We start from the raw sequence: 95,877 nt of genomic DNA, 5'->3' as shown, positions 1-95,877 counted from the left end.
GGCGGCTCTCGGGCATGGCTCTCCTCGGACGGTCTCGAAACCGGTTACAACAGCAAGATAGGTGGATCCGAACCTTTGATGTAGCGTTTCGCGTCAGAAAATGAGAACGTGTTCTAGTATCGATTCCAACGGCGGGCTTCGGAGTTCGCCAGAGGGTCTTCAGGAGGCGAGGAAAGATGAGCGATCAGAGCGTCGACGCGGTGCTGGCTGAGGTGGCGGAGCTGCTGCCCACCCTCCGGGACCGGGCGCAGGAGACGGAGGACGCGCGCCGGATCCCGGCCGAGTCCATCAAGGCGCTGCAGCAGAGCGGCTTCTTCCGCCTGCTGCAGCCGAAGCGCTACGGCGGTTTCGAGGCCGATCCGGTGGCGTTCTACACCGCGGTCAAGATGCTGGCGAGCGCCTGCGGTTCCACCGGCTGGGTCTCCTCGATCCTCGGCATCCACCCGTGGAACGTGGCCCTCTTCGACGACCGCGCGCAGCAGGAGGTGTGGGGCGAGGACCAGGACACGCTGATCTCCTCGTCGTACGCCCCGATGGGCAAGTCGGAGATCGTCGAGGGCGGCTACCGCCTCTCGGGCAAGTGGAGCTTCTCCTCCGGCTGCGACCACGGCACCTGGGCGCTGCTCGGCGGCCCCGCGTTCAAGGACGGCAAGCCGGTCGACTTCCTGACCTACCTCGTGCCGATCAGTGACTACACGATCAACGACGTGTGGCGCACCGTCGGCCTCCGCGGCACCGGCAGCAACGACATCGTGGTGGACGACGTCTTCGTCCCGGCGCACCGCGCCCTCAGTTTCCAGCTGGTCAGCAAGTGCAAGGGGCCCGGCCAGGAGGTCAACACCAGCCCGCTCTACAAACTGCCCTTCGGCTCGGTGCACCCGTCCACGATCACCGCCCCGATCATCGGCATGGCGCAGGGCGCCTACGACGCCCACGTCGAGCATCAGCGCAAGCGTGTGCGCGCCGCCTACGCGGGCGAGTCCGCGAAGGAGGATCCGTTCGCCATGGTCCGCGTGGCGGAGGCGGGCAGCGAGATCGACGCGGCGTGGCTCCAGCTGATCTCCAACATCAACGAGGAGTACGCGCTGGTCAAGGCCGGCGAGAAGATCCCGTTCAACCTGCGCCTCAAGGTCCGTCGCGACCAGGTGCGCGGCACCGAGCGGGCGATCTTCGCCGTGGACCGCATGTTCGAGAACTCGGGCGGCCGCGCGCTGGCCGAGGGCACGCCGATCCAGCGGTTCTGGCGCGACGCCCACGCCGGCCGGGTGCACGCCGCGAACGATCCCGAGCGCGCCTACAAGATGTTCGGCACCGGCGAGTTCGGCCTGCCCGTCATGGACGGGATGGTTTAGGCATGCCGGACACGGACGTGGACGTCCTCAAGGAGGGGAAGTTCGCCACCACGGCGGCCGGCCTCACGCTGCACTATCACGAGGCCGGCGAGGAGAACCGCGCCAACGGCACCGTCGTGCTGCTGCACGGCAGCGGCCCCGGCGTCTCCTCGTGGAGCAACTTCGGGCGCAACATCCCGGTGTTGGCGCAGCGCTTCCACGTGCTCGCCGTCGACCAGCCGGGCTTCGGCCGGTCCGACAAGCCGACCGAGCACCCGCAGTACTTCGTGCACAGCGCGACGGCGCTCGCGGGCCTGTTGGACACGCTGGGCATCACGGGACGCGTACACCTGGTGGGCAATTCGCTCGGCGGCGGCACCTCGGTGCGGTTCGCTCTCGACTTCCCGGAGCGGGCGGGCCGGCTCGTGCTCATGGGCCCGGGCGGCCTCAGCGTGAACACCTTCGCGCCGGACCCCACGGAGGGCCTGCGCACCCTGCAGAAGTTCTACGCCGCTCCCAGCAAGGAGCGGCTCGAGGACTTCCTGCGGATCATGGTCTTCGACCAGAAGATGATCACGCCCGAGCTCGTCGAGGAGCGCTTCGAGCTCGCGCTCGACCCCGAGGCGATCGCCGCGTTCAAGGCCATGGGCAAATCCTTCGCGTCCGCGGACTACGAGAAGGGCATGCTCTGGCGCGACGCCTACAAGCTGCGCCAGCCCGTGCTCATGATCTGGGGCCGCGAGGACCGGGTCAATCCGCTCGACGGTGCCCTGCTCGCGCTCAAGCAGATCCCGCGCGCCCAGCTGCACGTCTTCGGGCAGTGCGGCCACTGGGCGCAGCTCGAGAAGTTCGACGAGTTCAACCGGCTCACGGCCGATTTCCTGGCCGGCTGACAAGGAGAAACAGGTAGATGGCGATCAAGGCCCTCGGGTACATGCGCATCGAGGCCACCGACATGGCGGCCTGGCGCGAGTACGGGCTCAAGGTGCTCGGGATGATGGAGGGAACGGGCAACGACCCCGATTCGCTCTACCTGCGCATGGACGACTTCGCGGCCCGCCTGGTGATCGTGCCCGGCGAGAAGGACCGGCTGCTGGTCTCCGGCTGGGAGGTCACCGACGCCCTCGGGCTCCAGGAGCTCCGCGACACCCTCAGCGCCGCGGGCGTCGCCTTCGAGGAGGGCACCAAGGACGAGAAGACGGAGCGCCGCGTCGAGGGCCTGATCCGCTTCCAGGATCCGGCGGGCAACACGCTCGAGGCCTTCCACGGTGCGCAATACCTCGGCCGACGCTTCGTCAGCCCGTACGGCCACCGGTTCGTCACCGGCGAACAGGGGCTCGGCCACGTCGTGCTCACCTGCACGGACGACGCTGCGGCGCAGGAGTTCTACCAGGGCGTGCTCGGCTTCCGGCTCCGCGACTCCATGCGGCTGCCCCCGCAGATGGTGGGGCGCCCCGCGGACGGCGACCCGGCGTGGCTGCGCTTCTACGGCTGCAACCCGCGCCACCACGCGCTCGCCTTCCTGCCCCTGCCCAACCCGACGGGGATCGTCCACCTCATGGTGGAGGTGGAGAACTCCGACGACGTCGGCCTGGCGCTGGATCGCGCGAACCGCAAGAAGGTCAAGATGTCCGCCACCCTCGGCCGGCACATCAACGACAAGATGCTGTCCTTCTACATGAAGACGCCGGGCGGCTTCGACATCGAGTTCGGCTGCGAGGGGCTCGAAGTCGAGAACGACGACTGGATCGCACGGGAGTCGACCGCGGTCAGCCTCTGGGGCCACGACTTCTCCATCGGCTTCAAGGAGCAGTGATGACCGCCCCCGTGATCGAACCGCTCGACTACCGCACCGCGATGGGGCACTTCTGCACCGGCGTCACGGTGATCACCGCCGCGGACGACGAGGGGCCGGTGGGCTTCGCCTGCCAGTCCTTTTCGGCGCTGTCCCTCGACCCGCCCCTGGTCCTGTTCTGCCCCATGAAGACCTCGGGCGCGTGGCGCACCATCGAGCGCACCGGGCGGTTCGCCGTCAACGTGCTCGGCGAGGGCCAGCAGGACGTCAGCTCGGTCTTCGGCTCTCGGCACCCGGACAAGTTCGGGGCGGTCGCGTGGAAGCCCTCGCGCACCGGTTCGCCGCTGCTCGACGGTGCGCTCAGCTGGATCGACTGCGCCGTCGAGACGGTGCACGACGGCGGCGACCACCACATCGTGATCGGCCGGGTGCTCGAGCTCAGCGCGCCGAACGCCGGGCGGCCGCTGCTCTTCTACAAGGGCCGCTACACGCAGACGGTGACCGATCCCGGCGAGGCCCTCCCGCGCACCCTGTCGCTGGACTCGTTCCTCACCTGGCCCGTCGGCGACGACTGGATCTGAGCCCGCGCGCACGTGAGCGCAGGTCAGTCGACCTGCTCGAAGTACGGCGCCTGCGCTGCGCGGGTACGTTCGGCTTGTGGGTTGAGCCCGGTGGACCATGCGGGATAGAGCCGGAAGCCGCGCTTGCCCGCTGAGCTCGAGGAGGAGTACACGCCGAGCGCGCAGAGCACCTCGCCCGGGAACGCGAAGGCGCCGAAGCGCGGACCGTCGGGGACGAGGACGAGCAGGCCCGCGGTCGGATCGCCGGCGTCGAAGGGTTCGGTCTCGCCGTCCGGCCCGCGCCGCCACACCGCCACGAACGCCCCCGGCTTCGTGGGCGTGATCCGCGCTGTGCGGACGCGCCACAGGGCCCCGTCGATATCGGCCGTGCAGGCCTCGTAGTCACTGCCCTGCGTCTCCGCGGTCACGGCTCGCAGGCGCGCGCCCTTCGCGGCCGCGACGTGCTCCAGAGCGTGGAAGGCCATGGACCCCAGGATAGGTGCGGCGGTACCGATCTCGTCGAACGGGCGGGGCCGGCGCCGGCCACCTGGTAGTCAGAGAGGGTAGTGGCGGACGTACGAGGAGATGACATGACGGAGCGGATCACCGCGCTCGACCTGCCCGCGGGCGAGCTGAGCGAGGGCACGCGGAAGTACTTCGAGATCTGCCGCGAGAAGCTCGGCATGGTGCCGAACGTCCTGCAGTCGCTGACCTTCGACGAGGCCAAACTGCGCGCCTTCAGCGACACCTACAACGACCTCATGCTCGGCGATTCGGGCCTGAGCAAGCTCGAGCGCGAGATGATCGCCGTCGTCGTGTCCTCGGTGAACAAGTGCTTCTACTGCCTCACCGCGCACGGCGCGGCCGTGCGGGAGCTGTCGGGCGACCCGGTCCTCGGCGAGATGCTGGTGATGAACTTCCGCGCCGCGGAGCTGCCGGCGAAGCAACGGGCCATGCTCGAGTTCGCGGAGAAGCTCACGGAGGCCCCGTCGAAGATCGACGAGCCCGACCGGCAGCGGCTCCGCGACGCCGGGTTCACCGACCGCGACGTCTACGACATCGCCAACACCGCGGCCTTCTTCAACATGACCAACCGGCTCGCCTCGGCGGTCGACATGCGGCCGAACTCGGAGTACCACTCCGCCGCACGGTGACTCAGTCGGCGGGCAGCGCCGCGGTGAAGTAGCCGATCGTATCGGCCATGAGCGACGCGTCCGCGGGGACGGTGTCCTGCACGCCGTAGCTGCGGCCCAGTTCCACCGGGTTCCCCGCCCGGGTGACGGTCCAGCCCTGCGCGGTGAGGAATTCGGCCGGATCGGAACGGTCCTCGTCGGCGACGAACAGCGACGTCACGTCGAAGTCGCCGAGGGGATTCCCCTTCTGCGAGTACTTCTCCGTGATCGCGCGGAAGCCGTCGAGGTCGAGCGGTCCGTTCTGGCCCTCCACGGCGACCCGGCTTCCCGGCGCGGAGAGTTCCACGATCCGCTCGAAGAGCAGTACCTGCGCTGCGGCGGGGAGGTAGGGGAGCAGGCCCTCCACGAGCCACGCCGTCGGTTCGGCACCGTCGAACCCGGAGGACTGCAGCGCGGCAGGCCAGTCGTCGCGCAGGTCGACGGGCACGTGCCGGAGCCCGGCCGCGGGCGCCGCGCCGCGCTCGGCGAGCGTCGACTCCTTGAACGCCAGGACCTCCGGCTGGTCGAGCTCGTAGACGACGGTGTCGGCGGGCAGGTCGAGCCGGTAGGCGCGGGAGTCCAGTCCCGCCGCGAGGATGACGATCTGCCGCTCGCCCGCCGCGACCGCGGCCGCCACGAAGTCGTCGAAGTAGCGGGTGCGCACGCCGAGGTGGCGAGTCGCGGCCATCGGATTGCCCGCGTCGTCACCGGCGTCGGCCAACGCGATGGCCCGGGGATCGCCCGCGGCCTCGAGGAAGACCCGCGCGAACGGGTCGCGCGCGAGCGCGTCGGCGCGCTCGGTCTCCACGGCCCGCGCCGCGGCGACCAGCAGGGCCGTGAAGCCCACGCTGGTCGTGATGGTCCAGGTGTCGCCGTCCGTGCGCGTGGTGTCCGACATCCGCGTTTCCTTTCGCAAGTAGTTCGTCTACGAAAGTACCTTGCGTCCGGAGGTCCGGCAAGAACATGTTTCAGGAATGCGCCAGCTCCCGGCGGGCCAGGTGGTGCGCCGGATCGCCGAACAGCTGCGACGAGGAGTGCGCGCGCTTGAAGTACAGGTGCGCATCGTGCTCCCAGGTGATGCCGATCCCGCCGTGCAGCTGGATCATCTCGGCCGCGACGGCGCTGAACGCCTCGGAGCAGTAGGCCTTCGCCGTCGCGACCGCAAGGGCCGCGTCCTCGTCGCCGCGGTCGAGGGCCTCGCCCGCCGCGAGGGCCGCGGACCGGGCCGACTCGACGAGGACGAACATGTCCGCCATCCGGTGCTTGAGGGCCTGGAAGGAGCCGATCGGCCGACCGAACTGCACTCGGGAGCCCGCGTACTCGACGGTGATCGCGAGGGCCTGCGCCGCCGCGCCGGCCTGCTCGGCCGCGAGGACCGCGCACGCGACGTCGAGCGCGCGGACCAGTGCGGCGCGCGCGCCGTCCCGGAGGAGGCGGGCGGGTGGACCGTCGAGGGCCACCTCCGCGAACCGCCGGGTCGGGTCCATCGACGGGGTGTGCCTGCGGGTCGTCGCGGAGCCGTCGACGAGGTACAGCTCGTCGCCCGCGACGACGAGCAGATCGTCGGCGCAGTCACCGTCGAGGACGAATCGCGCGGTCCCGGTGAGTCGCCCGTCGGTCGCGGTGATCGGGCGTGCGGCGAAGTCGTCGCCGGCGAAGGCGACGGCGGCGATCCGCTCGCCGCTCGCGAGACCGGTCAACAGCTCGGCCTCGTCGGTGTCGGCCAGCAGCGCCGTCGCGAGCACAGCGGAGCCCAGGAAGGGCGACGGGACCAGGTGTCGCCCCAGTTCCTCCGCCACCGTCTGCAGCGCGCGCACCCCCGCGCCGACGCCGTCGTGCGCCTCGGGGACCGCCAGCGCGGCGACGCCGACCTGCTCGCACAGCACCGACCACAGGCCGCGGTCGTAGCCCTCGGCGGAATCGATCGCGGCGCGCAGCGCGGCCGGCGACCACCGCCGGTCGATGACGCTGCGGACCGCGGCCGCCAGATCGTCCAGTTCCGAGCTCATCGCGCCGCCTTCCGGACCGCGTCGAGCACCGTCGCGCGGTGCTCGGCCTGGGTTCCCCACGCCGACTGCAGGGCCCGGACCTTGGTGATCCACAGGCCGAGGTCGTACTCCGCGGTGTAGCCGATCGCGCCGTGCACCTGGAGCGCGGTCCGCGCGGCCAGGTAGGCGGCGTCCGCCGCCGCCACCCGCGCCGCCGCGACGTCGCGCGCGGGATCGAGATCGACGCCGCGGGAGGCGTTGCCCGACAGCGCCACGGCCGCTCCGCTCAGGAGTGGCGCCGCCAGCTCGAGCCGCGTCGCCACGTCGGCGAGGAGGTGCTTGATCGCCTGGTACTCGCCGATCGCCTTGCCGTACTGGGCGCGGGCCTTCGCGTACTCGACGGTGTCGTCCAGCAGCCGCCGCCCGGCGCCGAGCAGCTGCGCCGCCACCGCGAACGCCCCCGCCACCTCGCCCGATTGAACGACGTTCTGGAGATTGCGACCTGGGGTTTCTCCCTCCAGAACGTCGTTCAATTGCGGGGGGAAGAGGCGCCGGGTCCGGTCGACCGAGCCCAGAGGGGCGGTCGACGGTGCCTCCACCGTCGCGATCGCGCCGTCGGCGCCCACGACGAAGCGGAGGTCCGCGACGTCGGCGTCGAGCAGGAACGGGGTGCGCGGCGCGAGGGCGACGGTGCCGATCGCGCCGTCCGCGAGGGCACGGAGGTGCCCGGGGTCGCTGAGCAGCGCGGGCAGCACGGCGATGGACTCGACGATCGGTCCGGGCACGCCGTGATAGCCCAAGGCCTGGAAGGCGACGGCGAGGTCCACGGGGTCGCCGCCGACGCCGCCGTGCTCCTCCGGGATCGCGAGGCCGGTCACGCCGAGGTCGGCGAGCGCCGCCCAGACCTTCCGGCCGGGGCCGTTGTCGCCGTCGGCCCACGCGCGGGCAGCGACCACCACGCCGGCCCGCGAGAGCAGATCGTCGAGCGACTCCGTGAAGGCCGCGTTCTCCTGCGACGGTGCGAATCTCATCGGGCTCCCCGAGGTAGGCCGAGGAGACGCTCGGCGATGGTGTTGCGCTGGATCTGGTCGGTGCCGCCGTAGATGGGGCCCGCCAGCGAGAACAGATAGCCGGCCGGCCAGCGACCCTCGTCGGGAGCGGATTCGCCGGTGAGTTCGCCGCGCGGGCCGAGCAGGTCGAGGGCGGTCTCGTGGAGCGCCACGTCCAGATGGCTCCAGAACAGCTTGTTCACACTCGATTCCGGGCCGAGCTCGCCGCCGTCCTGAAGGCGGGTCACGGTGCCGAAGGTGTACAGCTGGTACGCGCGCGCCCCGATCCAGGCGTCGGCGACGCGCTGCGCGTCGGCGCTGGAGGTGTCGCCGTCCTCGCGCTCCCACAGGTCGACGAGGGCGTCGGCGGCCGAGAGGAAGCGACCCGGGCTGCGCAATGAGAGACCGCGCTCGTTGTTGGCCGTCGTCATCGCGACGCGCCAGCCCTGGCCGGGCTCGCCGATCACGTCGGCGTCGGGCACGAAGACCTCGTCGAGGAAGATCTCCGCGAAGCCGGGCTCGCCGTCGAGCTGGGGAATCGGACGCACGGTCACCCCCGGCGCACGCAGGTCGAACATCAGGTAGGTCAGACCGCGGTGGCGCTCCGACCCGGGCTCGCTGCGGAACAGGCCGAAGGCGCCGTCGGCGAAGGCGGCGCGGGAGCTCCACGTCTTCTGGCCCGAGAGCTTCCAGCCCCCGTCGACTCGGGTCGCGGTCGAGCGGAGCGAGGCGATGTCGCTGCCCGCCTCCGGCTCCGACCAGGCCTGCGCCCACACCCGCTCCGAGCGGGCCATCGCCGGAAGGATCCGGGCGCGCTGCTCGTCGGTGCCGTGGCTGAAGAGGGTGGGCGCCAGCATGAACAGGCCGTTCTGGTTCACCCGCAGCGGTGCACCCGCGGCGTAGTACTCCTCCTCGAAGATCACCCACTGCAGCATCGTCGCGTCGCGCCCGCCGAACTCGGCCGGCCAGGAGACCGCGGCCAGCCCGGCGTCGGCGAGCTTCGCCTCCCACGCGCGATGCGCGGCGAAGCCCTCGGTGGTGTCGAAGGAGGGGAGGGGCTCGGCCGGCACGTTCGCGGCGAGCCAGGCGCGCACCTCGTCGCGGAACGCGACGTCGGCGTCGTCGAACTCGAGGTCCACTACTCGGCCTTCCGCGCGGAGTCGCCGGTCGCGCTGCGCGCCCCGGACGCCATCGATTTGGCGCTCTGCCCGCCGAGGGAGTCGCCGCCGGAGACCTCGGCGTTGTGCGCGTGCGCGAAGTGGTGCAGGCCGAACACCGAGTCCATGCCGGCCCGCATGCCCATGAGGTCCTCGCACTGGTTGACGGCCTTCTTCGTCAGTGCCAGGCCGAAACTCGGCATGTCCGCGATCCGCTCGGCGAGCGCGAGCGTCTCCTCCTCGAGCTCGCTGCGGGGCACGACGCGGTTGACCATGCCCCACTCCTTGGCCTGCTGCGCCGAGAAGCGGTCACCCGTGAACAGGAACTCCTTGGCGGCCCGCGGACCCATGACCCACGGGTGCGCGAAGTACTCGACGCCGGGGATGCCCATGCGCACCACCGGGTCCGAGAAGAAGGCGTCGTCGGAGGCGACGATGAGGTCGCAGCTCCACGCCAGCATCAGCGCGCCCGCGATGCAGGCGCCCTGCACCGAGGCGATCACGGGCTTCGGGATCTCCCGCCAGCGCCGGCACATGCCGAGGTACACCTCGGACTCGCGCGCGAAGCGCTGGTCGCCGCCCTCGCGACCCACGTGATCCCACCAGAGCACGGCCTTGTTCTCGAAGTGCTGGTCGACGTCGCGGCCCGGCGTGCCGATGTCATGCCCGGCCGAGAAGTGCTTCCCGTTGCCCGCCAGCACGATCACCTTGACCGCCGGGTCCTCCACCGCGCGCACGAAGGCGGCGTCGAGCGCGTAGGTCATGGCCGAGTTCTGTGCGTTGCGGTACTCGGGACGGTTCAGGGTGACCACGGCGACGGGGCCGCGCACCTCATAGGTCACCACCTCCGCCTCGGTGTTCGCGTCGGGGCCGGGCGTGCTGTTGGTCATCGCTTCTCTCCTGCTGCAGGGGCGGGCTCGCCGCGCAGGACGCGCTTGAGCACCTTTCCGGTCGCGTTGCGCGGTAGTTCGCTCACGAACTCCACGCTGCGGGGGACTTTGAAGTTGGCCAGGAACTCCCGGCAGTGCTCGATCACGGCGTCCTCGGTCAGCTCACGTCCGGCGGTGAGCACGACGAAGGCCTTGCCGACCTCGCCGAGGCGCGGCTCGGGGACGCCGACCACGGCGCTCTCGGCGACGCCCGGGATCCGGGCGATCACCTGCTCGATCTCCGCCGGGTAGACGTTGAACCCGCCGTTGGTGAACATGTCCTTGATGCGGTCGGTGATCCGCAGGTTCCCCGCATCGTCCATCGATCCGGCGTCGCCGGTGTGGAACCAGCCGTCGGCGTCGAAGGCCTTGGCCGTCGCCTCGGGATCCTCGAAGTACTCGGCGATCACGTTGGGGCCGCGCACCAGGATCTCCCCGTCGTCCGCGATCCGCACCTCCATGTCGCGCACCGCCCGGCCGGAGGTCCTGGCGATCACCTCCGGGCCGTCGTCCGCCCGGCACATCGTCACGACGGGGGCCTCCGAGAGGCCGTAGGCGGTGAGCACGCGCTCGTACAGTTCGGCGCGCATGCGCTCGATCAGGACGACGGGGATCGTGGCCGCGCCGGTGGTGGCGGCGCGCAGGCTCGACAGGTCGTATTGCGCGCGATCCGGGTGGTCGAGCAGCATCTGGTGCACGGTGGGCACGCCGGGCAGGATCGAGATCCGTTCCCGCTGGATGAGATCGAAGGCCGCCGTGACGTCGAAGGTCTGCGCCGGGTAGATGGTCGCGCCGAACTGGAGCGCGGCGAGCACCCCGGCCTTGTAGCCGAAGATGTGGAAGAACGGGCTCGCGATGAGGTAGCGGTCCGCCTCCGTGACGCCCACCAGTTCCGCCCAGTTCGCGGCGTTCGCCAGGGTCTGCGCGTGGGTGCTCATCGCGCCCTTGCTGCGGCCGGAGGTGCCGGAGGTGAAGAAGATGTCCGACGGGTCGTCGGGTGTGACCGCGGCGGCGGCACCGTCGAGCTCGGTGTCGGCGATCCGTGCACCCCGTGCCGCGACACCGTCCCACTCCGGCAGGCGGAGGACGGCGGCGATGTCGCCGGGGAGGCCGCCGGCGGTCGCGATGACGAGCTCGAGCCGGTCCACTCCGAGGAACGGGCCCGCCACGACGAGGCCCCGTGCCCGCGTGCGCACCAGCAGGTCGACGATCTCCGGACCCGTGTAGCGGGTGTTGACGGGGACCAGGACGGCGCCGATGTACGCGGCGCCGAGCGCCGCCTCGATCCACTCGTGTCCGTTCGGCGCGCAGACGGCGACGCGGTCGCCCCGTCGGATCCCCTCCGCGAGGAACGCCCGGGCGACGTCGCGGGCGCGACCGTGCAGATCCGCGTAGCTGATCCGCAGGTCGCCGTCGACCACGGCGGTGTGCTTGCCGAACCGCTCTGCGGCGTCGCGCAGCGCCGCTGCGATGGTGCGTGACATGCGCAAACCCTTCTGCCTAGCAAGTGCTTGGTAGAACACGTTACAGTGCGAGTCGAGTCTGTGTAACCTGATTCCACCAAGCAATTGCTTGGTGGATGGCGAAGGGAGTGCCGTGGCCACGGCGAGCGGCGAGACGGACGCGGAATTCCGGGCGCGGATCCGCGACTGGCTCGCGACCAATCTGTCCGGCGAGTTCGCCGGACTCCGCGGCGCGGGCGGCCCGGGCCGCGAGCACGAGTTCTTCGACGAGCGCGTCGCCTGGGAACGGCACCTGGCCGCCGCCGGGCTGAACTGCATCGGCTGGCCGGCCGAGAACGGCGGCGGCGGGGCCAGCATCGCGCAGCAGGTGATCTTCCACGAGGAGTACGCCCGCGCCGGCGCGCCCGCCAAGGTCTCGCACCTCGGCCAGGAGCTCCTGGGGCCCACGCTCATCGCCTTCGGCTCCGACGAGCAGAAGGCGCGCTTCCTGCCCGCCATCCGCGACGTCCGCGCGCTGTGGTGCCAGGGCTACTCCGAGCCCGGCGCCGGCTCCGACCTGGCGAACGTCAGCACCACGGCGCGCCTCGAGGGCGACGAATGGGTCATCTCCGGACAGAAGGTCTGGACCTCCCTCGCGCACGTCGCCGACTGGTGCTTCGTGGTCGCCCGCACCGAGCCCGGCTCCGCCCGCCACAAGGGCCTGTCCTACCTGCTCGTCCCGATGGACCAGCCGGGCGTCGAGGTCCGGCCGATCGTCCAGCTCACCGGCACCTCGGAGTTCAACGAGGTCTTCTTCGACGGTGCCCGCACCGCCGCCGCCAACGTGGTCGGCGAGCCCGGCGAGGGCTGGCGGGTCGCCATGGGGACGCTCGCCTTCGAGCGCGGCGTCGCCACCCTGGGCCAGCAGATCGGCTTCCGCCGCGAGCTGCAGACCCTCACCGACCTCGCCCTCGACACCGGCGCGGCCGACCGCCCCGAGGTCGCCGACGCCCTGCGTCGCGCGTGGATCGAGCTCGACGTGATGCGGGCGCACGCCCTCCGCACGCTCGGCTCCGCCGAGACCGGCACCGCCGAGGTCGCGAAACTGCTGTGGGCCAACTGGCACCGCCGGCTCGGCGAGATCGCGATGACGGTGCGCGGCGCCGCCGGACTGCTAGCCGACCCCGAGCTCGACGACTGGCAGCGCCTCTACCTGTTCACCCGAGCCGACACGATCTACGGCGGCTCCAACGAGATCCAGCGCAACATCATCGCCGAGCGCGTGCTCGGCCTGCCGAGAGAGGCCCGCCCGTGAGCGCCATCCCCGCACCCCCGTACCCCCAGGGACGCAACCTCGTCGAGGACAAGGTCGTCGTCGTCACCGCGGCCGCCGGCACCGGCATCGGCTCCGCGACCGCGCGGCGCTGCCTCGAGGAGGGCGCCCGCGTCGTCATCTCCGACTGGCACGAGCGGCGACTGGGCGAGAAGCGCGACGAGCTCGCCGCCGAGTTCGGCGACCGGGTGCACGCGATCACCTGCGACGTCACCGTCGAGGAGCAGGTGCAAGCCCTGCTCGACGGTGCCGCCGACCGCTACGGCCGGATCGACGTGCTGGTCAACAACGCCGGCCTCGGCGGCAGCGTCGCCGTGCAGGACATGACCGACGAGCAGTGGTCCCGCGTGCTCGACGTGACCCTCACGGGGACCTTCCGCGCCACCCGCGCCGCCATCAACCGGTTCATCGCGCAGGGCGGGGGCGGGGTCATCGTCAACAACGCCTCCGTGATCGGCTGGCGCGCGCAGGCCGAGCAGGCGCACTACGCCGCCGCGAAGGCGGGCGTCATGGCGCTGACCCGCTGCTCCGCGGTCGATGCGGCGCCGCACGGCGTCCGGATCAACGCCGTCTCGCCCAGCATCGCCATGCACGCCTTCCTCGCGAAGGTCACCTCCGACGAGCTGCTCGACGAGCTCTCGCGCCGCGAGGTCTTCGGGCGCGCCGCCGAGCCCTGGGAGGTCGCGAACGTGATCGTCTTCCTCGCCTCCGATTACAGTTCTTATATGACCGGCGAGGTGGTCTCGGTGAGCAGTCAGCATGCGTAGTCCGTGTCCTCCCTCCATGCCCCTCGAGGTGGTCTCGGTGAGCAGTCAGCATGCCTAAGCCGGACCCGTCCGCGCGCCGCGCGGAGGTCCTGTCCCTGAGCGCGAAGCTGTTCGCGGAGAACGGCTACCGCGCGACGACCGTGCGCGACATCGCCGACGCCGCGGGCATCCTCTCGGGGAGCCTGTACCACCACTTCGACTCCAAGGAGTCGATGCTCGACGAGATCCTCCGGGACTTCCTCGACCGCCTCTTCGGCGAGTACCGCGCCGTGCTGGCGACCACCCTGGCCCCGCGGGAACAGCTGCGCGGCTGCGTCATCGCCTCCTTCGCGGCGATCGACGCGAGTCCCGACGCCGTGGCGATCTACCAGGCCGAGGCGCGCGGCCTCGCGCAGCAGGAGCGCTTCGCCTACATCGCCGACTTCCTGCAGGAGTTCCGCTCCATGTGGCGCGGCATCATCACGCGTGGCATCGAATCCGGTGACTTCCGAGCGGATCTCGACGTCGACGTCACCTACCGCTTCCTCCGCGACACCGTCTGGGTCGCGGTCCGCTGGTACCGGCCCGGCGGGCAGCTGCCCGTGGGCACGGTCGCCGACCAGTACCTCACGATCCTGGAGCACGGGATCGCCAGCCCTGACAAGGAGCAGTCATGACCGATCTCGCCCCCGGCGCCTACATCCTGGACGCGGTGCGCACCCCGTCCGGCAAGCGCGGCGGTTCCCTGTCGACGGTGCACTCCGCCGACCTCGGCGCGCACGTGCTGCGCGCCTCCGTGCTGCGCTCCGGCGTCGACCCGCAGCTCGTCGACGACGTGATCATGGGCTGCTGCGACACCATCGGCCCGCAGTCCGGCAACATCGCCCGCACGTCCTGGCTCGCCGCCGGCTTGCCGGAGCACGTCCCCGGGGTCACCGTCGACCGGCAGTGCGGCTCGAGCCAGCAATCGGTCCACTTCGCGGCCCAGGCCATCCTCTCCGGCACCGCCGACGCGGTCGTCGCCGCGGGCGTGCAGAACATGAGCGCGATCCCGATCAGTGCGGCGATGCTCGCGGGCCGCGAGTACGGGTTCGACGACCCGTTCTCCGGCTCGGTCGGCTGGCGCGAGCGTTACGGCGACGTCGAGGTCTCGCAGTTCACCAGCGCCGACATGATCGCCACGAAGTGGGGCGTCTCCCGCACCCGGATGGAGGAGTTCGCGCTCGCCAGCCACGAGCGTGCCATCGCCGCTACCGACGCGGGCCGGTTCGAGGCGGAGATCGCCCCCGTCGGGGACTTCGCCATCGATGAGACGCCCCGTCGGGGGACCACGCTGGAGAAGATGGCCGGTCTCGCCCCGCTCGCGGAGGGATCGGCGATCACGGCCGCCGTCGCCAGCCAGATCGCCGACGGCGCGGCCGCCGTCATGGTGGCCTCCGCCGACTTCGTCCAGCGCCACGGCCTGCGGCCCCGGGCGCGGATCCACCACATCTCGGTGCGCGCCGCGGACCCGGTGTGGATGCTCACGGGCCCGATCCCCGCCACGCAGTACGCACTGCAGAAGACGGGGCTGACCGTCGCCGACATCGACCTCTTCGAGTGCAACGAGGCCTTCGCCTCCGTGCCGCTGGCCTGGATGGACGAGCTGGGCATCCCGCACGACAAGGTGAACGTCAACGGCGGTGGGATCGCTCTGGGGCACCCGCTGGGCGCGACCGGGGCGAAGCTGATGACCACGCTGTTGCACGAGCTCGAGCGCCGCGGCGGCCGGTACGGCCTGCAGACGATGTGCGAGGGCGGTGGCACCGCCAACGTCACCATCATCGAACGGATCTAGCGGAGCACGTAGCCGAACCCGCGCACGCTGTGCACATGGCACCACCTCGGGGTGTCGATCTTCCCGCGCAGGCGTTGGACCGCATTGTCCACGATCCGCGACTTGCCGTGGAAGCCGTGCCCCCACGCGAGCGTCAGGAGCGATTCGCGCGACTGGGGCACGCCGCGCCGCTCGGCGAGCGCGATCAGCAGTCGGAAATCGGTGGCGGTGAGCGGGATCGGCTGCCCGTCCCGGCTGACGGTCTGCCGGCGGACGTCGATGCGGAGCCCGCTGGGCTCGACCACGATCTCCGAACCGGACCCCTCGTGCGTATCGCAACTGAGTGAGCAGACGGCGCCGGCCGTCCGCGAACGGCGCAGGATCGCTCGGAGCCGCGCGTCGATCTCCCGGCCGGTGATCGGCAGCGCGACCACGTCGTCCGCGCCGACGGCGAGGTCGGCGACGGTGTCGACCTCGTCGTGCCGGGAGGCGAGGACGAGTAGGGGGACGCCCGTCGCGCGCCGGACATCGCGGCACGCGTCGGTCCCCGCCGCGCCGTCCGCGGCGACGATGACGGCATCCGTGGCCGCGAGGGCGGGTGCGGGGAGCGGCGATGCCAGCGCCGATTCCGTGACCTGATGCCCGAGTGCGCGAAGGGAGTCACCGCCTCGCCGAACTCGGTCCCCGGGTGTCGGCGTGAGGTACAGGATCTGCACTGGGCAACCTCCTCGATCAGTGCGAGATAGCAAAGTGACTATACCCATGTTCCCCTTTGCTACGCGATGTCATGGTTCGACGGGGTGGTCGCCCGAGGTTGCTCGGATGGATTCCGGCGGAGAAGCGACCCTGACGCCAAGTGAACGGGTGTTCTCGAAAGGCTGCCCGATTCGCACAGGACAGGCCGTTCATGGCGAGATGGCGGTTCCGGTGTCGAGCGCGTGAAGATTGTTGCAGAACGGCCGCGGGCCGCCGACTTCTGTCGCAAGCGGCGGCGATAGTGAAGATTCGTGTTGGTGAATAGTTCGACGGCGTGCTTCGGTGAGTCATCTCGAACGAGTGGACACGAAGGAGTCGAAGAGTGAGACGTTTCAGCGTCGTCGCAGCGGGGGCCGTCACGGTGACCGCGATGATGTCGGCGGCCGTCGCCGGCCAGGCCGCAGCCCAGATCACCCCGCAGAACCCGTCCGGGCCGGTGAAGGGCGCGACCCAGAGCCTGAGCTCGCCGGAGGGGCTGCGCGCGAAGATCGCCCTGAAGGATCTGAAGGCGAAGCTGTTCCCGCCGCTCGCGGGCGACAACAAGTCGCGGCTCGCGTACGTGGACGGCAAGGCGGAGGGCACGATCCAGGCGGGCAGTTCCGATGCCGCGTCCGTCGAGGTCGGGTACGTCGTCGCGTGCGGCGTCAAGGACGGCGGCTTCGAGTCGTGGATCGGGAGCAATCAGACCATCGGCGCCGCGGGCGCACTCGCGGGCAGTATCCCGGCGGCGGGCGCGGCCCTCGTCGGTGTCGGCGGGTCGCTGGGCCTGACCCAGAACCAGGTCATCAAGACCGCGCCGGGCGCGATCGTCTACCTGCCGGTGGGCACCAAGGAGATCGACAAGCCGAAGGCCGGGGAGACGTTCGGCGTGCGGTTCGGGGAGAAGCGGGTGAGCATCGAGGGCTGCATCGGCAGCGTCGACGCGGTCGCGTACGCGACCCTCAAGGTCTCGTCGCGGACCTTCGACGACTCCAAGACCGTCTACAGCGAGGTCATGCGCTTCGCCTGATGTCGAGACCGGGCCGGCGGCGGGGGTCCTCCGCAGAATCCGCCGCCGGCCCGGGTTCCGTTCCCCGGCCGCGTCGCTGCGGCCGGGGCGGGATCAGGCGCGCAGTCGCGCGAGCTCGTCGAGCCGCGACTCCGCGTCGGCGACGATGCGCTCGATGAGGTCGGCCACCGTCGGGAGGTCGTCGATGATCCCGGCCACTTGGCCCGAGGCGAGAACCCCGGCGTCGGTGTTGCCCTCGACGAGGCCTGCGCGCAACAGCATCGGTGTGTTCGCCGACATCATGAGCTGGCTCCACGAGCGGTCGCCGCTCTTCTTCATCGCGAGCCCCTCGCCGATGAGGCCCTTCCAGGAGACGCCGGTCAGTGCCTGGAAGCGGACGGTGTTGCGGGCGGCGTGCGCGAGCGTCGCCACGCCGTGCGAGCGCTCGAGCGCGTCCACCAGCGCGGTGCGCAGGACCCGGTGCGGCATCCCGTCGACCTTGGTGGTGACCACGGTGTCGCCGAGCCCGCGCTGCAGGTACTCGGCCTTCACGGACTCGGGGACCCGGCTGTCCCGGGTGAGCAGGAAGCGGGTGCCCATGGCGACGCCGGACGCACCGTACGCGAGCGCCGCGGCGAGGCCGCGGCCGTCGAAGAAGCCGCCGGCGGCGACCACCGGGATGTCCACGGCATCGAGGACCGACGGCAGGAGCAGCGTGGTGGCGACGCCACCGGTGTGGCCGCCGCCCTCGCCGCCCTGCACGACCACGGCGTCCGCGCCCCACGAGGCCACCTTCTCGGCATGCCGCGCCGCGCCCACCGACGGGATCACGACGAGCCCGGCGTCCTTGAGCTTCGCGATCATGTCCCGCTTCGGCGCGAGCGCGAACGAGGCCACCCTGACCCCCTCGCGGATGAGGAGATCCACGCGCTGCTGCGCGTCCTCTGCGTCCGCGCGCAGGTTGACGCCGAAGGGCTTGTCGGTGCGTTCCTTGGTCTTGAGGATCGCGGACTCGAGCTCGGGGTAGGTCATCGTCGCGGAGGCGAGGATCCCCAGCCCGCCGGCGTTCGCGGTAGCCGCGGTCAGGTGGGCCCCGGAGACCCAGCCCATGCCGGTCTGGACGACGGGGTGCTCGACGCCGACCAGCTCGGTGAACGGGGTCCGCAGCGTCATGCGGGGACCTCCTTGCTGCGCAGGTTCTTCGGGTCCACCACGGTGCGGATCAGGTCGAGCTCCTCGGCGGTGGGTACCCGGGTCTCCGGCACGTCGGAGCCGGCCAGCGCGAAGCCCGTGGCCTCGCGCACCTGGTCCTCCGTGACGCCCGGGTGCACCGACAGCAGCGTCATCGCACCGTCGTCACCGAAGCCGAGGACGGCGAGGTCGGTGACCACGCGGTGGATGTCGTGGAACCGCGATGCGGACGGCCCGGCCGCGCGCGCCCGGTCGTAGCCCACGCCGCTGACGACGTCGACGGCGTCCACGAAGACGCGCGTCGAGTGCTTCGGAATCCAGTACGAGGTCCGGTTGTTCACGGTGTTGCCGGGTCCGCCGCGCACGCCCAGCAACTGGCGCGACGGTGCCCGGTGCTCGCCGATCGCGGAGATGTTCTGATTGCCGTACCGGTCGATCTGGCTGGCACCCATGATGACGTGGCGCTTACCGTTCGGGACCACCACGTCGAGCACCTTCTTGAAGGGCTGCCAGCCCTCGATGCCGGCGGACGGATTCGCCGCGTCGGCGACGAGGTAGGCCTCGCCGTCGGAGAGCAGCAGGTCGGGGGCGAAGGTCAGGCGCGCGAGGCGCCCGCCCAGAGAAGGGATCAGGCCCATCGGGCTGGCGGTGATCTCGCCGTCGCCGCGGAACAGGTCGGCTATCGCGGTCACGCACACCTCGGCGCGGGTGATGTCGGTCATTTGGTCGTCTCCTCCGCCGCCCACGCGGCCACTTCAGCCTGGTAGTGCGCCTCGTCGCCGGAGAGGAAGCGCTGCTCGAACGCGGTCCATGCGGCGGGATCCTTGGCGCTGGCGGCGTAGTGCCGCTGGAACTTCTCGTCCCGCCCGTAATCGGGGGCGGCGGTGGTGAAGTGCGCGCCGTTCGGCGTCTCCACCACGCCGGCCACGGCGCTGCGATTGATGATCAGCGACTGCACGGGCCCGCCGGCCACCAGCTCCTCGGTGGTCACGATCCGCTCGCACGAGACGTAGCAACGGTCGGCGGCGAGCGCGAAGTCGTCGTCGAAATACGGGTCGGGGCCCAGGTACTGGGCGTTCCCCCGGGCGTCGGCGCGGTTCATGTGCACGAGTGCGGCGTCGAGCCGCAGTGCCGGAACCGCCACCAGTTCTTCGCCGTCGGCGTAGGGGGAGACGATGGTGCGCAGGTCCGGATTGACGTCCATGACCGACGAGCCGAGGCCGGCGCGGATCGGCAGGAAGGGCAGGCGCTGCACCGCCGCCTTGAGGCCGGCGGCGAACATGCCCTCGTCCCACTCGGCGACCTCGATCGCGCCGGACTGGCGGACGCGCGCGAAGTTCGGGTCGATGGGCACCGTATCGAGGGTGACGAAGCCGAACACCAGCTTCCGGATCTTCCCCGCCGCCGCGAGCAGACCCACGTCGGGCCCGCCGTAGGACACCACGGTCAGGTCCTTGAGGTCGGACCGCAGGATCGCGCGCACCAGGGCCATCGGCTTGCGCCGCGAGCCCCAGCCGCCGATGCCCAGCGTCATGCCGTCCTCGAGTTCGGCGACCACCTGCTCGGCGGTCATGGTCTTGTCGGTCATGCGTTCTCCTGTGCTGCGTCGTCGTTCGCCTCGCCGACCGTGCGGCCGGTGGAGACGAACTCGCGGCGGTGCTCGTCCGAGTAGCCCGCGAGATTGAGTTCGAAGGTGAAGCCCTGCTCGAACCGGTAGCTGGTGTGGACGTTCACCGGGTCGATCCCGTTGATCGCCTCCTTCGCCTTGCGGATCACGCGGGTGTCCTTGGCGGCGATGGCCCGTGCCACCTCGAGGGCGGCGCCGTCGAGCTCGGCGCGGGGCACCACGCGGTACACCGAGCCGAAATGATGCAGCTGCTGGGCGGTGATCGTCCCGGCGGTGAAGTACAAGGTGCGCATCAGGTGCTGCGGCACGAGCCGGGCGAGGTGCGTCGCGGCGCCGAGCGCACCGCGGTCCACCTCGGGCAGGCCGAAGGTCGCATCGTCGGAGGCGACCACGACGTCCGCGTTGCCGACGAGGCCGATGCCGCCGCCGAGGCAGAAGCCGTTCACCGCGATGATCACGGGCACCGCGCAGTCGTAGACCGCGGAGAAGGCCGCGGCGCAGCCCTGGTTCGCACCGATGAGGGCGCCGTAGCCGTCGCCGGCGGCCTGCGCCGCGTCGATCTCCTTGATATCGACGCCGGCGTTGAAGCCGCGGCCCTCCGCGCGGACCACCACGACGTGACACGCCGGGTCGCGCCCGGCCTCGGTGATGGCGTTCGCGAGGTCGAACCAGCCCTGCACGGTGAGGGCGTTGACGGGGGGTGCGTCGATGGTGATCGTGTGGATCCCGGGCTCGTCGACGATGGTCGTGATCGGTGAAGGCACACCGACTCCTTCGAGGTAGACAGGTAGAACGTGATCTAAACCTAGCAATTGCTTGGTACGCTACCACCGAAGCCCGGTCGGCCGGAATGGGAAGTGGTGAATCTTGTGGCGAACGCACCTGCGGGGCGCGATCTCGGACTCGACGGCGCGGTGGTGCTGGTCACCGGCGGCGTCCGGGGGATCGGCGCGGGCATCGCCCGCGTCTTCCTCCGGCAGGGCGCCAGGGTGGTGGTGTGCGCCCGCAGGGAACCCGAGAGTCCGGTCGAGGCCGACGGTGCCGCAGCCGAATTCGTGGCGGCCGACGTCCGCGAGCCCGAGCAGGTCGACGCCCTGATCGCGGGCATCGTCGAGCGGCACGGCCGGCTCGACGTGCTCGTCAACAACGCCGGGGGAGCGCCCTTCTCGGACGCGGCCACGGCGTCGCCCCGGTTCCACGAGAAGGTCGTCGGGCTCAATCTGCTGTCCCCGTTGCTGGTCGCGCAGCGAGCGAACGCGGTGATGCAGGAGGCCGGCAGCGGGGCGATCGTCAACGTCTCGAGCGTCAGCGCCACGCGCCCGTCGCCCGGCACCGCCGCCTATGGGGCGGCGAAGGCCGGTCTCGACTCCCTCACCGCGAGCCTCGCGGTGGAGTGGGCACCCGCCGTGCGGGTGAACGCGCTCGACGTGGGCATGGTGCGCACCGAGGCGGCCGAGCAGCACTACGGCGACGACGCCGGGATCGCGGCGATCGGCGCAACCGTGCCCCTGGGCCGGCTCGCCGACCCCGAGGAGGTGGGGGCGTGCGCCGCCTTCCTGGCTTCGGCGCTCGCGTCCTACGTCACCGGCGCGACACTGCTCGTCCACGGCGGCGGCGAGCGCCCCGCTTTCCTGGCCGCGGCGAACGCCGAGCGCGACGCGCGGTAGATCCGAACCACGAACGAGGAGAAGAACAATGACAGGAATCGTCGACGGTCGCGTCGTCATCGTCACCGGCGCGGGCCGTGGCATCGGCCGCGCACACGCGCTCGCCTACGCCGCGGAGGGCGCGGCCGTGGTGGTCAACGACTACGGCGTCGGGCTCGACGGCGCGGACGCCTCGTCGGGCCCCGCCCAGCAGGTCGTGGACGAGATCCGTGCCGCGGGCGGCCGCGCGATCGCGAACGCTTCCGACGTCGCGGACTGGGACGGCGCGCAGGCGCTGGTGCGCAGCGCGATCGACGAGTTCGGCCGGCTGGACGTGCTGGTGAACAACGCGGGCTTCCTCCGCGACCGGATGCTGGTGAACATGTCCGAGGCGGAGTGGGACGCGGTGACCCGGGTGCACCTCAAGGGGCACTTCGCGATGCTGCGCCACGCGGCGGGCTACTGGCGCGACGAGTCCAAGGCGGGGCGGCAGCCCGACGCCCGGGTGATCAACACCAGTTCCGGCGCCGGCCTGCTCGGCAGTGTGGGCCAGGGCAACTACGCCGCCGCCAAGGCGGGCATCGCCGAGATGACGATCCAGGCCGCCGCCGAGATGGGGCGCTACGGCATCACCGTCAACGCGATCGCGCCCGCCGCGCGCACCCGCATGACCGAGGTGAACTTCGCCGACGACATGGCCGCGCCCGAGGGCGGTTTCGACGCGATGGCGCCCGAGAACATCTCGCCGCTGGTGGTGTGGCTCGGCAGCGTCGAGTCCGCCGATGTCACGGGCCGGGTGTTCGAGGTCGAGGGCGGCAAGGTGTCCGTCGCGCAGGCCTGGCGGCACGGCCCGCAGCGCGACAAGGGCGCCCGTTGGGCGCCGTCGGAGCTGGGTACCGTCGTGCGCGAATTGATCGCCGAGGGGCCGGCGCCGGAGCCCGTGTACGGGGCCTGATCCCCGGAAACGACGATGCCGGCCGCGCGGGAGGGGATCTCCGCGCGGCCGGCCGCGTCTCGGCGAGGGGGTGTGCCGAGTCTGTTGGGTCAGTCGAGCCGGCCGGACTCCGCGAAGAACCGCACCAGTTCGGCGGCGGTGGTCGCCATCGCGCGCGGCGCGTAGCCGAGTTCGTTGCGGGCCTTGCTGATATCGACCAGCGGCGACGCGAAGAGCGGGCCGAGGGCCGCCTTGGACAGCACGTCCGACCCGAGCCGGGCATTGATGGGCTCCAGGACGGGCATGATGGCGGCGAGCGCCCCGATGGGCACCGCGACCCTCGGCCCGGACTTGCCGGCGGCCTGCGCCGAGAGCCGCATCGCATCGATGATCGGCGCGAATTCGCCGCCCAGGAGGTAGTTCTCGCCCGTGCGGCCCTTCTCGGCCGCGAGCATCACGCCCGTCGCCACGTCGCGCACGTCGACCAGGTCGAAGCCGGCCTTGGAGACGAAGGCGGGCATCCGGCCGCGGGCCGCGGTGTGCGCGAGGCGGTTCAGGCGCGAGAGCGCGGCACCGTGATCGGCGGGCCCCCACACACCGGTGGGGTTGCAGACGGTGGCGTCCAGGCCGTCGTCGATGACCTTGCGGAGCTCCTGCTCGCCCGCCCACTTGGACCGGTCGTAGACGGGGATCTCGGGGCGCTCGGACCGCGGCGCCGTCTCGTCGATGACGTCGACGAGATCCTGGTCGAAGGCGTGGATGGAGCTCAGGTGCACCATCTTCCGCACGCCCGCGTCCAGCGCCGCGCGAGCGACAACGCGCACGCCCTCCGTGTTCAGTCGCCACGCGGCCTCGTCCTGCATTCGCAGGGTGATCATGGCGACCAGGTGGTAGACCACCTCCACGCCCTCGAGCGCCGCGCGCATCTCGGCGGGCTCGAGCACGCTGGCCTGCACCCAGCGCACGCCCTCCGGGGCGTGCGGCGAGCTGGTGCGGTCGATCGCGACCACCTCGTGCCCCTGCTCGACGAGCTGCTGCAGGAGGTTCCCGCCGACGAATCCGGCCGCGCCGGTGACTGCTACGCGCATCGGCTCAGATCCGCTCGATGATGGTGCCGGTGGCCATCGCGCCGCCGCAGCACATCGCGATGAGGGCCGTCGACGCGTCGCGGCGCTCCAGCTCGTGCAGCGCGGTGGTGATGAGGCGGGCGCCGGTGGAGCCGACCGGATGTCCGAGCGCGATGGCGCCGCCGTTGACGTTGACCTTGTCCGGGTCGGGGCCGATGACCTGCTGCCAGGACAGCACGACGGAGGCGAAGGCCTCGTTGACCTCGAACAGGTCGATGTCGCTCAGCGAGCGGCCGGAGCGCTCGAGCACGCGCTCGGTGGCGCGGATCGGGCCGTCGAGGTGGTAGTACGGCTCTCCGCCGACGAGGGCCTGCGAGACGATCCGGGCGCGCGGCTTCAGGCCGAGCGCGGCGGCGCGGTCGGAGTCCATGAGCAGGACGGCGGCGGCACCGTCGGAGACCTGGGAGGAGGTTCCCGCGGTGTGCCGGCCCCCGTCGAGCATGGGCTTGAGCTTGGCGAGCCCCTCCGCCGTGCTCTCGCGCGGGCCCTGGTCGCGGGAGACCTCGATCGTCTCGCCGGTGGGCGCACCGTCGGCCATGGCGGGCGCCTTGAGCGAGACGACCTCGCGGTCGAACCGACCCTCCTGCCAGGCCTGCAGGGCCTTGCGCTGGGAGGCGAGGCCGAAGGCGTCGATGTCCTCGCGGGTGAGGCCGCGGCGCTCGGCGATCCGCTCTGCGGCGAGGAACTGGTTGGGCATGTCGATGGTCCACGACGGGGGTCGGGAGGTGCCGAGGCCCTCCGGCCGATTCGCGCCCAGCGGGATGCGGCTCATGGATTCGACGCCGCACGAGACGCCGACCTCGATCGCGTCGGTCGCGATGAGGCCCGCGATCAGGCCCGTGGCCTGCTGCGCGGAGCCGCACTGCGCGTCGATCGTGGTGGCGCCGGTCAACTCGGGCAGGCCGGCGTTGAGCCAGGCCGTGCGCGTGATGTTGCCGGCCTGCTCGCCGGCCTGGGTGACGTTGCCGCCGATGATCTGCTCGACCTGTGCCGGATCGACGCCGGCGTGCTCGAGGAGTGCGGTGACGGTGCCGCCGAGGAGTTCGGCGGGGTGCAGTCCGCTCAGCCAGCCGCCCCGCTTGCCGATGGGGCTGCGGACGGCGTCGACGATGACGGGGATGCCCATATCGATCGTTCCTCACATTCTCGGCTCGCCCCGATTGGGTAGAGCACGTTCTCGATTGTGGCGCCGATCTCCGGCTCTGTCGAGCCTCATGCGGTGGCGCCGCGACTGGTTCGTCCCTGTGTAACTGCTGTGCAACCAGCGTCCTCCGCAATCTAGCTCACGAGCGGACGGTCTGTGCTTCAATGAGTAGAACATGTTTCAGATACGCCTGGCCAGAGTCCGGGTGGAGACGCTTGAGGAGGCGGCGTGAGCGTGCACTTCCCCGCGGGGTTCGATTTCACCAGCCCCGACCTGTGGTCGGAGCGGCGGCCCGAGGCCGAGTTCGCCGAGCTGCGGCGATCGGCACCGGTCTGGTGGCAGGACATCCCGCCCGGCACCACCGGGTTCGACGACGGTGGCTTCTGGGTGGTGTCCAAGCTGGAGGACATCAAGGCCATCTCGCGGAACCCGAAGCAGTACTCGAACTGGGAGAACGGCGCGATCGTCCGGTTCGGTCCGGAGATCGAGCGCGAGCAGATCGATATGCAGCGGATGCTGCTGCTCAACATGGATCCGCCGCAGCACACCAAGACGCGGCGCATCATCTCGCGCGGTTTCACGCCGAAGGCGGTGCAGTCCCTGCACGACGCGCTGGCGGAGCGGGCCGAGCAGATCGTGCACGAGGCCCGCAAGGCCGGCGGCGGTGACTTCGTCGAGCAGGTCGCCAGCGAGCTCCCGCTGCAGGCGATCGCCGAGCTGCTGGGCGTGCCGCAGGAGGACCGCAAGAAGCTCTTCGACTGGTCCAACTCGATGATGGCCTACGACGACCCCGAGTTCGAGGGCGACTACCTCACCGCCATGACCGAGTTCACCGGCTACTCGTGGAACCTCGCGGAGGAGCGCCGGAAGTGTCCGATGGACGACATCGTGACCACTCTGGTGCAGGCGGACATCGACGGCGACGGGCTCGGCAGTGATGAGTTCGCGTTCTTCGTGCTACTGCTCGCGGTCGCAGGCAACGAGACCACCCGCAACGCCATCAGCCACGGCATGAAGGCCTTCGTCGACCATCCCGACCAGTGGGAGATCTACAAGGAGCAGCGGCCGCGCACCGCGCCCGACGAGATCGTGCGCTGGGCGACGCCCGTCTCGGTGTTCCAGCGGACCGCGCTCGAGGACGTCCAGCTCGGCGAGCAGACGATCAAGAAGGGCCAGCGCGTCGCGCTGTTCTACGCCTCGGCCAACTTCGACGAGGACGCCTTCGAGGATCCCTACACCTTCAACATCCTGCGCGACCCGAACCCGCACGTCGGCTTCGGCGGCTCGGGTACCCACCACTGCGTGGGCGCGAACCTCGCCCGCCTCGAGATGGACCTCATGTTCAAGGCCATCGCCGACGTCATGCCGAACCTGCGCGAGCTGGAGCCCCCGCAGCGCCTGCGGTCGGGCTGGCTCAACGGCATCAAGCACTGGAAGGTCGCCTACGAGTAGGCGGCGAACTCACTGACGAGGCCCCCGGGATTCTCCCGGGGGCCTCGTCGTGGTGCGGGCCGGAAACCCGGTGGCCCCGGGACGGTCGTGGCGGTTAGCGTGGTCGGGTGAGCACACCCGAATCGCATGAGGAAGGGGTCGCCGGTCCCGCCGCCGACCCCGTGCAGAACCGCGCCGTCGTGCGCTGATCCGCGGGCCCGAGTCGGCCGCGGCGACCGGAGACGATCCCACGTTTCCGTCGTCCCAGGAGTGCTCCGTGCCTCGACTCGTCCTGTTCCTCGCCCTCGCCGTCCTCGCGATGGGCACCTCCGAATTCATGCTCGCCGGCGTGCTGCCGGCCCTCGCCGACGACCTCGCCGTCGCCCCGTCCGCCGCGGGAAGCCTCGTCTCCGCGTTCGCGGGCGGGATGGTCGTCGGTGCCCCGGTCACCGCCGCCCTCGCCCGACGGTGGCCGCCCCGCTCGGCCCTGCTCGGCTTCCTCGCACTGTTCGCGGCGGCGCACGTCGTCGGCGCGTTGACCGCTTCCCTTCCGGTGCTGCTCGGGACCCGCGTGGTGGCCGCCTTCGCCAATGCGGGCTTCCTCGCCGTCGCGTTCACCGTGGCGGCCGCGGCGGTCGGCCCCGACCGTCGGGCGCGGGCGCTGTCGATGCTGCTCGCGGGGACCACCGTCGCCATGGTCGTGGGCGTTCCGGCAGGCGCCGTCGTGGGCGCCGCGGCGGGGTGGCGCGCGCTGTTCTGGGCGGTCGCCGTGCTGTGCGTGCCGCCCTTCCTCGCGATCCTCGGTGCGGCTCCCCTCGATCCCGTCGACAGCGGGCGTCGCTCACTCCGAACGGAACTCGTCGCGCTGTGCGACGGCCGGACGGCGACGATGCTCGTCCTCACGGCGCTGGTGAACGCGGGCACCTTCGGCGTCCTGACCTACCTCGCGGTCCCGGTGGAGGAAGTACTGTCGGCGGCGTGGATCCCGCTGGTGCTGATGCTCTTCGGGGCGGGTGCGTGCGCCGGCGTCGCGATCGTCGGTCGGGTCGCGGACTCCCGACCCCGGATGCTCCTCGCTGTGGGAGCACCGCTCCTGGTGGGCGCGTGGGTGATGCTCGCTTCCGGCGGACGGGACCCGCTCCTCTTGCTGGCGATCGTGCCCCTGTCGGGCCTCCTCGCATTCGCCGTCGGCGGGACTCTGATCGCTCTCTCGATCGGGTCCGCTTCGGAGACTGCACCCACGATGGCCGGCTCGTACGCCACCGCTGCGCTCAACGTGGGCGCGGTGGCGGGACCCATCGGCGCGGGCGCCGCGCTCGACCGCTTCGGCGGGATCGCGGGGCCGGCCGGATTCGCCGCGGCCGTCGTCACCGCGGCGATCCTCGCTGGGACGCGGCTCCGGTCGGGGCGGTGATGTGCGGTGCCTACGCAGGCTTGTCCGCGCCCATCCAGCGGTCTGGGGAACACTGCCGGGTGTCAGGCGGGCTTGTCCGCGCCCACCAGCCACATGGAGAAGTACTGCGAACCGCCTCCGTAGGCGTGGCCGAGGGCCTTGCGGGCACCGTCGACCTGGTAGTCCCCGGCCCGCCCCATGACCTGCTTCGCGGCCTCCGCGAACCGGATCATGCCGGACGCGCCGATCGGGTTGGAGGAGAGCACGCCGCCGGACGGATTCACGGGCAGTTCCCCGCCGATCTCGGTGCCGCCGGATTCCGTGAGCTTCCAGCCCTGCCCCTCGGGGACGAACCCGAGGTTCTCCAGCCACATCGGCTCGAACCAGGAGAAGGGCACGTAGATCTCGGCGGCGTCCACCTCGCGCAGCGGGTCGGTGATGCCGGCGTCGCGCCACAGCGCGGCTGCGGCGTCCTGACCTGCGCGAGGACTGACGTGCTCGCGGCCCGCGTAGGCGAGGGGTTCGGTGCGCATCGCGGTCGCGAGTACCCACCCGACGCGGTTGCCGGTGGCCGCCTCCGATGCCGCGGCGGCCTCCTCGTCGCCGAGCACGATGGCGCAGGCGCCGTCGGACGACGGGCACGTCTCGTCGAAGCGGATGGGGTCCCAGAGCATCTGGGACGCCTGCACGGATTCGAGGGTGATGTCGGGCTGGTGCAGGTGCGCCAGCGGATTCCGGGCGCCGTTGCGCCGGTCCTTGACCGCCACCATCGCGCCGACGTGGTCGGGCGCGCCGGAGCGCCGGATGTAGGAGCGGACGTGCGGGGCGAAGTAGCCGCCGGCGCCGGCGCCCACGGGCACCGTGAACGGGACCGGGATCGACAGCGCCCACATGGCGTTCGACTCCGACTGCTTCTCCCACGCCACCGTGAGTACCCGCTTGTGCACGCCCGACTTGATCAGGGCGGCGGCGACGGCGGCGGTCGACCCGCCGACCGAGCCCGCGGTGTGCACGCGCAGCAGCGGCTTGCCGACGGCGCCCAGCGCGTCGGCGAGGAACAGCTCGGGCATCATGACGCCCTCGAACATGTCGGGCGCCTTGCCGATCACGATGGCGTCGATGTCGGCCATGGTGGTGCCGGAATCGAGCAGCGCTGCGTCGACGGCCTCGCGGATCATGCCGGCCATCGAGACGTCGGTGCGCTTGGCGCGGTGGCGGGTCTGGCCCGTTCCGAGTACTGCGGTGGGCTTGCCCATCACTTGGCCTCCATCACGGCGATCAGGTTCTGCTGCAGGGCGTGTCCGCCGGTGGCGTGCGCCAGGACGCGTTCCGCGTCGCCGTTCCACACGGCGCGGGCGGCCTCGCCGATCCGGGCGAGACCCGCGGAGAACATGGGATTCCCCACGAGCGCACCGCCGGACGGGTTGATCCGTACGTCGTCGTCGAGACCGATCGCCCTGCGCAGGATCAGTTCCTGGTGGGTGAAGGGCGCATGGAGCTCGGCGAGCTGCACGCCGTCCGCTCCGGCGGCGCGGGCCGCGGCGGTGGTCGACGGCGACAGGGTGAGGTCGCGCGAGCCCAGTGCGGGCGAGTCGATCCGGTGCTCGAGGCCGGTGATGAACGCGGGATTCTCCCGGATCTCGCGGGCGCGCTCGGCGGAGGCGAGGATAGCGACGGCGGCACCGTCGGTGACGGGCGCGATGTCGTGCCGGCGCAGGGGATCCGCCCACAGCGGCTCGCCCAGGAGCGTCTCCGCGTCGACGGTGCGCGACACCTGCGCCGCGGGGTTCGCCGTCGCGTCGGTGAGGCTGCGCGCGGCGACCGCGGCCATGTCGGCCTCGGTCCACGCGCCGGAGTCGATGCCCGCACGGGCCTGCAGCGCGGCGACGGACACCGAATCGGGCCACAGCGGCGCGACGGTGTACGGGTCGAGCTGCATGGTCAGCGTGCGGCGCAGCACGCCGGCGGAGGACTTGCCGAAGCCGTAGACGAGGGCGGTGTCGATCTCGCCGGTGCGGATCTTCACCCAGGCCTCGTACAGCGCCCACGCGGCGTCCATCTCCACGTGCGACTCGTTGATCGGCGGCACGGCGCCGATGGAGTCGATCGCGGCGATGAACGAGAAGGCCCGTCCCGCCAGGTAGTCCGACGACCCGGAGCACCAGAATCCGATGTCGGACTTGGTGAGGCCGGTCTGGGCGAAGACGTCGGCGAACAGCGGGATCAGCATCTCCACGCCGTTGGTGGTGGTCTGCGCGGCCCGCAGCCACGGGGTGGCGGCGTAGCCGACGACGGCGACGGAGCCGTCCGGATCGGTGCAGGTGCGTGTGCTCACAGGTGCTTCTCGTAACTGGAGTAGGGGGCGTCCGGCTCACCGGTCGGTTCGAAATGCGAGATGTTGCCGGGACTCTCGGTCCACTCCTCGCGCGGCTTCCACACGGCCCGCACCCGCATGCCCATCCGCACCTCGGACGGGTCGCAGCCGAGCACGAGGTGGAGGAACGGGATGTCGGCGCCGTCGATCAGCACGTAGGCGGCGACGTACGGCGGCTTGATCCGCTGCCCCTGGAAGGGCACGTTGACCACGCAGAAGGTGGTGACCACGCCGGTGTCCGGCAGGTCGACCTCCTCGGTGGTGGGGATGCCGTCGATCGGGCACGCGTTGCGCGGCGGGACGTAGACGTTGCCGCACGTCCCGCACCGCTGGCCCAACAGCCGTCCCTCGGCCAGGGCCTGCAGGTATCGGGTCTCCGGGACGGAGGCGGAGTGCTCGAGCCGCAGCGCGACCGGGGTGATGAGGACCTCGATCGGGTCGCCCGACGGTGTGGCGACCGCAGGGACGCCGTCGCCCTCGCCGGGGACGAAGTGCGTGATGTCGCCGATCGCGCCGGTCGTCTCGGCGGCCCAGCGGGCGTGCACCCGCATGCCGGTCGAGATGTCCTCGGGGCCCGCGACGTCGACGGCGTGCAGGAGCGAGGTATCGGCACCGTCGAGCTTGATGAGGGCGTACGCGAAGGGCCGGTCGAAGGGCTGCCCGTCGACGGGGTGTGCGTTCCAGCTCCAGCTGGTCACCGTGCCGGTGTCGGAGACCGGAACGATCTCGCTGAGGGCGGCCGTGGTGTCGGGATCGAACTCCAGCGGGGGCACGTGCACCCGCCCGGCCGCGTCGCGGGTGCCGACGATGCGGCGCTCGCGGAGGTTCGTCATGAACGCGCCCAGGACCGGTCCGAGCGACCGGGTGTAGTCGAAGGACAGGTGCATCGGCGCCGAGAGGGTCTGCGTTTCTGCGGTCACCTCACGAGTGAAACATGTTCTAACTTTTTGGCGCAAGGGTATCCCGGAAACGGCGATCAGCCCTTACCGTGGAAAACGTTCCTACCGCGTTCCGCGCCGGTATTCCCGCAAACGATCCACGAGGTGTTCCATGGACGATCTGCACCGCGAGCCACTGGCCGGCGACATCCTGCTCGGCTCCCTCGCCGCCTACCCCGACCGCGTCGCCGTGCACGTCACCGGAGCCGACGGTGACTCCGTGCTGACCTACGCGCAGGTGCGCGACGAGGTCAGTCGCTACGCGCAGGCGTACGCCGCCGTCGGGCTCGGCGTGGGCAGCCCCGTCGCGATGCTCTCCGGCAACCGGCACGAGGTGCTGATCGCCCAGTCCACCAACCTGATCACCGGCGTCCGCTTCGCCGCGCTGCACCCGATGGGCTCGCTCGACGATCACGTCTACGTCATGGACGACGCGGGGATCGAGACCCTCATCTACGACCCGCGCCTGTACGAGCAGCGCGCCGCGGACCTGCGGGATCGGGTGCCGGGGCTGAAAACACTGCTCTCCCTGGGGCCCACGGAGGCGGGCGTCGACCTCACCGCCGTCGCGGCCGGATTCGAGCCCGGACCGCTCGCTGCGCACACCGCCGACCCGTCGTCGACCGCGAGCCTCGCGTACACCGGCGGCACCACCGGCAAGAGTAAGGGCGTCATGCTCAGCTACTCCGGCGGCGCGGCGCTGCTGCGCATCCAGCGCACGGAATGGGAATGGCCGGAGGAGATCCGGTTCCTCGTGTGCGCGCCGCTGAGCCACGCCGGCGGCGCCTTCTGGAACCCGACGTCGATGACCGGCGGCTCGATGGTCGTGCTGCCCCGGTTCGAGCCGGAGGCCGTGCTCGCGGCGATCGAGAAGTACCGGATCACCGCGACGATGCTGGTGCCCACCATGATCTACGCGCTGCTCGATCACCCGAAGTTCGGCGACTACGACCTCTCCAGCCTGGAGACCGTCTTCTACGGCGCGTCCGCGATCTCGCCGACCCGGCTGACCGAGGCGATCGAGCGGATCGGGCCCGTGTTCTTCCAGTTCTACGGCCAGGCCGAGTGCCCCATGACCATCTCCGTGCTGCGCCGCGGCGACCACGACCCGTCGAAGCCGGAGCGGCTGGCGAGCTGCGGCAAGCCCGTCCCGTGGGTGAACGTCGCCCTGCTCGACGATGCCGGGCGCCCCGTCGAACCCGGTGCGCCGGGGGAGATCTGCGTGCGCGGCCCGCTGGTGATGCAGGGCTACCTGAACAAGCCGGAGCAGACGGCCGAGGCCACCGAGCACGGCTGGCTGCACACCGGCGACGTGGGCCGGTTCGACGACGAGGGCTACCTCTACATCGTCGACCGGAAGAAGGACATGGTGGTCACCGGCGGTTTCAACGTCTTCCCGCGCGAGGTCGAGGACGTGATCTCGACGCACCCGTCGGTCGCGTCCGTCGCGGTGATCGGTGTGCCCGACGAGAAGTGGGGCGAGGCCGTGAAGGCCGTCGTGGTGCCCCGCGCCGGCGCGACCGTCGACGTCGAGGAGCTCCGGGATCTGGTCCGCGACCGCAAGGGCGCCGTCTACACACCCAAGACCGTCGACCTCGTCGAGTCGATCCCCGTCAGCCCGCTCGGCAAGCCGGACAAGAAGGCCCTCCGCGCCCAGTACGCCTAGTCATCCGATTGAACACCGTTTCTGTTCGGAGAAACCGCAGGTCGGGGCGAACAGAAACGGTGTTCAATTGCAGGGTCAGCGGCCTTCGAAGACCGGGGCGCGCTTCTCGGCGAAGGCGCGCGGGCCCTCCTTGGCGTCGCGGGAGAGGAAGACGGGCAGGCCCTCCTTCGCGTCGACCTTGAAGGCCTCCTCCTCGTGCATGCCCTCGGTGGCGCGCATGGTGCGCAGCATCGCCTGCACGGCGAGGGGGCCGTTGGCGTTGATGAGCTCTGCGAGCTCGAGGGCCTTGGCCAGTGCGTCCCCGTCGGGCACGACGTGGCCGATCAGCCCGTACTCCTTGGCCTCCGCAGCGGTGATGTGCCTGCCGGTGAGCAGCAGGTCCGCCGCGACCGTGTACGGGATCTGGCGCGGCAGCCGGACGGCGGAGCCGCCCATCGGGTAGAGGCTCCACTTCGCCTCGGAGACGCCGAACTTCGCGCTCTCGCCCGCGACGCGGATGTCGGTGCCCTGCAGGATCTCCGTACCGCCGGCGATGGCGGCGCCCTCGACCGCGGCGATGAGCGGCTTGCCCGGGCGGCGGCCCTTGATAAGGCCGGGGATCCGGGCCGGATCGAAGGCGCTGCCCTCCTTCATCGCCTCGCCGGGGTTCGACTTCGCCATGTTCTTCAGGTCCGCGCCGGCGCAGAAGGCGCCGCCCGCACCGGTGAGCACGGCGCTGCGGATCTCGGGGTCGGCGTCGATGCGGTCCCAGGCGTCGCTGAGGATCTGCAGCATCTCGCCGGTGAGCGCGTTCTTGCGCTCGGGCCGGTTCATGGTGATGAGCAGCGTGTGGCCGCGCTGCTCGACGAGGGCGTGCGGGGCGTCTGTCATGACTGAGGCTCCTGGGTCGAGGACCCTCGCCGAGACGAGGATCGGCAATTGCGGGAATCCGCCTCCCCGGACAGTAACAGGTTCTAGTTTGGAGGAAAGAAGTCTTCAGGAGGATTCATGCGCACACCCCTGTGCGAGGACCTGGGCATCCAGTACCCGGTCATCGCCTTCACCCCGTCGGAGCACGTGGCCGCGGCGGTCTCCCGGGCCGGCGGCCTCGGCGTCCTCGGCTGCGTCCGGTTCAACGATCCCGCGGAGCTCGACGCCGTCCTCGACTGGATGGACGCCAATACCGACGGGCGGCCCTACGGCGTGGACATCGTCATGCCCAACAAGGTGCCCACCGAGGGCAGCGCGGGCGACCTCACCGAGCTCATCCCCGCGGAGCACCGCGCCTTCGTCGAGCGAACGCTGCGCGAGCTCGGGGTGCCCGAGCTGCCCGACGGTGCCGCCGGCGCGGGCGTGCTCGGCTGGCTGCACTCGGTGGCCCGCTCGCACGTCGACGTCGCACTCAAGCATCGGATCGCGTTGATCGCCAACGCCCTCGGCTCGCCGCCGAAGGACGTCATCGACGCCGCGCACGAGCACGGCGTCAAGGTCGCCGCGCTCGCCGGCCGCGCCAAGCACGCCCGCGCCCACGTCGACAACGGCGTCGACATCGTCATCGCGCAGGGCTACGAGGCGGGCGGTCACACCGGCGAGATCGGCTCCATGGTGCTGCTCCCCGAGATCGTCGACGAGGTGGGCGACGACGCGACCGTCGTCGCCGCGGGCGGCATCGGCTCCGGCCGGCAGATCGCCGCGGCCCTGACCCTCGGCGCCGAGGGCGTGTGGATGGGCTCGTACTGGCTCACCACCACCGAGTACCTCGAGACGCACACGAAATCGCAGACCATGCAGGACGCCCTGGTCGCCGCGACGAGCGCCGACACCGTGCGCACGCGGATCTTCTCCGGCAAGCCTGCCCGCCTGCTCAAGACCCGGTGGACGGAGGCTTGGGAGCAGCCCGGTGCACCGTCGGCCCTGCCCATGCCCCTGCAGAACCTGCTGGTGGGGGAGGCGCACAGCCGGATCCACGCCTCGGGCGATCCCTCGGTCGTCGCGATGCCGGTCGGCCAGATCGTGGGCCGGATGAACGCGGTGCGGCCCGTCGCCGAGATCATGGCCGAGCTGGTCGGCGAGTTCGAGGATGCCGTCGACCGCCTGAACCTGGCACGCTGACCCCATGGGAACGAATCAGCGCGGCACGATCCAGATGACCGAGGCGGAGATCGGCGACTTCCTCGAGCGCAGCCGCACCGCCACCATCGCCACCCTGGGTGCCGGCGGGGTGCCGCACCTCGTCGCCATGTGGTACGCCGTGATCGACGGCGACCTGTGGATCGAGACGAAGGCCAAGTCGCAGAAGGTCGTGAACCTGCGCCGCAACCCGCTCATGAGCGCGTCGGTCGAGGCCGGGCAGTCCTACGACCAGTTGCGCGGTGTCACCATCGAGGGCACCGCCGAGATCGTCGAGGACGAGGCCACGGTGCGCGCGGTCTGCGAGCAGGTCTACGAGCGCTACTTCGGTCCGTACTCCGAGGAGCTCAAACCCGCGATCGACGAGATGATGAAGAAGCGCGTCGCCGTGCGCCTGCGCGGCGGCCGCGTGCGCTCCTGGGACCACCGCAAGCTCGGCATGCCCGAGCTGCCGGTCGGCGGAAGCACCGCGGCGTACCTGTAGGGGCGGACGATGCCCGGATCGCATGCGCAGTCGGAGGATTCCGAAGGGTTCGTCGAGATCAGCCCCTGCGTCGGGGGCCTCGTCCGGACCTGGTCGGACGACGGTGCCACCCGCCTCTGGTCGGTGCCCGACGACGCCTGGCTCCGCGAGGTCCAGGCGACGGGCCGTGTCGGCCGTGTCTCGCGGAAGGAGGGCCGGTACCGCGAGGCGGCGCGGCTGTCCGAGGCCGACGGTGCGCTCCTCGTGCGGCCCCGCGTCCCGCTCCGGGCGGACGACGGGAGCCTCACGATGGAGGCGCAGTCCATCGCCCTCGCCCCGGAGAAGCGGCCCTCCCGCTCGACCTTCGAGGACTTCCGCGAGGTGCTGACCCGGGCGGTCGAGCACTGCGCCGCCACCGACGAGTACCTCGTGGTCGAACGCGGCGCGCGCGACGCGAAGCGCGAGCCCTTCTGCCTCTTCGCGGTGCTCCCGGCGGGCGCCGAGCCCGGCGTCTTCGTCACCGTCGTCGAGACGGCGCCGCCGCCGCGGGACTCCGATCTCTGGGCGCCCTACATCGACGACTGGGACCGGACCGCCACGATCAGCGCACCGTCGAGTCCAGAGACCGTGGCGACCGCCCCGACCGTGATGATCGAGGCGATCAGCCGGTGGGACGCGGATCCGTGGGATCTCGCCTTCACCTTCGGCCGGCGCTGACGCTCAGCCCCGGGCGGCCTCGGCCAGCGCCCGCAGCGTGGGCTCGTCCCGGACTCCGCTGAACAGCACCGTCGTCACCGGGGAATCCCGCCAGAGTGCCAGGCGCTCGGCGATCCGGTCGATCGGCCCGAGCAGGGCGATGGAATCGGCGAGCTCGTCGGGGACGGCGGCGATGGCGCCCACGCGGTCGCCCGCGAGGAACTTCTCCTGCACCGCGACCGCGGCGTCGGCGAAACCGAGCCGCCCGATGAGGTCGAGGTGGAAGTTGGTCGACTTGTGGCCCATGCCTCCGATGTAGAACGCGAGCGGGACCTTCGCCTGGGTGAGCGCGGCATCGAGGTCGTCGGAGACGATCACCGAGACGGTCGCGGCGATCTCGAAGTCCGCGGATCGGCCGGCCAGGGACTCGCCGAAGACCGACTCGACCTGCTGCGGATCGGCGAACAGCGGCAGCCAGCCGTCGGCGATCTCGGTCGACAGCGCGACGTTCTTCGGTCCCTCCGCGCCGAGGAAGATCGGGATCCGCGGCCGCACCGGCAGGGCGATGGACTTGAGTGGCTTGCCCAGTCCGGTGCCGCCCGGCAGCGGCAGCGGGTAGTGCGGGCCCGCGCTGGTCACGGGCTCCTCGCGGGCGATCACCTGGCGCACGATGTCGACGTACTCGCGGGTGCGGGCGAGCGGCTTGGGGAACGGGCTCCCGTACCACCCCTCGGCGACCTGCGGGCCCGAGGCGCCGAGGCCGAGCACCATGCGGCCGCCGGACAGGCCGTCGATCGTCAGGGCGTGCATGGCGGTCGCGGTGGGCGTGCGCGCGGGGATCTGCGCGACGGCGGTGCCGAGCTTGATCCGCTTCGTGCGGGCCCCGTACCAGGCGAGCGTCGAGAAGGCGTCGGAGCCGTAGGCCTCGGCGGTGAAGACGTAGTCGTAGCCGAGCTCGTCGGCGGCGACCACGGCCGCGGTGTGGTCCTCCGGCCCACGGGTCCAGTAGCCGAGGTTGATGCCCAGATTGAGATCGTTGACCATTCCTCGAATCTAGAACAAGTTCTAGGGTTTGGGTTACAGTTCGGTATGGCTTCGCCCACGCAGATCGACAGCACCCTGCCCGCGCGCATCACCGACGAGCTGATCGAGCGCCTCACAGCGCTGGTGGTGGCCGACGGCAGTCGCGAACCGTTCACCATGAGCGAGGTGTTCACGGGCGCGGCCATCGGTGCGCTCCCGCAGTCCACCCCGAGCGACGTGGTCGCGGCCTTCGCCACCGCCCGGGAGGCGCAGCGGCAGTGGGCGCAGCGCTCCCTCGAGGAGCGCCTCGCCGTGTTCCGGCGGCTGCACGAGCTGATCCTCGAGAACAACGAGCTGCTCGTCGACCTCATCCAGAGCGGCACCGGCAAGAACCGGCGGATGGCCTTCGAGGAGTCCTGCGACGTCCCGATGGTGATCAGCCACTACCTCAAGTCCGCGCCCAAGCTGCTCCGCTCCCGCCGCCGCGGCGGACCCGTCCCCGTGGTGAGCAACTCCGTGGAGCTGCACCGGCCCAAGGGCGTCATCGGCGTGATCGCTCCGTGGAACTTCCCGTTCGCGATGGCCCTCTCGGACGCGATCCCCGCCCTCATCGCCGGCAACGGCGTCGTCCTCAAGCCGGACAACAAGACCGCGCTGGCCGCCCTCTACGGCGTCGAGCTGCTGCGGCGCGCCGGCGCGCCGGAGGGACTGTTCCAGGTGGTCTGCGGGCAGGGGCCGGACGTGGGCCCCGCGCTCATCGACGAGTCGGACTTCGTCATGTTCACCGGCTCGTCCGCCACGGGCGTCACCGTCGGCGAGCGGGCCGGGCGCAACCTCATCGGCTGCAGCCTCGAGCTCGGCGGCAAGAACCCGATGATCGTGCTCGACGACGTCGACCTCGACGAGGCCATCCCGTCGGCGATCTTCGCGGTCTTCGCCAACGCCGGCCAGGCGTGCATGCACATCGAGCGGATGTACGTGCACGAGAAGATCTACGACGAGTTCTCCCGTCGGTTCGTCGCCGCCGCGGGTGCCCTCAAGCTGGGCGCCACCTACGACTACGAGCCGGACATGGGCTCGCTCGCCTCGCCCGACCAGCTGCGCCGCGTCTCCGCACACGTCGAGGACGCGCGGGCCAAGGGCGCCACTGTGCTGTGCGGCGGGCGGGAACGCACCGACGTCGGCCCCGCCTTCTACGCGCCGACGATCCTCACCGGCGTCACCCCGGACATGCACCTCGCCTCCGCCGAGACCTTCGGCCCCGTCGTCGCCCTGTTCCGGTACTCGAGCGATGACGAGGCGATCCGCCTCGCCAACGACACCCGCTACGGCCTCAACGCCAGCGTGTGGGGCAAGGACCTGCGCCGCGCGGCGCGGATCGGCGCGCAGCTCGAGGCGGGCAACGTCAACGTCAACGACGGCTTCGCGGCCTCCTTCGCGAGCAAGGGCACCCCGTCGGGCGGCTGGAAGGCGTCGGGCGTCGGCGTGCGCCACGGCGACGCGGGCCTGCTCAAGTACACCGACACCACCAACCTCGCGACGCTCAAGCAGCAGGTGTACAACCCGCGCCCGGGGCAGAGCTACGAGCAGTACGCCCAGCAGACGAAGCAGGTCCTGCGCTGGATGCGCAAGCTGCGCATCCGCTGAGCGGGCCACCGCGACCGCGGACCGGCGGACCGTCCGCGACTACGCTGGCCGGGTGCACGACGGCAGCGCCCCCGACGACGCGGCGATGATCGGCGTCCTCGGACCGGTCGTCGCCGGCGGTCGGCCCGTGCCCGGCGTGCGGGCCCGGCGGCTCCTCGTCGCCCTGGTGCTCGCCGACGGTCGCCCGGTCAGTGCCGACCGTCTCGTCGACGAGGTGTGGGGCGACGCCCCGCCCAAGTCGCCGAACGCCGCGTTGCACACGCAGATCTCGCGCGTCCGTGCGCTCATCCGGCCCGCCGTCCTCGAGGCCGTGGCCGGCGGCTACCGCCTCGACGCGGACTCCGATCTCGCCCGGGCCGAGGCCGCCCTCCGCGATCGGGGCGACGAGGCGCGGGCCCTGCGCCTGTGGCGCGGAACCCCGGCCGGCGACCTCGACGACGGTGGGCCCGCGGACGAGCTCGCGCGGCGCGCGGCCGGCGTCTTCGACCGCCTCGAAGCGCGGCGGGCCGCCGGCGCGCTGGCCGCCGGCGACCTCGACGCGGCGCACGCGATCGCCGAGCGGCGCATCGCCGCCGATCCGCTCGACGAGCCCGCCCGGGTGGTGCTCATGCGGGCGCTCGCCGGATCGGGGCGGACCGCCGAGGCCCTCGCCGCCTACGCGGACCTGCGGCGGACGTCGATCACCGAGCTGGGGACCGAGCCCGGCGACGAGGCGACGCGCCTGCACCGCGAGTTGCTGGCGGGTACGGCGCCGACGTCGTCGAAGCCCGCACGCGCCGCGGCCGTGGGACTTCCGGCCGAGGTGACGCCGCTCATCGGGCGCGCTGCGGAGGTCGCCGAACTGGTGCGCCTGGTCGACGAGGCGCGGGTCGTGACCGTGCTCGGACCGGGCGGGGTGGGGAAGACCCGCATCGCCGAGGCGGTCGGCGCCGCCGTCGCGGACGCCGGCACTCCGGTCTACTACGTGCCCCTCGCCGCGGTCCGCTCCGCGGCGGGCGTGCTGCCCGCGATCTCCCGTGGCCTCGGCCTGGCGGAGTCGGACCTCGGCGCGGACGGTATGCCGCGCAGGGTGATCCGAGATCTGGGCGCCCGTGTTCTGGAGGCGCTGGGGCGGCGCCGCTGCCTCGTCGTCCTGGACAACTGCGAGCAGGTCGTGGACGCCTGCGCCGACGTGGTGGCCGACCTCGTGGCCGGGGCGCCCGGCGTCACGGTGCTCGCGACGAGCCGCTCGCCCCTGCAGATCCGGGCGGAGCGGGTGCACCCGTTGCCCGTCCTGGCGACCCACGGTGCGGGGTCCGCCGCGGTCGAGCTGTTCGCGCAGCGCGCCCGCGCCGTGCGTCCCGACGTGGCGCTGCCGGAGCACGCCGTCGCCGAGCTGTGCCGCCGACTGGACGGCCTCCCGCTGGCGATCGAACTCGCCGCGGCGCGCGTGCGCACCCTGAGCGTGGAGGAGATCACCGACCGGCTGGAACAGCGGTTCGCGCTGCTGCGCTCCGCCGACCGGTCCGCACCCGACCGCCACCGCACGCTGCACGCGGTGATCGAATGGAGCTGGGACCTACTGGAACCCGACGCGCAGCTCGCCCTGCGCCGGCTCTGCCGCTTCCCCGCGGGTTTCGACACCGGGGCCGCGGCCGCGACCACGGGGCTGGATCCGGTCGCGCTCGACGACGCGCTGATCTCGCTGGCGAACCAGTCCCTCGTGCACGTCGCCGAGAGCGGGGGCCGCACCCGCTACCGGATGCTCGAGACGGTCCGCGAGTTCGGCGAGGAGCGGCTCACGGAGGCGCCGCCGTCCGCCGCCGGGACGCCCGAGAGCCGTCTCGTGGACCTCGCCATGTCGTCCTGGGCCGCCGATCTCGCCTCCGCGATGTGGCGCGAATACCGTTCCGTCGGTGGTCATGCGGTGATCGGGCGCCTCGCGGAGGACCTCGAGAACCTGGCGTTCGTGCTCCGCGGGGCCGTAGACGCGCTCGTCGCCGGCGATCGCGACGCGGCGTGGACGGTGATCCGGGTCTTCCCGCTGCTCGCGGGCCTGTGGTCGATGCGGAGCCTGCACGCGCAGGTGCAGGAGATCGGCATCCGGATCGTCCAGGCCCTCCCCGACCCGCGGGAGGAACTGGCCGCGGGGCTCGCCGACGAGGACCGCGAGCTGTGGCAGGCCACGGTACTCGCGGCGTGCGCCGCCCCGGGGGCGGATCCGACGTCGCGGCACGTCGCGCGGGGCCGCACCATGATCCGCCGGCTGCACCGGCCGGAGCGAACGCTGCTCGAGCCGGCCGATTACTTCAGCGCCTTCTTCCTCCAGCGTTCGGTCTACGGCCTCCTCCGGCTCGTGCTGGCCGGGGTGAGCTCGCCCGCGGACGACGTCCGCCTGCACGCGCTGGCGGCGCGGATGAACCTGCGGGAGAACTGCGGTGATCTGGTGGGCGCCCTGGAGGACTCCGCCGCGATCGGCGCGATCGGCGAACCGGGCGACGCGTGGACGGAGGCGATGCTCGCCATGAGCACGGCGAGCATCTTCGGCCAGCAGGCCCGCTGGGAGGAGGCGGAGCGGCGCTACCGCACGGCAACCGAGAAGCTGGCCTCGATCGGGGCCGACGAGGACGCGAAGCAGGCGATGGCGTACCTGGTCGCGAGCCTGTGCTCGCTCGGCCGGATCGACGAGGCGGAGGCGCTGCAACGCACCCTCCAGGGGGCGTGGCTGCCCACGGACCCCGATCCCGACGGCGGGCCCGAGATCGTGGCCGCCATGATGATCGGGGCGGCCGAGCTGGCACGGCTGCGGGGCGCCCCCGACGCGGCCCTGTACCGGCGGGCGGGCGAGCTGCTGGTGCGGCGGATCCCCAACGGCAGCAGGGACCCCGGCGGCGAGATGCTGGTCGCCATCGCGCTGCTCGGGGTCGTGGCGAGCGTGGCGCCGGAGACCGGAGGAGAGCTCGTATCGGCGCTGATCGCCGGCGACGAGGCCATGTTCGGGATCACCGGCTACTGGGACCTGCCCCAGGCGGCGACGATGGCGCTCGCCGTCGGTGCCCACCTGGTGGCGACGGATCCGGCGTCCGAGGAGGCCGCGATCATGGCGGGGCTCGCACGCAGGCTCGGTGCGCGCCAGGACTATCCGGTCATGCACGAGACGATGCAGCGGCTCGCCGACCCGCCGCAGGGCGCCCCGGAGGCGGCGTGGCGCGCTCAGGGCGCACGCATCGCGGGACTGTCCCGGTCGCGGGCGGTCCGGCTCCTGCGCGACACCACCGCCGCGCTCCGCCGGAGGGCGTAGCGCGGCGGTCGGGTGCCGGCGGCTGCTGCGGGCGGTGCCGTCAGCGGGCGTTGCGGATGTAGGCCCGCACGGCGAGCGGCGCAAAGATCGCGATGATCACCAGCGCGCCGACGAGGCTCCACACGACGTGGATGCCCGCGTGGCCGGTGTTGCACAGCTCGCGGATCGCGGAGACCAGGTGGCTGATCGGGTTCACGTTCACGAAGGCCTGCAGCCAGCCCGGCATGGTCTCGACCGGGACGAAGGCGTTGGACAGGAAGGTGAGCGGGAACATGATCATCATCGAGACGCCCTGTACGGCGGTGGCCTTCTGCATGAGGCAGCCCATGAGCGCGAAGATCCACGACACGGCGAAGCTGCAGAACAGGATCAGCGTGGTGGAGGCCAGGACGCCCACCGGATCCGGGCGCCACCCCATCGCGATGCCCACGATGAAGGTGATGACCGTGGCGATGAGGTAGCGCACGACGTCCGCGAGCAGTGCGCCGGCGAGGGGACTGATCCGGGCGATCGGCAGCGACCGGAACCGGTCGAAGACGCCCTTGTTCATGTCCTCGCGGAGCTGGGTGCCCGTGACGATCGACGCGACGATCACGGTCTGCACGAGGATGCCGGGGATGATGACCGGCAGGTAGCTGTGCACGTCGCCGCTGATCGCACCGCCGAAGATGTACGTGAACATCAGCGTGAAGACGACGGGCTGCAGCACGACGTCGAAGAGCTGCTCCGGGTTGTGCCGGATCTTGAGCACGCCGCGCCAGCCCATCGTGAAGGACTGCCGGACGGTCTCGGCGAGGCCGATGTGGTTCGGAGCCGCGCGGTCCGGCGTGCGGCCGGGGGCGCGGGTGAGGGTGGTGGTCATGACGCCTCCTGGGCGGAATCGGTGGCGGCCGCGTCATCGGGGCGGCCGGTGAGGGTGAGGAAGACCTCGTCGAGGCTGGGCTTGGAGACCGTGATCTCCTCGATGGCGACGCCCTGCTCGCGCAGCGCGATGAGCAGGTCGGGCACCAGGTCGGGGCGGTGCAGCGGGGCGGTCACGCGGGCCGCCTCGGGGCTGAACGCCGCCGTCTCGGTGAGGATCTTCTCGACGGTGCGCGCGACGACCGGCGCGTCGGCGCGGTCGGCCGGGGTGAGCTGCAGCGTCGACGAACCGACCGAGGCCTTGAGCTCGTCGGCCGTGCCGTCGGCGATGACGAGGCCGTGGTCGATCACCGCGATGCGGTCGGCCAGCTGGTCGGCCTCGTCGAGGTACTGCGTGGTGAGCAGCACCGTCGAGCCCTGGGCGACGAGCTCGCGGATGGTGTCCCACATCTGCGAGCGGGTGCGCGGGTCGAGGCCGGTGGTCGGCTCGTCGAGGAACAGCAGCGGCGGGGTGTCGATGAGGCTGGCGGCCAGATCGAGCCGCCGCCGCATGCCGCCGGAGAACTCCTTGAGCGGGCGGTTCGCCGCGTCCTCCAGGCCGAAGGCGCCGAGCAGCTCCTCGGCGCGCGACCGGGACTCGGCGCGGCTCTTGCCGAGCAGACGGCCGAAGAGCACGAGGTTCTGCCGCGCCGTGAGGTCCTCGTCGACGGAGGCGTACTGGCCGGTGACGCCGATGAGCGAGCGCACCGTGGTGGACTCGGCGACGACGTCGTGCCCGAAGACGCGGGCGCTGCCCGCATCCGGCTTGAGCAGCGTCGAGAGCATGCTGATGGTGGTCGTCTTGCCGGCGCCGTTGGGGCCGAGGACGCCGTAGACGGTGCCGGTGGGCACCTGCAGGTCGACGCCGTTGACCGCGCGGGTCGCACCGAAGTGCTTGACCAGGCCGCGGGCGTCGATCGCGAGGTCGGTGGGGGAGGACGGGCTCTGGCCGGTCCTCATCTGTGTGATCGTCATGGTCATCACGATGCATCGCCCCGCTGTCGTGGGACTGTCGTGGCGCTGACGCGGACCGTCGCCCGCGGTCGCGCCGCTTCTGTCAGGGGTCTGCGCCACAATGACGGGGTGCTGTTCGCCGAGGTCGTCGCCGTGTCCACCGAGGTCGCGGGCACGCGCTCGCGTACCGCGAAGATCGCCGCGCTGGCCGCGGTGATCCGCGCCGCCGGGACGGCGGACGTGCGCCCCGTCGTCGCGTGGCTGTCGGGCGAACTGCTGCAGGGCCGCCTGGGCGCGGGATGGCGCACCGTCGCGCGGACCGTCGACGGACTCGCCCCGGCGGCCGACCCGACGCTGACGGTCGAGGAGGTGACCGCCGCCCTCGACGAGCTGGCCGGCACCTCGGGCGCGGGCTCCGTCGCCCGACGGGACGCCGTCCTCACCGGCCTGTTCGGTCGGGCGACGGCGGCGGAGCAGCGGTTCCTCGTCGGACTCATCACGGGCGAGCTGCGCCAGGGTGCCCTCGCGGGCGTCGTGACCGACGCGGTCGCCCGCGCCGCCGACGTCCCGCTCGAGACGGTGCGGCGCGCGGCGATGCTCTCCGGCTCGCTGCCCGACACCGCCGCCGCGGCCCTGCGCGGCGGCGCCGACGAGCTCGCGGGCTTCGGCCTCGAGGTGCTGCGCGGCGTCTCGCCGATGCTCGCCTCGCCGGCGGAGGGCGTGGACGCCGCGCTGGCGGACCTGGGCACCGACGTGAGCGTCGAGTTCAAGCTCGACGGCGCCCGGATCCAGGTGCACCGCCTCGGCGACGAGGTCCGCGTCTACACGCGCACCCTCCGCGACATCACCGACGCGGTGCCCGAGATCGTCGCGCTGGCCCGGGAACTGCCCTGCCGGTCCGTCGTGCTCGACGGGGAGTCGCTCGCGCTCACGGATGCGGGTCGGCCGCGGCCCTTCCAGGAGACGATGAGCCGGTTCGGGTCGACCGAATCCGGGGAGACGGTGCTGCGCCCGTACTTCTTCGACTGTCTGCACCTCGACGGGCGCGACCTGCTGGACGAGCCGCTGTCGGTCCGGCTCGACGCACTGCAGACCGTGGCCGGAGAGCTACGCATCCCCGCGCTGGCCCGGCCCACCCGGGACGAGGCCGTCGCCCACTACGAAGCCGCCCTCGCCGCGGGGCACGAGGGCGTCATGATCAAGGCGCTCGCCTCGCCCTACGCGGCGGGCCGCCGGGGCCGCGCGTGGCAGAAGGTCAAGCAGACGCACACGGTGGACCTGGTGGTGCTGGGCGCCGAGTGGGGCTACGGCCGGCGCACCGGGATGCTCTCGAACCTGCATCTGGGTGCCCGCGACCCGGACGGCGGCGATCCGGTGATGGTGGGCAAGACCTTCAAGGGGCTCACCGACGCACTACTGCGCTGGCAGACCGAGGAGTTCCCGCTGCACGAGCGTGCTCGCGACGAGCACACCGTCTACCTGCGTCCGGAGATCGTCGTCGAGATCGAGCTCGACGGGGTGCAGGTCTCGCGCCGCTACCCCGGCGGCGTGGCGCTGCGCTTCGCCCGCGTGCTGCGCTACCGCCCCGACAAGACCGCCGCCGAGGCGGACACGATCGACGCGGTGCGAGCGCTACTGCCCGGGTAGCGGTGCGGTGGCGTCGATCCCGTCGTCGACGAGGGCGCGGCGGAGCACCTTGAACGACGGCGTCCGCGGCAGCTCCTCCACGACCCGCCAGCGGCGCGGGTACTGCCGCGGTCCGAGGTCCGGCTGTGCACGCAGGAACGCGGCGAACTCCGTCGGATCGAGGTCCGTGCCGGGCGTCAGGACGAGAGCCGCCGCCACCTGGTCGCCGACACGGTCCGGCAACCCGTAGACCGCGGCCTCCGCGACCGCCGGGTGGCGCAGGAGAGCGCGCTCGATGGGGGCGACGCCCAGGTTCTCGCCGCCCACCCGCATCCAGTCGCCGGTGCGGCCGGCGAAGTGGACGTAGCCCGCCTCGTCGACGTACGCGAGATCGCCCGTGCGGTAGACGCCGCCGTCCGAGCGCGCCGCGTCAGCGGCGGGATCGTTGTAGTAGCCGGAGAACCCGCCGGTGCCGGCGGTGTTCACGAGTTCGCCGATCGCCTCGTCGGCGTTGCGGAGCGTGCCGTCCGGGGCGGTCTCGGCGCGCGGGCACTCGATGGAGGTGCCGGGCTTCCACACGGCGACCCGTCGGGCAGCGGGCCGAGCGCGTCGGCCGGGGTGTCCGGGGTGCGGGCGATGGCGACGCCGTTCTCCGACGAGCCGTAGCCGTCCTGGACGTGGCAGCCGAAGCGCCGTGCGAAGGCGGCGACGTCCTCGGCGCGTCCCTCGTTCCCGTACAGGACGCGCAGCGGGTTGTCGGCGTCGTCGGGGCGCTCCTCCGTGGCGAGGATGTAGGAGAGCGGCGTGCCCACGTAGTTCGCGTAGGTGGCGCCGTACCGGCGCACGTCGGCGAGGAAGCCCGACGCCGAGAAGCGCTCGGCCAGAGCGATGGTCGCGCCGGCGGCCACGGCCACCGCCCAGCCCGCGAGGAGCGCGTTGGAATGGAAGAGGGGCATCGCGACGTAGGCGGTGTCGTCGCCGCGCAGTCCGAACCGCTGCGCCAGCATGATTCCCGCGCCGGTGAACTTGCCGTGGGTGGCCTGCACGGCCTTGGGCTCGCCGCTGGTCCCGGAGGTGAAGACGAGGGCGAGCAGGCTGTCGGTGGTCACGCCGGCGGTCGGCAGCGGGGCGCCCGCGTGGGCGTCGAGGAGCGCGGCCCACCGCGGACCGTCGAGATCGATGACCGGGACGCCCGGGTCGAGGCCCTCGAGGAGCGCGGCGTGCCGGCCCTGCGTGAGGACGACGCCGCAGTCGGCGAGCGCGACGTCCCGGGCGAGGGCCTCGCCGCGGCGGGTCGGGTTGAGCCCCACCACGACCGCGCCCGACAGTGCCGCCGCGCCGAGGAGCAGCGAGAACTCGGGGACGTTGTCGGCGAGCACGCCGACGTGCGGTGGCGCGCCGTCCGGAAGGAGCTCCCGCAGGGCGGACGCGCGGACCGCGGACGCCGCGACGTGCTCCGCCCAGCTCCACGTGCGGTCGCCGGCCCGCAGGCCCGCGCCGGGATCGTCGGCGCGGGCACGGAGCAGGTCGGCGACCGTGGGGAGCGGAGCCGTCATCTCAGGCGCCGAGGAACCGCGCGCACATCTCGCCGATCATGTACGACGGGGCGTTCGTGTTGCCGCCCGTGATCGACGGCATGATCGAGGCGTCCGCGACGCGCAGCCCCTCGACGCCGATGACCTTGAGCTCGGGATCGACGACGGCGCGCTCGTCGGTGCCCATCCGGCAGGTGCCCACCGGGTGGTACACCGAGTGCACGCGATTCGGGAGTTCGCGGCGCAGCGCGGCGTCGTCCGCGTACGCGGCGCCCGGGGTGAACTCCTCGCTGACCATCGGTGCGACCGACGGGTGGCTCATCACCTCGCGGATCATGCCGATGCCCTCCATGAGCACCTCGGTGTCCTGCGGGTCGCTGAGGTAGCCGGGGTCGATCGACGGCTGATCCAACGGGTTCGTGGAGTTCAGGCGCAGCTCGCCGCGGCTCTGCGGGTAGATCAGTGTCGGCAGGATCGTCAGACCCGGCCGCGGATCGACCATGTGCAGCTTGTCGGCGTCCTGGTTCGGCGTCGGGTAGTTCCACGGCAGGCAGTGGATCTGCAGATCCGGGATGTCCTTCGCGTACGAGGTGCGCACGAAGGCGGCGGCGTCGAAGACGGTGTTGGCCATGAAACTCTCGCCGGGGCTGCGCCACTCCTTGGCGAGGCCCTTCGCGAAGTACGGGGGCGTGCCCTTGTGCACTGCATCCTTCATCAGGAAGGTCAGCGGGACGAAGAGGTGATCGTGCAGGTTCTGGCCGACGGGGAGGTCGGCGTGCACGTCGATCCCCTTCTCGCGCAAGTGCGCACCCGGTCCGATGCCGGACAGCATGAGGATCTGCGGGGTGCCGATGACACCGCCGGAGACGATGACCTCGCGGTTGGCGCGGATCGTGGTGACGGAGTTGCCGTCGAGCACCTCGACGCCGGTGGCGCGTCCGTTCTCGATCACCACCCGCTTGACGTGCGCCCCCACGTGCACGCGCAGGTTCGGCCGCGCTCCGCGGAGGTAGCCGTGTGACGAGCTGAACCGCGTTCCGCCCGATGCGCTCTGCTGGAAGACGCTGACACCCTCCTGCGACGGTCCGTTGTAGTCCTCGATGACCGGCGTGTCCAGCGTGGACGAGAGGGCCTGCATGTAGGACCGGGTGGCCGCGGTGAGGTGGCGCTGGCGGGTGACCTCGATGGGGCCGCCGGTACCGCGCAGGTCGGTGGCTCCGTCCTCCCAGTTCTCGAGTCGCTTGAACGCGGGCAGCACGCCCTCGTAGTCCCAGCCTGTCGCGCCCTCGGCGGCCCACGAGTCGTAGTTCGCGCGGTTGCCGCGGACGAACAGCATGCCGTTGATCGAGCTCGAGCCGCCGAGGATCTTGCCGCGCGTCATCGGGATCCGCCGGTCGTTGGCGAACTTCTGGGGCACCGAGTACTGCTTCCACGCGACCCGGGACTTGAGCTGCGGCACCGTGTGGACCATCGAGATCATGCCCGGTACCTGAGCGAGCCGGGTGTTGTCGTTGCGACCCGCTTCGAGCAGCGCGACGGTGGCGCCGGTGTCGGCCAGCCGGCCGGCCACGACGGAACCCGCGCTGCCCGAGCCGATCACGACGTAGTCGACGGCATCGTTCGGCGACAGCGGGGTGGTCGCGGTCTTGTACAGCTTGCGGATCATGCGGGGTTCCTTCCGGCGAGGGTCGCGCCGAGGGCGCGGAGATGGGCCGTCGCGCCGCCGAGCGCGAACTCCGCGCGCTTGGCCGCCACGAAGTAGCGATGGGTGGGGTGATCGGTGTCGATGCCGACGCCGCCGTGCACGTGGACGGTGGTGTGCGCCACGCGATGTCCGGCCTCGGCGGCCCAGAACTTGGCGGTGGCGATCTCGGCGGTCGCGTCGAGTCCCTCGGACTCGCGCCAGGCCGCCTCGAGAACGGTGAGGCGGACGGCCTCGACGTCGATGTAGGCGTCGGCGAGGCGCTGCCGGACGGCCTGGAAGCTGCCGATCTGCTTGCCGAACTGCTCGCGGGTGCGGGCGTAGTCGGCGGTCAGTTCGAGTGCCCGCTCGGTGATGCCGGCCTGCAGGGAGCACCAGCCGATGGTCGCGAGGCGGCGGGCCCGGGCGGGGGCGCCGTCGCCGAGGAGACGGGCCCCGCGCGGGAGCGGCACGGCCGCGGCCTCCACGAGCGCGGCGTCGGAGCCGTTCACCACGTGCTGCCGGGTGATGCTGATGCCCTTGGCGTCCCGGGGCAGCAGGAACAGCGCGGGCCCCTCCGGCGTGGTCGCCTCGATCAGCAGGGTGTCGGCGAAGGCCGCCGACGAGACGGCGGTCTGGGCGCCGTTGAGTCGCCACCCGTCGGGGGAGACGCTCGCCGTGAAGCCGGTGTGGTCGTCGCCGAAGACGACGGCGACGGTGTCCTCGCCCCGCAGCACCGGGACGAGCCACGTCTCGATCTGCTCGGGCGTGCCGTACTCCGCGAGGATCTCGGCGCCGACGAGGACGGTGTCCAGATACGGGGCGGGGGCGACGGTGCGGCCGAGCTCGGCGAGTACCGCGGCGTGGGCGGTGACGCCGAGGCCGCCGCCGCCGACCGACGTGGGCAGCGCCGCGTCGAGGACGCCGGACCGGGCCAGCGCGGCCCACAGGTCGCGGGACAGGCCCGAATCGCCGGGCTTGGGGTTCTTCTCAGCCCAGTCCTCGGCGATCCGGCGAGTGAGCGAGGCGAGGTCGGTCTGTGCCTCGGGAACGGTGAAGTCCATGGGTGCCTCTCCTTCGCTCAGCGGCTCACGGGCAGGTGCAGTCCGGCACCCGCGATCAGGTCGCGCTGGATCTCGTTGGTGCCGCCGCCGAACGTGAGGATCAGCGAACTGCGGTGCAGCCGCTCGATCCGCCCGCGCAGCAGCGTGCCCGGCGACTTGGCGCGGATGATCCCCGCGCTGCCCAGCACCTCCATCAGCAGGCGGTAGCCCTCGGTGGCGTACTCGGTGCCGAAGACCTTGGTGGCGGAGGCGTCGGCGGGGCCGAGCTCGCTGTGGTCGGCGGCCCAGGCGATCTTCCAGTTCCGCAGCTTGAGGTACTGGGCGTGGGCGTACACGCGGGCCAGGTGGGTCTGCACCCACTCGGCGTCGATCACGCGCGAGCCGTCGGCCAGCCTGGTGTTCTGCGCCCAGTGCCGCACCTGCCGCTCCGAGTCGAGCAGGGGCGCCGCGGAGGTGAGGGCCACGCGCTCGTGGTTGAGCTGGTTGGTGATGAGCTTCCAGCCGCCGTGCAGGTCGCCGACGACCGAGGTCACCGGGACCCGGACGTCCTGGTAGTAGGTGGCGGAGGTGCCCGGCCCGGCGACGGTGTGCACCTTCGTCCAGGAGAAGCCCTCGGCGTCGGTGGGCACCACGAGGATCGAGACACCGCGATGGCGCTGCGCCTCGGGATCCGTCCGCGCCGCGAGCCAGATGTAGTCCGCGTACTCGATGAGCGAGGTCCACATCTTCTGGCCGTTGATGACGTAGTCGTCGCCATCGCGGACCGCGCGCGTGCGCAGCGCCGCGAGGTCGGTGCCCGCCTCCGGCTCGGAGTAGCCGATGGAGAAGTGGGTCTCGCCGGCGGCGATGCCCGGCAGTAGCTCGGCCTTCTGCTCCGCGGTGCCGCCCGCCATGATGGCGGGGCCCACGGTGTTCACGGTGAGGAAGGGGACGGGTACGCCGGCGACGGCGGCCTCGTCGGTGAAGATGAGCTGATCGAGCATGGGCCGGGCCTGCCCGCCGAACTCCTCGGGCCAGCCGATGGCGAGCCAGCCGTCCTTGCCGAGCGTGCGGGTGATCTCCTTGTACACCTCCCCGTCGCCGTACTCGCCGCCCGGCCCGAGCAGGGCCTCGCGGCGCTCGGGCGTCATCAGCTGGGCGAAGTACGCGCGCAGCTCGGCCCGCAGCTCCTGCTGTTCCGGCGCATAGTCGATCCGCATGGCGCCACTGTAGAACAAGTTCTAGAAAAGCGGAACGAAACCGCGCTCTCGGCAGTATTTTCGTTGAAGGAGGGAGCGCGCGCTCCCCGGTGGAACAGGTTCCTACATCGAAGGGTGGCACATGACGCGGGCAGAGACGGAGAGCCTGGACGGCAAGGTCGCGATCGTGACCGGTGCGGGGGCCGGCCTGGGCCGGGCCGAGGCGCTGGCCCTCGCCCGCGGCGGCGCCGCCGTCGTCGTGGGCGACGTCTCGCCCGCGGCCGAGGAGGTCGTCGCGCAGATCCGGTCCGACGGGGGCCGCGCCGAGCTCGTGCTCGGCGACTCCGGCGACCGGGAGACGGCCGATGCACTGATGGCCGCCGCGGAAGGCCTGGGCGGACTGCACATCGTGGTCAACAACGCCGGCTTCTGCCGGGACAAGATGATCTTCTCGATGACCGACGAGGAGTTCGACTCGGTGGTCCGGGTGCACCTGCGTGGACACTTCCTGCTCTCCCGGAACGCGTCGGCGTACTGGCGCGACGCGGCCAAGGCGTCGGGCGGCGAGGTGTACGGCCGCGTGATCAACACCTCCTCGGAGGCGTTCCTGTTCGGCTCCGTCGGGCAGCCCAACTACGCCGCCGCGAAGGCGGGCATCGCCGCGCTCACCATCGCCACGGCGCGCGGTCTCGGCCGCTACGGCGTCCGCGCCAACGCCATTTGCCCGCGCGCACGGACCGCCATGACGGAGGGCGTCTTCGGCGACGCCCCCGACGGTGCCGTCGACCCGCTGTCCGTCGACCACGTCGCGCGCTTCGTGCGGTTCCTGGCCGGGCCCGAGGCCGCGAAGGTCAACGGGCAGGTCTTCGTGGTGCACGGCGGGATGGTCGCGCTGATGGCGCCGCCGAGCCTGGAGGCCCGCTTCGACGCCGACGGCGGCCAGTGGGACGACGCCGGGCTCGCCGCCGCCGTCGGCGACTACTTCGCGGACCGCGACGACCGCATGTTCGTCGCAGCACAGCTGGAGGGCTGATCATGACGAGCACGACCGGAAGACTCAGCGGAAAGCGGGCGCTCGTCACGGGCGCCGCACGCGGACAGGGCGCCGCCGTCGCGAGACGGTTCGTCGCGGAGGGCGCGCAGGTGCTGCTCGGCGACGTGCTGGACGAGCAGGGCGAGGCTCTCGCCACCGAACTCGGCGACGCGGCCGTCTACCGCCACCTCGACGTGACGAGCGAGGAGGACTGGGCCGCCGCGGTCGCCGAGGTACAGGAGCGTTTCGGCGGGCTCGACGTGCTGGTCAACAACGCCGGCGTGCTCTTCTTCTCGGCCCTGGAGCAGACCGCCCTCGCCGACTACGAGCGCGTGATCCGGATCAACCAGTTCGGCTGCTTCCTCGGCATGCGCGCCGCCGTCGAGCCGATGAAGGCCGCGGGCGGCGGGTCGATCGTCAACACGTCGTCGGTCGAGGGGCTGGGCGGCATGCCGTACTTGACCGCGTACACCGCCAGCAAGTTCGCGATCCGCGGCATGACCAAGTCGGCTGCGATGGAGCTGGGGCAGTACGGCATCCGCGTCAACTCGGTGCACCCCGGCATGATCGACACCGCGATGGTCGCCGATGCCCTGGGCGGCAACGAGCCGCCCACCGACTGGCTCAAGCAGCGCCTGCCCATCGGGCGGCAGGGCAGCGCCGACGAGATCGCCGCGCTGGTGCTCTTCGTCGCCTCCGACGAGGCGAGCTACAGCACCGGCGCCGAGTTCGTCGCCGACGGCGGTGCCACCGCGACGCACGCGCTGAAGCTGTAGATGCCGGGCACGGAAGCGATCCGGCGGGTGGTGGAGGCGTCCCCCGCCGCGGTCGCCGCGCACGACAAGGACGCCTGGACCGCGCTGTTCGCGCCCGGAGGCGCCGTCCACGATCCGGTGGGCCCGCCGCCGCAGACGAATCCGGCCGCGATCGCGCGGTTCTACGACATGTTCATCGCGCCCAACCGGATCGTCTTCGATGTCGAGCACGACCTGATCGTCCCGGGCGAGGGCACCGGCCTCATGATCCGCGACCTCACGGTGCACACGACGATGAGCACGGGCGTCACACTGCACATCCCGATGCACCTGCGGTACACCGTGACCGACGGGCCCGAGGGCGCCGCGATCACCGGGCTGTACGCGCACTGGGAGCTGCGGGGCATGATCGCCGCGCTGCTGCTCTCCGGCCCGCGTGGGCTCGCCGCGGGCGCGCTCCTCGGTCCCCGGCTGTTCCGCACCCTCGGGACGCGCGCCGCCCTCGGCTTCCTCGGCGGGATCCGTGGCGTCGGCGGCAGGGGCCGCCGCCGGGCAGCCGACCTACTTCACGTGCGAGGGCTGCAGGTGGGCAAGGTCCTCGCCTCGGGCTCGACGGTCACCGCCACCGTCTACGACGGTGACCGTCGCGGCCTCGCCGTCGTCGACCTCACCGGCACCGAACCGGCACTCACCCTCCACCTCCCCGATTGAACGATGTTTTGGAGAACGCGACCTGCGGAAATGCTCTCCAAAACATCGTTCAATTGGGGGCGGTGACGCGGGAGAGGGTGAGGGCGGCGGCGCGGACGGCGGGGCCGACGCGCTCCGGGCGCATGCGGTTGCTCCAGCCCGCCACGGAGATCGCGGCGACGGGGGCACCGTCGGCGTCGAGGATGGGGCAGGCCACGCAGACGGTGCCGTTGCCGGACTCCTCCCGCTCGTAGGCCACGCCCTCGTCGCGGACCCGCTGCAGCTGGCGGCGCAGGATCGCGGGGGAGGTGATGGTCCGGGTGCTCAGCCGCGGCAGGCCCGTGGCGATCACGCCGTCGACGACGGCATCGTCGGCGAACGCGAGGATCGCTTTGCCCACACCGGTGGCGTGCGCGGGCATGCGGCCGCCCACACGCGACGGCAGGTCCGGCGCGTCCGGTCCGGGCAGGACCTCGAAGTAGACGACCTCCGTGCCCTCGAGGCGCGCGAGGTGGACGGTGTTGCGGGTCGCGGAGCGCAGATCCGCGAGCACCGGTCGCGCCGCGTCGACGAGATCGCGGTGGCCGGTGGCGAGCTGGCCGATCTCGAACAGGCGCACGCCCAACCGCAGGTCGGTCCCGGACCGCTCGAGCAGGCCCGCGGCGACGAGGTGCCCGGTGAGGCGGTGCACCGTCGACTTGGGCAGGTCCGTGCGCCGCGCCAGCTCGGACACCCCGAGCCCGCCATCGCCGGGGCGGTACGCCGAGAGCAGCGCGGAGATGCGGTCGACGGTGGCGCCGTCGTTCCGCTCAGCGGGACACATGGCCACAGTGTGCCAGCCCGGGCCCCGTCGGACGGCTATCCGCGGACGATCGGCCCGACGAACCGGACGAGGAGTTCGTGCTCGTAGGCGGCGCTCGCCCCGGGATGCGCCAGGAGGCCGACGATGACCCGGACGACCCAGTCGAAGACCTGCGGATCGGCGAGCTGGGGGAGGTCGGTGGAGACGCGGGAGCGCGACGCCGCCGCGGCGAGCGCTCCGGCGTTCTCGGCGAGGACGGGGCCCACGGCGAAGTCCTCCGAGGAGAACCAGGCGAGCAGCTCCGGCCGGTCCCGCACGTAGGCGACCGCGGCCTCGATCACGGCGACGAGGCGCTCCGGGGCGGATCCGGACGGCGGCGCGGTCGACGCGAGGTGGTCGAGGGCCCGGGACATCTCGCGCAGCACGTACGCGGACCGCAGCAGCTCGCGGTTGGCGAAGTACCGGTAGAGCGTGGCGCGGGAGCAGCCCGCGGCCCGGGCGATGTCGTCCATGCCCACCGCGGCGACGCCGTGCTCGGCGAAGAGTGCGGCCGCGGCGTCGAGGATGCGCTCCGCCGCGCCGGACCGGGCGGCCGCGGCCCAGCTGCTCGGCGTGGCGGAGGTCATGGCGGTCATCCTACGGAGATCGGCACCGTCGTCGGGCGGCGCACGTACGCGCCGGGCGCCCAGCGCACCTCGTCGAGATCGACGGCGAACTCCGGGATGCGGGCGAGGAGTTCCTCGAGGGCGACGCGCGACTGCATGCGTGCGGCCGCGGCGCCCAGGCAGTGGTGCGCCCCCTGCGCGAAGGTGAGGATGTTGCGCGGGTTCCGCGTGACGTCGAGCTCATCGGCGTCCGCGCCGAAGACCCGCTCGTCGCGGTTCGCCGAGCCGTAGAGCAGGAGCACGCGGCGGTCGGCGGGGATCGTGGTCCCGTCGACGTCCACCGGGCGGGTGGTGGTGCGCCCTAGGCCCTGCACCGGCGAGGTGAGCCGGAGGAACTCCTCGACGGCGCCGGGGATCTGCCCCGGATCGCCGGCGAGGAGACGTCGCTGCTCGGGGTGCCGGTGCAGGAGCTGGACGGCGCCGCCGAGCAGACCCGTCGTGGTGTCGTTACCGCCGGCGACCATGGTGAACGTGAACCCGAGGATCGAGACCACGCCCGCCGGGTCACCGTCGGCGCCGACGCCGGCCGCGACCAGGTGCGAGACCACGTCGTCCTCGGGATCGGTGCGCCGCCGCTCGATCAGCGCCGCGAAGTAGGCCATGAGCTCGCCGACCGCGTCGGCCGCGGAGGCGACCACCGAGGAGAGGTCTCCGCCGCCGGAGTTCGCGGCCACGATGCTCTCGGTCCAGCCGTCGAACCGCCCGCGGTCCGCGGCGGGAACGCCCAGATAGTGCGCGACCACCATGGACGGCAGCGGCTTGAACAACTCGTGCACGATGTCGCCGCCGCCCTGCCCGCGCAGGCGCTCGATCCGCTCCACGACGAAGGCGCGGACGTCGGGCTCGATCGCGGCGACCTGCCTCGGCGTGAAGCCGCGGGCGACGAGGCGACGGAACGCGGTGTGCACCGGCGGATCCTGCATCACCATCGGCGGGTTCTCCTGCAGGCCGATCTTCTCGAGCTCGCCGTAGTGCAGCGTCAACCCCTGCGCGGACGAGAAGTCGCCGGGCTCGCGCAGCGCGCGCCACACGTCGGCGTGGCGCGGCACAACGTAGTACTCGAGCTCCTCGCCGTCCAGCGGCTCGGCTCGGTGCACTGCGCCCGTGGCGCGGAGGTCGCGGTACAGGGCGAACGGGTCCGCCCAGGTGTCGGCGGAGCGGGGAGCGAAGGCGACTGCGGGCATGGATGCTCCTGGTGAGACAAACAAGATAGAACGTCTCGAATCTAAGACTTCGAACGCAGTTCGTCAATGGTGCTGAGGTCCGGAGCTGGTGTTCCGCTGAGCGGAACGCGGGCGTGGACGCGGCCACGCCGCGCGGCCGACGATGGCGGCATGACGGAGAAAGTGATTGCGGCGATCGTCGGGCCCGGCAACATCGGCACCGACCTGCTGGCGAAACTGCGACGGAGCGAGCACGTGGACGTGCGCTACATGGTGGGTGTCGACCCGGAATCGGACGGCCTCAAGCGCGCCGCCGAGCTCGGGCTCGAGGCCTCGGCCGAGGGGGTGGACTGGCTGCTCGCGCGGCCGGAGCCGCCGCAGTTGGTCTTCGAAGCGACGTCGGCGAAGGCGCACCGCGCCAACGCCCCCCGGTACGCGGAGGCGGGCATCGTCGCCGTCGATCTGACGCCCGCGGCCGTCGGCCCGCTCGCCTGTCCGGTGGTGAACCTGGAGTCCCAGCTGGACGCGCCCAACGTCAACATGATCACCTGCGGCGGACAGGCGACGATCCCGATCGTGCACGCGGTCAGCCGCGTGACGCCCGTGAGCTACGCGGAGATCGTCGCGTCGGTGTCCTCGCGCTCGGCCGGACCCGGCACGCGCGCCAACATCGACGAGTTCACGGAGACCACCGCCCGCGCGATCGAAGAGGTCGGCGGCGCCGCCAAGGGCAAGGCGATCATCATCATCAACCCGGTCGAGCCGCCGATGATCATGCGCGACACCGTGTTCTGCGCCATCGACCCCGACGCCGATCGCGACGCGATCACCGCCTCGATCGAGAAGATGGTGGCCGACGTGCAGGCGTACGTCCCGGGCTACACGCTCAAGGCCCCACCGCAGTACGACGAGCCCCGGCCCGGCTGGGAGGGCAAGGCGCGCGTCGCGGTCTTCCTGGAGGTCGCGGGCAACGGCGACTACCTGCCCACGTACGCGGGCAACCTCGACATCATGACCGCCGCCGCCGCGCGCGCCGGCGAGCTGCTCGCGCAGCGCATCCTGGCAGGAGTGAACGCATGACCGGCATCAACGGCGACCTCTGGAGCGACCCGAACCGGGACGTGCGCATCGTCGACACGTCGCTGCGCGACGGCAGCCACGCGATGGCCCACCAGTTCACCGAGCAGAACGTGCGCGACACCGTGCGCGCCCTCGACGACGCGGGCGTCTCGCTCATCGAGGTGACCCACGGCGACGGCCTCGGCGGCAGCACCTTCAATTACGGCTTCTCGCTGGTCGACGAGCGCAAGCTCATCGCCGCCGCGGTCGACGAGGCGCAGCAGGCGAAGATCGCCGTGCTCATGCTCCCCGGCCTGGGCACCGTCGAGGACATCCGCGTCGCGGCGGATCTCGGCGCCGGCGCGCTGCGCATCGCGACCCACTGCACCGAGGCGGACGTCTCGATCCAGCACTTCGGTGCCGCACGGGAACTCGGTCTCGAGACGGTCGGCTTCCTCATGCTCTCGCACATGTCCACGCCCGAGGCGCTGGCGAAGCAGGCGCGGATCATGGCCGACGCGGGCTGCCAGTGCGTCTACGTCGTCGACTCGGCCGGCGCACTGATCCTGGAGGACGCCGGCGATCGCGTCGCCGCGCTCGTGGCGGAGCTCGGCGAGGACGCGCAGGTGGGCTACCACGGCCACCAGAACCTGAGCTTCGGCGTCGCCAACTCGGTGCTCGCCTACCGCGCCGGTGCGAAGCAGATCGACGGTTCCCTGCTCGCCCTCGGTGCGGGCGCGGGCAATTCGCCGACCGAGGTCCTTTCGGCCGCCTTCGAGAAGCTCGGCGTGCGGACCGGCACCGACAAGGACGCGCTCATGGCCGCCGCGGAGGAGGTGGTGAAGCCGTACATCACGCGCCTGCCGGTGATGGACCGCAGCTCGATCGTCCAGGGCGCCGCGGGCGTGTACTCCAGCTTCCTGCTGCACGCGGAGCGGGCCGCGGAGCGCTACGGCGTGCCCGCGTACGAGATCCTCTACGAGTGCGGCCGCCGCGGCTACGTGGGCGGCCAGGAGGACATGATCATCGCCATCGCCGTGGAGATGTCCGCGGCCCAGAAGGTCTGACGGGCGGCCCGACGGTGCCCGCGCGGCACCGTCGGGCCACTACCCTTGACTTAACAGCGTTAGCCCATACCGAACCCGCAGGTGACGGTATGGGCTAACGCTGTTAAGTCGGGGGTGGGGTCAGTTCTCGATGCGGATGGCCTGGGTGGGGCACTGGGAGGCCGCGTATTCGATGTCCTCGCGGTCGGCGTCGGTGAGGCCCTCGTCGGTGGCCTCGGCGAAGCCCTCGTCGTTGACCTCGAAGACGTCGGGGCGGATGCCCTCGCAGACACCGAAACCGGTGCAGGCGTCGCCGATGATGATCTTCATGGTGTTCTCCGTTCGGGGTCGGTCAGGGGGCGAGGACGGCCGTCACGGAGCCCAGGGGGCCCATGTCGGCGACGACGATGTCTCCGGCGCGCACCGGTTCGGCGCGCGTCATGGAGCCGGGCAGCACGACGTGGCCGGGCTCGAGCGTGGTGCCGAGCGGGCCGACGGTGTTCGCGAGCCAGACCAGCGCGTTGATCGGCGAGCCGAGGACGGCGCCGCCGGCGCCCGTGCCCACCTGTTCGCCGCTGATCCGGAAGGTGCACCCGACGGTGCGCAGGTCGACGTCGGCGAGGCGGGTGGGCCGGCTGCCGAGGATGACCCCGCCCGACGAGGCGTTGTCGGCGACCGTGTCGACGATCGAGATGTTCCAGTCCTTGATCCGCGAGTCGACGACCTCGAGGGCGGGGACCACGAAGTCGACGGCGCGGATCGCGTCCGCCACGGTGACGCCGGGGCCGCGGAGCTCGCGGCCGAGGACGAAGGCGATCTCCGGTTCGATCCGCGGCTGCATCCACGACGAGGTGTCGATCGGCATCTGCTCCAGGTGGAACATCGATGCGGTGAGGTGCCCGAAATCGGGCTCGTAGACGTTCATCTGCCGCTGCATCGCGAGCGAGGCGAGCCCGACCTTGTGGCCCTTCACGGCGTCGCCCGAGGCCTCCCAGCGGCGCACCTGCTCCTGCTGGATCCGGTAGGCGTCGGTGATCGTGGCGTCGGGAAACATGCCGATGATCGGGTCGATCGGCGCGCATGCGGCGTACGCGCCGAGCAGCGCGTCGGCGGCGGCGGAGACAGCGGAATCGTCCATGCTCGAATACTAGAACAGGTTTCAGTCCTGCGGTAGGGAACGACTCAGGAGCGGGGGAGCCCGAGGAGTTGCTCCGCCGCGACGTTCCGGAGGATCTGCGACGTCCCGCCCGCGATGGACAGGCACCGGGTCAGGAGGAACTCGTACCGCGCGTCGGCCGGGTCCTCGGGGCCGGCGATGGCACCGTCGGGCCCGAGGCGCCGCAGGCAGGCCTCCGCGACCGCCTGCCGGTGCTGCACGCCGACCAGCTTGCGCACGCTGGACGCCGCGCCCGGGTCCTGGCCACCGACGCTCGCGATGACGGCGCGCAGGTCGAGGAGGGTGCAGGACGCCGCCTCGGCGACGAGGCCGCCGAGCGCCGCCAGGTCGGGCTCCGGGCCGGGGTCGGCGAGGAGGGACTCGAGGCGCGCGCCGAGGCCGGAGCCGCTCATCGCGACCCGTTCGTTGGCGAGGGTGGTGCGGGCCAGCCGCCAGCCGCCGTTCACCGCGCCCACGACGCAGTCGTCGGGCACGAAGACGTCCTCGAGGAAGACCTCGTTGAACCGCACGTCGCCGGTGATCTCGCGGAGCGGGCGGACGTCGATCCCGTCGGAGAGCATGTCGACGAGGAAGTAGGTGATGCCCTTGTGCTTCGGGGCGTCCGGATCGGTGCGCGCCAGGCAGATGGCCCAGTCGGCCTCGTGCGCGAGCGAGGTCCACACCTTCTGGCCGGTGAGCGACCACCCGCCCTCGACGCGCGTCGCCTTCGTGCGCAGCGAGGCGAGGTCGGAACCGGCCTCGGGCTCGCTGAACAGCTGGCACCAGCGGATCTCGCCGAGCAGGGTGGGCCACACGAACCGTTCGGCCTGCTCAGGCGTGCCGTGCTCAAGGATCGTGGGGGCGGCCCACGCGCCGATCACCAGCGCCGGCCGCTCGACCCCCGCCGCCTCCAGGGCGCTGTCGAGCACCAGCTGCTCCGCGGGGCCCGCGCCCCGCCCGTACGGCGGATCCCAGTGCGGCACCAGGAGACCGGAGTCCGCGAGTGCGCGGCGCTGCTCGTCGGCGGTCATGGCGGCGATCTGCTCGCCCTCCGCCGCGGCGGCGCTGTGGTCGCCCTCCACCTCGTAGTCCAGCCCGCGCCGCACGCCGGCGAGCGCGAGTTCCGCGGCGCGCGTGCGCCATCGGGAGGTGTCGCCGAGCAGCAGTCGCAGCGCCGTGGCGCGGCGCAGGTACAGGTGCGCGTCGTGCTCGAAGGTGAAGCCGATGCCGCCGAGCACCTGGATCGCGTCCTTCGCGTTCTCCACCGCCGCGTCGAGGGCGCCCGCGGCGGCGACGGCGGCCGCCAGGTGGTGCTCGGGACCGGCCCCGACGGACCGGGCCGCGTCCCAGGCCAGCGCCGCGGACTGCTCGGAGCGGCACAGCATGTCGGCGACGATCTGTTTGATCGCCTGGAAGGAGCCGATCGGCTTGCCGAACTGCACGCGCACCTTCGAGTACTCGGCGGCGGTGCGCAGGGTCCACGCGGCGACGCCGGCGGCCTCGGCCGCGGCGAAGGTCGCGAGCGCGGCGCGGGCGTCGTCGCCGGCCAGCCCGGGGATCTCGGTGGTCGCGTCGAAGTCGGGGGCCTCCAGGTGGATCCGGGCGAGCGGCCGCGAGGTGTCCAGGCCGGGCAGTGGCTCGACCGTCACGCCGGGGTGCCCCGGCGGGAGTAGATGCCAGGCGCCCGACGGGGACTCGACGAGCAGGTGCGACTGCGGGGTGGCGTCCGCGGTGAGGGAGCCGTCACCGTCGACGACGAGCGCGGCCCGCGCCTCGCCGGCGGCGAGATCCGCGCGCACCGCGGCGAGCCGGTCCGTCCCGCCCAGGTACCGCTCCAGGAGGACGCCCACGGCGACGGTGCCGGCCACGGGGCCGGGGGCGAGGACCGCGGTCGCGGCCTCGACGGCGGCCGCGGCGTCGTCCGGGCTGCCGCCGAATCCGCCGAGATCCTCGCTCAGCGTGATGCCGAAGACGCCGATCTCCGCCAGTCCGCGCCAGGCCTTCTCGACCGCGCCGGCGTCGCCGGAACGGACCGCGTCGACGGGGTGCGCGCGCTCGGCCCAGTCGCGGATCGACTCGGCGAGGGCGGTCTGGACATCGGTGATCGCGAGGGCCACGGTTCTCCTTCGGCCCGCGTCAGCGGGGCTGCGCGGGGGTGCTGGACGGTGCGGTGCTGCTGGACGGAGCCGCGGGCTTCGAGCTCGACGGAGCGCCGGAGGGCTTGGCGGACGGCTTCGCCGACGACGGGCCCGCGGGGCGGGTGTCGGACGGCGCCAGGCGCAGGGTGACGGCCCCGGAGCGGCCGCGGACCGACGCGAGCGCGGTGTCGAGCAACTGGCCGCCGTTGATGGTGGACAGCGGGTCGGCGATCGCCCGGACCGACGGGAGCATCAGCTCGGACAGGTACTGCACGCTCGGCGCGGCACCGTCCTCGAAGCCCTGGATCACCTTGAACAGCTCCAGCATGCCGTCCTTGATCACGTTCGGGTAGTCGCCCTTGCTGATGTACGAGACGGAGTAGGGCGCCATCTCGCCGTAGCCCTTGCCGAAGGTGCGCAGCGGCTGGTCGAGGCTGAGCAGCAGCGCGCCGACGTCGCCGGCGCGCGGCGTGATCGAGTTGAAGGACTGCAGCAGGTCGCTGATGTCGGGCAGCTGGCGCAGGATCGACGTCGCGGTGAGGACCGCTCCGGCGTCGATGGTCGGCACCGTCCGCTCCCCGTCCGGCAGCGCGTCGTCGGCGCGGGCGAGGAGGCGCTGCACCGTCGCGGGATCGAGCTGCTTCATCAGGCGGGACAGGGAACTCGACAGCGCGCCGACGGTGGAGTCGGCGGTGTCGACGACGCCCTCGAGGCGCGCGCCGTCGGGGACGGCGGCGCCGTCGCCCTGGGCGATGGTCAGGTAGGTCTCGCCGAGGCCCGAGAGGTTCTGCACGCGGACCTTGGCGCCCTGGGTGATCCGGGTGTCCTTGGCGTAGCCGACCTCGACCTCGACCCGGTCGGCGTCGACGGTGAGCCCGCGCACCTTGCCGACCTCGACGCCGCGGTCGAGGACGCGCGAGCCCTCCTGCAGGCCGTTGGCATCGGTGAGGCGGATGTACGCGACCCGCTCGTCCGACGGCGAGAACCATTGCACGCCCTGGTTGCCCAGGAGCAGCATGGAGACCACGACCAGCGCGATGAGGCCGAGGGTGGAGGCGAGTCCGGAGCGGGTCATCGTGCCTGTCCGATCAGTCGCAGCACCTTGAGTGCGCCGGGGGAGACGTCCTGCCCGGCGGTGTTGGTCACCGAGTCGACCTTCACCACCGGCTTCTTCAGGAAGGGGGCGAGGTTCTTGTTCACCAGGATCGAGCCGCCGTGGATGGCGGAGCCCAGCGAGACCATATCGGCGGTGAGCAGCTCGAAGAGGTCGGAGGACGAGTTCATCAATGGGATCAGCCAGGAGCCCTGCTGCAGCATGCCTCCGACGGCTGGCAGCAGCACGCCGATGTTCGACATGAGCTTGCCCTGGTTCGACCAGTACTTGAGGTGGTACGGCGAGAGCGTGTCCTTGAAGTTCTTCTCCTGCTTGGCGATCCGGTCGGCCATCTCGGTCGCGGAGTCGAGCAGGCGGTTGACCTCCGCGGTACCGGCCCCGATGCCGGTGATGTCGCGGTTCAGCTGCGCGGAGAGCAGGTCGAACTGCGGACGGTCCTTGGGCAGCGCGGTGTTCAGGCGCGTGATCGTCTTGCTGACGTCCTGCACCGAGCCGCTGCCGAAGTAGTCGGCGAGGATGGTGAGCGTGCTCTCCACCGACCGGGGCGGGCTCGTCTGGCTCAGCGGCAGCACCGAACCGGCGCGCAGCGGTGCCGCGGTGCCGGTGGACTTCTCGGGCGTCTCCAGCCGGACGTAGGCCTCGCCGAGGAGGGTGTCCTGCAGGACGGAGGCGTGGATGTCCGAGGGCAGCGAGACGGTCTTGTCGACGCGGACGGTCACCGTCGCCGCGTCCTCGCCGAGGTCCACGGCCTTCACCCGGCCGACGGTCAGGCCGCCGAGCGAGATGCGTGCGCCGATGGGCAGGTTCAGCACGTCGGCGAACTGGAGCTGCACGTCGTACTGGTCGCCGTCGCCGAGCGGGTTGCGCATGTCCATGTTGGCGGGGCTCACACCGCAGCCGGCGAGGACGACGGCCGCGCCGATCACGATCGCGGTGGATACGCGGCGGGGGAGCCAGCGCACGGCGCTGCGGGTGCGGGTCATCAGCGGCCTCCCTGGAAGGGCAGTTGCGCGAGGTCGACGGTGGCGGTCTGGGCCTTGCCCGCGACCACGGTGCAGGCGCCCGGCGCCTGCGCGTTGATCTGCGCGCACAGGGCGTTCGGATCGCGGGTGGCGACGGTGGTGACGGGCACGCCCGCGACGGCGGTGGGTGCCTCGTCGCCCCGGGGGAGGTACGGCGCAATCTGCGAGCCGAACACCGGCAGCATGCGCGCGAGCGCCTCGTTGGACCGCACGCCGGTCGCGGCCAGCTTGACCGCGTCCGCCGCCATCGTGCCGCCGGGCCGCAGGATGTGGCCGTAGCGGCGCATCATGTCGTCGCCGACGAGGAAGAACACGGGCAGCGTCTGGAAGATCTCGGACACCGCCGGGAAGGTGATCTTGCCGTACTGGTCGAGGACGTTCCCCACGTGCTGCAGGGTGAGCAGCAGCTCGCCCCACTGCTGATCCATGCTCTGCATCAGCGGACGGACGTTGCTCACCACGGTGGTCACGTCGCCGAGGAAGCCGGCCGGATCACTGAGCACGGTGGAGAGGTTCGTCAGCGAGCGCGCGGCCTGCGGCGGCACCGACGGGCCGACCTCGGTGTCGAGGCGCGTGAGGAGCCTGCCGAGGTCGGCGGAGGCGCCGCCCTCGGTGACGGAGTCGACCAGGCGGGTCGCGGCGGAGGTGGTCTCGGAGATCGATTTCGGCGTCGCCGAGTTCTCGCGGGTGATACAGGTGCCCGGGTTGAGCGTCGCCCCCGACGAGTAGTTGCCGACGAGCTCCAGCGAGCGGTCCGCGAGGATCGACGTCGAGCGGGTCACGGCCTTCACCGTGGCGGGCAGCGTGCGGCCGGAGACGTCGAAGGTGACCTTCACCCCGTCGCCGGAGGGCTCCACCTTCCGGACGGCGCCGATCTTGACGCCCATCTGGGTCACGTCGTTGTCGGGGTACAGGCCGATGCCGTCGGCGAGGTACGCGCACTGGGTGCTGGCGGCAGCCGCGGCCGTGCCGATCCCGGCGGGCACCAGCGGCGCCAGCAGGGCTGCGGCGGCGGCGAGCAGGGAGATCCTCATCGGGCGCATCAGCAGCTCACCGTCGCCGTCGGGAAGCAGAGGCGGCTGGCGAGCACGGTATCGGCGGGCATGGGCTTGCCCTGCTTCTCCAGGCTCTTCTGCATGGTGTCGATCGCCTTCTGGAGTTCGCCGATCATGGCCGGGATGGTGACATTGGTCGTCTGCAGCGCCGTCTCCATCTTCGCGAAGGCGTCGCCGAGGGTGTCGCGGTACTTCCAGTACAGATCGAGGAAGGGCTTGATCTTCCCGAACATCCCGGCGAGGCCCTGGTAGGCGATGCCGAAGTTGGTGGCGGTCTGGTCGAGCGTGACGATCGCCAGCGACGCCTTGTGGATCATGTTCATGATCGTCTCGCGCTGCTCGGCGAAGCCGGTCGCGTACTGGGTGCTGACGTTGATGATGCGGCCGATCTGGTCGCGCTGCTCCGTGAGCTGGCCGAGGAGCGAGTTCACGCCCTCCACGATGTTGTCCACCGAGCCTGGGTTGGAGTCGAGTCCGGTGCTCAGCGCCTTGATGGACGTGGCGAGCTGGGTGCGGTCGACGGGCTCGAGCTTCTCCGGGGTGTCCTGCAGCAGATCGCCGATGCTGTACGGCAGGCTCACCCGGTTCCGCGGGATCGGCTTGTCGCCCAGGGCGGCCCGTCCGGCCGAGGACACCGCCACGTAGAAGCCGCCCGCGACGGTCAGCATGCGGACCGCGACGGAGGTCTGGTCGCCGACGAAGACCGAGTCGTCGATGCGGGTGGTCACCTGCACGTCGTCCTTGCGGAGCTCGACCGAGGAGACGGAGCCGATCCGCACGCCCGACGCGCGCACCTCCACGCCCGGCTTGATGAGCGCGGCGTCCTGCGTGACGAAGGTCAGTTCCTTCTGGCCCGGCGGGCGCAGATAGACGAAGGCCAGCACGGCCGTGATGAGCAGCGCCACCGCGACGGCGATCGCGCCGAGCTTGGTGCTGCGGTTGATGAGTCCGCGCCAGGGCGGGCGTCCGGTGAAGATCATTTCAGGCACACCGTCACATTCGTTCCGCCGGTCAGCACGGTCACCTTGTTCGGCAGCGGCGCCGACCCCTTCGAGCAGGGCGCGGGCGGCGCGCCGAGCAGCGCCGCGACGCCGGTGAACAGGCCGGGCAGCTTGCCCATCGCCTGCACCGCGGCGCCCGGGTCCTGGAAGGCGGTGCGCATGAGCTTCTCCACGTCGAGGTCCTTGGACAGGCCGAGCGCGGTGAGCACCCGGTTGGTCGCGGCGCCGAAGCCCGGACCGTAGGTGGCGGTGCGGCGGAACTCGTCGAGGTTCTCGAGCACCTTCGTCAACAGCAGGTCGAAGTTGAGGATGAACTCCACGACCTGCGGCGAGTAGTCGTTGATCATGTTGGCGACGCGCGTGACGTTGTCGATGAGCGTCTTGATGACGGTCTGCCGGTCGGCGAGATTCGCCGTGATCCGGTCGATCGATCCGAAGGTCTGCGCGGCGGTCGTGTCGTCGCCCTGCAACAGCCCCAATAGGTTCCGCGTCAGCTCGTTGACGTCCTCGGGGCTCAGGGTGCGGAGCACCGGCGCGAGCCCGTTGAACAGCGTGGTGATGTCGAACGACGGGGTGGTGCGCGACATCGGGATCGACGCGGTGGGCGCGCCGCCCGCGGAGCTGCCGGGCTGGACCTCGATGAACCGCTCACCGGTGAGGTTGCGGTACTTCACCGCGAGCCGCGTGGTCGACGTGACGGGGTGATCGTCCTGCGCGGAGAAGCCGATGACCGCCTCGTTGCCGTTCCCGTCCGCGGTGCCGCGGACCTCGACCGCCGTGACCTTCCCGATGAGCACGCCGCGCAGCCGCACGTCGCTGCCCACCCGCAGGCCGGAGGCGTCGGAGAGGTGCGCCTCGTAGTCGCGGGTCTCGCCGCCGGCCGGGTTGCGCAGCGCGGCGAAGATGCCCGCCGCGATGACGAGCGTGATGATCAGGGCGATCGCGAGGGTGATGGTGGCCCGAGTGTTCTTGGCGCGCATGTCATCGCCCCCCTTCGAGGACCGAGGCGGCGCCCGGGAGTCGATCGGCGACGACGTTCATGCGCAGTGCGGTGCCCTCCGGGACGGTGATGAAGGCGCTGTTGACGCCGGTGATCAGCGGGACGATCTGGCGCGGGACGCTCACGGTGCGCATCACCTTGGTGGTGCTGTCCATGATGACTCGCAGCATGACGGTGCCCGGCGTGAACTCGGTCTCGTGCGAGCCGAACATGTCGGCCAGCGGCGTGAAGAAGCCGGTGCCGAGCAGCGTGGTCGTCTTGTCGATCTTGTCGTAGTTGTTGACCGTGTAGTCGAGCGTGCCCGCGACCTCGCCGCCCCGCATCTGCGGCACGAACCAGCCCTCGAACGCCCCCTCGACCAGGCCCGGCGCACCGTCGAGCGTGGTGCGGACGGTGCGCAGCGTTGTCCCGATCGGCACCTTCACCGATCGTGCGTTCTGCTGCTCGACGGAGAACGCCACCTGGAGCAGCGGCGTGATCGCCTGGGTGTACTGGGTGGCCTTCCGGGTCACCTCGATCAGCTTGGGCGTCATGACGCCCGACACCGACACCGCACTGCGCGTGAGCAGGTCGGAGATCGTGTCGTTGCTGGAGCGTGGGCGCAGCGTGCTGCCCGAGCGGAGGTCGGCGCCGCCCTGGCCGGGCACCAGCGCCATCTCGGTGACGCCGAAGTAGTTGCCGGGCTGGTACCGCACGGACAGCGCGTCGGTGAGGCCGCGGAGGCTCCCGCGGTCCAGGCGGACGGCCACACGGGCCTGGCCCGCGCGCGGGATGACCACGGACTCGACCTCGCCGACGGGCACGCCGCGCAGCGTGACCCGGGTGCCGGTCTTGACTCCGGGCCCGACGTCGGCGGATTCGACGGTGAGCGCGAGCCGCGGGTCGGACGCGGGGATCCGGGAGGCGACGACCCCGGCGACGGCCGCGATCAGGATCACGGCGAGCGTCGCGACGCCGACGGTGAAGAAGACGCGTTGTTGGCGACCGGGTGTGCCGCCGAGCAGTTCGTACATCGGTCTCCCCCTAACCCTTGAAGATGATCGTGGGGGTGATGCCCCAGAACATGATGGTCAGGATGAAGTCGAGCGTGAGCACCGTGACCAGGCTGGCGCGCACGGCGCGGCCGCTGGCGAGGCCGACGCCCTCCGGTCCGCCCTTGGCGAAGAACCCGTAGTAGCAGTGGATGATCGTGACGGCGGCGCAGAAGACTACGGCCTTGAGCGTCGACAACGCGATGTCGCCCGGGCTGAGGAACTGCTCGAAGTAGTGGTTGTACGTGCCCAGCGCCTGGCCGTGGAAGACGACCACGATCAGCTTGCAGGTGAGGAAGGCGAGCAGCAGCGTGAGCATGTACGCCGGGATCACCACGACGATGCCGGCGATCAGGCGGGTGCTGACCACGTAGGGGATCGAGCGGATGCCGAGGGCCTCGACGGCGTCGATCTCCTCCGCGATCCGCATCGATCCGATCTGCGCGGTCATGCGGCAGCCCGCCTGCGCGGCGAAGCCGATGCCGGCGGAGATGGGGATCATCTCGCGGATGTTCGCGAGGCCGCCGATGACGCCGGTGAGCGGGCCGAAGCCGATGAGGTTGAGGCCTGCGTAGGCCTCGATGGCGACGGCGGCGCCGCTCGCCGCGCCCAGGATGACCATCATGACGACGACGCCACCGTCGACCACGACGGACCCGCGGCCCCACGCCAGCTGCTTGAGCACCCGCGAGGTCTCGCCGCGGTACTTCATCAGCGCCACGGGCACGAGGTAGATCGACTGGGCGACGAAGACGACGGCCTCGCCGATCCGCGCGACCAGGCTCGCGGGCTTCGAGTCCAGGGCGGGGGTCTTCTTCTTGGCAGGCGCCGGCGCCGGGGGATTCGTGGTGGTCATCAGGCCACCTGACTCGGGAAGAACATCGTCTGCAGCTGGGTGAGGCCGAGGAAGGACAGGAAGATCAGGGTGATCGACAGGACCACCGAGGAGTTCACGCCGTCGGCGACGCCGCGGGGGCCGCCCGAGGCCTCGAGGCCGCGCAGGCCGGCGACGAGGCCGACGATCATCGCGCCGGTCTCCGCCTTGAGCACCGCGAAGGCCAGGTCCGATGGGGCCGAGAAGGCGCCGAAGGAGGACCAGAAGCCGCCGGAACTGAGTCCGAACTGCCACACCGAGACGGTGAGGGCCACGATCATGGCCACCGCCACGATCGCGACGAGCAGCATCGGCGCGATGATCATGAGGGCGAGCATGCGGGGCGCGATGAGGCGGGCGATCGGATCGACGCCCATGACCTGCATGGCCTGCAGCTCCTCGCGGACCGTCCGGGATCCGAGGTCGGCGGCGATGGCCGAGGCGCAGACGCCGCCGAGCAGCACGCCCGTGGCCAGGGGTGCGCCCTGCCGGATGATGCCGATGCCCGACGCGGCGCCGACCAGCGAGTTCGCGCCGACCGTGTCGACGAGTGCGCCGACCTGGACGGAGACGACCGCGCCGAACGGGATCGCCACCAGGATGGCCGGCAGCGTGGTGACCCGCAGCAGCGTCACCGACTGGGTGATCATCTCGCCGACCGCGAAGTTCCGCTTCAGGATCCCGCGAACGGTCCACGAGATGATCTCGCCGGCGAGCACCACCGAGCGTCCGATCGTGGACAGGCTCTTGGTGAAGATCGCGGCCAACCGGTACAACCGGTACAGCGCCGCGGCCCTCACGCCGGGCCTCCGAATACCACCATCGGGTGTCCTCTCCTCATTTTCGAGAGGAGCGTATCAACTGTCGGGGCAAAACTAGTACGTGTTTCAGTTTTTCCCTGGACTACCCGATGTGACCTGCGTTGTTGTCAGTCCTTGATGAGGAGATCGACGGCCACGGAGAGGCGCTTCTGCACCTCGGTGGCCGACGCGCGGTGGGTGACCCAGGCAACCAGGTTCGCCATCCACACATCGGCGATCAGGTGGAACGTATCGCGCTGGCGCTCGTCGGGGTCCTCCACGCCGAGGGCGTGCGCGAACATGCCCTCGAGCAGGCGGCCGACCCGCTCGACCTCGGCCGCGGCCGTGGCGTCGGCGAACATGAAGGCCCGCACCATCGCCTCGGTGAGCAGGGGGGCCCGCTGCAGCGCCTCGGTGTTGCGGTCGAGCACGAACATCAGGCGCTCCGCCGCGGTGTCGCCCGGGATCTGCGCCTTCCCGATCCGCTCGCCCGCGCGCTCGAACTGGCTGACCAGGCCGGCGACCAGCAGGTGCACCTTCGACGGGAAGTACCGGTACAGGGTGCCCAGCGCCACGTCGGCCTTCTTCGCCACCGCGCGCATCTGCACCGCGTCGTAGCCGCCCTTGCGGGCGAGCGCCAGCGTGGCGTCGATGATGCGCTTGCGCCGCTCGCGCTGCCCCGCTGTATCGAGGTCCTCCCGCGACGGGGCGGGAGCGGGCGCAGTAGCGGTGGCGGCGGGGGTGCCTTCGGGCGGCATGGGTGGTCACCTCGGAATCTCTTCGGCCGCCGGCAGGTGTCCGGACGGTCGGTCGCATGTGATGTCGCGACAATTGAAACAGGTTTTCGTGCCGGACCAGTGCGTTCTACGCCGGTTCGGTCGAAGATCACACGATCGGTGGCGTCAGGAGGTGGCTTCGCGCCGCGCGTAGGCCGCCTCGACCCCCGCCTTGCCGGGCTCCCACCACGCCCGGTTCTCCCGGTACCAATCGACGGTGGCGCGCAGGCCCGCGTCGAGGTCGGCGTGCGCCGGCGCCCAGCCCAACTCGCGGCGGAGCTTGCTCGAGTCGATGGCGTAGCGCAGGTCGTGCCCGGGCCGGTCGGGGACGGTGTCGAAGTCGTCGGCCGGGCGGCCCATGACGGCGAGCAGGGTGCGGAGCACCTCGCGGTTGGACCGCTCGCCGTCGGCGCCGATCAGGTAGGTCTCGCCGATCGCGCCCCGCTCCAGGATCGCCCACACCGCGTCGTTGTGATCGTCGACGTGGATCCAATCGCGCACGTTGGCGCCCGCGCCGTAGAGCTTCGGCCGCTCGCCCGCGAGGATGTTCGTGATCTGCCGCGGGATGAACTTCTCGACGTGCTGGTACGGGCCGTAGTTGTTGGAGCAGTTGGAGATCGTCGCGCGCACGCCGAAGCTGCGGACCCACGCCCGCACCAGGTGATCCGACGACGCCTTGGACGCCGAGTAGGGGCTCGACGGCCGGTACGGGGTGTCCTCGGTGAACCGCTCGGGCGTGTCCAGCGGCAGGTCGCCGAAGACCTCGTCGGTCGAGATGTGGTGCAGCCGGACGTCGTGCCGGCGGACCGCGTCGAGGAGCACAGCCGTGCCGCGGATGTTGGTGTCCAGGAAGGGCCACGGGTCGCTGAGCGAGTTGTCGTTGTGCGTGTCGGCGGCGAAGTTCACCACCGCGTCGGCGCCGGCGACCACCTCGTCGACGACGGAGGGGTCCGCGATCGAGCCCTTGACGAAGTCGATCCGCTCGCGCAGGTCGTCGAGCGAGGACTCGTTCGCGGCGTAGGTCAACGCGTCGAGCACGGTGATCCGCACGTCCGGACGGGTCCGGGCGGTGCGCCGGACGAAGTTCGCGCCGATGAAGCCGGCGCCGCCGGTGACCACGATGTGCATGGGATCAGGTTAGTGGGGTTGCAAGGGCGCGTCGAACCAGCGGAGGAGTCGCAGGGACGAATCGGCCTCCGCGGCCGCGAGCGCCGCCCACGCGCGCGCGGCGCTGTCGCGGGCCCGCGCCCCGATCCAGTTCGGCGGCAGCAGCTCCGGCGGCAGCAGGGGATCGGGCTCGTGCGCGCGGGTGAATTCGGCGACGAGGCCGACCGTCAGCGCGAGCCGCTCGGCGTGCGTCGCGTCGCGGGTCCGGTCGAGGGCCTCGGTCGCCCGGTCCGCGAGCCGACGGTGTCCGTCGGCCAGCTCGTCGAGGGGCCACAGGCGGGCCGCGGCGGCGGCGCCGCGCGCGCCACCCACGTCGAGGTCGGTGCTGCTCAGGGTGGTGAGATAGGTCGCGGCGCCGGCTTCGCGGGCGGTCTCCCGCAGCGCTTCCTCCCAGGCGTGGGCGGAGGCGTACAGCCCGCCCTGCACGGGCGCGCCGCCGAGGGCGACGATGGCGTCGCGGAGCGCGCCGCGTGCCTCCCGTTCCGCCTCGGGCACGGCGAAGCCGGCCAGGTGCCAGACGCCGTCCCACGGCGCCTCCCCGCGGTCCTGCGCGTACATCAGCCGGACGTGCTCGCGGTCGGGCTCGATGCCGGCCCGGGTGGCGTCGGTCGCGGTGAGGACGGCACCGCGGCCCCGCCCGGCGACGGTGAACCGGCCCTCCGCCACGAGCCGCTTGATCGCGAGGCGCACCTGTTGGTCGCCCATCCCGAGCGCGTCGGCGACCGCGTACAGCTCGCCCGCGTCGATCGTCGCGTCCTCGCGGAGCATCGCCTCGATGAGCGCGCGCGTCGAGATCAGTCCGTCAGCCATCCGGCCTCCTCCTCGACGATCACGCGCGTGCCCGGAAACGCTACCGCGAGGTCGGCGAACAGCCGCGGACCGTCGAGCACGGCGTCGGGCGGGTGCACCCCGGGGCGGCGCACGCCGGGCAGCTGCGCCGTCGCCAGCGCCGCCGGGACCCCGGTGACGGCGGCCATGTCGTGCAGCAGCGCACCGTCGGTCTCGAGGCGCGCGCAGACCCGGACGGGCCGCCCGTCGACGGTGCCGTCCGCGGCGGCGAAGAAGGCCGGCAGGTCGCCCGGTCCGGGCCGGGTGAACGCCCCGGGGAGCGAGCGGAGCACGCGCGATCGGGACGGTGGTTCCAGCATGTCCGCGGCATCGTCGGGCGTGAGCCGCCCGGCGTCGATGTCGCGGCGGAGCACGTCGAGGTAGGCGGCCGTGGCGGGCCGGAGCAGCATGAGGCAGGCGGACTCGCCCGACGGTGCCGCCGTCCGGTGCAGCGTGACGGGCTCGGGATGCCCGACGGTCCAGCCGGTGCCGCGCCGCCCGCCGGGGAGCCGCAGGGCGACGGGCCGCAGCGGGGCCCGGCGGACGACGGCGCCGCCGGAGAGTTCGGCGACCTCGCCGCTGCACTGGTGCATCCAGTGCACGCCCGCGGCGCCGGCCATGGACTCGGCCGGGGCGTCGCCGGGGGAGGACCGTCCGACTGCGTCCACGGGCCAGGCGGTGTAGAGGTCGCGCACCCGGTCCAGGCGGCCGGCGGCGGCGCCGGCGAGCAGGGTGCTCAGGCCCGGGCTGGCGCCTGCGCCGACCACGGCGCAGACTCCGGCCGCGCGGGCGGCACCGTCGAGCTCGAGCAACTGCAGCGTGGGCTCCCAGTCGTCGCAGATGTCGACGTAGTCCGTCCCGGTCTCGATCGCGGCGCGCAGGACGCCGGCGCCGAACCGGTAGAAGGGCCCGACGGTGGTGAGCACGGTGTCGACGCCCGCGAGTGCGCCGCGCAGGGCCGGCCCGTCGGTGACGTCGATCCGCCGGGCCGTTGCGCGGGGGAGCCCCGCCGCCACCCGCGCGGCGACGTCCCCGTCGAGGTCGCCCACTACGAGCGCCTCCACGCCGGGCAGGCCGGCCAGGGTCCGGGCGGCGCGGGCCCCCATCGCGCCCGCGCCCAGGACGGCGACCCTCATCGCGCGGCCGGCTGCCGGGACGCGAAGTCGGTGAGCGCGTCGAGATAGCCGGGCGCGTAGATGTCGCGCGGCGCCAGGACCGCCCGGGCGATGACCCGGGGGTCGTCCGGGCGGTACTCGATGTCGTCGCGGGTCAGGCTGTGCGTGGCACCCGGGAACGTGTGCTCGGTGAGCAGGCCGGGGCGCATCCGCGCGGCGTAGACGCGTGCGGTCTCGGTGGTGTCCACGTTGCGGTCAGCGCTGCCGAGGAGCAGCAGGGTGGGCACGGCGATGCGTCCCAGGTCGGGCGTGACGTCGGCGCGGAAGTTGCGCAGGACGAAGCCGTAGCGCTCTTCGGTCATCGGCTTCTCGTCCACCTTCGCCGCGAGGTACTCCTGGTAGGTGGCGCCGCGCTCGAGCAGCGCGATGTTCGCGGTGCGGCGGGCGAAGGCGCGCTGCTTCTCCTCGTCGGAGGCGTCGCGCAGGTCCGACCGGAGGTTGTACTCGCCCTGGCGGAGCCAGTTGATCGCCGCGCCGACGAGGACGAGGAAGCGCAGGTCCGGGCGGCGCGCCGCCAGGGGCGGCAGCACCCAGCCGCCCTGGCTGACGCCCCATGCGCCCATCCGGCCGGTGTCGATCTCGGGCCGGGTGCGGGCCCAGTCGAGGGCCGCGGCGACCTCGGCGCCGCGGTCGGCGAGCGACTGGTCGAGCCAGTTGCCCGGCGCGCCGCCGACGCCGGCCTTGTTCCACGACAGGGTGGCGTAGCCGGCGCGGGCGAAGGCCTCCCAGATCGGGCGGTAGGCGTCGTCCCGGGAGGCGTTCGCCGGACCGTCGCCGTGCATGAAGACGACGAGGCCGTGGCGGCCCGGACTCCCCTTCGGGGTGGTGAGCACGCCGTCGAGACGGCCGCCGGTGTGCGCGTCGGGAACGGTTCCACCCGCCGCGACCGCGTCGGTGACGGGGATGCTCACCGCGTGCTCGTCGACGGCGAAGGTGTTCGCCACCGCGATCCGGATGCCCAGGGGCACCACGAGGGCGGCGACGAGTGTGACGGCCGCGAGGGCCCAGGTCTTCTTGCTCATAAAACTATCGTAGCAACAACGACCGTTATTGAGAAGATAGTTATGTGATCCGATAGAGTCGCAGCATGCGAGGGATCATCCTGGCCGGCGGCACGGGCAGCAGGCTCCACCCGATCACCGTCGGCGTCAGCAAGCAGCTGCTCCCCGTCTACGACAAGCCGATGATCTACTACCCGCTCTCGACCCTGATGCTCGCGGGCATCCGCGAGGTGCTGGTCGTGACCACGCCGGGCGACGCCGACCAGTTCCGGCGGCTCCTCGGCGACGGCTCGCAGTTCGGGATCCGGATCGAGTACGTGGTGCAGCCGCGCCCCGAGGGGCTGGCACAGGCCTTCGTCCTCGGCGCCGACTTCATCGGGGACCAGACGGTCTCGCTGATCCTCGGCGACAACATCTTCTACGGCCCGGGGCTCGGCACCCAGCTGCGCCGGTTCGACGGGATCGACGGCGGCGCGGTCTTCGCGTACCGGGTCGCCGATCCCCGCGCCTACGGCGTCATCGAGTTCGACGGTGCCGGGCGCGCCGTGGGCTTCGAGGAGAAGCCGGAGCATCCCCGGTCCCCGTACGCGGTGCCCGGCCTGTACTTCTACGACCCGTCGGTGGTCGAGGTCGCGCGGAACCTGAAGCCCTCGCCGCGTGGCGAACTCGAGATCACCGACGTCAACCGGCACTATCTGGACGACGGTCGGCTGGCGGTCGAGGTGCTGCCGCGCGGCACCGCCTGGCTCGACACCGGGACCTTCGACGCCCTCGCCGACGCCACCGGCTACGTGCGCGCCGTGGAACAGCGGCAGGGCACCAAGATCGGCGCCCCCGAGGAGGTGGCGTGGCGCAGCGGCTTCATCGACGACGCGCAGCTGCGCGACCATGCGGATCGCCTCGTCAAGTCGGGCTACGGCACCTACCTGCACGGACTGCTCGAGGAGGGCCGATGAACGTCGCGCCGCTGCCCATCGCCGGCGCCTTCGTCCTGGACCCGATCGTCCGGCCGGACGCGCGCGGTGAGTTCTTCGAGCTGTTCAAGGCGTCCGCGTTCCGTGAGGCCACGGGGCACGAGCTCGTCGTGGCGCAGACGAACGTCTCGGTGAACCGGGTGGGCGCGGTGCGCGGCATCCACTACGCGGATGTCCCTCCGGGGCAGGCGAAGCTGGTGGCGTGCCTGCACGGCGCGATCCTCGACGTGATCGTGGACCTGCGGGTCGGCTCGCCCACCTTCGGCGCGGTCGAGACGGTGCGCCTCGACGCCGAGGGGCACCGCACGGTGTACCTCGCGGAGGGGCTGGGGCACGGATTCTGCGCCCTGACGGACGGCGCGGTGGTCGCGTATCACGTCTCGTCCGAGTACAACCCGTCCGCCGAGCACGGCGTCGACCCGCTCGACCGGGAGCTCGCGATCGCCTGGCCCGACGACGTCCCGCCGATCCTCTCCGAGAAGGACACCGCGGCACCGTCGTTGGCGGAGGCGCTCGCCGCGGGCGCACTGCCGCGCTGGCGGGGCTGATCAGGCGTTGTGCGGCAGGAGCGCGACCATGAGCGCTTCGCAGTCGGCCAGCGCCGTCCCGTCGGTCTCGGTGAGCCGGGCGGTCACGTGGATCTTGCGCCCCTCGACGCGGTCGATCCAGCCGTCGAGCACGAGGTCGGTGTCGAGCGGTGTCACCTTGCGGTAGTCGACCTTGAGATAGGCGGTGCGCGCGATGGGATGCCCGCCGCTGTAGACGATCCAGCCGAGGTGCTCGTCGAATAGCTGGGCGATCATGCCGCCGTGCGCGGCGGAATGCCCGCCGAGGTGGGCCCGCCGGAAGCGCACGATCGATCGGATCCCGTCGCCGTCGAAACGCTCCATCCGCCAGGGGGTCTGCATCGGGTTCCCGCGGCCCGGCAGCTCCGGCACCCGGCTCGCGGGGCCCGCCGCTTCGGTGGCCTCGCGGTGGGGCGCGAGCGTCGCGCTCGCCCGCCGGATATGCTCCGCGGCCAGCGCGTAGGCGGCGTCGTCGGCGTCGGAGGCGACCGCGAGTCCATCAGGTCGCGCATCGCCTCGACGAAGGCGCCGTACGACGGCGGCGGGGTGACCGGCGTGAACTTGGGGAATTCGGCGCGCCGGTCGACGATGCCTTCGGTGTCGCTCATGCGACCACGCTACAACAAAATATATCTACGTGGACTGGTCGAACGATCGGTTCTCGTGGGCGCGACGGTCGAGGAGGGCGCGCTCGCCGGCGTTGCGGGTGCGGCGCGCGGCCTCGTCGAAGTGCGCCGCCGCCTCCGCGTGCCGTCCGGCGCGCTCCAGCAGGTCGCCCCGGACGCTCGGCACGAGCGGCGCGTCGCCGAGGGCGGCCGGATCGACGGCGTCGAGCACCGTCAGGCCCGACTCGGCGCCGAACGCCCGGCCGTGCGCCACAGCCCGATTGACCTCCACCACCGGTCCCGGGGCGGCCTGCGCGAGCGCGTCGTACAGGCGGGCGATCCGCGTCCAGTCCGTGTCGGCGGGCGTCGCTGCGCGGGCGTGCTGCGCGGCGATCGCGGCCTGCACGTAGTAGCGGCCCACCGGGATCCCGCGGGCGGCGAGTTCCTCGGCCCGGCGCAGGGCGGTCAGGCCCCGTCGGATCAGGAGCCGGTCCCAGCGCTCCCGGTCCTGGTCGTCCAGGAGGACCGGGGCACCGTCGGCGTCGGTGCGGGCGTCGATGCGGGAGCCCTGCAGCTCGACGAGCGCCTGCAGGCCGTGCGCCTCGGGCTCGTCGGGCGCGAGTTCGGCGAGCATGCGGGCCAGCCGGATGCCCTCGCGGGCGAGGTCGGGGCGCATCCAGTCGTCGCCCGCGGCGGCGGAGTAGCCCTCGGTGAAGATCAGGTAGATCACGGCCATGACGTCGTCGAGGCGGCGGGTGCGCTCCTCGCCGACGGGTAGTTCGAACTCCGCGCGGGCGGTGGTGAGCGTCTTCTTCGCGCGGGAGATGCGCTGCCCCATGGTCTTTTCCGGTACCAGGAAGCCGCGCGCGATCTCGCCGGTGGTGAGCCCGCCGACGACCCGAAGGGTCAGCGCCGCCCGCGATTCGGGGGTGAGCGCCGGGTGGCAGGACAGGAAGATCAGGCGCAGTGCGTCGTCCTCGATGAAGTCGACCTGCGCGTCGAGGTCGGGCATACCGTCGTCCTCCCGCAGGCCGCGACCGATCTCCTCGGTCTTGCGGCGCAGGTTCTCGGCACGGCGGATCGAGTCGACGCCGCGGCGCTTCGCGGTGGTCATGAGCCACGCGGCGGGGTTCTTGGGGACACCCGTCTCGGGCCACTGCTCCAGCGCGGCGACCAACGCGTCCTGCGCGAGGTCCTCCGCGAGCTGGATGCTGCGGGTCATGCGGGTGAGCGCGCCGACGAGGCGCGTGGATTCGGCCCGCCAGGTGGCGGTGATCGCTTCGGCGGTGGTCCCGGCTGGCACTCGACCAGCGTAGGCGGGACCACCGCCGGCGCGTCAGTCCTCCGCGGCCGCGGGCGGCTCGTCGGCGACCTGGCGGAGCGTGGCGACCATGGAGATCTCGGGCCAGTGCTCGGCGTGCAGATCCGCGAACGCCTTCTGGCCCTCGATGGCCTCCTCGAGGGTGTCGAACTGCATCAGTGCCCAGCCGCCGACGACCTCCTTGGCCTCGGCGTACGGCCCGTCGAATCGGGTGACCTCGCCCTGGCGGACGACGAAGTTCACCGCGTCCTCGGTGCCGAAGAGTCCGCCTCCGTCGAGGAACTGGCCCTTGGCCGTCTGCTCGGCGATGAGCACGTCCATCGCGTCGAAGAGCGCCTGCGGCGGGGCACCGAAGTCGCCGCCCTCTTCCATTCGTACAAGTCCCATGAAACGAGGCATATCGATCAGTCCTTCTTCTGTGGTGGTGAGCGTGTCTCGTACAGGCGTCGAACGGGACGACCCCGTTTCGACATCGGCCCCACAGAAAAGTTTCCGCCGCCTCGCGGCCGGGCGGGCGGGATCGGGTCAGAGCGCGGTGAGCACGGGGAGCGGCGGCAGCGCCGTCTCGTACAACCAGGTGCGCCACAGGTCGCGCAGCGGCTCCGGGCTGTGCTTCGCGACCAGCGAGACGAAGTCCTCGGTCGTGACCGACTGGTGCGCGTACTCGGAGGTCCACTCGTGGAGGACCGAGAAGAACGCCGGGTCGCCGAGCGCGACCCGCAGCGCGTGCACCGTCAGCGCGCCGCGCTTGTAGACGCGGTCGTCGAACATCAGGTCCGGGCCCGGGTCGCCGACGACGATGTCGGTCCGCGAGCCCGCGAGCTTCGCGTAGTAGCGCGCCGCCATCTGCTGGGTGGTCGCCTCGCCGCACTCCTGCGCCCACAGCCACTCGGAGTAGCAGGCGAAGCCCTCGTGCAGCCAGATGTCCTTCCAGCGCGTCAGCGTCAGCGAGTTGCCGAACCACTGGTGCGCCAGCTCGTGCGCGACGAGCCGCTCGGCGTGCCGCGTCCCGTCGCAGTGGTTGGCCCCGAAGATCGAGACGGTCTGGGCCTCGACGGGGATCTCCAGCGTGTCGTCGGTGACGACCACGGTGTACTCGGGGAACGGGTACGGGCCGAACCAGCGGGTGAAGGCGCGCATGATGCGCTCCTGGTTCCCGAAGCTGCGTTGGAAGTCCGACGTGAGGCGCGTGGGGACGGCGGCCCGGATCGGCACCGGCTTCTCCGCGACCTTGAGCAGGTCGTAGCTGCCGATCTGGATCGTGGCGAGGTACGAGGCCATCGGCGCCGCCTGCTCGTAGACCCAGGTGGTGTGCGCCGCCGAGACCTTGCGGGAGACGAGCTTGCCGTTGGAGACAACGCGGTACGGCGAGTCGGTCGTGATGGCGATGCGGTACGAGGCCTTGGAGGCCGGGTGGTCGTCGCAGGGGAACCACGACGGTGCGCCGCTCGGCTGCGAGGCGACGATGACGCCCTCGGACAGCTCCTCCCAGCCGACCTCGCCCCACGTCGAGCGGATCGGCTTCGGCGTGCCCGCGTACCGGATGGAGATCGTCATCGCGGCGCCGGCGGGGACCTCGTTCGCGAACGTGAGCTCCAGCTTGCCGCCGCGCTGCGCGTACCGCTGCGGACGACGGCCGTTGATCGAGATCTTGGAGGCGGTCAGCGCGTCGGAGAGGTCGATCGACAACCGCTTGAGCGGCTCGTTCGTCGTCGCGGTGATCTCCGCCTTGCCCTCGAGGCGATTGCTCTCGACCTTGTACGTCAGCTCGAGATCGTACCGCGAGACCCGATAGCCGGGATTGCCGTGGCCGGGGATGTACGGATCCACCGCGCGCGCGTGCTGCGGATTCGGTGCTGCGACGAGCTTCGGCCTGGCCGACTTGCGCACCACGGATCCACTTCCTTCTCGCTCGGGGGTCGGGAGATCACCTTACCGGTTTGCGCAGCGTCACCGTCGCGACGCCGCCGTGCGGCGCGGGTTCGGGATCGGAGACGACGTAGCCCGCTCGCTCGTACGTCCGGATGTTGCGCGCGCTCCCCGCGCCGGTGAACATGATGAACTCCTCGGTGCCCTGCGGGGCGAGGGACTCCATGAGGGCGATGAGCTCGGTGCCGAGGCCGCGGCCCGCCAGGTCCGGCGCCACCATGATGCGCCCGATGTGCCAGCGGTGGTTCGGCTCCGCCCGGCCGCGGACCGCGCCGATGAGCCGGCCGTCGAGCCGCATCACGAAGGTGGCCCACTGGGAGGTCCACTGCAGGATGTCGTCGTGGGTCTCGGTCAGCGGCGGGATCTCGAGACTGTCGTTCGCGATCGCCTCCTGCACCCAGCAGCAGCGCTGCAGGACGAGCAGTTCCGCCACGTCGCTCGGCTGGAACGGGGTGATCTCGAGCCCGTCGCTCACGGGGGGACCTTTCGTCGGGGGTGTCGGTGCCAACCCTAGTGGGCGGCGCTGTCGTTCCCGGCCCGGAACGCGGCGATGACGGCGTCGAGGGCGGCCTGCGGCGGGGCGTCGATCCGGCGGGCAGCGTCCGCGTAGCGCGCCGCGGCCGCACGGAGGGCCTCGGCGTCGTAGGCGGGCGCCTCGTCGGGCGAGGGCAGCGCGATCACGCGGGTGCCGCCGCCCCGGCGGCTCTCGATGAGGCCGGTCGCCTCGAGTTCCCGGTACGCGTGCGCTGCGGTGCCGACCGCGATGCCCAGGTCCCGCGCCAGCTGGCGCAGCGGCGGTAGCTTCGCCCCGACCGGCAGCGCGCCCGCGGCGATGTGCCCGGTGATCTGCCGCCGGATCTGCTCGAACGCGGGGGTGGGGTCGGACTCGTCGACGCCGATGCGGGGTGCCGTCACAGTGCGGTGGCCTCATCGCCGGAGTCGCTCTGCGGGGCGGCGACCGGGGCCGCGGCCGTGGCGAGGGCGCGCGGCACCGGCGGACGGGCGAAGATCACCAGCGCGACGACGATGCCGAGCATCAGCAGGGCGCTGATGCCGTCGGTCACGTACGGGACGGTCGTCGAGTTCAACCACGCGGGCCATCCGTCGACCGCCTCGCCGCCGGCGCGCACGTGATCTACATAGGCCATCGCTGCGTTGCGGGGGATCTCGAGGGCGTCGATGATCACGAAGACCGCCGGGATGTAGAGCAGGCTCAGGGCACGGACCGAGGTGCCGCTGCGTCCCCAGCTGTCGCTACCGGTGAGCGGGTCGATGTCCGGTCGACGGGCGGCGGCGAGGATCACCGAGAGGGCGAGGGCGGCCGCGACGAGGAACGTGCCGTAGGAGATCCAGATGTCCGACGGATCCACCGAGTACTCCTGCGTGGGAGGGTTGCTCGCGCTGCCCAGGGCGCGATCGGCGCCGAGCGGGGAGAACAGGATCAACGGCGCGAGCGCGGCGGTCGCGAAGGCGGAGCCGAACGCGACGAGGAGCCAGCGGGGGAACAGCTCGCGGACGCCGCGCGGCGCGAGCGTCGCGACGCGGGGGCCCGATGGGCGGGTCGTCTTCTCTGTGAGCAGCATCGCCAACAGCGGGAACAGGAAGATGCCGGGCCACCAGAGCAGACCGAGGACCACGCTCACGGGCCGGTAGGTAGGGTAGGGGTTGGTCGGATCGAGTGCCTGGGCGATGATCCCGTAGATCGTCGCCACGACAACGGCCACAACGGGAACGAGGAATGCGACCTTCAGCCGGGAGCGCATCGTCGCCCGGTAGGCGCGGTAGCTCGCCGACTCCGGCGCGGAGTCGTCCGGTGTCAGGGTGCGTGTGATGACGTAGGTGATGGTCACGATCGTCGCGATGACCGTGAGGCCGATGAACGGAAGAATCAGCATCCGAACTCCTTGTGTCAGTGGACTGGCACAAGACTAGATCGCTTCTCGATCTTGTGTCAATCGACTGGTTCAAGTCGTGATCGCGGCAGCGGCGGCCGCCCACAGTAGAGAACTCCGCCCGCCCCGCGGACGTGCGGGGCGAGCGGAGTTCTCAGCGGGTCGGCGGACCGTCGGGTCAGTCGCGCTTGCGCTTGCCCTCGTTGAAGACCCACGGCGAGATGGGGTTGCCCTGCCACTTGGTGTTGGCGGGCACCGAGTCGCCGCGCATGACGAGCGACGCCGGGCCGACGGTGGCACCGTCGCCCACGGACGACGCGGGGAGCGCGACGCAGTGCGGGCCCAGCGTGGCGCCCTTGCCGAGCACCACGGTGTCCATCGCCATGATCCGGTCGTGGAAGAGGTGCGTCTGGACGACGCAGCCGCGCGAGACGGTGGCGGCGTCGCCGAGGGTGACGAGGTCGGCCTCGGGCAGCCAGTAGGTCTCGCACCAGACGCCGCGGCCGATCTTCGCGCCCAGCATCCGCAGCCACAGGTTGAGGATCGGGGTGCCGGTGGCGGCGTGCGCGAACCACGGCGCGGCGACGCACTCGACGAAGGCGTCGGAGAGCTCGTTGCGCCACACGAACGAGGACCACAGCGGGTGCTCCTCGCGGCCGATCCGCCCGACCACCAACCACTTCGCGGCCGCGGCGACGCAGCACGCGATCGCGCCGGCGACGAGCAGCGTCACGCCCGACAGCAGCGCCGCGAGCCACCAGCCCACGTTGATCACGAAGTAGTTCAACGCGACCAGCGTCGCCAGGCCCAGGCCGAAGCTGACGAAGACGGCCAGCAGGCGCGCCGTCTCGACCGACCCGCGCGCGACGCGCAGCGCGAACGACGGGTTGTAGGTGAACGTCGAGTCCGTGTTGCCGGCGGTGCGGCGCAGGCGGACCGGGGGAGAGCCGAGCCAGGAGCTGCCGCTCTTCGCCTTCGACGGGGTCGCGCTCAGCACGGCCACGAGGCCGTCCTTCGGGACGCGGCGGCCCGGCCCCGTCATCCCCGAGTTGCCGAGGAAGGCGCGCTTGCCGATCTTGGCCTCGTCGATGCGCATCCAGCCGCCGCCGAGCTCGTAGCTGCCGACCATGGTGTCGTCGGCGAGGAAGGATCCCTCGCCGATCGTCGTGAACTTGGGGATCACCATCGCGGTGGAGATCTCGGCGTCCTTGCCCACCTTGGTGCCCAGCATGCGGAACCAGATCGGGGTCAGCAGCGAGGCGTACAGCGGGAAGAGGAAGGTGCGAGCGGCGTCCATGAGCCGCTCGGTCGCCCAGACCTGCCAGCCGACGCGGCTGCGCACCGCGTGGTAGCCCGGCTTGAGGCCGACCGCGAGCAGCCGGACGGCGATCAGGGTGAGCAGGGCGTACACGGTGAGCGAGACGATCACCGCGATGGGCAGCGCCGGAAGGGCGTGCAGCGCCGCCTCCTTGAGGTTCGAGTCGTCGCGCACGATCCACCCGAGGAGCGCGAGCCCCGCGCCGATCGCGACCATCGGCAGGCCGGCCAGGAGCACCGAGCTGACGCCGTAGACGAACACCCAGTAGGGCTTGCGCGGCGGATGCTCCGCGGGCCACGGGTGCTCGGCCTTGCCGATCTTCTCCGCGGGCGAGCCGGCCCAGTGCTGCTTCGCCTTGACCTTGCCGAACACGGCGGAGCCGGGGCCGACCTCGGCGCGCTTGCCGACCTTCGCGCCGGGCAGCAGCGTGGAGCGCGCCCCGATCGAGGCCTCCTCGCCGATGCTGATCGCGCCGATGTGCAGCTCGTCGCCGTCGAGGTAGTGGCCGGCTAGATCGACCTCGGGCTCCACGGAGGCGTGGTCGCCCAGCTCGAGCATGCCCGTGACCGGGGGCAGCGCGTGCAGATCGACACCGCGGCCGATGGTGGCGCCGAGAGCACGGGCGTAGTAGATCATCCACGGTGCGCCGGAGAGGTTCTCGGCGCCGGACGCCGCGGTGAACCGCTCGGCGATCCACAGCCGCAGGTGCTCGGGGCCGCCGCGGCGGTAGACGCCGGGCTTCAGCCCGCCCAGCAGCAGGCGGCACGCGACCACCGAGAGCGCCATGCGCCCGATCGGGGTGATGAACACCAGGAACAGCGCGAGGACGACCCACCAGTTCAGCGTGGGCAGCAGCGTCGAGCCGGTGGCCCAGGCGAAGACGTTGTTGGCGATCGCCATCCACGTCAGCCACTGCAGGCCGGTGAGAGTGGTGAGCGGCACCGACAGCAGGATCTGCGCGACGCCCGTCGAGCGCGGCGTCGGCCGCACGTCGCGCGGCTCGGCGACCTCGGCCGGCCGCAGCGAATCGAGGTACGACGCGAGCGATCCGAGGCGCGGGTGGTCGTAGAGATCGGCGACGGTGACCGACGGGTACTGCTCGCGCAGCGCCGTGACCAGCTGGGCCGCGCTGAGCGAGCCGCCGCCCTCGGCGAAGAAGTCGGCGTCCTCGCTGGTGATCGACGCGCCGAGGATGCCGGACCAGCGCTCGGCGACCCAGGCCGCGGTGCCCTCGAGATCGCCGGTGTCGGTGTCGTCGGAACCGGGCAGCGGCCAGGGCAGAGCGTTGCGGTCGACCTTGCCCGAGGTGCGGGTGGGCAGTTCGTCCATGAGCGCGAGCCGCGGGACCAGCGCGGCCGGCAGCTGCTCGGCGAGCAGCTCGCGGGCGGCCTTGAGGTCGAAATCGGGGTCGGTGGAGGCGAGATAGCCGACGAGCATCGACGTGCCGGCCGAGTTCTTCCGCACGGCCGCGGCCGCGCCGGAGACGCCGGGCAGGTTCTGCAGGGCGTTGTCGACCTCGCCGAGCTCGATGCGGCGTCCGCCGACCTTGACCTGGTCGTCGGCGCGGCCCTCGAAGAGCAGGCCCTCGGGCTCGAGGCGGACGAGGTCGCCGGAGCGGTAGGCGCGCTCCCAGCCGAGCGTCTCCATGGGCGCGTACTTCTCGGCGTCCTTGGCCGGGTCGAGGTAGCGGGCCAGGCCCACGCCACCGATCACCAGCTCGCCGGACTGGCCGACGGCCACCGGCAGCGACGTGGCGGGGTCGACCACTGCGAGGTCCCAGCCCTCCAGCGGCAGTCCGATCCGGACGGGGCCCTGCCCGTCGAGCGGCGCGGCGCACGCGACGACGGTGGCCTCGGTGGGGCCGTAGGTGTTCCACACCTCGCGGCCGTCGACGGCGAGTCGTTGCGCCAGCTCGGGCGGGCAGGCCTCGCCGCCGAAGATCAGCAGGCGCACGGCCTCGAGGGCCTCGGCCGGCCACATGGCGGCCAGGGTCGGCACCGTCGACACCACGGAGATGTCGCGCGAGACGAGCCAGGGCCCGAGGTCCATGCCGGACCGCACCAGCGAGCGCGGCGCGGGCACGAGGCAGGCGCCGTGGCGCCAGGCGAGCCACATCTCCTCGCACGAGGCGTCGAAGGCGACGGACAGGCCGGCGAGGACGCGGTCCCCGGGGCGCAGGGGCTCGTCCTGAAGGAACAGGCGCGCCTCGGCGTCGACGAAGGCCGCGGAGTTGCGGTTCGTGACGGCCACGCCCTTCGGGGTGCCGGTGGATCCGGAGGTGAAGATGATCCAGGAGTCGTCGTAGGGCACGGGCAGGCGGTTGCCGGGCTCGACGGTGCCGGCCTCGATCGCCTCCGCCCGCTCCTTGGTCGACGGTGCGCGCCACAGCCCGTCGCCGGTTAAGATCGCGGCGGCGTGCGCCTCGCCGAAGACGAGGTCGGCCCGCTCCTGCGGGTCGTCGGCGTCGACGGGCACGTACGCGGCGCCCGCGGCGAGCGTCGAGAGGATCGCGACGTAGAGCGAGCGGTGCCCGGACGGCATCCGGATGCCGACGCGGTCGCCGGCCTGCACGCCGCTGCGGCCGAGGAAGGCGGCGCCCTCGAGCACCTCCTCCCAGAGCTCGGAGTAGGTGAGGACCGCGTCGCCGTCGTCGATGGCGGGCACCTCGGGGTAGGCGTCGACGGTCGCCCGGAGGATGTCGATCAGGGTCCGCGGCTCGGGCGCCTGGGCGGACAACAGGTACTGCGGGGGGATCTCGTTCGGGACCACGATGGCCGACTTCCTCCGGTTATGCAGACGGGCACGACAGAGAACACAGAACTTCGCGTTGATTGTGTCAGGTCACAGGAATGCCGCAGCACCGACCGGCGGGGCTATCCTGGAGGCATAGATTACTGGCCAGTAACAAGGAGTGTTCGACATGGCCGTCATCGCCCATCGTGGCCGCAGTGTGCGCGCCCTGATCGTGCTGTGGTTCGTCCGGATCGTGATGAAGACGGTCTTCCGCGTCTTCCCGATGAGCGACCGGACCCTGCCGCTCCTGCGCGCCGCGGAGCCCTACCTCAGCCGTGTGCCGCAGTCGGTGCGCGGCGTCCGGATCGAGAAGATCACCCTCGGTGGCGTGCCCACCGAGCGGATCCTGCCCGACGGTGACGCCGACCCGCACCCGCGCGCGGCCCTCGTCTACTACCACGGCGGCGCCTTCATCGGCTGCAACCTGGACACCCACCGTCGGATCGCGGTGCTGCTGGCCCGCGGCCTGCGGGTGCCGGTCTACAACGTCGAGTACCGGCAGTACCCCGACGGCGGCGTCGGCACCTCCGTCGCCGACGGTTTCGCCGCGTACCGCGAGCTGCTGGACTCGGGCGACTTCGACCGGATCCTCGTGGCGGGCGACTCGGCCGGCGGCTTCGTTTGCGCGAAGGTGATCCAGTACGCCGCCGAGGCCGGGATCCAGGGGCCGACGGCCTTCGCCGGCTTCTCCCCGTTCCTCGACATCAGCGCGACGCTGCCGCGCTCCTCGCGCCACGACGCGATGCTGCCGCTCGGCAAGATCCGCAAGCTGCGCACGGTGCTGGGCCGCGGCCCGGAGGACCTGCGCGGCCCGGAGGACATGACGACCGACGCCACCGCCCGCTACTTCCCGCCGAGCATCCTGTTCGCCGCGACCCGCGAGGCGCTCGAGCTGGACTCGCTGGAGCTGCACGCCGCGCTCGACCGCGCCGGCGTCGAGAACGAGGTGCACGTCTACGACGGCCAGGTGCACGCCTTCGTCGTCAGCGCCGGCCTGACCCCCGAGTCGTGGGCCGCGTACAAGACGGCCGTCGCCTTCCTCTCCGAGCACCTCACCGAGGCCGAAGCCGAGCGCAGCGCAGCGGCCTGACCGAGTCCGGCGAAACATCGCGCACCAGGGGTTGCTCATCGTAAACTCGCCGCATGGGGATGCGATGGACGGTCCGGGCGCTCGCTGCTACGACGGCCGCGGTCGCCTGCGCGAGCACGGTCACGGCGCTCGGCACCGCGGGAACCGCCTGCGCGTGCAGTTGTGCGCCGCCGCGGGTGATGCCGAATCCCGTCGTGATCGAGGGCGTCGTCCGGTCCGGCCGCGAGGTCCTGCGTGATAGGGAACAGTGGGCCGACGGCCTCGTCTACACTGTCGCGGTGACCCGGATCCTCGGGAACACCGGGGCGCCGGCCCCACGCACCGTCACCGTCGGGGTCCCCGCACGGCTCGGCGCGTCCTGCGGCCTGAACTACCGCGACGGAGCGAAGGTCCGGCTACTGGTCACCAAGAGCCGCACCGGCGCCGCGTCGTGGTCGACCGACCTCTGCACGAACCTCGCCGTCTCCAAGGTCGACGTGGCCCGGTTGCCCGTCGCCGTGCCGGCGTGATGCGCGCCGCCTCGGCCCCTCGGCGGCGGAGGCGAGCAGTCCGAGGGCGAACGCCGCGGTGCACAGCGCGGCGAGGTAGGCGATGGCACCGTCGGGCGACCAGGGCGGCGCGAAGATCAGCTCCTGCCCGCTCGCGTACACGGCGTTGAGGAAGGGCATGTACCGCTGGGCGTTTGCCGCGCCGGGGACCAGCGCGATACCGGGCTCGATGATCTCCGCCCACCCGACAACGGCGACCAGGGCCGCGACCGGGTGCCGGAGCAGGAGCGCGACGCCGATCGCCGCGCCGCACAACAGGAACGCCGTGACTCCGCCGACCACGACCATCCGCGCGCCCGCGCCGCTCACCAGCCGCACGTCGCCGTAGACGCGGGGGAAGACGAGGGGCAGTGCGGCGAGCGCGATCGCGGTGAGGCCCGAGGTCGCGGCCGCGGCGAAGCCGCCGAAGACCAGCCACCGGGCCGCGGCGCCCACTGCCGGGTTCGGGACCAGGAAGCGGTCCCATTCCCGGCGCGCCGAGCCCGCCGCCGCGTACGCCGTCACCGCGCAGCACGCCACCGGCGTCAGCGACAGCACCCAGTAGGCGGCGTTCGTCGTCGCCACCGCCGTCACCTGGACGGACGACGCGAGCCGGGCGACGTGCTCGGACAGCGCCGCCACCGCGAGCGTCACCGCGGCCGGCGCCGCGATCGCGAGGGCCAGGAGCACTGCGCCCGCTCCGCGCAGTCCGCCGGCGCGCACCGCCTCCGCGCGGACGGCCCGGGCGAGGGCCGTCACGCCGCCGCGCCGATCGCGCGCAGGTATTCGGCCTCGAGGGAGGCGCCGTCGGCGAAGTCCGACGGGACGTGTTCGCGGACGATCCGCCCGCCCGCGAGCACCGCGAGCCGGTCGCCGGTGCGCAGTGCCTCGTCGAGGTGATGCGTCGCGACGAGGACGCTCGCGCCGCGGGCGGCGAGGTCGGCGAGCACGCCGCGGAACCACAGCGCCGCGTCGATGTCGAGGCCGTTGAGCGGCTCGTCGAAGATGACGGTGCCCGCGTCGGGGAGCAGGGCCGCGGCGACCGCGACGCGTTGCCGCCACCCGAGGGAGAGGGTGCCGATCCGGGTCCCGGCCACCCCGTCGAGGCCGGCGTCGCCGATCACGGCGTCCACGCGCGACCGCGGGCAGCCCGAGCCCGCGGCGACCCAGCGCAGGTGGCGGCGCACGGTGTGCCCGGGGTCGGCCGTGTCCGGGCCCAGGTGCAGGCCGATGTCACCGCCCGGGTCGACGGTGCCGGCACTGGGCCGGACCAGCCCGGCGACGGCGCGGAGCAGCGTCGACTTGCCTGCGCCGTTGCGTCCCAGCAGGTAGGTCACGGCACCGTCGGGGATGGTGAGCGTGACGCCCCGCAGGACCGGGCGTCGGGAGCGGTGCACCCGCAGGTCCTGGACCGAGATCATCAGGCGTTGCAGAAGATGGGCAGGCCGACGGCCTTGACGCCCTCGCACATCGAGCTCGAGGCGAGCTTCCAGTTGCCGCCCTCGCGGACGAAGTCGACCTTCATCCGGACGGTGGGGATGCCGACCGAGCTCGCCGTCAGGTTGCCGGTGACCCGGTTGCCGTTGCGGGCCAGCGGGCCCGTCACCTCGCTGGAGCCGCGCGGCGCGCGGAACAGGCCCAGGGTGTAGACGGTGCGGGGCACGACGACCGAGGACATGCCGCCCTCGACGTTGGCGGCCTTGTCGGCGTCGCTGGCGGGCGTGGTCACGATGAATTGCACCAGGTCGTTCAGCTCGGCCGCGGTGGGGCTCTCCGAGGTGACGCGGAATCCGGCGCCGGGAGCGGCGAGGGCGGGCGCGGCGGGCGCGAGCGCGCTGAGGGCCACGAGCGTGGCGGTGGCGACGGTGCGCGGGCGGATGGTCGGCATCGGTTCCTCTCTCACCGGGCGACGGTCGCCCGGATAAAAAGGAGTCTGACTCATTCAAATAATTTAGGCAAGGCTCGCCTTGTGGAGATGTCGATCACACGGTGCGAGCCGCCATCGGGGCCAGGCGGACGCCGATCGCGCAGTCGCCGTGGGGATCCGGCTGCACACGCACCGCGTACTGCGAGCCCAGCGAGGGCGAGGCGATCGCCAGGGCCTGCTCGACGGCGCCGCGGACCACGCCGCGCGCGACCTCGGGTGAGCCGCTCGCCAGGCTCTGCAGCGGGCATGCGCAGATCCGCAGTGTGTGCGTGCCGAACGCGCTGGTCGTGGACTCGATCTCGAAGCCGAGGGCGCGCAGGATCGCACCCGCGACGGCCGCGGGGTCCGGCAGGCCGTCGGACGGCGCGGCCACGGCGCGCGACGAGGCCCACAGCCGGCCGGCATCGGCCGCCGCCCGCTCGCGCAGCTCGGGCGTGGGCCCGAGTTGCGCGAGGAGCAGTCCGAGCAGCTCGCCCGTGGGTGCCTGCGGGCGCGCGGTGTAGGTCACCCGCGGCCGGCCGACGGTGCGCCGCTTGTCCGGCGCGGTATCGACCAGGCCGGACTCCACCAGGTTGGTCAGGTGGAACCGGGCCGTGCTCACGTGGACGTCCAGTGCCTCCGCGACCTCCGGGGCGGTCAGCGGACCCCGTGTGCGCACGAGCGCCAACACCCCGTCGCGTCCCGCCGACTCCATGCGCATGACCTCCCGGACCGTCTCGCCCGGGGCCCGGGCGCTCACCCCACCAGTATGAGGGTGACGTCGGCGTCGGTGACGGCGGTGAGGGAGTGCGGGACGCGCTCGGCGATCTGGACCGCCCGCCCGGACTCGAGAGCGACCATGTCGCCGTCGATCTCGACGGTGACGGTGCCGCGTTGCCCGAGGAGCACGATCGGCCGGGGCGCACTGTGCCCGGGCATGCTCTGGCCTGCGGAGAAGGTGATCTGGATGATGCGTGCGGCGTCGGTGCGCTGCCGCAGCCTCACGTCGGGGGCGTCGCCGGCCTTCGGGGTTCCCGTCGCCAGCCCGTCGACCTCGGCCCAGCCCGCGCTCACGCCTCCGCCCGCTTCACGGCGACGATCTCGATCGCGGCCAGGTTGGCCTTGTGCCGGGTGAACACCGTGCGCATCGCGAGAATGCGCTTGCGTGCCGCACCGTCGCGCAGGACGTTGCCCACGAACCGCAGGGTCCGTACGACGCCCTCGTCGGCGATCACGCGCCGGGGCTCGAGGAGTGCCATCGGCGCGAACCGGACGACCTCGACATCGAATCCGGAGCGGTCGAGCGTCGCCCGCCACTCGTCCTCGGTGAGCGGCCGCGCGTTCACCTTGATCGAACGCGCGAGGGCCTTGCGGATCTCCGTCTTGGTCTCGTCCGGCAACGTGTCGGGGTGCAGCGCGAGCTCGTGGATCGCGTAGCGGCCGCCGGGGCGGAGTACGCGGTGCGCCTCGTCGGCGATCTCCTTCTTCCCGCGCTCGGTCTGCATCGTCAGCATCGCTTCGCCGATCACGACGTCGGCGCTGCCCGCATCCAGGCCGGTGGCCTGGGCCTCCGCGACGACGACGCGCCCTTCGGCGCCCACCGCAGCGCCGGTCCAGGCCGCGGCGGCCGGGTCGGATTCGACACCGACGTACGACGCGGGGGAGCGGCCCACGATCTCGGCGGCGGTCTTGCCCAGGCCCGGGGCCAGCTCGACCACGTCGGCGCCCCGCAGGCCCGCGTCGGTGAGCAGGTCCTCGGTCATCCTCCGCCCGCCGGGCCGGAGCACCCGTTTGCCGAGGCGCGCGAGCAGCCAGTGGCCGGGCAGGTCCTCGGTCCTGCGGGCGTGCAGCGGGAGTTCGTTGGTGGGTTCGGGCATCGCGCTCCGCCTCTCTCGGTATTTACCGGAGAGTATTGCACTAAATAGGCGAGCCTTGCCAATACTGTCTCAGCGGCGCCGGTCAATCTCCGCGACGACGGCGGTCTGTCCGCGCGCGACGGCGTGCTGGCGCGCGGTGACGCCCTGCCGGTCCGCGAGGTCCGGGCGGGCCCCGGCGTCGAGGACGAGGCGGACAGTCTCGACGTGGTTCGCGTCGCCGTTGCCCAGGATCACCGCCTCCAGCAGGCAGGTCCAGCCCGAGTTGTTGACGTGGTCCACGTCGACCCCGGCGGCGATGAGCAGCTTCACGTTCTCGACGTGCCCGTGCTCGCACGCCGGGATCAGCGCCGTCCCGCGGTAGCGGTTGAGGCTGCGCACGTCCGCGCCGTGCCGCAGCGTCGACGCGAGGATCTCGGTCATCCCCTCCGCTCCGGCGTAGAGGTACGCGGAGTCCTGGATGTCGTCCTTGACGTTCGGGTCCGCGCCCGCGTCGAGCAGGGCCAGCGCGATCTGCGTGTGCCCGGCCTTCGTCGCCGCCACCACCGCCGTGCGGGCGCGGGTGATGCGCACCTCGAGGTCGGCGCCGTCGGCGATGGCGGCGCGGGTCGCCGCGAGGTCCCCGTCGGTGACGGCACGGACCAGCGCCCGGGTCGCCTCCGGGGTCGGGGCGGGGCGCACCGTCGACGACGGGGCGGCGGCCGAGCCCGACGGGGCCGCCGACGTGCTCGAGGGAGCCGGCGGGAGCTGTTCGACCGAGCAACCGGCGAGCAGCACCGCGGCGCCGACCGCGGCGAGGCGCCTCACGACGCGATCCCGGCCGCCCGGGCGTGCAGGGTGCGCAGCTCGTCGGCGAGGGAGGGCTCCGGGCCGGAGACGGGCACCGTCGGCGCGACGGCGTGGATCGGCAGCGGCGCGACGGGGGACGGGGCGACGCCCCATTCCGCGTGCCAGGCGACCAGCTGCTCCGTGCTCCCGGCGTAGACGATCCGGCCCAGGCCGACCCAGGCGTGCGCGGCGCTGCACATCGCGCAGTGCTCGCCCGACGTGTAGGTCACCGCCGCGGCGCGCTCCGCCGGGGTGAGGTGTTCGGCCGCCCAGCGGGCGATCTCGAACTCGGGGTGCCGCGTCGCGTCGCCGCCCGAGACCCGGTTGCGGTCCTCGAAGACGATCGCGCCCTCGTGGACGAGGAGCGAGCCGAAGGGCTCGTCGGCGTCGTCGAGGGCGGTGCGGGCGAGGTCGACGCAGCGGCGCAGGTACGGCAGATCGGCGGCGCTGGGCGCTGTGACGGTCATCGCTCGACCGTAGCCCGCAGCGCCGGACTTGACCCTCCCCTCGGGGGGAGACCCCATACTCGACCCGTGACCACACCGGGCCTCATGTCGATCGGGATGTTCTCGCGCGCAACCCTGCTCTCCGTCAAGCAGCTGCGGCGCTATCACGAGCAGGGCGTGCTGGTGCCCGCCGCGATCGACCCCACGACGGGCTACCGGCACTACGACGCGGCGCAGGTGCACGATGCCGCGGTGCTCACCCGGCTCCGCGACCTCGACGTGCCGCTCGCGGCCGTCGCGCGGGTGCTGGAGGCGCGCGACCCCGACGTGACCCGCGAGATCCTCGCCGAGCACGAGGCGACGCTGCGCGAGCGTCGCGCCGATCTGGAACGGGCCATCGTCGCGCTGCAGGATGCGACGGCCCCGGTCGCGCACACGCCGACCCACCTGCGCGAGTTCGAGGCGATCGACGTGCTGGAGATCGCGGGCACCGTCGAGCACGCGCGCCTCCCCGAGTTCCTCGACGCCGCCTACTCCGAGCTCGAGGCATGCGCGGCGGCGTCGGGCCTGACGGTGACCGGGCCCTCGCTCGCCGAGTACCCGTCGCAGGTCGCCGAGGTGGAGCAGGTGGCGGCGCTGATACCCGTCTCCGGCCCCGGCGCCGTGACCGGGCGGGTGCGCAACCGCCGGCTCGGCCGCGCGCTCTGCGCCGTCGCCGTGCACCACGGCTCGTACTCGACGTTCGACGAGACCTACGGCCAGCTCGGCGCGTGGGTGGCCCGCAACGCCACCGACGCGGGCGGCGCCGTCATCGAGCGCTACCTCGTGGACCCCTGCGCGGCCGCGACCCCCGCGGACCTGCGCACCGAGATCTGGTGGCCCGTCGAGGCCACCGCGACGAAGGAGAACTGACATGGCCCTCACACTGCAGATGATCAACGTCGACTGCGCCGACGTCGCCGGACAAGCGAGCTTCTGGTCGCAGGTGCTCGGCGTGCCCGTCGACGAGAACGACGGCAACGCCTTCATGCGCACCATCGGCTACGCGAATCCCGCTCTGCCGCGGATGATGTTCCTCGCGGTGCCCGAGGGCAAGACCGCGAAGAACCGCCTGCACCTGGACCTCGTGGCGGACGACCGCGCGGCGGAGGTCGCCCGCGTCGAGGCGCTCGGCGCGACGACGGTGCGCGAGCACGACGAGTGGGGCATCCAGTGGACGGTGCTGCAGGACCCCGAGGGCAACGAGTTCTGCATCGCCTACGCCGGCGGGCACTGAGCCCCGCGGAGGCCCCGTCTCAGGCCGCCTGGTCGGCGAACTGGGTGCGGTAGAGCTCCGCGTAGCGCCCGCCGCGCGCGAGCAGCGAGTCGTGTGTCCCGCGCTCGACGATGCGTCCGGCCTCCAGCACCAGGATCTGGTCGGCCGCGCGGATCGTGGAGAGACGGTGCGCGATCACGAGCGAGGTGCGGTCGGCCAGAGCCTCCGCCAGCGCGGCCTGCACGGCGGCCTCGGACGTCGAATCCAGGTGCGCCGTGGCCTCGTCGAGGATGACGACCGAGGGCTGCGCGAGCAGCAGCCGCGCGATGGTGAGGCGCTGGCGCTCGCCGCCGGAGAGGCGGTAGCCGCGCTCGCCGACGACGGTGTCCAGGCCGTCGGGCAGGTGCTCGACCAACTCCTCGAGGCGGGCGCGGCGTAGCGCGTCCCGGACGTCGGCCTCGGTCGCGTCCGGGTTCGCGAGCAGCAGGTTCGCGCGGATGGTGTCGTGGAAGAGATGGCCGTCCTGCGTCACCAGGCCGACGGCGGAGTGCAGGCTCCGGGCCGTGATCTCGCGCAGGTCCACGCCGTTCAGGCTGATCGCGCCCGCGTCCGGATCGTAGAGACGGGTGGCGAGCTGCGCGATCGTCGACTTGCCGGCGCCGGAGCTGCCGACCAGCGCGACCATCGAGCCCGGCGCCGCGGTGAACTCGATCCCGTGCAGCACCGTCTCGCCGCCGCGGGTGTCGAGCTGCGCGACCTCCTCCAGCGACGCCAGCGAGACCTTCTCCGCCGAGGGGTAGGCGAAGTCGACGCCGTCGAACCGGAGCTCGGTGGGGCCCTTGGCGATGTCGCGCGCGTCCGGCGCATCGCGCACCATCGGCTCCAGGTCCAGCACCTCGAAGACCCGCTCGAACGAGACCAGGGCGGTCATCACCTCGACCCGGGCGTTCGCGAGCGCGGTGAGCGGCACGTAGAGGCGGGTGAGCAGCAGCGCGAGGGACACCACCGCTCCCGCCTGCAGGTCGCCGCGGATCGCGTAGAAGCCGCCGAGGCCGTAGACGAGCGCCAGGGCCAGCGAGCTGACCAGCGTCAGGATCGTCACGAAGGTCATGCGCCACATCGCCGTGCTCACGCCGATGTCGCGGACCGCCGCGGCGCGGGTCGCGAAGGCGTGCGATTCGATCGCGGGGCGTCCGTACAGCTTCACCAGGGTGGCGCCGGGCGCGGAGAAGCGCTCCGTCATCTGATCGCTCATGGACGCGTTGTGCCGGGCCGCGCGGCGCGACATGCCGGCGATCCTGCGGCCCATGCTGCGCGACGGGATGATGAAGACCGGCAGCAGCACCAGCGCGAGCAGGGTGATCTGCCACGAGATGCTGAGCATGACACCCAGCGTGAGCGCCAGCGTCACGACGTTGGTCACGACCCCGGCGAGGGTGTCGGAGAACGCGCGCTGCGCGCCGAGCACGTCGTTGTTGAGGCGGCTGACCAGCGCGCCCGTGCGGGTGCGGGTGAAGAAGGCCACCGGCATCGTCTGGACGTGGTCGAAGACCGCGGTGCGCAGCTGGTAGATCAGGCCCTCGCCGATGCGGGAGGAGAACCAGCGGGAGAGCAGGTCCACCCCGGCTCCCACGATCGCGATGGCGGCGATGAGGAGCGCGATCCGGACGACGGTGCTGGTCGGCCCGCCGCCGACGATCCGGTCGACCACCCTGCCGGCGAGGAGGGGAGTCGCGACCGCGAGCAGCGCGGAGAAGACCGACAGGGCGAGGAACGCGGCGAGCCGCCAGCGGTGCGGGCGGGCGAACGGGCCCATGCGGCGCATCGTCTCGATGGGGCGGCGCGTGGGGGCGTCCAGCGACCGATTCCCTTGATACAGCGTGCTCCACGCGACGGATTCCATGCTCATGCATTGAAGCCTAGGACCTCAAGTTACGTTGATGTCCAGTCCGTTCGCCCTGGGCGAAGAGCAGGCCCTCGTCGAAGGTCGCCGGACGGTGGAGACTGGGCCCATGGGGAGCCTCGTCTGGGATCAGCACGCCTGCCTGCCGCTCGTTGTGGGCACCGGGGTCGAACCGCTCACCCGGCTCGCGTCGCCCGCCCCGACGTTCGTCTCCGTCAACGCGGGGTACCGGCCGCAGTCGTTCGCCGATTCGACGGCGCTGCTCACCTCCTTCCGCGCCTCGATCGCGGCGCATCCCGGTCTGCGCACGGTCGGCACCGTCGATGAGCTGCGGGCCGCGACCGCGTCGGGGCAGGTGGCAGTCGCCTTCGACCTCGAGGACGCCAATCCGCTCGACGGCGACCTCGACAACCTCGCCCGGCTCGCCGAGCTGGGCGTGCGCACCGTCGCCCCGACCTACAACCACGCGAACCGGGCCGGCTCGGGCTGCCTCGACGCGACCGACGCGGGGCTCACCCGCTGGGGCCGGGACCTGGTCGCCCGCATGAACGAGGTGGGCGTCGTCCCCGACGGCTCGCACTGCGGCCGCCGGACCGGCCTCGACATCGCG

The 95,877-nt window shown here is 71.9% G+C and carries 93 protein-coding genes and 1 pseudogene (1 of these 94 only partly in view); 33 read left to right on the top strand and 61 right to left on the bottom strand.

Annotation, left to right across the window (positions count from 1 at the left end; all coding sequences use genetic code 11):
• The first annotated feature begins 176 nt into the window (after positions 1-176).
• The 4 genes from hsaA to hsaB are packed head-to-tail and all read left to right on the top strand — an operon-like array spanning position 177 to position 3,707.
• On the top strand, positions 177-1,352 hold the full coding sequence (gene hsaA, locus LB823_RS03510; protein WP_224645383.1) for a 3-hydroxy-9,10-secoandrosta-1,3,5(10)-triene-9,17-dione monooxygenase oxygenase subunit: 1,176 nt from the start codon (positions 177-179) through the stop codon (positions 1,350-1,352).
• A 2-nt stretch (positions 1,353-1,354) separates the two neighbouring features.
• A complete protein-coding gene (gene hsaD / locus LB823_RS03505) occupies positions 1,355-2,224 on the top strand; it encodes a 4,5:9,10-diseco-3-hydroxy-5,9,17-trioxoandrosta-1(10),2-diene-4-oate hydrolase (RefSeq protein ID WP_224645382.1) in 870 nt (289 codons plus the stop codon).
• A gap of 17 nt (positions 2,225-2,241) precedes the next feature.
• A complete protein-coding gene (gene hsaC, locus LB823_RS03500) occupies positions 2,242-3,147 on the top strand; it encodes an iron-dependent extradiol dioxygenase HsaC (RefSeq protein WP_224645381.1) in 906 nt (301 codons plus the stop codon).
• Positions 3,147-3,707: a 3-hydroxy-9,10-secoandrosta-1,3,5(10)-triene-9,17-dione monooxygenase reductase subunit gene (hsaB, locus tag LB823_RS03495; RefSeq protein WP_224645380.1), complete on the top strand. Its 561-nt coding sequence runs from the start codon at positions 3,147-3,149 to the stop codon at positions 3,705-3,707. Before hsaC ends, hsaB begins: the two co-directional genes overlap by 1 nt.
• A 23-nt stretch (positions 3,708-3,730) precedes the next feature.
• Here hsaB and LB823_RS03490 read toward each other — a convergent pair whose 3' ends face one another.
• Positions 3,731-4,171 carry a MepB family protein gene (locus LB823_RS03490; RefSeq protein WP_224645379.1) on the bottom strand — a complete coding sequence of 147 codons (441 nt, stop codon included), beginning with the start codon at positions 4,169-4,171 and terminating at the stop codon, positions 3,731-3,733.
• 105 nt (positions 4,172-4,276) lie between these two features.
• On the opposite strand from LB823_RS03490, the gene LB823_RS03485 reads away from it, so the two are divergent.
• The gene (locus LB823_RS03485; protein WP_224645378.1) at positions 4,277-4,840 is read left to right on the top strand and encodes a peroxidase-related enzyme; all 564 of its coding nucleotides are present in this window, start codon (positions 4,277-4,279) and stop codon (positions 4,838-4,840) included.
• A gap of 1 nt (position 4,841) precedes the next feature.
• Here the strand turns inward: LB823_RS03485 and LB823_RS03480 are convergent, their stop codons facing one another.
• The 6 genes from LB823_RS03480 to LB823_RS03455 form a co-directional block, all read right to left on the bottom strand.
• Complete coding sequence (locus LB823_RS03480) at positions 4,842-5,756, bottom strand: SAM-dependent methyltransferase (RefSeq protein WP_224645377.1); 915 nt, start codon at positions 5,754-5,756, stop codon at positions 4,842-4,844.
• A gap of 70 nt (positions 5,757-5,826) precedes the next feature.
• Positions 5,827-6,867, bottom strand: coding sequence for an acyl-CoA dehydrogenase family protein (locus tag LB823_RS03475; protein ID WP_224645376.1), 1,041 nt, complete (start codon positions 6,865-6,867; stop codon positions 5,827-5,829).
• A complete protein-coding gene (locus LB823_RS03470; RefSeq protein ID WP_224645375.1) occupies positions 6,864-7,877 on the bottom strand; it encodes an acyl-CoA dehydrogenase family protein in 1,014 nt (337 codons plus the stop codon). The genes LB823_RS03475 and LB823_RS03470 overlap by 4 nt, the downstream gene beginning before the upstream one ends.
• A complete protein-coding gene (locus LB823_RS03465) occupies positions 7,874-9,034 on the bottom strand; it encodes an acyl-CoA dehydrogenase family protein (protein ID WP_224645374.1) in 1,161 nt (386 codons plus the stop codon). Before LB823_RS03465 ends, LB823_RS03470 begins: the two co-directional genes overlap by 4 nt.
• Positions 9,034-9,942 (bottom strand): enoyl-CoA hydratase, encoded by a 909-nt coding sequence (locus LB823_RS03460; RefSeq protein WP_224645373.1) that lies wholly within the window; start codon positions 9,940-9,942, stop codon positions 9,034-9,036. Before LB823_RS03460 ends, LB823_RS03465 begins: the two co-directional genes overlap by 1 nt.
• The gene (locus tag LB823_RS03455; protein ID WP_224645372.1) at positions 9,939-11,465 is read right to left on the bottom strand and encodes a FadD3 family acyl-CoA ligase; all 1,527 of its coding nucleotides are present in this window, start codon (positions 11,463-11,465) and stop codon (positions 9,939-9,941) included. Before LB823_RS03455 ends, LB823_RS03460 begins: the two co-directional genes overlap by 4 nt.
• Positions 11,466-11,577: 112 nt before the next feature.
• On the opposite strand from LB823_RS03455, the gene LB823_RS03450 reads away from it, so the two are divergent.
• From LB823_RS03450 to LB823_RS03435, 4 genes are read left to right on the top strand one after another with little or no spacing between them, the layout of a single operon-like run.
• Complete coding sequence (locus tag LB823_RS03450; RefSeq protein WP_224645371.1) at positions 11,578-12,738, top strand: acyl-CoA dehydrogenase family protein; 1,161 nt, start codon at positions 11,578-11,580, stop codon at positions 12,736-12,738.
• Positions 12,735-13,523 (top strand): SDR family oxidoreductase, encoded by a 789-nt coding sequence (locus LB823_RS03445; RefSeq protein WP_224645370.1) that lies wholly within the window; start codon positions 12,735-12,737, stop codon positions 13,521-13,523. Before LB823_RS03450 ends, LB823_RS03445 begins: the two co-directional genes overlap by 4 nt.
• A 50-nt stretch (positions 13,524-13,573) precedes the next feature.
• Positions 13,574-14,179, top strand: a complete 606-nt coding sequence (locus tag LB823_RS03440) for a TetR/AcrR family transcriptional regulator (protein WP_224645369.1) — start codon at positions 13,574-13,576, stop codon at positions 14,177-14,179.
• Positions 14,176-15,339, top strand: a complete 1,164-nt coding sequence (locus LB823_RS03435; RefSeq protein WP_224645368.1) for an acetyl-CoA C-acetyltransferase — start codon at positions 14,176-14,178, stop codon at positions 15,337-15,339. The genes LB823_RS03440 and LB823_RS03435 overlap by 4 nt, the downstream gene beginning before the upstream one ends.
• Here the strand turns inward: LB823_RS03435 and LB823_RS03430 are convergent.
• Positions 15,336-16,034 carry a response regulator transcription factor gene (locus LB823_RS03430; RefSeq protein WP_224645367.1) on the bottom strand — a complete coding sequence of 233 codons (699 nt, stop codon included), beginning with the start codon at positions 16,032-16,034 and terminating at the stop codon, positions 15,336-15,338. The genes LB823_RS03435 and LB823_RS03430 overlap by 4 nt on opposite strands.
• Positions 16,035-16,396: 362 nt before the next feature.
• On the opposite strand from LB823_RS03430, the gene LB823_RS03425 reads away from it, so the two are divergent.
• Positions 16,397-17,083: an MspA family porin gene (locus LB823_RS03425; protein ID WP_224645366.1), complete on the top strand. Its 687-nt coding sequence runs from the start codon at positions 16,397-16,399 to the stop codon at positions 17,081-17,083.
• Positions 17,084-17,176: 93 nt separating this feature from the next.
• Here the strand turns inward: LB823_RS03425 and LB823_RS03420 are convergent, their stop codons facing one another.
• Genes LB823_RS03420 through LB823_RS03405 form a run of 4 tightly spaced genes read right to left on the bottom strand, consistent with a single transcriptional unit; the run spans position 17,177 to position 20,644 of the window.
• Entirely contained in the window at positions 17,177-18,235 is a 1,059-nt protein-coding gene (locus LB823_RS03420; RefSeq protein WP_224645365.1) for a nitronate monooxygenase family protein, read from the bottom strand.
• Positions 18,232-18,975: a CoA-transferase subunit beta gene (locus LB823_RS03415; protein WP_224645364.1), complete on the bottom strand. Its 744-nt coding sequence runs from the start codon at positions 18,973-18,975 to the stop codon at positions 18,232-18,234. Before LB823_RS03415 ends, LB823_RS03420 begins: the two co-directional genes overlap by 4 nt.
• On the bottom strand, positions 18,972-19,841 hold the full coding sequence (locus tag LB823_RS03410; protein ID WP_224645363.1) for a CoA transferase subunit A: 870 nt from the start codon (positions 19,839-19,841) through the stop codon (positions 18,972-18,974). The genes LB823_RS03415 and LB823_RS03410 overlap by 4 nt, the downstream gene beginning before the upstream one ends.
• Positions 19,838-20,644, bottom strand: coding sequence for an enoyl-CoA hydratase family protein (locus LB823_RS03405; protein ID WP_224645362.1), 807 nt, complete (start codon positions 20,642-20,644; stop codon positions 19,838-19,840). Before LB823_RS03405 ends, LB823_RS03410 begins: the two co-directional genes overlap by 4 nt.
• A 105-nt stretch (positions 20,645-20,749) precedes the next feature.
• Between LB823_RS03405 and LB823_RS03400 the strand changes: the two genes are divergently transcribed.
• Both LB823_RS03400 and LB823_RS03395 read left to right on the top strand, forming a co-directional pair.
• Positions 20,750-21,547, top strand: coding sequence for an SDR family oxidoreductase (locus LB823_RS03400; protein ID WP_224645361.1), 798 nt, complete (start codon positions 20,750-20,752; stop codon positions 21,545-21,547).
• A gap of 28 nt (positions 21,548-21,575) precedes the next feature.
• Positions 21,576-22,481, top strand: a complete 906-nt coding sequence (locus LB823_RS03395) for an SDR family oxidoreductase (RefSeq protein ID WP_224645360.1) — start codon at positions 21,576-21,578, stop codon at positions 22,479-22,481.
• 89 nt (positions 22,482-22,570) lie between these two features.
• Here LB823_RS03395 and LB823_RS03390 read toward each other — a convergent pair whose 3' ends face one another.
• Together LB823_RS03390 and LB823_RS03385 are read right to left on the bottom strand one after the other, a co-directional pair.
• Positions 22,571-23,548 (bottom strand): NAD-dependent epimerase/dehydratase family protein, encoded by a 978-nt coding sequence (locus tag LB823_RS03390; RefSeq protein ID WP_224645359.1) that lies wholly within the window; start codon positions 23,546-23,548, stop codon positions 22,571-22,573.
• 4 nt (positions 23,549-23,552) lie between these two features.
• A complete protein-coding gene (locus LB823_RS03385; RefSeq protein WP_224645358.1) occupies positions 23,553-24,713 on the bottom strand; it encodes a steroid 3-ketoacyl-CoA thiolase in 1,161 nt (386 codons plus the stop codon).
• Positions 24,714-24,959: 246 nt separating this feature from the next.
• Between LB823_RS03385 and LB823_RS03380 the strand changes: the two genes are divergently transcribed.
• Both LB823_RS03380 and LB823_RS03375 read left to right on the top strand, forming a co-directional pair.
• The gene (locus LB823_RS03380) at positions 24,960-26,183 is read left to right on the top strand and encodes a cytochrome P450 (RefSeq protein ID WP_224645357.1); all 1,224 of its coding nucleotides are present in this window, start codon (positions 24,960-24,962) and stop codon (positions 26,181-26,183) included.
• A gap of 256 nt (positions 26,184-26,439) precedes the next feature.
• On the top strand, positions 26,440-27,576 hold the full coding sequence (locus LB823_RS03375; RefSeq protein ID WP_224645356.1) for an MFS transporter: 1,137 nt from the start codon (positions 26,440-26,442) through the stop codon (positions 27,574-27,576).
• Between the two features lie 62 nt (positions 27,577-27,638).
• Here the strand turns inward: LB823_RS03375 and LB823_RS03370 are convergent, their stop codons facing one another.
• From LB823_RS03370 to LB823_RS03360, 3 genes are read right to left on the bottom strand one after another with little or no spacing between them, the layout of a single operon-like run.
• Positions 27,639-28,811, bottom strand: coding sequence for a thiolase domain-containing protein (locus tag LB823_RS03370; protein WP_224645355.1), 1,173 nt, complete (start codon positions 28,809-28,811; stop codon positions 27,639-27,641).
• Complete coding sequence (locus LB823_RS03365; protein WP_224645354.1) at positions 28,811-29,890, bottom strand: thiolase domain-containing protein; 1,080 nt, start codon at positions 29,888-29,890, stop codon at positions 28,811-28,813. Before LB823_RS03365 ends, LB823_RS03370 begins: the two co-directional genes overlap by 1 nt.
• Positions 29,887-30,816, bottom strand: coding sequence for a Zn-ribbon domain-containing OB-fold protein (locus LB823_RS03360; RefSeq protein ID WP_224645393.1), 930 nt, complete (start codon positions 30,814-30,816; stop codon positions 29,887-29,889). Before LB823_RS03360 ends, LB823_RS03365 begins: the two co-directional genes overlap by 4 nt.
• A 163-nt stretch (positions 30,817-30,979) precedes the next feature.
• On the opposite strand from LB823_RS03360, the gene LB823_RS03355 reads away from it, so the two are divergent.
• Positions 30,980-32,533, top strand: a complete 1,554-nt coding sequence (locus tag LB823_RS03355; protein WP_224645353.1) for an AMP-binding protein — start codon at positions 30,980-30,982, stop codon at positions 32,531-32,533.
• 75 nt (positions 32,534-32,608) lie between these two features.
• On the opposite strand, the gene LB823_RS03350 is transcribed toward LB823_RS03355, so the two are convergent.
• Positions 32,609-33,403 carry a crotonase/enoyl-CoA hydratase family protein gene (locus LB823_RS03350; protein WP_224645352.1) on the bottom strand — a complete coding sequence of 265 codons (795 nt, stop codon included), beginning with the start codon at positions 33,401-33,403 and terminating at the stop codon, positions 32,609-32,611.
• Between the two features lie 117 nt (positions 33,404-33,520).
• Here LB823_RS03350 and LB823_RS03345 point away from each other — a divergent pair, with 117 nt between their 5' ends.
• From LB823_RS03345 to LB823_RS03335, 3 genes are read left to right on the top strand one after another with little or no spacing between them, the layout of a single operon-like run.
• Positions 33,521-34,624, top strand: coding sequence for a nitronate monooxygenase family protein (locus LB823_RS03345; RefSeq protein ID WP_224645351.1), 1,104 nt, complete (start codon positions 33,521-33,523; stop codon positions 34,622-34,624).
• A 4-nt stretch (positions 34,625-34,628) separates the two neighbouring features.
• Positions 34,629-35,126: a pyridoxamine 5'-phosphate oxidase family protein gene (locus tag LB823_RS03340; protein WP_224645350.1), complete on the top strand. Its 498-nt coding sequence runs from the start codon at positions 34,629-34,631 to the stop codon at positions 35,124-35,126.
• A 9-nt stretch (positions 35,127-35,135) separates the two neighbouring features.
• Positions 35,136-35,822: a hypothetical protein gene (locus LB823_RS03335; RefSeq protein ID WP_224645349.1), complete on the top strand. Its 687-nt coding sequence runs from the start codon at positions 35,136-35,138 to the stop codon at positions 35,820-35,822.
• Between the two features lie 3 nt (positions 35,823-35,825).
• Here the strand turns inward: LB823_RS03335 and LB823_RS03330 are convergent, their stop codons facing one another.
• Entirely contained in the window at positions 35,826-36,845 is a 1,020-nt protein-coding gene (locus LB823_RS03330; protein ID WP_224645348.1) for an LLM class F420-dependent oxidoreductase, read from the bottom strand.
• Positions 36,846-36,890: 45 nt separating this feature from the next.
• Between LB823_RS03330 and LB823_RS03325 the strand changes: the two genes are divergently transcribed.
• Together LB823_RS03325 and LB823_RS03320 are read left to right on the top strand one after the other, a co-directional pair.
• Positions 36,891-38,471 (top strand): succinic semialdehyde dehydrogenase, encoded by a 1,581-nt coding sequence (locus tag LB823_RS03325; RefSeq protein WP_224645347.1) that lies wholly within the window; start codon positions 36,891-36,893, stop codon positions 38,469-38,471.
• A 52-nt stretch (positions 38,472-38,523) separates the two neighbouring features.
• Entirely contained in the window at positions 38,524-41,751 is a 3,228-nt protein-coding gene (locus LB823_RS03320; RefSeq protein ID WP_224645346.1) for a BTAD domain-containing putative transcriptional regulator, read from the top strand.
• A gap of 40 nt (positions 41,752-41,791) precedes the next feature.
• Here LB823_RS03320 and LB823_RS03315 read toward each other — a convergent pair whose 3' ends face one another.
• Both LB823_RS03315 and LB823_RS03310 read right to left on the bottom strand, forming a co-directional pair.
• On the bottom strand, positions 41,792-42,613 hold the full coding sequence (locus tag LB823_RS03315; protein ID WP_224645345.1) for an ABC transporter permease: 822 nt from the start codon (positions 42,611-42,613) through the stop codon (positions 41,792-41,794).
• Complete coding sequence (locus LB823_RS03310) at positions 42,610-43,632, bottom strand: ATP-binding cassette domain-containing protein (protein ID WP_374201267.1); 1,023 nt, start codon at positions 43,630-43,632, stop codon at positions 42,610-42,612. Before LB823_RS03310 ends, LB823_RS03315 begins: the two co-directional genes overlap by 4 nt.
• Before the next feature lie 102 nt (positions 43,633-43,734).
• On the opposite strand from LB823_RS03310, the gene LB823_RS03305 reads away from it, so the two are divergent.
• Complete coding sequence (locus LB823_RS03305; protein WP_224645343.1) at positions 43,735-45,252, top strand: ATP-dependent DNA ligase; 1,518 nt, start codon at positions 43,735-43,737, stop codon at positions 45,250-45,252.
• Here LB823_RS03305 and LB823_RS03300 read toward each other — a convergent pair.
• From LB823_RS03300 to LB823_RS03285, 4 genes and pseudogenes are all read right to left on the bottom strand, one after another.
• Positions 45,238-46,787, bottom strand: a pseudogene (locus LB823_RS03300) (AMP-binding protein). The gene LB823_RS03305 and the pseudogene LB823_RS03300 overlap by 15 nt on opposite strands.
• Before the next feature lies 1 nt (position 46,788).
• On the bottom strand, positions 46,789-48,432 hold the full coding sequence (locus LB823_RS03295) for a GMC family oxidoreductase (protein ID WP_224645342.1): 1,644 nt from the start codon (positions 48,430-48,432) through the stop codon (positions 46,789-46,791).
• A complete protein-coding gene (locus LB823_RS03290) occupies positions 48,429-49,511 on the bottom strand; it encodes an acyl-CoA dehydrogenase family protein (protein WP_224645341.1) in 1,083 nt (360 codons plus the stop codon). The genes LB823_RS03295 and LB823_RS03290 overlap by 4 nt, the downstream gene beginning before the upstream one ends.
• A 17-nt stretch (positions 49,512-49,528) precedes the next feature.
• On the bottom strand, positions 49,529-50,710 hold the full coding sequence (locus tag LB823_RS03285) for an acyl-CoA dehydrogenase family protein (RefSeq protein WP_224645340.1): 1,182 nt from the start codon (positions 50,708-50,710) through the stop codon (positions 49,529-49,531).
• A gap of 121 nt (positions 50,711-50,831) precedes the next feature.
• Between LB823_RS03285 and LB823_RS03280 the strand changes: the two genes are divergently transcribed.
• The 3 genes from LB823_RS03280 to LB823_RS03270 are packed head-to-tail and all read left to right on the top strand — an operon-like array spanning position 50,832 to position 53,188.
• Positions 50,832-51,722 carry a 3-oxoacyl-ACP reductase gene (locus LB823_RS03280; protein WP_224645339.1) on the top strand — a complete coding sequence of 297 codons (891 nt, stop codon included), beginning with the start codon at positions 50,832-50,834 and terminating at the stop codon, positions 51,720-51,722.
• A gap of 2 nt (positions 51,723-51,724) precedes the next feature.
• Positions 51,725-52,498: a glucose 1-dehydrogenase gene (locus LB823_RS03275; RefSeq protein ID WP_224645338.1), complete on the top strand. Its 774-nt coding sequence runs from the start codon at positions 51,725-51,727 to the stop codon at positions 52,496-52,498.
• The gene (locus LB823_RS03270) at positions 52,499-53,188 is read left to right on the top strand and encodes a nuclear transport factor 2 family protein (RefSeq protein WP_224645337.1); all 690 of its coding nucleotides are present in this window, start codon (positions 52,499-52,501) and stop codon (positions 53,186-53,188) included.
• Between the two features lie 49 nt (positions 53,189-53,237).
• Here the strand turns inward: LB823_RS03270 and LB823_RS03265 are convergent, their stop codons facing one another.
• From LB823_RS03265 to LB823_RS03255, 3 genes are read right to left on the bottom strand one after another with little or no spacing between them, the layout of a single operon-like run.
• Positions 53,238-53,990 carry an IclR family transcriptional regulator gene (locus tag LB823_RS03265; protein ID WP_224645336.1) on the bottom strand — a complete coding sequence of 251 codons (753 nt, stop codon included), beginning with the start codon at positions 53,988-53,990 and terminating at the stop codon, positions 53,238-53,240.
• 35 nt (positions 53,991-54,025) lie between these two features.
• A complete protein-coding gene (locus LB823_RS03260; protein ID WP_224645335.1) occupies positions 54,026-54,595 on the bottom strand; it encodes a TetR/AcrR family transcriptional regulator in 570 nt (189 codons plus the stop codon).
• Positions 54,596-54,600: 5 nt separating this feature from the next.
• Positions 54,601-55,818: a cytochrome P450 gene (locus LB823_RS03255; RefSeq protein WP_224645334.1), complete on the bottom strand. Its 1,218-nt coding sequence runs from the start codon at positions 55,816-55,818 to the stop codon at positions 54,601-54,603.
• 150 nt (positions 55,819-55,968) lie between these two features.
• Here LB823_RS03255 and LB823_RS03250 point away from each other — a divergent pair, with 150 nt between their 5' ends.
• Both LB823_RS03250 and dmpG read left to right on the top strand, forming a co-directional pair.
• Positions 55,969-56,877, top strand: a complete 909-nt coding sequence (locus LB823_RS03250) for an acetaldehyde dehydrogenase (acetylating) (protein ID WP_224645333.1) — start codon at positions 55,969-55,971, stop codon at positions 56,875-56,877.
• A complete protein-coding gene (gene dmpG / locus LB823_RS03245; protein ID WP_224645332.1) occupies positions 56,874-57,923 on the top strand; it encodes a 4-hydroxy-2-oxovalerate aldolase in 1,050 nt (349 codons plus the stop codon). Before LB823_RS03250 ends, dmpG begins: the two co-directional genes overlap by 4 nt.
• A gap of 120 nt (positions 57,924-58,043) precedes the next feature.
• Here dmpG and LB823_RS03240 read toward each other — a convergent pair whose 3' ends face one another.
• From LB823_RS03240 to LB823_RS03165, 16 genes are all read right to left on the bottom strand, one after another.
• Positions 58,044-58,232: a ferredoxin gene (locus tag LB823_RS03240; RefSeq protein ID WP_013128373.1), complete on the bottom strand. Its 189-nt coding sequence runs from the start codon at positions 58,230-58,232 to the stop codon at positions 58,044-58,046.
• A gap of 22 nt (positions 58,233-58,254) precedes the next feature.
• Positions 58,255-59,040 carry a 2-keto-4-pentenoate hydratase gene (locus tag LB823_RS03235; RefSeq protein WP_224645331.1) on the bottom strand — a complete coding sequence of 262 codons (786 nt, stop codon included), beginning with the start codon at positions 59,038-59,040 and terminating at the stop codon, positions 58,255-58,257.
• A 44-nt stretch (positions 59,041-59,084) separates the two neighbouring features.
• Positions 59,085-61,175 carry an acyl-CoA dehydrogenase gene (locus LB823_RS03230; RefSeq protein WP_224645330.1) on the bottom strand — a complete coding sequence of 697 codons (2,091 nt, stop codon included), beginning with the start codon at positions 61,173-61,175 and terminating at the stop codon, positions 59,085-59,087.
• Between the two features lie 19 nt (positions 61,176-61,194).
• On the bottom strand, positions 61,195-62,271 hold the full coding sequence (locus LB823_RS03225; RefSeq protein WP_224645329.1) for an MlaD family protein: 1,077 nt from the start codon (positions 62,269-62,271) through the stop codon (positions 61,195-61,197).
• The gene (locus LB823_RS03220) at positions 62,268-63,293 is read right to left on the bottom strand and encodes an MlaD family protein (RefSeq protein WP_224645328.1); all 1,026 of its coding nucleotides are present in this window, start codon (positions 63,291-63,293) and stop codon (positions 62,268-62,270) included. The genes LB823_RS03225 and LB823_RS03220 overlap by 4 nt, the downstream gene beginning before the upstream one ends.
• Positions 63,293-64,366 carry an MlaD family protein gene (locus LB823_RS03215; protein ID WP_224645327.1) on the bottom strand — a complete coding sequence of 358 codons (1,074 nt, stop codon included), beginning with the start codon at positions 64,364-64,366 and terminating at the stop codon, positions 63,293-63,295. The genes LB823_RS03220 and LB823_RS03215 overlap by 1 nt, the downstream gene beginning before the upstream one ends.
• A gap of 8 nt (positions 64,367-64,374) precedes the next feature.
• Positions 64,375-65,367: an MlaD family protein gene (locus LB823_RS03210; RefSeq protein WP_224645392.1), complete on the bottom strand. Its 993-nt coding sequence runs from the start codon at positions 65,365-65,367 to the stop codon at positions 64,375-64,377.
• Complete coding sequence (locus LB823_RS03205) at positions 65,364-66,368, bottom strand: MlaD family protein (protein ID WP_224645326.1); 1,005 nt, start codon at positions 66,366-66,368, stop codon at positions 65,364-65,366. The genes LB823_RS03210 and LB823_RS03205 overlap by 4 nt, the downstream gene beginning before the upstream one ends.
• Before the next feature lies 1 nt (position 66,369).
• The gene (locus LB823_RS03200) at positions 66,370-67,401 is read right to left on the bottom strand and encodes an MlaD family protein (RefSeq protein ID WP_224645325.1); all 1,032 of its coding nucleotides are present in this window, start codon (positions 67,399-67,401) and stop codon (positions 66,370-66,372) included.
• A gap of 10 nt (positions 67,402-67,411) precedes the next feature.
• Positions 67,412-68,275, bottom strand: a complete 864-nt coding sequence (locus tag LB823_RS03195; protein WP_224645324.1) for an ABC transporter permease — start codon at positions 68,273-68,275, stop codon at positions 67,412-67,414.
• Entirely contained in the window at positions 68,275-69,093 is an 819-nt protein-coding gene (locus tag LB823_RS03190) for an ABC transporter permease (protein WP_224645323.1), read from the bottom strand. Before LB823_RS03190 ends, LB823_RS03195 begins: the two co-directional genes overlap by 1 nt.
• Positions 69,094-69,221: 128 nt before the next feature.
• Positions 69,222-69,851 (bottom strand): cholesterol catabolism transcriptional regulator KstR, encoded by a 630-nt coding sequence (gene kstR / locus LB823_RS03185; RefSeq protein WP_224645322.1) that lies wholly within the window; start codon positions 69,849-69,851, stop codon positions 69,222-69,224.
• A 144-nt stretch (positions 69,852-69,995) separates the two neighbouring features.
• Positions 69,996-70,997 carry a dTDP-glucose 4,6-dehydratase gene (rfbB, locus tag LB823_RS03180; protein ID WP_224645321.1) on the bottom strand — a complete coding sequence of 334 codons (1,002 nt, stop codon included), beginning with the start codon at positions 70,995-70,997 and terminating at the stop codon, positions 69,996-69,998.
• Positions 70,998-71,006: 9 nt separating this feature from the next.
• On the bottom strand, positions 71,007-71,846 hold the full coding sequence (locus LB823_RS03175) for a PaaX family transcriptional regulator C-terminal domain-containing protein (protein ID WP_224645320.1): 840 nt from the start codon (positions 71,844-71,846) through the stop codon (positions 71,007-71,009).
• Positions 71,831-73,000, bottom strand: coding sequence for a saccharopine dehydrogenase family protein (locus LB823_RS03170; RefSeq protein ID WP_224645319.1), 1,170 nt, complete (start codon positions 72,998-73,000; stop codon positions 71,831-71,833). Before LB823_RS03170 ends, LB823_RS03175 begins: the two co-directional genes overlap by 16 nt.
• A complete protein-coding gene (locus LB823_RS03165) occupies positions 72,997-74,061 on the bottom strand; it encodes a S9 family peptidase (protein ID WP_224645318.1) in 1,065 nt (354 codons plus the stop codon). The genes LB823_RS03170 and LB823_RS03165 overlap by 4 nt, the downstream gene beginning before the upstream one ends.
• 65 nt (positions 74,062-74,126) lie before the next feature.
• Here LB823_RS03165 and rfbA point away from each other — a divergent pair, with 65 nt between their 5' ends.
• A complete protein-coding gene (gene rfbA / locus LB823_RS03160) occupies positions 74,127-74,996 on the top strand; it encodes a glucose-1-phosphate thymidylyltransferase RfbA (RefSeq protein WP_224645317.1) in 870 nt (289 codons plus the stop codon).
• Positions 74,993-75,562 (top strand): dTDP-4-dehydrorhamnose 3,5-epimerase family protein, encoded by a 570-nt coding sequence (locus tag LB823_RS03155; RefSeq protein WP_224645316.1) that lies wholly within the window; start codon positions 74,993-74,995, stop codon positions 75,560-75,562. Before rfbA ends, LB823_RS03155 begins: the two co-directional genes overlap by 4 nt.
• Here LB823_RS03155 and LB823_RS03150 read toward each other — a convergent pair whose 3' ends face one another.
• The 8 genes from LB823_RS03150 to LB823_RS03115 form a co-directional block, all read right to left on the bottom strand.
• Positions 75,563-75,922 (bottom strand): PaaI family thioesterase, encoded by a 360-nt coding sequence (locus tag LB823_RS03150; protein ID WP_224645315.1) that lies wholly within the window; start codon positions 75,920-75,922, stop codon positions 75,563-75,565. It abuts the gene before it with no gap.
• Between the two features lie 291 nt (positions 75,923-76,213).
• Positions 76,214-77,488: an RNA polymerase sigma factor gene (locus LB823_RS03145; protein ID WP_224645314.1), complete on the bottom strand. Its 1,275-nt coding sequence runs from the start codon at positions 77,486-77,488 to the stop codon at positions 76,214-76,216.
• 33 nt (positions 77,489-77,521) lie between these two features.
• The gene (locus tag LB823_RS03140) at positions 77,522-77,893 is read right to left on the bottom strand and encodes a YciI family protein (protein ID WP_224645313.1); all 372 of its coding nucleotides are present in this window, start codon (positions 77,891-77,893) and stop codon (positions 77,522-77,524) included.
• A 138-nt stretch (positions 77,894-78,031) separates the two neighbouring features.
• Positions 78,032-79,396, bottom strand: coding sequence for a M1 family metallopeptidase (locus tag LB823_RS03135; RefSeq protein WP_224645391.1), 1,365 nt, complete (start codon positions 79,394-79,396; stop codon positions 78,032-78,034).
• A gap of 37 nt (positions 79,397-79,433) precedes the next feature.
• A complete protein-coding gene (locus LB823_RS03130) occupies positions 79,434-79,910 on the bottom strand; it encodes a GNAT family N-acetyltransferase (RefSeq protein WP_224645312.1) in 477 nt (158 codons plus the stop codon).
• Positions 79,911-79,945: 35 nt separating this feature from the next.
• A complete protein-coding gene (locus LB823_RS03125; RefSeq protein ID WP_224645311.1) occupies positions 79,946-80,350 on the bottom strand; it encodes a GntR family transcriptional regulator in 405 nt (134 codons plus the stop codon).
• Positions 80,347-81,330: a hypothetical protein gene (locus LB823_RS03120; protein WP_224645310.1), complete on the bottom strand. Its 984-nt coding sequence runs from the start codon at positions 81,328-81,330 to the stop codon at positions 80,347-80,349. The genes LB823_RS03125 and LB823_RS03120 overlap by 4 nt, the downstream gene beginning before the upstream one ends.
• A 175-nt stretch (positions 81,331-81,505) precedes the next feature.
• Positions 81,506-85,414, bottom strand: coding sequence for a Pls/PosA family non-ribosomal peptide synthetase (locus LB823_RS03115; RefSeq protein WP_224645309.1), 3,909 nt, complete (start codon positions 85,412-85,414; stop codon positions 81,506-81,508).
• A 151-nt stretch (positions 85,415-85,565) separates the two neighbouring features.
• Between LB823_RS03115 and LB823_RS03110 the strand changes: the two genes are divergently transcribed.
• Complete coding sequence (locus LB823_RS03110; RefSeq protein WP_224645308.1) at positions 85,566-86,528, top strand: alpha/beta hydrolase; 963 nt, start codon at positions 85,566-85,568, stop codon at positions 86,526-86,528.
• Positions 86,529-86,581: 53 nt separating this feature from the next.
• Positions 86,582-87,037, top strand: coding sequence for a hypothetical protein (locus LB823_RS03105; RefSeq protein WP_224645307.1), 456 nt, complete (start codon positions 86,582-86,584; stop codon positions 87,035-87,037).
• On the opposite strand, the gene LB823_RS03100 is transcribed toward LB823_RS03105, so the two are convergent.
• From LB823_RS03100 to LB823_RS03065, 8 genes are all read right to left on the bottom strand, one after another.
• Complete coding sequence (locus LB823_RS03100; protein ID WP_224645306.1) at positions 86,924-87,814, bottom strand: ABC transporter permease; 891 nt, start codon at positions 87,812-87,814, stop codon at positions 86,924-86,926. The genes LB823_RS03105 and LB823_RS03100 overlap by 114 nt on opposite strands.
• On the bottom strand, positions 87,811-88,476 hold the full coding sequence (locus tag LB823_RS03095; RefSeq protein WP_224645305.1) for an ABC transporter ATP-binding protein: 666 nt from the start codon (positions 88,474-88,476) through the stop codon (positions 87,811-87,813). Before LB823_RS03095 ends, LB823_RS03100 begins: the two co-directional genes overlap by 4 nt.
• A complete protein-coding gene (locus LB823_RS03090; RefSeq protein WP_224645304.1) occupies positions 88,476-88,943 on the bottom strand; it encodes a hypothetical protein in 468 nt (155 codons plus the stop codon). Before LB823_RS03090 ends, LB823_RS03095 begins: the two co-directional genes overlap by 1 nt.
• Positions 88,944-89,037: 94 nt before the next feature.
• Positions 89,038-89,721, bottom strand: a complete 684-nt coding sequence (locus LB823_RS03085; protein ID WP_308011415.1) for a helix-turn-helix domain-containing protein — start codon at positions 89,719-89,721, stop codon at positions 89,038-89,040.
• On the bottom strand, positions 89,718-90,035 hold the full coding sequence (locus LB823_RS03080) for a cupin domain-containing protein (RefSeq protein WP_224645303.1): 318 nt from the start codon (positions 90,033-90,035) through the stop codon (positions 89,718-89,720). Before LB823_RS03080 ends, LB823_RS03085 begins: the two co-directional genes overlap by 4 nt.
• On the bottom strand, positions 90,032-90,838 hold the full coding sequence (locus tag LB823_RS03075) for a class I SAM-dependent methyltransferase (RefSeq protein WP_224645302.1): 807 nt from the start codon (positions 90,836-90,838) through the stop codon (positions 90,032-90,034). The genes LB823_RS03080 and LB823_RS03075 overlap by 4 nt, the downstream gene beginning before the upstream one ends.
• A gap of 69 nt (positions 90,839-90,907) precedes the next feature.
• Positions 90,908-91,642: an ankyrin repeat domain-containing protein gene (locus tag LB823_RS03070; protein ID WP_224645301.1), complete on the bottom strand. Its 735-nt coding sequence runs from the start codon at positions 91,640-91,642 to the stop codon at positions 90,908-90,910.
• Positions 91,639-92,130 (bottom strand): nucleoside deaminase, encoded by a 492-nt coding sequence (locus LB823_RS03065; protein ID WP_224645300.1) that lies wholly within the window; start codon positions 92,128-92,130, stop codon positions 91,639-91,641. Before LB823_RS03065 ends, LB823_RS03070 begins: the two co-directional genes overlap by 4 nt.
• 66 nt (positions 92,131-92,196) lie before the next feature.
• On the opposite strand from LB823_RS03065, the gene LB823_RS03060 reads away from it, so the two are divergent.
• On the top strand, positions 92,197-93,021 hold the full coding sequence (locus LB823_RS03060) for a MerR family transcriptional regulator (protein ID WP_224645299.1): 825 nt from the start codon (positions 92,197-92,199) through the stop codon (positions 93,019-93,021).
• 1 nt (position 93,022) lies between these two features.
• The gene (locus LB823_RS03055) at positions 93,023-93,385 is read left to right on the top strand and encodes a VOC family protein (RefSeq protein ID WP_224645298.1); all 363 of its coding nucleotides are present in this window, start codon (positions 93,023-93,025) and stop codon (positions 93,383-93,385) included.
• A gap of 19 nt (positions 93,386-93,404) precedes the next feature.
• On the opposite strand, the gene LB823_RS03050 is transcribed toward LB823_RS03055, so the two are convergent.
• Positions 93,405-95,273: an ABC transporter ATP-binding protein gene (locus LB823_RS03050; protein ID WP_224645297.1), complete on the bottom strand. Its 1,869-nt coding sequence runs from the start codon at positions 95,271-95,273 to the stop codon at positions 93,405-93,407.
• 103 nt (positions 95,274-95,376) lie between these two features.
• Here LB823_RS03050 and LB823_RS03045 point away from each other — a divergent pair, with 103 nt between their 5' ends.
• Positions 95,377-95,877 carry the 5' portion of a dipeptidase gene (locus LB823_RS03045; protein ID WP_224645296.1) on the top strand. The gene runs 459 nt beyond the window's last position, so the window shows 501 of its 960 coding nt (coding positions 1-501); the start codon lies at positions 95,377-95,379; its stop codon lies off the right edge, out of view.

This window comes from Tsukamurella sp. M9C (assembly GCF_020169415.1).
GTDB lineage: Bacteria > Actinomycetota > Actinomycetes > Mycobacteriales > Mycobacteriaceae > Tsukamurella.
Note: the sequence above shows the minus strand (reverse complement) of the source record. Positions and strands in the feature narration are given on the sequence as shown.

Bases quoted from the DNA above. Each gene is read 5' to 3' on its own strand.
- LB823_RS03110 (WP_224645308.1), top strand. From the start codon at position 85,566: ATGGCCGTCATCGCCCATCGTGGCCGCAGTGTGCGCGCCCTGATCGTG.
- LB823_RS03455 (WP_224645372.1), bottom strand. From the start codon at position 11,465: ATGTCACGCACCATCGCAGCGGCGCTGCGCGACGCCGCAGAGCGGTTC.
- LB823_RS03065 (WP_224645300.1), bottom strand. From the start codon at position 92,130: ATGACCGTCACAGCGCCCAGCGCCGCCGATCTGCCGTACCTGCGCCGC.
- LB823_RS03095 (WP_224645305.1), bottom strand. From the start codon at position 88,476: ATGATCTCGGTCCAGGACCTGCGGGTGCACCGCTCCCGACGCCCGGTC.
- LB823_RS03415 (WP_224645364.1), bottom strand. From the start codon at position 18,975: ATGACCGACATCACCCGCGCCGAGGTGTGCGTGACCGCGATAGCCGAC.
- LB823_RS03295 (WP_224645342.1), bottom strand. From the start codon at position 48,432: ATGATCCGCAAGCTGTACAAGACCGCGACCACCCCGCTGTCGCCGAAC.
- rfbB (WP_224645321.1), bottom strand. From the start codon at position 70,997: ATGCACATCGTGGTCACCGGCGGCGCCGGCTTCATCGGCGCGAACTTC.
- LB823_RS03370 (WP_224645355.1), bottom strand. From the start codon at position 28,811: ATGGGCAAGCCCACCGCAGTACTCGGAACGGGCCAGACCCGCCACCGC.
- LB823_RS03355 (WP_224645353.1), top strand. From the start codon at position 30,980: ATGGACGATCTGCACCGCGAGCCACTGGCCGGCGACATCCTGCTCGGC.
- LB823_RS03350 (WP_224645352.1), bottom strand. From the start codon at position 33,403: ATGACAGACGCCCCGCACGCCCTCGTCGAGCAGCGCGGCCACACGCTG.
- LB823_RS03475 (WP_224645376.1), bottom strand. From the start codon at position 6,867: ATGAGCTCGGAACTGGACGATCTGGCGGCCGCGGTCCGCAGCGTCATC.
- LB823_RS03225 (WP_224645329.1), bottom strand. From the start codon at position 62,271: ATGACCCGCTCCGGACTCGCCTCCACCCTCGGCCTCATCGCGCTGGTC.
- LB823_RS03255 (WP_224645334.1), bottom strand. From the start codon at position 55,818: ATGCCCGCAGTCGCCTTCGCTCCCCGCTCCGCCGACACCTGGGCGGAC.
- LB823_RS03385 (WP_224645358.1), bottom strand. From the start codon at position 24,713: ATGGGCATCCCCGTCATCGTCGACGCCGTCCGCAGCCCCATCGGCAAG.
- LB823_RS03055 (WP_224645298.1), top strand. From the start codon at position 93,023: ATGGCCCTCACACTGCAGATGATCAACGTCGACTGCGCCGACGTCGCC.
- hsaA (WP_224645383.1), top strand. From the start codon at position 177: ATGAGCGATCAGAGCGTCGACGCGGTGCTGGCTGAGGTGGCGGAGCTG.
- hsaC (WP_224645381.1), top strand. From the start codon at position 2,242: ATGGCGATCAAGGCCCTCGGGTACATGCGCATCGAGGCCACCGACATG.
- LB823_RS03480 (WP_224645377.1), bottom strand. From the start codon at position 5,756: ATGTCGGACACCACGCGCACGGACGGCGACACCTGGACCATCACGACC.
- LB823_RS03140 (WP_224645313.1), bottom strand. From the start codon at position 77,893: ATGGGACTTGTACGAATGGAAGAGGGCGGCGACTTCGGTGCCCCGCCG.
- LB823_RS03250 (WP_224645333.1), top strand. From the start codon at position 55,969: ATGACGGAGAAAGTGATTGCGGCGATCGTCGGGCCCGGCAACATCGGC.
- LB823_RS03120 (WP_224645310.1), bottom strand. From the start codon at position 81,330: ATGCTGATTCTTCCGTTCATCGGCCTCACGGTCATCGCGACGATCGTG.
- LB823_RS03335 (WP_224645349.1), top strand. From the start codon at position 35,136: ATGCCCGGATCGCATGCGCAGTCGGAGGATTCCGAAGGGTTCGTCGAG.
- LB823_RS03265 (WP_224645336.1), bottom strand. From the start codon at position 53,990: ATGTGTCCCGCTGAGCGGAACGACGGCGCCACCGTCGACCGCATCTCC.
- LB823_RS03315 (WP_224645345.1), bottom strand. From the start codon at position 42,613: ATGACCACCACCCTCACCCGCGCCCCCGGCCGCACGCCGGACCGCGCG.
- LB823_RS03050 (WP_224645297.1), bottom strand. From the start codon at position 95,273: ATGAGCATGGAATCCGTCGCGTGGAGCACGCTGTATCAAGGGAATCGG.
- LB823_RS03270 (WP_224645337.1), top strand. From the start codon at position 52,499: ATGCCGGGCACGGAAGCGATCCGGCGGGTGGTGGAGGCGTCCCCCGCC.
- LB823_RS03410 (WP_224645363.1), bottom strand. From the start codon at position 19,841: ATGACCGACAAGACCATGACCGCCGAGCAGGTGGTCGCCGAACTCGAG.
- hsaD (WP_224645382.1), top strand. From the start codon at position 1,355: ATGCCGGACACGGACGTGGACGTCCTCAAGGAGGGGAAGTTCGCCACC.
- LB823_RS03260 (WP_224645335.1), bottom strand. From the start codon at position 54,595: ATGACCTCCGCCACGCCGAGCAGCTGGGCCGCGGCCGCCCGGTCCGGC.
- LB823_RS03435 (WP_224645368.1), top strand. From the start codon at position 14,176: ATGACCGATCTCGCCCCCGGCGCCTACATCCTGGACGCGGTGCGCACC.
- LB823_RS03170 (WP_224645319.1), bottom strand. From the start codon at position 73,000: ATGAGGGTCGCCGTCCTGGGCGCGGGCGCGATGGGGGCCCGCGCCGCC.
- LB823_RS03360 (WP_224645393.1), bottom strand. From the start codon at position 30,816: ATGCACCTGTCCTTCGACTACACCCGGTCGCTCGGACCGGTCCTGGGC.
- kstR (WP_224645322.1), bottom strand. From the start codon at position 69,851: ATGCCGCCCGAAGGCACCCCCGCCGCCACCGCTACTGCGCCCGCTCCC.
- LB823_RS03395 (WP_224645360.1), top strand. From the start codon at position 21,576: ATGACAGGAATCGTCGACGGTCGCGTCGTCATCGTCACCGGCGCGGGC.
- LB823_RS03330 (WP_224645348.1), bottom strand. From the start codon at position 36,845: ATGGTCAACGATCTCAATCTGGGCATCAACCTCGGCTACTGGACCCGT.
- dmpG (WP_224645332.1), top strand. From the start codon at position 56,874: ATGACCGGCATCAACGGCGACCTCTGGAGCGACCCGAACCGGGACGTG.
- LB823_RS03090 (WP_224645304.1), bottom strand. From the start codon at position 88,943: ATGCCGACCATCCGCCCGCGCACCGTCGCCACCGCCACGCTCGTGGCC.
- LB823_RS03490 (WP_224645379.1), bottom strand. From the start codon at position 4,171: ATGGCCTTCCACGCTCTGGAGCACGTCGCGGCCGCGAAGGGCGCGCGC.
- LB823_RS03310 (WP_374201267.1), bottom strand. From the start codon at position 43,632: ATGACCATGACGATCACACAGATGAGGACCGGCCAGAGCCCGTCCTCC.
- LB823_RS03420 (WP_224645365.1), bottom strand. From the start codon at position 18,235: ATGACGCTGCGGACCCCGTTCACCGAGCTGGTCGGCGTCGAGCACCCC.
- LB823_RS03485 (WP_224645378.1), top strand. From the start codon at position 4,277: ATGACGGAGCGGATCACCGCGCTCGACCTGCCCGCGGGCGAGCTGAGC.
- LB823_RS03460 (WP_224645373.1), bottom strand. From the start codon at position 9,942: ATGACCAACAGCACGCCCGGCCCCGACGCGAACACCGAGGCGGAGGTG.
- rfbA (WP_224645317.1), top strand. From the start codon at position 74,127: ATGCGAGGGATCATCCTGGCCGGCGGCACGGGCAGCAGGCTCCACCCG.
- LB823_RS03325 (WP_224645347.1), top strand. From the start codon at position 36,891: ATGGCTTCGCCCACGCAGATCGACAGCACCCTGCCCGCGCGCATCACC.
- LB823_RS03200 (WP_224645325.1), bottom strand. From the start codon at position 67,401: ATGTACGAACTGCTCGGCGGCACACCCGGTCGCCAACAACGCGTCTTC.
- LB823_RS03220 (WP_224645328.1), bottom strand. From the start codon at position 63,293: ATGACCCGCACCCGCAGCGCCGTGCGCTGGCTCCCCCGCCGCGTATCC.
- LB823_RS03345 (WP_224645351.1), top strand. From the start codon at position 33,521: ATGCGCACACCCCTGTGCGAGGACCTGGGCATCCAGTACCCGGTCATC.
- hsaB (WP_224645380.1), top strand. From the start codon at position 3,147: ATGACCGCCCCCGTGATCGAACCGCTCGACTACCGCACCGCGATGGGG.
- LB823_RS03440 (WP_224645369.1), top strand. From the start codon at position 13,574: ATGCCTAAGCCGGACCCGTCCGCGCGCCGCGCGGAGGTCCTGTCCCTG.
- LB823_RS03205 (WP_224645326.1), bottom strand. From the start codon at position 66,368: ATGCGCGCCAAGAACACTCGGGCCACCATCACCCTCGCGATCGCCCTG.
- LB823_RS03290 (WP_224645341.1), bottom strand. From the start codon at position 49,511: ATGGACTTCACCGTTCCCGAGGCACAGACCGACCTCGCCTCGCTCACT.
- LB823_RS03235 (WP_224645331.1), bottom strand. From the start codon at position 59,040: ATGGACGATTCCGCTGTCTCCGCCGCCGCCGACGCGCTGCTCGGCGCG.
- LB823_RS03075 (WP_224645302.1), bottom strand. From the start codon at position 90,838: ATGCCCGAACCCACCAACGAACTCCCGCTGCACGCCCGCAGGACCGAG.
- LB823_RS03240 (WP_013128373.1), bottom strand. From the start codon at position 58,232: ATGAAGATCATCATCGGCGACGCCTGCACCGGTTTCGGTGTCTGCGAG.
- LB823_RS03285 (WP_224645340.1), bottom strand. From the start codon at position 50,710: ATGCGGATCGACTATGCGCCGGAACAGCAGGAGCTGCGGGCCGAGCTG.
- LB823_RS03195 (WP_224645324.1), bottom strand. From the start codon at position 68,275: ATGACCACCACGAATCCCCCGGCGCCGGCGCCTGCCAAGAAGAAGACC.
- LB823_RS03175 (WP_224645320.1), bottom strand. From the start codon at position 71,846: ATGGCTGACGGACTGATCTCGACGCGCGCGCTCATCGAGGCGATGCTC.
- LB823_RS03275 (WP_224645338.1), top strand. From the start codon at position 51,725: ATGACGAGCACGACCGGAAGACTCAGCGGAAAGCGGGCGCTCGTCACG.
- LB823_RS03105 (WP_224645307.1), top strand. From the start codon at position 86,582: ATGGGGATGCGATGGACGGTCCGGGCGCTCGCTGCTACGACGGCCGCG.
- LB823_RS03155 (WP_224645316.1), top strand. From the start codon at position 74,993: ATGAACGTCGCGCCGCTGCCCATCGCCGGCGCCTTCGTCCTGGACCCG.
- LB823_RS03470 (WP_224645375.1), bottom strand. From the start codon at position 7,877: ATGAGATTCGCACCGTCGCAGGAGAACGCGGCCTTCACGGAGTCGCTC.
- LB823_RS03210 (WP_224645392.1), bottom strand. From the start codon at position 65,367: ATGATCTTCACCGGACGCCCGCCCTGGCGCGGACTCATCAACCGCAGC.
- LB823_RS03215 (WP_224645327.1), bottom strand. From the start codon at position 64,366: ATGAGGATCTCCCTGCTCGCCGCCGCCGCAGCCCTGCTGGCGCCGCTG.
- LB823_RS03165 (WP_224645318.1), bottom strand. From the start codon at position 74,061: ATGAGCAAGAAGACCTGGGCCCTCGCGGCCGTCACACTCGTCGCCGCC.
- LB823_RS03390 (WP_224645359.1), bottom strand. From the start codon at position 23,548: ATGCGCGTAGCAGTCACCGGCGCGGCCGGATTCGTCGGCGGGAACCTC.
- LB823_RS03340 (WP_224645350.1), top strand. From the start codon at position 34,629: ATGGGAACGAATCAGCGCGGCACGATCCAGATGACCGAGGCGGAGATC.
- LB823_RS03150 (WP_224645315.1), bottom strand. From the start codon at position 75,922: ATGCAGACCCCCTGGCGGATGGAGCGTTTCGACGGCGACGGGATCCGA.
- LB823_RS03280 (WP_224645339.1), top strand. From the start codon at position 50,832: ATGACGCGGGCAGAGACGGAGAGCCTGGACGGCAAGGTCGCGATCGTG.